General features: G+C 70.8%; 99 protein-coding genes and 4 tRNA genes (2 of these 103 running past the window's edge). 34 read left to right on the top strand and 69 right to left on the bottom strand.

Annotated elements, in window-relative coordinates; genetic code table 11:
* Together ACIPSJ_RS03185 and ACIPSJ_RS03180 are read left to right on the top strand one after the other, a co-directional pair.
* On the top strand, positions 1–59 hold the final stretch of the coding sequence (locus ACIPSJ_RS03185; protein WP_401343008.1) for a cytochrome b/b6 domain-containing protein. It extends 1,231 nt beyond the left edge of the window; only the last 59 of its 1,290 coding nucleotides appear in the window; its start codon lies off the left edge, out of view; the stop codon is at positions 57–59.
* On the top strand, positions 56–1,669 hold the full coding sequence (locus tag ACIPSJ_RS03180; protein WP_355728677.1) for an NADH-ubiquinone oxidoreductase-F iron-sulfur binding region domain-containing protein: 1,614 nt from the start codon (positions 56–58) through the stop codon (positions 1,667–1,669). The genes ACIPSJ_RS03185 and ACIPSJ_RS03180 overlap by 4 nt, the downstream gene beginning before the upstream one ends.
* Positions 1,670–1,859: 190 nt before the next feature.
* Here ACIPSJ_RS03180 and ACIPSJ_RS03175 read toward each other — a convergent pair.
* Positions 1,860–1,932, bottom strand: a tRNA-Ala gene (locus ACIPSJ_RS03175).
* A 114-nt stretch (positions 1,933–2,046) separates the two neighbouring features.
* On the opposite strand from ACIPSJ_RS03175, the gene ACIPSJ_RS03170 reads away from it, so the two are divergent.
* Entirely contained in the window at positions 2,047–3,258 is a 1,212-nt protein-coding gene (locus tag ACIPSJ_RS03170; RefSeq protein WP_401343006.1) for a glycosyltransferase 87 family protein, read from the top strand.
* On the opposite strand, the gene ACIPSJ_RS03165 is transcribed toward ACIPSJ_RS03170, so the two are convergent.
* The 3 genes from ACIPSJ_RS03165 to ACIPSJ_RS03155 all read right to left on the bottom strand — a co-directional run bounded on the left by ACIPSJ_RS03165 (position 3,237) and on the right by ACIPSJ_RS03155 (position 5,185).
* A complete protein-coding gene (locus ACIPSJ_RS03165) occupies positions 3,237–3,470 on the bottom strand; it encodes a hypothetical protein (RefSeq protein ID WP_006136074.1) in 234 nt (77 codons plus the stop codon). The genes ACIPSJ_RS03170 and ACIPSJ_RS03165 overlap by 22 nt on opposite strands.
* 3 nt (positions 3,471–3,473) lie before the next feature.
* Complete coding sequence (locus ACIPSJ_RS03160; protein WP_107483215.1) at positions 3,474–3,647, bottom strand: hypothetical protein; 174 nt, start codon at positions 3,645–3,647, stop codon at positions 3,474–3,476.
* Between the two features lie 68 nt (positions 3,648–3,715).
* Complete coding sequence (locus ACIPSJ_RS03155; RefSeq protein ID WP_401343005.1) at positions 3,716–5,185, bottom strand: MFS transporter; 1,470 nt, start codon at positions 5,183–5,185, stop codon at positions 3,716–3,718.
* 124 nt (positions 5,186–5,309) lie between these two features.
* Between ACIPSJ_RS03155 and ACIPSJ_RS03150 the strand changes: the two genes are divergently transcribed.
* Positions 5,310–6,221 (top strand): helix-turn-helix transcriptional regulator, encoded by a 912-nt coding sequence (locus tag ACIPSJ_RS03150; protein ID WP_401344552.1) that lies wholly within the window; start codon positions 5,310–5,312, stop codon positions 6,219–6,221.
* 60 nt (positions 6,222–6,281) lie between these two features.
* Here the strand turns inward: ACIPSJ_RS03150 and ACIPSJ_RS03145 are convergent.
* The 7 genes from ACIPSJ_RS03145 to ACIPSJ_RS03115 form a co-directional block, all read right to left on the bottom strand.
* A tRNA-Ala gene (locus ACIPSJ_RS03145) sits at positions 6,282–6,354 on the bottom strand.
* A 111-nt stretch (positions 6,355–6,465) separates the two neighbouring features.
* Entirely contained in the window at positions 6,466–7,140 is a 675-nt protein-coding gene (locus ACIPSJ_RS03140) for a histidine phosphatase family protein (protein ID WP_355727864.1), read from the bottom strand.
* Positions 7,134–7,577 (bottom strand): ribosome silencing factor, encoded by a 444-nt coding sequence (gene rsfS / locus ACIPSJ_RS03135; RefSeq protein ID WP_355727862.1) that lies wholly within the window; start codon positions 7,575–7,577, stop codon positions 7,134–7,136. Before rsfS ends, ACIPSJ_RS03140 begins: the two co-directional genes overlap by 7 nt.
* 104 nt (positions 7,578–7,681) lie before the next feature.
* Positions 7,682–9,367 (bottom strand): LytR C-terminal domain-containing protein, encoded by a 1,686-nt coding sequence (locus ACIPSJ_RS03130; protein WP_401343002.1) that lies wholly within the window; start codon positions 9,365–9,367, stop codon positions 7,682–7,684.
* A gap of 16 nt (positions 9,368–9,383) precedes the next feature.
* On the bottom strand, positions 9,384–10,076 hold the full coding sequence (gene nadD, locus ACIPSJ_RS03125) for a nicotinate-nucleotide adenylyltransferase (protein ID WP_359221100.1): 693 nt from the start codon (positions 10,074–10,076) through the stop codon (positions 9,384–9,386).
* A gap of 69 nt (positions 10,077–10,145) precedes the next feature.
* Positions 10,146–10,313 carry a hypothetical protein gene (locus ACIPSJ_RS03120; protein ID WP_401344619.1) on the bottom strand — a complete coding sequence of 56 codons (168 nt, stop codon included), beginning with the start codon at positions 10,311–10,313 and terminating at the stop codon, positions 10,146–10,148.
* 164 nt (positions 10,314–10,477) lie between these two features.
* Entirely contained in the window at positions 10,478–10,639 is a 162-nt protein-coding gene (locus ACIPSJ_RS03115; RefSeq protein ID WP_355727856.1) for a hypothetical protein, read from the bottom strand.
* A 98-nt stretch (positions 10,640–10,737) separates the two neighbouring features.
* On the opposite strand from ACIPSJ_RS03115, the gene ACIPSJ_RS03110 reads away from it, so the two are divergent.
* Positions 10,738–11,865 carry a M48 family metallopeptidase gene (locus ACIPSJ_RS03110; RefSeq protein ID WP_401344550.1) on the top strand — a complete coding sequence of 376 codons (1,128 nt, stop codon included), beginning with the start codon at positions 10,738–10,740 and terminating at the stop codon, positions 11,863–11,865.
* 13 nt (positions 11,866–11,878) lie between these two features.
* Here ACIPSJ_RS03110 and ACIPSJ_RS03105 read toward each other — a convergent pair whose 3' ends face one another.
* From ACIPSJ_RS03105 to proB, 5 genes are all read right to left on the bottom strand, one after another.
* Positions 11,879–12,949 (bottom strand): hypothetical protein, encoded by a 1,071-nt coding sequence (locus ACIPSJ_RS03105; protein WP_401343000.1) that lies wholly within the window; start codon positions 12,947–12,949, stop codon positions 11,879–11,881.
* Between the two features lie 100 nt (positions 12,950–13,049).
* Positions 13,050–13,634 (bottom strand): hypothetical protein, encoded by a 585-nt coding sequence (locus ACIPSJ_RS03100; protein ID WP_355727853.1) that lies wholly within the window; start codon positions 13,632–13,634, stop codon positions 13,050–13,052.
* Between the two features lie 186 nt (positions 13,635–13,820).
* Complete coding sequence (locus tag ACIPSJ_RS03095) at positions 13,821–15,107, bottom strand: glutamate-5-semialdehyde dehydrogenase (RefSeq protein WP_401342999.1); 1,287 nt, start codon at positions 15,105–15,107, stop codon at positions 13,821–13,823.
* Between the two features lie 141 nt (positions 15,108–15,248).
* Positions 15,249–15,677: a hypothetical protein gene (locus ACIPSJ_RS03090; RefSeq protein WP_046733220.1), complete on the bottom strand. Its 429-nt coding sequence runs from the start codon at positions 15,675–15,677 to the stop codon at positions 15,249–15,251.
* A 123-nt stretch (positions 15,678–15,800) separates the two neighbouring features.
* Positions 15,801–16,907, bottom strand: a complete 1,107-nt coding sequence (proB, locus tag ACIPSJ_RS03085) for a glutamate 5-kinase (RefSeq protein WP_393534008.1) — start codon at positions 16,905–16,907, stop codon at positions 15,801–15,803.
* A gap of 235 nt (positions 16,908–17,142) precedes the next feature.
* Between proB and ACIPSJ_RS03080 the strand changes: the two genes are divergently transcribed.
* Positions 17,143–18,549 carry a polysaccharide pyruvyl transferase family protein gene (locus ACIPSJ_RS03080; RefSeq protein ID WP_359221108.1) on the top strand — a complete coding sequence of 469 codons (1,407 nt, stop codon included), beginning with the start codon at positions 17,143–17,145 and terminating at the stop codon, positions 18,547–18,549.
* A gap of 34 nt (positions 18,550–18,583) precedes the next feature.
* Here the strand turns inward: ACIPSJ_RS03080 and ACIPSJ_RS03075 are convergent, their stop codons facing one another.
* The 11 genes from ACIPSJ_RS03075 to ACIPSJ_RS03025 all read right to left on the bottom strand — a co-directional run bounded on the left by ACIPSJ_RS03075 (position 18,584) and on the right by ACIPSJ_RS03025 (position 35,802).
* Entirely contained in the window at positions 18,584–19,744 is a 1,161-nt protein-coding gene (locus ACIPSJ_RS03075; protein WP_401344548.1) for a glycosyltransferase family 2 protein, read from the bottom strand.
* Between the two features lie 390 nt (positions 19,745–20,134).
* Entirely contained in the window at positions 20,135–22,246 is a 2,112-nt protein-coding gene (locus tag ACIPSJ_RS03070; protein WP_359221110.1) for a hypothetical protein, read from the bottom strand.
* Between the two features lie 164 nt (positions 22,247–22,410).
* Positions 22,411–23,910 carry a bifunctional cytidylyltransferase/SDR family oxidoreductase gene (locus ACIPSJ_RS03065; RefSeq protein ID WP_359221112.1) on the bottom strand — a complete coding sequence of 500 codons (1,500 nt, stop codon included), beginning with the start codon at positions 23,908–23,910 and terminating at the stop codon, positions 22,411–22,413.
* A 264-nt stretch (positions 23,911–24,174) separates the two neighbouring features.
* The gene (locus ACIPSJ_RS03060; RefSeq protein ID WP_359221115.1) at positions 24,175–25,395 is read right to left on the bottom strand and encodes a hypothetical protein; all 1,221 of its coding nucleotides are present in this window, start codon (positions 25,393–25,395) and stop codon (positions 24,175–24,177) included.
* A 114-nt stretch (positions 25,396–25,509) separates the two neighbouring features.
* Positions 25,510–27,060 carry an alkaline phosphatase D family protein gene (locus ACIPSJ_RS03055; RefSeq protein WP_401342995.1) on the bottom strand — a complete coding sequence of 517 codons (1,551 nt, stop codon included), beginning with the start codon at positions 27,058–27,060 and terminating at the stop codon, positions 25,510–25,512.
* A 274-nt stretch (positions 27,061–27,334) separates the two neighbouring features.
* On the bottom strand, positions 27,335–28,774 hold the full coding sequence (obgE, locus tag ACIPSJ_RS03050; RefSeq protein ID WP_365682634.1) for a GTPase ObgE: 1,440 nt from the start codon (positions 28,772–28,774) through the stop codon (positions 27,335–27,337).
* 128 nt (positions 28,775–28,902) lie between these two features.
* Positions 28,903–29,160 carry a 50S ribosomal protein L27 gene (rpmA, locus tag ACIPSJ_RS03045; protein ID WP_355722355.1) on the bottom strand — a complete coding sequence of 86 codons (258 nt, stop codon included), beginning with the start codon at positions 29,158–29,160 and terminating at the stop codon, positions 28,903–28,905.
* Positions 29,161–29,174: 14 nt separating this feature from the next.
* Positions 29,175–29,495 carry a 50S ribosomal protein L21 gene (rplU, locus tag ACIPSJ_RS03040; RefSeq protein ID WP_345659671.1) on the bottom strand — a complete coding sequence of 107 codons (321 nt, stop codon included), beginning with the start codon at positions 29,493–29,495 and terminating at the stop codon, positions 29,175–29,177.
* A gap of 270 nt (positions 29,496–29,765) precedes the next feature.
* Entirely contained in the window at positions 29,766–33,812 is a 4,047-nt protein-coding gene (locus tag ACIPSJ_RS03035) for an Rne/Rng family ribonuclease (RefSeq protein ID WP_401342993.1), read from the bottom strand.
* A gap of 276 nt (positions 33,813–34,088) precedes the next feature.
* Positions 34,089–34,970 carry a TIGR03936 family radical SAM-associated protein gene (locus tag ACIPSJ_RS03030; protein ID WP_401342991.1) on the bottom strand — a complete coding sequence of 294 codons (882 nt, stop codon included), beginning with the start codon at positions 34,968–34,970 and terminating at the stop codon, positions 34,089–34,091.
* The gene (locus ACIPSJ_RS03025; protein ID WP_401342990.1) at positions 34,963–35,802 is read right to left on the bottom strand and encodes a hypothetical protein; all 840 of its coding nucleotides are present in this window, start codon (positions 35,800–35,802) and stop codon (positions 34,963–34,965) included. Before ACIPSJ_RS03025 ends, ACIPSJ_RS03030 begins: the two co-directional genes overlap by 8 nt.
* A 170-nt stretch (positions 35,803–35,972) precedes the next feature.
* On the opposite strand from ACIPSJ_RS03025, the gene ACIPSJ_RS03020 reads away from it, so the two are divergent.
* Entirely contained in the window at positions 35,973–36,326 is a 354-nt protein-coding gene (locus ACIPSJ_RS03020; protein WP_359221131.1) for a DUF805 domain-containing protein, read from the top strand.
* A gap of 59 nt (positions 36,327–36,385) precedes the next feature.
* Here ACIPSJ_RS03020 and ACIPSJ_RS03015 read toward each other — a convergent pair whose 3' ends face one another.
* The gene (locus ACIPSJ_RS03015; protein WP_401342987.1) at positions 36,386–36,850 is read right to left on the bottom strand and encodes a hypothetical protein; all 465 of its coding nucleotides are present in this window, start codon (positions 36,848–36,850) and stop codon (positions 36,386–36,388) included.
* Positions 36,851–36,932: 82 nt separating this feature from the next.
* On the bottom strand, positions 36,933–37,547 hold the full coding sequence (locus tag ACIPSJ_RS03010; protein WP_401342986.1) for a TetR/AcrR family transcriptional regulator: 615 nt from the start codon (positions 37,545–37,547) through the stop codon (positions 36,933–36,935).
* 121 nt (positions 37,548–37,668) lie between these two features.
* Here ACIPSJ_RS03010 and ACIPSJ_RS03005 point away from each other — a divergent pair, with 121 nt between their 5' ends.
* Complete coding sequence (locus ACIPSJ_RS03005; RefSeq protein ID WP_401342985.1) at positions 37,669–38,580, top strand: alpha/beta fold hydrolase; 912 nt, start codon at positions 37,669–37,671, stop codon at positions 38,578–38,580.
* A 6-nt stretch (positions 38,581–38,586) separates the two neighbouring features.
* Here ACIPSJ_RS03005 and ACIPSJ_RS03000 read toward each other — a convergent pair whose 3' ends face one another.
* The 4 genes from ACIPSJ_RS03000 to ACIPSJ_RS02985 all read right to left on the bottom strand — a co-directional run bounded on the left by ACIPSJ_RS03000 (position 38,587) and on the right by ACIPSJ_RS02985 (position 43,444).
* The gene (locus tag ACIPSJ_RS03000; protein WP_401342984.1) at positions 38,587–39,147 is read right to left on the bottom strand and encodes a hypothetical protein; all 561 of its coding nucleotides are present in this window, start codon (positions 39,145–39,147) and stop codon (positions 38,587–38,589) included.
* 183 nt (positions 39,148–39,330) lie between these two features.
* On the bottom strand, positions 39,331–39,588 hold the full coding sequence (locus ACIPSJ_RS02995) for a DUF6400 family protein (RefSeq protein WP_401342983.1): 258 nt from the start codon (positions 39,586–39,588) through the stop codon (positions 39,331–39,333).
* A gap of 82 nt (positions 39,589–39,670) precedes the next feature.
* Positions 39,671–42,400, bottom strand: coding sequence for a cation-translocating P-type ATPase (locus ACIPSJ_RS02990; protein WP_401342982.1), 2,730 nt, complete (start codon positions 42,398–42,400; stop codon positions 39,671–39,673).
* A gap of 60 nt (positions 42,401–42,460) precedes the next feature.
* Positions 42,461–43,444, bottom strand: coding sequence for a polyphosphate kinase 2 family protein (locus tag ACIPSJ_RS02985; protein ID WP_401342980.1), 984 nt, complete (start codon positions 43,442–43,444; stop codon positions 42,461–42,463).
* Between the two features lie 469 nt (positions 43,445–43,913).
* Here ACIPSJ_RS02985 and ACIPSJ_RS02980 point away from each other — a divergent pair, with 469 nt between their 5' ends.
* The 4 genes from ACIPSJ_RS02980 to ACIPSJ_RS02965 all read left to right on the top strand — a co-directional run bounded on the left by ACIPSJ_RS02980 (position 43,914) and on the right by ACIPSJ_RS02965 (position 47,354).
* Positions 43,914–45,152, top strand: coding sequence for a M4 family metallopeptidase (locus ACIPSJ_RS02980; RefSeq protein WP_359221151.1), 1,239 nt, complete (start codon positions 43,914–43,916; stop codon positions 45,150–45,152).
* Positions 45,153–45,198: 46 nt separating this feature from the next.
* On the top strand, positions 45,199–45,516 hold the full coding sequence (locus tag ACIPSJ_RS02975) for a protealysin inhibitor emfourin (protein WP_401342977.1): 318 nt from the start codon (positions 45,199–45,201) through the stop codon (positions 45,514–45,516).
* A gap of 145 nt (positions 45,517–45,661) precedes the next feature.
* Complete coding sequence (locus ACIPSJ_RS02970) at positions 45,662–46,273, top strand: DJ-1/PfpI family protein (RefSeq protein ID WP_401342975.1); 612 nt, start codon at positions 45,662–45,664, stop codon at positions 46,271–46,273.
* A 163-nt stretch (positions 46,274–46,436) separates the two neighbouring features.
* Positions 46,437–47,354, top strand: coding sequence for an NADP-dependent oxidoreductase (locus tag ACIPSJ_RS02965; protein WP_401342973.1), 918 nt, complete (start codon positions 46,437–46,439; stop codon positions 47,352–47,354).
* A 10-nt stretch (positions 47,355–47,364) separates the two neighbouring features.
* On the opposite strand, the gene ACIPSJ_RS02960 is transcribed toward ACIPSJ_RS02965, so the two are convergent.
* Positions 47,365–47,859 carry a hypothetical protein gene (locus ACIPSJ_RS02960; RefSeq protein WP_359221162.1) on the bottom strand — a complete coding sequence of 165 codons (495 nt, stop codon included), beginning with the start codon at positions 47,857–47,859 and terminating at the stop codon, positions 47,365–47,367.
* A 272-nt stretch (positions 47,860–48,131) separates the two neighbouring features.
* Here ACIPSJ_RS02960 and ACIPSJ_RS02955 point away from each other — a divergent pair, with 272 nt between their 5' ends.
* Genes ACIPSJ_RS02955 through ACIPSJ_RS02945 form a run of 3 tightly spaced genes read left to right on the top strand, consistent with a single transcriptional unit; the run spans position 48,132 to position 50,912 of the window.
* A complete protein-coding gene (locus ACIPSJ_RS02955) occupies positions 48,132–48,284 on the top strand; it encodes a ferredoxin (protein ID WP_401344546.1) in 153 nt (50 codons plus the stop codon).
* Positions 48,274–49,668: an NAD(P)/FAD-dependent oxidoreductase gene (locus ACIPSJ_RS02950; RefSeq protein ID WP_401342970.1), complete on the top strand. Its 1,395-nt coding sequence runs from the start codon at positions 48,274–48,276 to the stop codon at positions 49,666–49,668. The genes ACIPSJ_RS02955 and ACIPSJ_RS02950 overlap by 11 nt, the downstream gene beginning before the upstream one ends.
* A gap of 38 nt (positions 49,669–49,706) precedes the next feature.
* The gene (locus ACIPSJ_RS02945; RefSeq protein WP_401342968.1) at positions 49,707–50,912 is read left to right on the top strand and encodes a cytochrome P450; all 1,206 of its coding nucleotides are present in this window, start codon (positions 49,707–49,709) and stop codon (positions 50,910–50,912) included.
* Here the strand turns inward: ACIPSJ_RS02945 and ACIPSJ_RS02940 are convergent.
* Positions 50,909–51,544 (bottom strand): TetR/AcrR family transcriptional regulator, encoded by a 636-nt coding sequence (locus ACIPSJ_RS02940; RefSeq protein ID WP_401342966.1) that lies wholly within the window; start codon positions 51,542–51,544, stop codon positions 50,909–50,911. The two genes, ACIPSJ_RS02945 and ACIPSJ_RS02940, sit on opposite strands and share 4 nt — an antisense overlap.
* A gap of 95 nt (positions 51,545–51,639) precedes the next feature.
* Between ACIPSJ_RS02940 and ACIPSJ_RS02935 the strand changes: the two genes are divergently transcribed.
* Positions 51,640–52,602, top strand: coding sequence for a zinc-dependent alcohol dehydrogenase family protein (locus ACIPSJ_RS02935; protein WP_401342964.1), 963 nt, complete (start codon positions 51,640–51,642; stop codon positions 52,600–52,602).
* Between the two features lie 40 nt (positions 52,603–52,642).
* Here the strand turns inward: ACIPSJ_RS02935 and ACIPSJ_RS02930 are convergent, their stop codons facing one another.
* From ACIPSJ_RS02930 to ACIPSJ_RS02875, 12 genes are all read right to left on the bottom strand, one after another.
* Positions 52,643–54,592: a TIGR03960 family B12-binding radical SAM protein gene (locus tag ACIPSJ_RS02930; RefSeq protein WP_401342962.1), complete on the bottom strand. Its 1,950-nt coding sequence runs from the start codon at positions 54,590–54,592 to the stop codon at positions 52,643–52,645.
* A 100-nt stretch (positions 54,593–54,692) separates the two neighbouring features.
* The gene (locus tag ACIPSJ_RS02925) at positions 54,693–56,198 is read right to left on the bottom strand and encodes a CHAD domain-containing protein (protein ID WP_401342960.1); all 1,506 of its coding nucleotides are present in this window, start codon (positions 56,196–56,198) and stop codon (positions 54,693–54,695) included.
* Positions 56,199–56,342: 144 nt separating this feature from the next.
* Positions 56,343–57,542, bottom strand: coding sequence for a rod shape-determining protein RodA (rodA, locus tag ACIPSJ_RS02920; RefSeq protein ID WP_359221182.1), 1,200 nt, complete (start codon positions 57,540–57,542; stop codon positions 56,343–56,345).
* Entirely contained in the window at positions 57,539–59,788 is a 2,250-nt protein-coding gene (gene mrdA, locus ACIPSJ_RS02915; RefSeq protein ID WP_359221185.1) for a penicillin-binding protein 2, read from the bottom strand. The genes rodA and mrdA overlap by 4 nt, the downstream gene beginning before the upstream one ends.
* An 85-nt stretch (positions 59,789–59,873) precedes the next feature.
* Positions 59,874–60,551: a rod shape-determining protein MreD gene (gene mreD / locus ACIPSJ_RS02910; RefSeq protein ID WP_355722285.1), complete on the bottom strand. Its 678-nt coding sequence runs from the start codon at positions 60,549–60,551 to the stop codon at positions 59,874–59,876.
* A gap of 14 nt (positions 60,552–60,565) precedes the next feature.
* Positions 60,566–61,516, bottom strand: coding sequence for a rod shape-determining protein MreC (gene mreC / locus ACIPSJ_RS02905; RefSeq protein WP_355722283.1), 951 nt, complete (start codon positions 61,514–61,516; stop codon positions 60,566–60,568).
* A 157-nt stretch (positions 61,517–61,673) separates the two neighbouring features.
* A complete protein-coding gene (locus tag ACIPSJ_RS02900) occupies positions 61,674–62,693 on the bottom strand; it encodes a rod shape-determining protein (protein WP_355722280.1) in 1,020 nt (339 codons plus the stop codon).
* A gap of 329 nt (positions 62,694–63,022) precedes the next feature.
* Positions 63,023–63,436, bottom strand: coding sequence for a nucleoside-diphosphate kinase (gene ndk / locus ACIPSJ_RS02895; protein ID WP_093503045.1), 414 nt, complete (start codon positions 63,434–63,436; stop codon positions 63,023–63,025).
* A gap of 67 nt (positions 63,437–63,503) precedes the next feature.
* Positions 63,504–63,863, bottom strand: coding sequence for a DUF4233 domain-containing protein (locus tag ACIPSJ_RS02890; RefSeq protein WP_401342956.1), 360 nt, complete (start codon positions 63,861–63,863; stop codon positions 63,504–63,506).
* Positions 63,864–63,865: 2 nt separating this feature from the next.
* Positions 63,866–65,323, bottom strand: coding sequence for a bifunctional folylpolyglutamate synthase/dihydrofolate synthase (locus ACIPSJ_RS02885; RefSeq protein WP_401344544.1), 1,458 nt, complete (start codon positions 65,321–65,323; stop codon positions 63,866–63,868).
* A 92-nt stretch (positions 65,324–65,415) separates the two neighbouring features.
* The gene (locus tag ACIPSJ_RS02880; RefSeq protein ID WP_401342954.1) at positions 65,416–67,905 is read right to left on the bottom strand and encodes a SpoIIE family protein phosphatase; all 2,490 of its coding nucleotides are present in this window, start codon (positions 67,903–67,905) and stop codon (positions 65,416–65,418) included.
* 166 nt (positions 67,906–68,071) lie between these two features.
* The gene (locus ACIPSJ_RS02875) at positions 68,072–70,702 is read right to left on the bottom strand and encodes a valine--tRNA ligase (protein WP_401342952.1); all 2,631 of its coding nucleotides are present in this window, start codon (positions 70,700–70,702) and stop codon (positions 68,072–68,074) included.
* Positions 70,703–70,838: 136 nt separating this feature from the next.
* On the opposite strand from ACIPSJ_RS02875, the gene ACIPSJ_RS02870 reads away from it, so the two are divergent.
* Positions 70,839–71,801, top strand: a complete 963-nt coding sequence (locus tag ACIPSJ_RS02870) for a hypothetical protein (protein ID WP_359221198.1) — start codon at positions 70,839–70,841, stop codon at positions 71,799–71,801.
* A 78-nt stretch (positions 71,802–71,879) separates the two neighbouring features.
* On the opposite strand, the gene clpX is transcribed toward ACIPSJ_RS02870, so the two are convergent.
* The 5 genes from clpX to ACIPSJ_RS02845 all read right to left on the bottom strand — a co-directional run bounded on the left by clpX (position 71,880) and on the right by ACIPSJ_RS02845 (position 76,694).
* Positions 71,880–73,166, bottom strand: a complete 1,287-nt coding sequence (clpX, locus tag ACIPSJ_RS02865) for an ATP-dependent Clp protease ATP-binding subunit ClpX (RefSeq protein WP_189261442.1) — start codon at positions 73,164–73,166, stop codon at positions 71,880–71,882.
* A gap of 189 nt (positions 73,167–73,355) precedes the next feature.
* On the bottom strand, positions 73,356–74,021 hold the full coding sequence (locus ACIPSJ_RS02860) for an ATP-dependent Clp protease proteolytic subunit (RefSeq protein WP_355711644.1): 666 nt from the start codon (positions 74,019–74,021) through the stop codon (positions 73,356–73,358).
* A 67-nt stretch (positions 74,022–74,088) separates the two neighbouring features.
* Positions 74,089–74,697, bottom strand: coding sequence for an ATP-dependent Clp protease proteolytic subunit (locus tag ACIPSJ_RS02855; RefSeq protein WP_362583058.1), 609 nt, complete (start codon positions 74,695–74,697; stop codon positions 74,089–74,091).
* Between the two features lie 344 nt (positions 74,698–75,041).
* Positions 75,042–76,430: a trigger factor gene (tig, locus tag ACIPSJ_RS02850; RefSeq protein ID WP_401342949.1), complete on the bottom strand. Its 1,389-nt coding sequence runs from the start codon at positions 76,428–76,430 to the stop codon at positions 75,042–75,044.
* A gap of 187 nt (positions 76,431–76,617) precedes the next feature.
* Positions 76,618–76,694 (bottom strand) — tRNA-Pro (locus ACIPSJ_RS02845).
* A gap of 152 nt (positions 76,695–76,846) precedes the next feature.
* On the opposite strand from ACIPSJ_RS02845, the gene ACIPSJ_RS02840 reads away from it, so the two are divergent.
* Positions 76,847–76,917, top strand: a tRNA-Gly gene (locus ACIPSJ_RS02840).
* 77 nt (positions 76,918–76,994) lie between these two features.
* Here the strand turns inward: ACIPSJ_RS02840 and ACIPSJ_RS02835 are convergent.
* On the bottom strand, positions 76,995–77,189 hold the full coding sequence (locus ACIPSJ_RS02835) for a hypothetical protein (protein WP_123976981.1): 195 nt from the start codon (positions 77,187–77,189) through the stop codon (positions 76,995–76,997).
* Between the two features lie 462 nt (positions 77,190–77,651).
* Here ACIPSJ_RS02835 and ACIPSJ_RS02830 point away from each other — a divergent pair, with 462 nt between their 5' ends.
* The gene (locus ACIPSJ_RS02830) at positions 77,652–78,770 is read left to right on the top strand and encodes an acyltransferase family protein (protein ID WP_401342946.1); all 1,119 of its coding nucleotides are present in this window, start codon (positions 77,652–77,654) and stop codon (positions 78,768–78,770) included.
* 6 nt (positions 78,771–78,776) lie between these two features.
* Here the strand turns inward: ACIPSJ_RS02830 and ACIPSJ_RS02825 are convergent, their stop codons facing one another.
* Together ACIPSJ_RS02825 and ACIPSJ_RS02820 are read right to left on the bottom strand one after the other, a co-directional pair.
* The gene (locus tag ACIPSJ_RS02825) at positions 78,777–79,229 is read right to left on the bottom strand and encodes an HD domain-containing protein (RefSeq protein WP_401342944.1); all 453 of its coding nucleotides are present in this window, start codon (positions 79,227–79,229) and stop codon (positions 78,777–78,779) included.
* Between the two features lies 1 nt (position 79,230).
* On the bottom strand, positions 79,231–80,394 hold the full coding sequence (locus tag ACIPSJ_RS02820; protein ID WP_355711652.1) for a PP2C family protein-serine/threonine phosphatase: 1,164 nt from the start codon (positions 80,392–80,394) through the stop codon (positions 79,231–79,233).
* A 175-nt stretch (positions 80,395–80,569) separates the two neighbouring features.
* On the opposite strand from ACIPSJ_RS02820, the gene ACIPSJ_RS02815 reads away from it, so the two are divergent.
* Positions 80,570–81,811 (top strand): GNAT family N-acetyltransferase, encoded by a 1,242-nt coding sequence (locus ACIPSJ_RS02815; RefSeq protein WP_401342942.1) that lies wholly within the window; start codon positions 80,570–80,572, stop codon positions 81,809–81,811.
* A gap of 16 nt (positions 81,812–81,827) precedes the next feature.
* Here the strand turns inward: ACIPSJ_RS02815 and ACIPSJ_RS02810 are convergent, their stop codons facing one another.
* Entirely contained in the window at positions 81,828–82,631 is an 804-nt protein-coding gene (locus tag ACIPSJ_RS02810) for an Fpg/Nei family DNA glycosylase (protein ID WP_401342940.1), read from the bottom strand.
* A 101-nt stretch (positions 82,632–82,732) separates the two neighbouring features.
* Positions 82,733–83,218: a ribose-5-phosphate isomerase gene (locus tag ACIPSJ_RS02805; protein ID WP_359221217.1), complete on the bottom strand. Its 486-nt coding sequence runs from the start codon at positions 83,216–83,218 to the stop codon at positions 82,733–82,735.
* A gap of 217 nt (positions 83,219–83,435) precedes the next feature.
* On the opposite strand from ACIPSJ_RS02805, the gene ACIPSJ_RS02800 reads away from it, so the two are divergent.
* Positions 83,436–84,869 carry an amino acid permease gene (locus tag ACIPSJ_RS02800; RefSeq protein ID WP_359221220.1) on the top strand — a complete coding sequence of 478 codons (1,434 nt, stop codon included), beginning with the start codon at positions 83,436–83,438 and terminating at the stop codon, positions 84,867–84,869.
* 3 nt (positions 84,870–84,872) lie between these two features.
* Here the strand turns inward: ACIPSJ_RS02800 and ACIPSJ_RS02795 are convergent, their stop codons facing one another.
* Positions 84,873–86,549, bottom strand: coding sequence for a protein kinase (locus tag ACIPSJ_RS02795; RefSeq protein WP_401344541.1), 1,677 nt, complete (start codon positions 86,547–86,549; stop codon positions 84,873–84,875).
* Between the two features lie 372 nt (positions 86,550–86,921).
* On the opposite strand from ACIPSJ_RS02795, the gene ACIPSJ_RS02790 reads away from it, so the two are divergent.
* Positions 86,922–87,578 carry an LPXTG cell wall anchor domain-containing protein gene (locus ACIPSJ_RS02790; protein ID WP_401344539.1) on the top strand — a complete coding sequence of 219 codons (657 nt, stop codon included), beginning with the start codon at positions 86,922–86,924 and terminating at the stop codon, positions 87,576–87,578.
* A gap of 75 nt (positions 87,579–87,653) precedes the next feature.
* Here the strand turns inward: ACIPSJ_RS02790 and ACIPSJ_RS02785 are convergent, their stop codons facing one another.
* On the bottom strand, positions 87,654–88,238 hold the full coding sequence (locus ACIPSJ_RS02785) for a biotin transporter BioY (RefSeq protein WP_359221226.1): 585 nt from the start codon (positions 88,236–88,238) through the stop codon (positions 87,654–87,656).
* Positions 88,239–88,686: 448 nt separating this feature from the next.
* On the opposite strand from ACIPSJ_RS02785, the gene ACIPSJ_RS02780 reads away from it, so the two are divergent.
* The 7 genes from ACIPSJ_RS02780 (at position 88,687) to ACIPSJ_RS02750 (ending at position 96,446) form a co-directional block, all read left to right on the top strand.
* The gene (locus tag ACIPSJ_RS02780; protein WP_359221228.1) at positions 88,687–89,877 is read left to right on the top strand and encodes an ROK family protein; all 1,191 of its coding nucleotides are present in this window, start codon (positions 88,687–88,689) and stop codon (positions 89,875–89,877) included.
* A gap of 211 nt (positions 89,878–90,088) precedes the next feature.
* The gene (locus tag ACIPSJ_RS02775; protein WP_359221231.1) at positions 90,089–91,156 is read left to right on the top strand and encodes an ABC transporter substrate-binding protein; all 1,068 of its coding nucleotides are present in this window, start codon (positions 90,089–90,091) and stop codon (positions 91,154–91,156) included.
* Positions 91,153–91,998 (top strand): ABC transporter permease, encoded by an 846-nt coding sequence (locus tag ACIPSJ_RS02770; protein WP_355711669.1) that lies wholly within the window; start codon positions 91,153–91,155, stop codon positions 91,996–91,998. Before ACIPSJ_RS02775 ends, ACIPSJ_RS02770 begins: the two co-directional genes overlap by 4 nt.
* Positions 91,974–92,687 (top strand): ABC transporter ATP-binding protein, encoded by a 714-nt coding sequence (locus ACIPSJ_RS02765; protein WP_355711671.1) that lies wholly within the window; start codon positions 91,974–91,976, stop codon positions 92,685–92,687. The genes ACIPSJ_RS02770 and ACIPSJ_RS02765 overlap by 25 nt, the downstream gene beginning before the upstream one ends.
* On the top strand, positions 92,684–94,021 hold the full coding sequence (locus ACIPSJ_RS02760; RefSeq protein ID WP_401342935.1) for an LLM class flavin-dependent oxidoreductase: 1,338 nt from the start codon (positions 92,684–92,686) through the stop codon (positions 94,019–94,021). Before ACIPSJ_RS02765 ends, ACIPSJ_RS02760 begins: the two co-directional genes overlap by 4 nt.
* An 11-nt stretch (positions 94,022–94,032) precedes the next feature.
* Complete coding sequence (locus ACIPSJ_RS02755; RefSeq protein ID WP_401342933.1) at positions 94,033–94,926, top strand: TauD/TfdA dioxygenase family protein; 894 nt, start codon at positions 94,033–94,035, stop codon at positions 94,924–94,926.
* A gap of 113 nt (positions 94,927–95,039) precedes the next feature.
* Entirely contained in the window at positions 95,040–96,446 is a 1,407-nt protein-coding gene (locus ACIPSJ_RS02750; protein ID WP_401342931.1) for an amino acid permease, read from the top strand.
* Here the strand turns inward: ACIPSJ_RS02750 and ACIPSJ_RS02745 are convergent, their stop codons facing one another.
* Both ACIPSJ_RS02745 and ACIPSJ_RS02740 read right to left on the bottom strand, forming a co-directional pair.
* On the bottom strand, positions 96,447–98,624 hold the full coding sequence (locus tag ACIPSJ_RS02745) for a tetratricopeptide repeat protein (protein WP_401342930.1): 2,178 nt from the start codon (positions 98,622–98,624) through the stop codon (positions 96,447–96,449).
* Entirely contained in the window at positions 98,621–99,040 is a 420-nt protein-coding gene (locus ACIPSJ_RS02740) for a hypothetical protein (RefSeq protein WP_359221245.1), read from the bottom strand. The genes ACIPSJ_RS02745 and ACIPSJ_RS02740 overlap by 4 nt, the downstream gene beginning before the upstream one ends.
* A gap of 146 nt (positions 99,041–99,186) precedes the next feature.
* Here ACIPSJ_RS02740 and ACIPSJ_RS02735 point away from each other — a divergent pair, with 146 nt between their 5' ends.
* Positions 99,187–99,828, top strand: a complete 642-nt coding sequence (locus ACIPSJ_RS02735; protein ID WP_359221247.1) for a superoxide dismutase — start codon at positions 99,187–99,189, stop codon at positions 99,826–99,828.
* 125 nt (positions 99,829–99,953) lie between these two features.
* Here ACIPSJ_RS02735 and ACIPSJ_RS02730 read toward each other — a convergent pair whose 3' ends face one another.
* Entirely contained in the window at positions 99,954–100,730 is a 777-nt protein-coding gene (locus ACIPSJ_RS02730; protein WP_401342928.1) for an SAM-dependent methyltransferase, read from the bottom strand.
* Positions 100,731–100,868: 138 nt separating this feature from the next.
* On the opposite strand from ACIPSJ_RS02730, the gene ACIPSJ_RS02725 reads away from it, so the two are divergent.
* Complete coding sequence (locus tag ACIPSJ_RS02725) at positions 100,869–101,087, top strand: hypothetical protein (protein WP_355711681.1); 219 nt, start codon at positions 100,869–100,871, stop codon at positions 101,085–101,087.
* Here the strand turns inward: ACIPSJ_RS02725 and ACIPSJ_RS02720 are convergent.
* Positions 101,080–101,745 (bottom strand): DsbA family protein, encoded by a 666-nt coding sequence (locus tag ACIPSJ_RS02720; RefSeq protein WP_401342925.1) that lies wholly within the window; start codon positions 101,743–101,745, stop codon positions 101,080–101,082. The genes ACIPSJ_RS02725 and ACIPSJ_RS02720 overlap by 8 nt on opposite strands.
* 150 nt (positions 101,746–101,895) lie before the next feature.
* Between ACIPSJ_RS02720 and pepN the strand changes: the two genes are divergently transcribed.
* Together pepN and ACIPSJ_RS02710 are read left to right on the top strand one after the other, a co-directional pair.
* A complete protein-coding gene (gene pepN, locus ACIPSJ_RS02715; RefSeq protein ID WP_401342924.1) occupies positions 101,896–104,472 on the top strand; it encodes an aminopeptidase N in 2,577 nt (858 codons plus the stop codon).
* A gap of 207 nt (positions 104,473–104,679) precedes the next feature.
* A complete protein-coding gene (locus ACIPSJ_RS02710; protein ID WP_401342921.1) occupies positions 104,680–105,717 on the top strand; it encodes a hypothetical protein in 1,038 nt (345 codons plus the stop codon).
* 94 nt (positions 105,718–105,811) lie between these two features.
* On the opposite strand, the gene ACIPSJ_RS02705 is transcribed toward ACIPSJ_RS02710, so the two are convergent.
* The gene (locus ACIPSJ_RS02705; protein WP_355711689.1) at positions 105,812–106,321 is read right to left on the bottom strand and encodes a DinB family protein; all 510 of its coding nucleotides are present in this window, start codon (positions 106,319–106,321) and stop codon (positions 105,812–105,814) included.
* A gap of 80 nt (positions 106,322–106,401) precedes the next feature.
* Here ACIPSJ_RS02705 and ACIPSJ_RS02700 point away from each other — a divergent pair, with 80 nt between their 5' ends.
* Positions 106,402–106,938 (top strand): GNAT family N-acetyltransferase, encoded by a 537-nt coding sequence (locus ACIPSJ_RS02700; protein ID WP_401342920.1) that lies wholly within the window; start codon positions 106,402–106,404, stop codon positions 106,936–106,938.
* A 51-nt stretch (positions 106,939–106,989) separates the two neighbouring features.
* Here ACIPSJ_RS02700 and ACIPSJ_RS02695 read toward each other — a convergent pair whose 3' ends face one another.
* From ACIPSJ_RS02695 to ACIPSJ_RS02675, 5 genes are all read right to left on the bottom strand, one after another.
* Positions 106,990–108,201 (bottom strand): glycosyltransferase, encoded by a 1,212-nt coding sequence (locus tag ACIPSJ_RS02695; protein ID WP_401342919.1) that lies wholly within the window; start codon positions 108,199–108,201, stop codon positions 106,990–106,992.
* A 311-nt stretch (positions 108,202–108,512) separates the two neighbouring features.
* Positions 108,513–109,658, bottom strand: a complete 1,146-nt coding sequence (locus tag ACIPSJ_RS02690) for an RNA polymerase sigma factor (protein WP_401342918.1) — start codon at positions 109,656–109,658, stop codon at positions 108,513–108,515.
* Positions 109,651–110,073 (bottom strand): YciI family protein, encoded by a 423-nt coding sequence (locus ACIPSJ_RS02685; protein ID WP_355711863.1) that lies wholly within the window; start codon positions 110,071–110,073, stop codon positions 109,651–109,653. Before ACIPSJ_RS02685 ends, ACIPSJ_RS02690 begins: the two co-directional genes overlap by 8 nt.
* A gap of 131 nt (positions 110,074–110,204) precedes the next feature.
* The gene (locus ACIPSJ_RS02680) at positions 110,205–111,353 is read right to left on the bottom strand and encodes a serine hydrolase domain-containing protein (protein WP_401342916.1); all 1,149 of its coding nucleotides are present in this window, start codon (positions 111,351–111,353) and stop codon (positions 110,205–110,207) included.
* Between the two features lie 105 nt (positions 111,354–111,458).
* On the bottom strand, positions 111,459–112,640 hold the 3' portion of the coding sequence (locus ACIPSJ_RS02675; protein WP_401342914.1) for a TIGR03767 family metallophosphoesterase. It continues 597 nt past the right edge of the window; 1,182 of the gene's 1,779 nt are visible here — the last part of the coding sequence; its start codon lies off the right edge, out of view; its stop codon occupies positions 111,459–111,461.

Genomic DNA, 112,640 nt, shown 5'->3' with positions numbered 1-112,640 from the left:
CCTTCGACGCACCGGGTTCGGGCGAACCTTGGAACACGCCTTCCGGAGGCTATAGGTGAACGAGGCCCTGCCCGACGTCCCAGAAGTCCGCGTGGTCGGCCTTCCGCAGCTCACGTCGGGCTTCGACCTTGTCGAAAGACTCGATCTGCCCATGCACCTCAAGGTGCACGGGCCGCTCGAACCCCTGGGCGGGGAGCAGCTCGCGCAACTCTCCGAACGCATCAACCTGAAGGGCCGCGGCGGTGCGGGCTTCCCCTTCCACAAAAAGCTGCGCTCGGTCGCGGAAGCGGCGATCAAGCGCGGTGTACGGCCGGTCGTCGTCGTCAACGGCAGCGAGGACGAACCGGCCTGCCGCAAGGACACGGTGCTGATCAACCGTGCCCCGCATCTGATCCTGGACGGTGCGCTGCTGTGCGCCGAGGCCCTGGGTGCCCGCACGCTCGTGATCGGGGTCACCCGTGAGTCCACGCAGCGGTCCATGGAGCAGGCGCTCGCGGAACGCGGCCTGAGCACCGGCCGCCGTTCCGCCCTGAAGGCGTTCGTCCAGCGCAACCCGGTCCGCATGGTCACCGGCGCCGCCGCGTCGCTGATCCGCTCGATCGACGGCGGCCCGGCGATCCCGCCCGGCCGCAAGACCAGTGCCTCGCAGAACGGTGTCGGCGGAGCGCCCACGCTGCTGTCGAACGCGGAGACGTTCGCGCAGCTGGCGATCGCCGCCCGTATCGGCCCCGAGCGTTACGGCAACACCGGTCTGTACGACGAGCCGGGCACCGTGATGCTGACGGTTTCCGGCGCGGTCGCCCGTCCCATGGTGATCGAGGTTCCCACGGGTGTGCCGCTGCGCTACGTCCTGCAGCTGGCCGGCGCCCCGCCGGTGCCGCAGGGTGTGCTGACCGGCGGCTATCACGGCAGGTGGATCGACGCGGCCACGGTCAACGAGGCGATCGTCTCCCGCAACTCGCTCGACGCGGTGGGCGGTGCGCTCGGCGCGGGCGCCATCCTGCCGATCACGCAGGAGACCTGCCCGCTGGGCGAGTCGCTGCGGGTCGCTCAGTGGCTGGCAGAGGAGAGCGCGGGACAGTGCGGTCCCTGCTATCTGGGTCTGCCGGCGGCCGCACGCGGCATGGAGGACATCCTCAACGGCGGCGGACCGGCCGCCCTGGAGGCGCTCAAGCAGGTCGCGAAGAACGTGAAGCGGCGCGGCGCCTGCTCGCACCCGGACGGCTCCGCGATGTTCCTGGAGTCGACGATCAAGGCGTTCACCGACGACCTGGCCGCACATGTCCTCGGAAACGGCTGCGGACGGCCCGTCGAGGGCGTTCTGCCGCTCTTCGAGGACGGCAAGCTGCCCAGCGGCATCCCCGGTGGCGGAGAGCCCGAGGACAACGGTGGCGGCAGCCGCCAGAAGATCTACGTCGACTGGACACTGTGCCGGGGTCACGGTCTGTGCGCGGACATCCTCCCGGAGGTCTTCGAACTCGGCGCGGACGGTTTCCCGACGGTGGCGCAGGCGAAGGTGCCGCGCTTCGCGGAGGCCAAGGCGCTGCGCGCGGTGCGCCGCTGCCCGGCGCTCGCCCTGCGTCTTGAGGAGGACACGCGCTCGCAGGCGCCGGCCAAGAACCTGCCGGTTCTCTCCCAGGGCCGCGGCCGCCGGGCACTGGGACGCTGAGCGCACAGCTCGCAGCGCACTCACGCGCGTGGGGCGGGTCACCCGAGGTCGGGTGACCCGCCCCACGCGCGTGATAAGAAAACAGCGCGAGAAAGACCGTGGCCGACGACGCGGACTGTTTGCCCCGGACTGTTTTCGGAACAACGCCGAAGGCGGACCATCCGTCCGGATGATCCGCCTTCGACTTCTGTGGAGCTAAGGAGAATTGAACTCCTGACCTCCTGCATGCCATGCAGGCGCTCTACCAACTGAGCTATAGCCCCTTGCTTGCGTTCCGCTCGGTTTCCCTGGCGGCGACGCCAACATTACACGGTCGACAGGGTGCACCACCAAATCGTTTCCGTTCTGTGCGGATACGGACGCTAGTGTCGGACTTCGTGACTGTGATCGCGTTCTCCGAGACCCGGCGCCGGGTGCCGGTGGCCCTGGGGGCGTGCCTCTTGTCGTTCGCGGCGTTCTGGGCGGCGCAGCGGGCCGCGCACGTGTCGATGATCGACCTGATGGTCTACCGGGCGGAGGGGGCGACCGTCCGCGCGGGCGGCGATCTCTACGCGCTGCGTACGACGGCGGCTCATCTGCCATCCACCTACCCGCCGTTCGCGGCGCTGCTGTTCACTCCCCTGACGTTGCTGGACGTCCCGAGCATGCGCACGCTGGCGACGGTCGGGAACCTGGTTCTTCTCGTGGTGTTCGTCGGGCTGTCTATGCGGCTCGTCGGGCACGCGCGCGTGGAGCGTGTGCTGTGGGTCGCGGCCGTGGCGGTGTGGTGCGAGCCGGTGTGGACGACCGTGCGCTACGGGCAGGTCAACCTACTGCTGGCCGCGCTGGTTCTGTGGGATCTGTCACGTCGTCCCGGCGAACGCCCGGACCGCTGGGCCGGGGTGGGTGTGGGACTCGCCGCGGCGGTCAAGCTGACGCCCGCCCTGTTCGTGGTGTTCCTGCTCGCGACGGGGCTGGTGGCGCGTCTCGGAGGGCGGGACGGGGGCCCGTGGCTGCGGCACGCGCGGGGGGCGGCCGTCGCCTTCGCGGGGGCGACCCTGTCGGCGGCGGCCGTCCTGCCGTACGACTCGTGGCGGTTCTGGACGGGGATGGTGTTCCGGACGGGCCGGGTGGGGAGGGCCGAGGAGACCGCGAATCAGGCTCTGCGCGGCGTTCTGGCGCGCTTCCTGCACACTCCAGAGCCGGGAGCCCTCTGGGTCGCCGCGGCGGCTCTGACGGCCGTCCTGGGGCTCGCGCTGGCGATCACGGCGGAGCTGCGCGGCCGGCGGGCCTGGGCGGTGGCCGTGTGCGCGGTGACCGCGCTGCTGATCAGCCCGGTGTCCTGGTCGCACCACTGGGTGTGGTGCGTGCCCGTCGTGCTGCTGCTGTGGACGCGCGGGCGGCGGGCGGCGGCCGTGGGCACCGGGCTGGTCTTCTGCTCGTACGCCCTGTGGTGGGTGCCGCACGGGCTCGGCCGGCCCGAACTGCGTCAGAACGGTGTCGACTTGACGCTGTCGGCGCTCTACACGGTCGCCGGTGTGCTGTTCCTGGTGCTCGCCCGGACATCGTTGCCGAGTCCGGGCCCCGCTCAGGCCGTGACGAACGAGTAGAACCTCTTGAGTGTGCAGTGCTCCTCGAGGAGACGGCCGTAGATCGGCTCGCCCTCCAGCTCGCGGTAGGTCTCGATCGGGTCGCCTTTTATGATCAGCGCCCGCGCGCATTCCTCGCACCAGTACTGGTAGTCGGGGTTGATCGGCTCCATGTCGCGGACGATCGGGGTGCCGCTACCGCACCAGTCGCATTTCCGCCTGTGTGCACCCATCGATCAGCTCCAGCTGTGGCCGCAGGCCGTGCACACGTAGGAGATCCCGCCGTTGTCGCCCAGTACTTGGGCCACATGCACGGAACCACAGGAAGGGCAGAGCAGGCGGGTGATCGTGTCCCGTATCAACGCCGCACCGAGGAGGTGGCCGCCCTCCTCAAGGATGCTCGCAGGCATCGCTACTCCTCCCGTCGGGCCGCGCCCCCTTCCGGCCGTTTGATTCTGCCACGGCCGGACCAATACGGTCAGCGACGCCTCAGTACCAGTCCGGACACGGCCCCCGCGGCCGCCGTCGCGGCGAGCGCCCATGCGCAGGCTGACAGCGCCTCCGCAGAGGTATACGCCTCCGGGACCCCAAGTGACTCAAGCCGGTTCAAGAACAGTGTGCCGAACGCGGCGACGCCTATGAGCTGCCCGAGCTGGGTGACGGTCGCCAGGAGGCCGCTGGCGTCCGCGGCGTCCTCGGGGCGCACGGTTGCGAGCGCGCCGGTGAGTGTGGGGCTGAAGGCGAGCGCGAGCCCCGCACCCACGCCGGCGTACGCCAGATAGAGCCACGCGCCCCCGTCGCCGCCCCCGTGGAAGGCCAGTCCGACGCCCGCCACGCCCAGCGCGGCGAGCGCGAACCCGGCCGGGGTCAGCAACCGCTGCCAGGAGGCGGGCCACCGGCGCCAGGTCAGCGCGACCACGCCGAAGACGACGGCGGTCGGCGCGAAGGTGAGTCCGGCGCGCAGCGCGCTGTAGCCGAGGCCGCTCTGGACGTGCAGGGTGAGCGCGAACAGGAATCCGGCGTTGACGGCCATGACGGCGAGGATCCGGAAGACGGCCACTCCCATGCCGGGGTGGCGGAGCACCCGGGGGGCGACGATCGGGGCGCCGCCGCGCCGGGCCAGCCGGGACTCGTATCCGCAGAACAGGGCGAACAGCAGGACGGCGGCGGTCAGGGACAGCCAGGACCACAGCGGCCAGTCCTCCTCCTGCCCGAGCACGAGCGGGACCGTCAGCAGGGACACGGCGGCCGCCAGCAGGACCAGCCCGGGCAGGTCCATGCCGCGGGCCCGCTCGGGTCCGGATCCGGCGGCGGGCGGCAGGACGCGCCTGCCGAGGACGAGGAGTGCGGCGCCGACCGGCACGTTGACGAGGAACACCGGCCGCCAGCCGGTGCCGAACAGGTCCGCGCTGACCAGGACGCCGCCGACGACCTGGCCGGCGGCGGCGCCGACCGCGAGGACCGCCGAGTAGGCGCCGAGCGCCCGGACGCGGGCCTCGCCGGTGAAGGTGCGCTGGATGATGCTGAGGACCTGCGGGATCATCACCGCCGAGCCGGCGCCCTGCACCAGCCGGAAGACGATCAGCTCGGTGGCTCCCTGGGCCAGCCCGCAGGCCAGCGAGGCCGCCGTGAACAGGGCGAGGCCGGCGAGGTGGACCCGGCCGTGCCCGAGCCGGTCGCCGAGCCGGGCGCCGGTGATCAGCAGCACGGAGTAGGTGATGGCGTACCCGGCGACGACCAGCTGCAAGTCGGCGCCGGAGGCGTTCAGTTCGGAACCGATGGTGGGGGCCGCGACGTTCACGATGAAGACGTCGAGCACGGCCATGAACAGAGCCGCGAGGACGACCGCGAGCAGCAGCCGGGGCCGGTTGTCAGTGCCGGGTGCTTCACTTTTCGCAGGGCTTGGAACGGGCGCGGGACCTGGTCCCGGCCGAGATGTCGTCGTCATGCCTTCGAGCGTGGCGAGGGGCCGGTACGGGTGCCGAGAGCCCGCCGATGCTGGTACTGGCAGCACCTGGCAGGGGGCGGGGCGGAAGCGCACGCTGGATGACGTGACGACGGGGAACGTGACGATGGGGACGACAGCACACCGCCGCAGGCCGGAGCTGGCCGCGTTCCTGCGCACCAGGCGGGCCCGGGTGACACCGGCCGACGTCGGCATGCCGCCCGGGCTGCGGCGGCGCACTCCGGGGCTCCGGCGGGAGGAGGTCGCCCAGCTCTCCGGGGTGGGCGTGACCTGGTACACCTGGCTGGAGCAAGGCCGGCCGATCAACGCGTCGCCGCAGGTGCTGGACGCGGTGGCCCGCACGCTGATGCTGGACCCGCCGGAGCGGGAGCATCTGTACCGGCTGGCGGAGGTGCCCTTCGCACCGGCGCCCGAGGGACTGTCCCGGTCGGTCGGCGCGGAGGTGCAGGGCATCATCGACGCCCTCGACCCGCTGCTCGCGGTCGTGTACACGTCGCGCTACGACGTGCTGGCCACGAACTCGGCCTACCGGGACCTGTTCCTGGTGCCGGAGACAGTGCGGATCGGCGTGCCGAACGTGCTGTGGACGCTGTTCACGGTGGAGGAGGACGCCTGCCCGGTGGCGCACCGGGAGCGTGAACTGCCGATGATGGTGGCGACGCTGCGTTCCTCCTACGGCAGACATGTGGGCGAGCCGGCCTGGGAGGACTTCATACGCGCGCTGTCCCAGGCCAGTCCGTACTTCGCCCGGTTGTGGGCGAGCGGTGCGGTGGCGCAGCCCGGGCCGCGGGTGAAGACGTTCCGTCATGACGCGGTGGGCGAACTGCGGATGACCTCGCAGTCGCTGTCGATCGACGGGATGCCGGAGTCCCGGATCGTGGTCTACACCCCGGAGGACGAGCGGACCCGGGAGAAGGTCGCCTCGCTGCGGAAGTGCAGGCAGCGGCTGTGGCCGGTGACGGACGAGGCGGCCGCCCGGATCATCCGGGAGTGGAACACAGAAAATCCCGCCCTCTGAAGAGGACGGGATTTCATCACCGATCTTTGACAACTCGACAGTGTGTGGAGTGTCGATCTGTGGAGCTAAGGAGAATTGAACTCCTGACCTCCTGCATGCCATGCAGGCGCTCTACCAACTGAGCTATAGCCCCTTGCGTTCTTCCCGTCTTTCCGCTTGGCGGGCGAACAAGAAGAACTTTAGCCTGCGACCTGCCGGAAAGTGAAATCCGGGCCCGGGGGCGGGCCCGGTGGTCCCACGGTCCTCAGTCGTCGTCGCCGAGGACGGGCTCCGGGAGGGTGCCCGCGTTGTGCTCCAGGAGTCGCCAGCCGCGGGCGCCTTCGCCGAGCACGGACCAGCAGCAGTTGGTGAGACCGCCGAGGCTCTCCCAGTGCTGGGAGTCCAGGCCGAGGAGGCGGCCGATGGTGGTGCGGATGGTGCCGCCGTGGCTGACCACCACGAGGGTGCCGTCCTCGGGCAGCTTCTCGGCGTGCCGCAGCACGACGGGGGCGGCCCGGTCGGCGACCTCGGTCTCCAGTTCGCCGCCGCCTCGGCGGACCGGCTCACCGCGCTTCCAGGCGGCGTACTCGTCGCCGTAGCGGCCGATGATCTCCTCGTGGGTGAGGCCCTGCCAGACGCCCGCGTAGGTCTCCCGCAGCGCCTCGTCGCGGATGACGTCGAGGCCGGTGAGGACGGCGAGCTGGTCGGCGGTCTCGGCGGCCCGCTTCAGGTCCGAGGAGACGATCGTGTCGGGCCCCAGGGAGGCGAGCAGCCGGGCCGCGCGGCGGGCCTGGCCGATGCCGGTCTCGGTGAGGTCGACGTCGGTGGAGCCCTGGAAGCGGCGTTCGACGTTCCAGGAGGTCTGGCCGTGGCGCCACAGGATGATGCGGCGGCCGCGGCCCTTGCGGTCGCTGACCTCTCCGGTGGCGCTCATCACCATTCCCCGCCCGGCTCGCCGGCGTCGTCGGCGGCCTGCAGCTTGGCGTGCTCCGCGGCCTTGCCGCGGGTGGCCTTGGCGTCGGCGGGCAGCTCGAGCTCCGGGCAGTCCTTCCAGAGCCGCTCCAGAGCGTAGAAGACACGCTCCTCGCTGTGCTGGACGTGCACGACGATGTCGACGTAGTCGAGCAGGATCCAGCGGGCCTCGCGGTCGCCCTCTCGGCGCACCGGCTTGGCGCCGAGTTCCTTCTGGAGGCGTTCTTCGATCTCGTCGACGATCGACTTGACCTGGCGGTCGTTGGGTGCGGAGGCCAGCAGGAAGGCGTCCGTGATCGACAGGACGTCGCTGACGTCGTAGGCGATGACGTCGTGGGCGAGCTTGTCGGCGGCCGCCTGCGCGGCGGCGGTGATGAGCTCGATGGAACGGTCGGTGGCGGTCACTGCGTGGCTTTCCGTCGGCGGTCGTTTGACCTCAAGGGTCTCACGGCTCGCCGGGCGCACCCCACGTGATTACCGGGTCACGTGGGGTGCGGTGGGCGGGTGCCTCAGGAGGAGGACGGCTTGTAGTCCTGGCCGAGGACGACGGAGACGTCGGCGCCGGAGCCGACCGTGCCCTTCGCCACGTCCTTGGCGTCGAGGCCGAGGGTCTTGGCGACCTCGGTGGCGTTCTCCTTGTCGGAGGCGTCGGCGTACAGCACCTTGGAGGTCGTCTGGGTGCCGGAGGCCGAGCCGCCTTCCAGGAAGGTGTAGCCGCCGTTGACGAGGACCACGCGTGCCTTCTCGGTGTTGTCCTTGACGCCGGTGGCGTTCTGGACGGAGACGCGTACCGCGGAGCCCGCGGTGGGGCTCTTGGCGGCGCCGCCGAGGATGTCCTTGACGACGCTGGAGCTGGTCTCGGCGCTGAGGGTGCCGTCGTTCTGGACCGGCAGCAGGGCGGTCTTGTAGTCGCCGCCCTTGGCGAGATCGGCGAGCTTGGCGAGGAAGGAGCCGAGGTCCTTGTCGGTCAGCGAGGGGTCGAGGATCTGCGCGAGGGTCTGCACGGTGACCGTGGCGGCCGACGCGTCGGAGGACATCTTGCGCAGCACGCCCTGCATGACCTGCCCGAACCGTTCCAGCTGGGCGTTCTGGGCCTCGCCGGAGGCGCGGTAGGTGGCGTAGGCGACGGCGGCCTTGCCGCTGAGGGTCTGGTCCTTGCCCTTGTGGACGAGGGGCTCCTCGCCCTTCTTCTTGGCGTCCGGGTCGGGGACGTCGGCGTTGGTGTCGATGTCGATGTTGCCGACGAGTTCGACGAGGTTCTGCAGGTAGGGCGTGTCCAGGCGCCAGGTGCCCTCGATGTTGGTGCCGAGGACGGTGTCGAGCTGGTCGCGGGTGCCGGAGGAGCCGTCGCCGCCGACGGACTTGGCGAGGGTCGTGGTGGTGCCGTCGTCGTCGGTCAGGGCGAGCGAGTTGGGCAGCAGGACGGTGCTGCCCTGCTTGGTGGTGGTGTTGTCGACGAGCAGCGCGGTCGAGGTGCCGCCGCCGCTGGTGTTGTGCAGGTGGACGACGATCACGTCGCGTTTCTGGGCGGCCGCGGAGGTCGTCGTGCCGCCCTTGGTGGTGGAGGAGGACAGGCCGGGGATCTTTCCGGCGTACCAGAGGTAGCCGACGCCGCCGACGGCGACCAGGGCGAGGACGACGGCCAGGGCGATCACGCGGCTGCGGGCGCGGCGCTTGGCCTCCTCGCGGCGTTCGGTGCGGTTCTCGGTGAAGTTCAGCCAGTCGATGACGTCCTCGGAGTCACCGTCGGGCTGTTCGGCGAACGCGAACTGCCCGGTGTGGTAGTCCCGTTCGTCGTCGGCGTGCAGGGGGCCGGTGGGCTGGTCGGCGGGTCCGGCCTGCTGCGGGATGTGCGCGGTCTGCTCGGCGACCCGGGGCTGCCGGCCGCTGCCGGCCGTCTGCCCGTAGGGGTCGTAGGCGGGGTGCCCGCCGGTGTTGTACGGGTCGTACGCGGGCATGGCCGGCTGCCGGCCGGTGTCGTGGACGGGGGTCTGCTGCCCGGTGTCGTACGACGGCGCGGTCTGCTGTCCGCCGCCGGCGTACGGGTCGTAGCCGTAGCCCTGTCCGGCGTACGGGCCGTACGTCTGCTGTTGTGGCTGGGCCGGGATCTGGCGGTACACCGGCTGCCCGTACTCGTCGTAGCCGACGAGTTCGTACTGGTCGCTTCCGTAGCCCGCGTCGTATCGGTCGTTCACCGGTGCCCCTCTCGGCTCACTCGCCGCGGTACAGCTCGCGCTTGTCGATGTAGCGCACGACTCCGTCCGGCACCATGTACCAGATGGGGTCGCCCTTGGCGACTCTCGCACGGCAGTCTGTGGAGGAGATGGCGAGTGCGGGAACCTCCACCAGCGAAACGCCTCCCTCGGGGAGGCCGTGGTCGGTCAGGGGATGCCCGGGCCGGGTGCAGCCGATGAAGTGGGCCAGGGAGAAGAGTTCCTCCGAGTCCCGCCAGGTGAGGATCTGGCCGAGGGCGTCGGCGCCGGTGATGAAGAAGAGGTCGGCGTCCGGGTTGAGGGCGCGCAGGTCACGCAGGGTGTCGACGGTGTAGGTGGGTCCGCCGCGGTCGATGTCGATACGGCTGACGGAGAACTGCGGGTTCTCGGCTGTCGCGATGACCGTCATCAGGTAGCGGTCCTCGGCCGGCGAGACCGCGCGGTGGGTCTTCTGCCATGGCTGCCCGGTGGGCACGAACACCACCTCGTCGAGGTGGAACTGGGCGGCGACCTCGCTGGCCGCCACGAGGTGCCCGTGGTGGATCGGGTCGAACGTTCCGCCCATGACGCCGAGGCGGCGCTTGCCGGTGTGCGCGGGGCCCGCCGGCGTGTACCGGGGGGTCCTCACCCTGCCGTCGGCGGTGTCGGCCTCGTCATGCGCCGGACCGGTAGGCATGTCCTGCTCTCCCATGCGTGCAGACCCTACCGGCCCGGCCCGTGGGCCCTGCCCGGAGGACGGCTGCCGGGCTCGGCGGCCGGCTCAGCGGTCGCGGTTGAAACGGGTGGTGATCCACAGCAGGAGCAGCAGGATGACGAACGCGCTGCCACCGGTGACGAGCGGGTTGAGGCTGTTGTGGTTGCCACCGTGCTCCTCGCCCTCGGCGGCGAGGGTGACCAACTGGGCAGCGGTGCTGTGAAGATTCATCATCTGCGGCAGGACCTATCGCGTGTGGACGGGATAAAGACGTCGGCCCATCGTATGCGGGCGGTCCGGCGGCGATCACGCCGACTCCTCCGTTGGGCCGACGTTGTGCCGACTCCCGCGTCGGGTGGACTCCCGTGCCACGCCGGGCGGGGAACGATCCCGGTGGTTCAGTCGTCCTTCTGTTTGTACCCGCGCAGCAGGAACCAGGCGGTCAGTCCGCAGCCCAGGAACATGACGATCAGGATGACCCGGAGCAGGTCGCCCGAGCCCTGTTGCTGGGCGGCGCTCGCGGCCTGGGTCAGCCAGGCGGCCGGGGGGTTGTGCTCCATGGGGACTCCTTCGGCTGTACTGCCCGTCCACGGTATCTCCGCCTAGGCTGGGCCCTGCCTCGGGGGCACGGCAGACACTCACGCACATGGGGGACGACATGTCCGACGACGGCCACGAGCAGAACGGGCACGAGCGCGTGCCGAGCAGGCAGCGCAGGCGGTTCCAGGGGATCTCCTCGCGTGCGTACGAGCATCCGGCCGACCGTTCGGCGCTGGTGGCGCTGCGCAAGCTGAGCGGCTTCGACACGGTCTTCAAGGCGCTCAGCGGGCTGCTTCCGGAGCGGAGCCTGAGGCTGCTGTTCCTGTCCGACTCGGTGCGGGTGTCGGACCAGCAGTTCGCGCACCTGAACGACATGCTGCGGGACGCCTGCTACATCCTGGACCTGGAGAAGGTCCCGCCGATGTACGTCAACCAGGATCCGCAGCCCAACGCGATGTGCATCGGCCTGGACGAGCCGATCATCGTCGTCACCACCGGGCTCGTCGAGCTGCTCGACGAGGAGGAGATGCGGGCGGTCGTCGGGCACGAGGTGGGGCACGCGCTGTCCGGGCACTCGGTGTACCGGACGATCCTGCTGTTCCTGACGAACCTGGCGCTGCGCGTCGCCTGGATCCCGCTGGGCAACCTGGCGGTGCTGGCGATCGTGACAGCGCTGCGGGAGTGGTTCCGCAAGTCGGAGCTGTCCGCCGACCGGGCGGGGCTGCTGGTCGGCCAGGATGTGCAGGCCTCGATGCGCGGGCTGATGAAGATAGCGGGCGGCAACCATCTGCACGAGATGAACGTGGACGCGTTCCTGCAGCAGGCCGAGGAGTACGAGGCCGGCGGCGACCTGCGCGACTCGGTGCTGAAGATCCTGAACGTGCTGCCGCGTTCGCACCCCTTCACCACGGTCCGCGCGGCCGAGCTGAAGAAGTGGGCGGAGTCCCGTGACTACCAGCGGATCATGGACGGTCACTACACGCGGCGCACCGAGGACAAGGACACCTCGGTCAGCGACTCGTTCAAGGAGTCCGCGGCGAGCTACGCGAGCGATGTGAAGAGCTCCAAGGATCCGCTGATGAAGCTGGTCACGGACATCGCGGGCGGGGCGGGCGGGCTCGGCGGGCGGGTCAAGCGGGGCTTCGAGGGGTTCGCCAGCGCCCCGCCGTCGAAGGGCGCGCCCGCGCAGGACGGCCAGCCGCAGGACGGCCAGCCGCAGGACGCTCCCCCGCAGGACGAGGAGTAAAGGAGCCGGGCCTTCAGACCTTGGGCTCGGCCGCGGCGGCCAGCGTCCCGCACAGGGCGGTGGCGCTGTCCGTGGCGTAGGGGTTGGTGCCCGCCGGGCCGCCCGCCCTGGCCGTCTCGCCGGCCAGCAGGGGGTGGAGGTGGCTGGCGGAGTCCTCGGCGCAGGACAGCGGGCCCGCCTGGACGTAGGAGACGACCAGCTGGGTCTGGTGCAGGCGCAGGTCGTCGCGGTCGAAGCGGAAGGTCAGCTCGCGGCGGACGGTGAACAGGGAGACCTCGGAGCCGGCCGGGGCGCCGGTGGGCCGCAGCGCGTAGACGAAGGTGTGGTCGGCGGTGACCTCCAGGGTCGCCGCGTCGGTCTCGGTGGCCTGCAGGTTGCCCCGGACGCGGATCTTCGGGTCGGCGAGTTCGGCCCGGGTGGGGTCGAAGCGGACCAGCCATCCGGTGGGGGCGTGCCGGCCGTCGGCCGTGGGGTGGTCGAAGCTCTGGTCGAACTGGTCGAGCTGCCCGGGGTCGATCAGCACCCGCGCGGGCCGCACCTGGCTGCTGTCGAGGACCTCGGGGTAGAGCGAGGAGCGGACCAGGTAGTCCTTGGCCGTGGTCAGGGCGGTGACGACCTGGCTGTCGGAGAAGTGCGCGGTGCTGCGGACGACCGGCAGTGGTATCCCCTCGGCGCCCACGCTGTACTGGGCGGCGGGACTGTGCGCGAACAGGCTCTCCGCGTCGGCGGCGCCGACCACCTTGCCCTGCGGGGCCAGCGGGATGACGGTCATCCGCAGGGGCTCCACGGGCTGCTCGGCCTCCTCGGTGCCGTAGGGGTGGCGGACGCCCATGTAGATCGCGGTGCCGAAGGCGACGAGGATCAGCAGGACCAGGATCAGTGCCTGCCGGGTGAGGCCCCGGCGCAGGGGCGGGCGGCGGCGTACGGCGGGCGCGTGATCGGTCATGCGTTCGCGCGCGGAGGACTCCTGGAGGCGGGCAGCACGGACGAACGACTCGTCGAAGACGACGGATCGGTACTCGTCCTCTCCACCTACGGGGCCGCCCTCGGGTGTCCCCTCAGGTGGGTCTGCAGGCCCGCCCATACTTTCAGAGTAGGTCTCGGGAGCCTCAGGTAAACGCCCTGCTACACGACAACTTCTGACAGGTTCTCACCAGGACTGCCACCAGGGCGGCCATCATCGCTCAGGGGGTGCGCGGGATCGCGGAGGCCGCCGACTTGGCGGGCTGGGAGTAGTCGGCGGACACCGAGGGAGCCGCCGCGGTGCCCTGTTCCAGGCCGGTGGAAGGGGGCCTGGGTACCTGGTCGCGGCTGCCGCCCGAGGAGGCGCCGCGGTAGACCGCCGCGAAGGCGAGCGCGACCATGCCGATGCCCATGACGAGGGCGAGCACCCAGGCGACGGGGCGGTGCCAGCGGACGTGTTTGCCGTACGTCCCGGCGGCGCCGTACCGGTCTTCGAGTACGTCGGTGTCGTCCAGGTCGTCGAGATCGGCGCCCGGCCCGAAGTCGGGGCCGTCGGGGTTGTAGCCGTCGTCGTAGCGCTCGCCTCTGGCGTGGGCGCGGCGGGCTTCGGCCTCGGAGGCCTCGGCTCTGGCCTGGGCGGCGGCAAGGAGGCGTTCGACCGCGGTCGGCTCGTGGATCACGGCCGCCTTCACGAAGGCCTCGTCGAAGACCACGGAGTCGAATTCTTCGTCCGACATTCCGTGGTCATGGTCGTCGTCGGGCTCCCAGCCGTCAGGGAACGGCGTGCCCCCCACGTCCTCCGGCACGGATCCAGAGTAGACCTGGGGGGTCAATTTGGGCAGACGGTATGGAAATTCATAGGCCCGGTGAGACGCCTCTCACGCCCGCCCCGGGGGCCCGCACGCCCTTCCGCGCGCCCGTGCGCCGTGGGCGTCCGCCGTTGGGCCGTACGGGTGCCGGCGGCCGTACGGGGAGCAGCGGCCGTACGGGGATCAGCGGCGGGTGTGGCCGTCGCCGGTGACGATGTACTTGGTGCTGGTCAGCTCCGGGAGGCCCATGGGGCCGCGGGCGTGCAGCTTCTGGGTGGAGATGCCGATCTCGGCGCCGAAGCCGAACTGGCCCCCGTCGGTGAAGCGGGTGGAGGCGTTCACGGCGACGGTGGTGGAGTCGACCAGCTGGGTGAAGCGGCGGGCGGCCTGCTGCGAGGTGGTGACGATGGCCTCGGTGTGCCCGGAGGTCCACAGCCGGATGTGCTCTACGGCCCGGTCGAGGGAGTCGACGACGGCGGCGGCGATGTCGTACGACAGGTACTCGGTCTCCCAGTCCTCCGGGACGGCCTCGACGACGGTCGCCTTGGAGTCCTCGGCGTAGGCGAGGACGCGTTCGTCGGCGTGGACGGTGACACCGGCCTCGGCGAGGGCGTCCAGGGCGCGCGGCAGGAACTCGGCGGCGATGTCCTGGTGGACGAGGAGGGTCTCGGCGGCGTTGCAGACGCTGACCCGCTGCGCCTTGGAGTTGATCAGGATGTCGACGGCCATGTCGATGTCGGCGTGGGCGTCGACGTACACGTGGCAGTTGCCGGTGCCGGTCTCGATGACGGGGACCTTGGACTCCATGACGACGGTCTGGATCAGGGAGGCGCCGCCGCGCGGGATGAGGACGTCGACGAGGCCGCGGGCGCGCATCAGCTCGTGGACGGACTCGCGGCCCTCGCCGGGCACCAGCTGGACGGCGTCGGCGGGCAGCCCGGCACCGCCGACGGCGTCCCGCAGGACCCTGACCAGCGCCGTGTTCGACTCGTAGGCGGAGGCGGAGCCGCGTAGCAGGACGGCGTTGCCGGACTTCAGGCAGAGGGCGGCCGCGTCGACGGTGACGTTCGGGCGGGCTTCGTAGATGATGCCGACGACGCCGAGGGGGACGCGGACCTGGCGCAGGTCGATGCCGTTGGGGAGGGTGGAGCCGCGGACGACCTCGCCGACCGGGTCGGGCAGCTTCGCGACGTCCCGCACGTCGGAGGCGATGGCGCGGATCCGCTCGGGGGTGAGCGTGAGCCGGTCGACGATGGCTTCGCTGGTGCCGTTCTCCCGGGCCTTGGCGATGTCCTTGGCGTTGGCCTCGACGATCTCGCTCGTACGGACCTCCAGGGCGTCCGCGATGGCGAGCAGCGCGTCGTCCTTCACCGCGCGCGGCAGCGGCGCGAGGTCGGCGGCGGCTGCCTTGGCGCGGTAGGCGGCCTGGGTGACCGGGGACATGGCGTCGTAGGGCGAGAGCGTCGTCATGAGGGAAGGGTAGTGCGCCCCGTGGAACCGTCCACGCGGTATCCCATACCGCGAGACGCGATCAAAACGGGGCAATGCCCACGGGGATCGGACCGGGTCGCACAGGGGTCCCCAGCGGTCGGGCGGGGGTCGGAACGGGACTCAGAAGGGGTGGATGCCGACCGGTGTCGCGGGCGGCGGGCCGTAGCCCTCGGCGATGCGCTGGTGGTAGGTGGCGCGGTCGATGACCTCGAGGCCGACGATCTCCCAGGCCGGCAGGCCGGCGGTCTGGCGGTGCTCGCCCCACAGCCGCAGGGCGACCGCGGCGGCGTCGTGGAGGTCGCGGGCCTCTTCCCAGTAGCGGATCTCGGCGTGGTCGCAGGCGTAGCGGCTGGTGAGGAGGAACGGATGATCGTGGGCCAGTTGTTCGAGTCCACGGCGCAGTTCCGGCAGCGGGACCTCGGCACCGCAGACGCTGAGGGTGACGTGCCACAGGCGGGGCAGGTCCTTCGGCTCCTCGTAGGTGTCCCCGGCCGCGACACTCGTCAGAGCACCGCGGGACGCCGCAGCCCCAGGGCGCACTCGTCTCACGACGGCCTCCTTCAGCTGTGCTCGTGCGGAACGTGGTCCTGAGACAAAGTTGAGCAGGCCGCAAGGGTTCGTGTGGCGGTTTTACGGAACGTCCCCCACCGGGGTCCGTCGTTACGCCCGGTTTTACGGGTGCAGGACCACCAGGTCGTCCCTGTGTACGACCTCCCGTTCGTACGCCGGGCCCAGCTCGCGCGCCAGCTCCCTGGTCGAACGGCCGATCAGCTGCGGGATCTCCTTGGCGTCGAAACTGACCAGCCCCCGGGCGACCGCGCGGCCCTCCGCGTCGCGCAGCTCGACGGGGTCGCCCGCGCCGAATTCGCCCTCCACCGCGGCGATCCCGGCCGGCAGCAGCGATTTGCGTCCTTCGACGACCGCGCGGACGGCGCCGTCGTCGAGGGTGAGCGAGCCCTGCGGCGTGGAGGCGTGCTGAAGCCACAGGAGGCGGTCTGCGGACCGTTTGCCGGCGGGGTGGAAGTAGGTGCCGGTGTCGCCCCCGGAGAGCGCGTCGGCGGCGTGCACGGCGCTGGTGAGGACCACCGGGATGCCCGCGGCGGCCGCGATCCGGGCGGCCTCCACCTTGGTGACCATGCCGCCGGTGCCGACGCCGGCCTTTCCGGCGCTGCCGATCTCCACGTCCGCGAGGTCCTCGGGGCCCCGCACCTCCGCTATCCGCGAGGTGCCGGGCCTGCTGGGGTCGCCGTCGTAGACGCCGTCGACGTCCGAGAGCAGGACCAGGAGGTCGGCGTGGACGAGGTGGGCGACGAGGGCGGCGAGACGGTCGTTGTCGCCGAACCGGATCTCGTCGGTGGCGACCGTGTCGTTCTCGTTGACGATCGGGAAAGCGCCCATCGCGAGGAGTTTGTCGAGGGTGCGGGAGGCGTTGCGGTGGTGGGCGCGGCGGCTCATGTCGTCGGAGGTGAGCAGGACCTGTCCGACGCGGACGCCGTAGCGGGCGAAGGAGGCGGTGTAGCGGGCGACGAGCAGTCCCTGGCCGACGCTGGCCGCGGCCTGCTGGCGGGCCAGGTCCCGGGGGCGGCGGCGCAGCCCGAGCGGGGCGAGGCCGGCGGCGATCGCGCCGGAGGAGACCAGGACGATCTCCTTCTCTCCCCCGCCGCGGCTCTTGGCGAGGACGTCGACGAGCGCGTCGACCCGGTCGGCGTCCAGGCCGCCGGAGGCAGTGGTCAGCGAGGAGGAACCCACCTTGACGACGATCCTGCGGGCCTCGCTCACGGCCTGCCTTGCCCTTGCCACGTCCTGTCCCCACTTCGTCGCGCGTGGCAGCAATCTACGCGAACGGGACCGAAGCCAGGCGCGCCCGTCCAGCCCCCGGACAGCCGACCGGGAACAGCGCCACGTGATCGCATGCTCACGTCCCGCATACGGCAAAAAGGTTGCGTTGACTGCGTATGGAAATCGAAACGAACTTAAAGTTAACTTGAAGTTTGTGTCATCTAAAGAGCGCAGCGTGAAGCGCATCCTCCTCAGGTCGGGAAAGAGTCCCTACGACGTCGTCGGCGTCGAGGAGGCCCTGCACCGGGACGTCATCGCCACCAACTCGGGCAACCTGATCTTCAGCGACGCCGCCCACAAGATCCTCGAGACGCCGGGGACCGAGGTCGTCTCCAACGGCATGCCCTCGGACGTCTCCGCCGCCGGGCGCATCAACGAGGAGTACGACGCCTTCGTCATCCCGCTCGCCAACGCCTTCCGCCCGTCCTTCGAGAGCGCGTTGAAGCGGATGACCCGGCTGATCTCGAAGTTGCGGATCCCGGTCGTCGTGCTCGGTGTCGGCGCGCAGACGGGGGTGAGCTACAACCCGGAGCGGCTGAAGCGGATGGAGCCGACCGTCCGGGAGTTCTGCGCGGCGGTCCTGGAGCGCAGCGCGTCGATCGGTGTGCGGGGCGAGTTCACCGAGCAGTACCTGAAGGCCATGGGCTTCAAGGACGTCGAGGTCATCGGCTGTCCTTCGCTGTTCATGCACGGCGACCGGCTGCCGGTGCACAAGAAGGCGCTGGAGTTGACGCCGGAGTCACGGATCGCGATCAACGGTTCGCACAGCGCCGTTCGCGCGCAGGGCCTGGACCGGATCATCACGCGTACCCACGAGCGCTACCCGTATCTGCGGTTCGTCGGCCAGAACCTCAGCGACGCACGGCAGTTGCACTGGCGGGACCTGTCGGACCCCAACTCCGCGGTGACCGCGATGCCGTCCCACCCGGACCACCCGATGTACCGCGAGGACAAGGTGCGGGTCTATGTCGACCCGATCACCTGGATCGACGATCTGCGTTCTTTCGACTTCTCCTTCGGTTCGCGCATCCACGGCAACATAGCGGCGCTGCTGGCCGGCACTCCGGCGACCGTGCTGTGCGGTGACTCGCGGACTCTGGAACTGTGCCGTTATTTCGAGATCCCGCACCGGCGGCTGGACCAGGCGGTCAAGGACCCCGAGTCGGCGGATCCGGCGAAGCTGTACGCGGAGGCCGACTTCGGCGGGCTGGTCGGCGGTCACCGGGAGCGCTTCGAGCGGTTCACCGGCTTCCTCGGCAGGAACGGGCTGGAGAACACCTTCACGCACGGCGACGGCGGCGCGGCCTTCGAGGAGCGGATGCGTTCGCTGACGTTCCCGGCCGGCATCCGACCGTGGAACGACGCGGACGTCGCCTCTCTCACCTCGCGGTTCGGCTGGCTGCACAACCGCATCGACGAACTGTCGCTGGACAACGCCCGGCTGCAGAAGGACCTGGCGCGTGCCGGGTCCCGCGCCAAGGCGCCCGTCGTGTCGCCCGCCCTGCCGCCCGCCTCGGTCTACCGGCGGGCCCGGCGGGCCGTGGGCAGGCCGATCCGCCGGGCGCTGGGGACGGGCCAGTAGTCGCACGGGCGGACGGCGGTCCGGCCGGGCCCGGTCAGACCGCCGCCGCCTTCACGCCCCGTGTCGGCAGCGTCCGGCGCATTCTGCGCAGGGCGCGCCGCAGGAAGGTGTTGGCGGCCTCCTCGCGGTAACCCTCGACCGCGCGGGCCTCGCGGGGCTCGGCGAGATAGATCCAGTCTGGGATCCCGGCCGTCTTCGCGCGGAAGTGCGGATACACGAGATACACGTGCGTGCCGCGCTTTTCCAGAAGCGCGCTCGCCTGCTTCTTCGCGCGGACGAACTCGATGACGTCCACGAGAAGCGCGGGGCGCTGAACGGCGACCAGGTGCAGGCGCAGCCGTTCGTGCACCCTGAGACGGCGGGCGACCTCGGGGTTCCAGTGGGTGTCCATCAACGGCTGGGCCAGTTCCATCTTGTGCCGCCGGACTTCCTCGCTGTCCTTGAGGAATTTCGGGCCGAACTGCGGGAGCAGGGTGACCAGGAACGGCCTGACCATGAGCGTGTCGCGGCGCGGTCCGGTGGGCACCATGTCGGCGATCAGGTTCATCAGAGCCCGCGCAGAGTCGAAACGCAGGGTGTAGCTGCCGGTCTTGGTGACGTGTTTTCCGTCCTCGCGGCCGACGAGGTAATAACAGGGGTAGTCGGCGACGACGGAGACGCCGTCGGCGCGCAGATAGGCCTCCATGGTGAACAGCGCGTCCTCGCCGGTCCACAGGGATTCGTCGAATCGCATGCCGTGCTGTTCCAGCAGGGCGCGGCGGAAGAGTTTCTGGGCGCTGAGCGTGAATTTGATGTTGGAGGAGAAGACGTCGGTACGGTCCAGCGTCTTGTGCCACATCGATTTCGGGGGTTTGCGGTTGATCCCCTCGACCTTGCCGAGGACGACGTCCGTGTTGTTCTTGTCGGCCATGGCGACCATGCGTTCCAGGGCCTCGGGGCCGAGCCGGTCGTCGGCGTCCAGGAAGAACACGTAGCGGCCGGCGGCCTTGCCGAGGCCGACGTTGCGGGGGCCGCTGGGGCCGCCGGAGTTCTCCTGGTGGATCACGGTCACCGGCATGGCGGCGCGGGCCGCGAACTCCTCCAGGTACTCCCCCGTGCCGTCGGTCGATCCGTCGTCGACGGCGATGACCTCCACGCGAGCCGGGTCGAGGGTCTGGCGCTCGACGGAGGCCAGGCATTCGACGAGATACGGCATCGCTTCGTACGCGCCGATGATCACGGTCACATCAGGCTGCGCAACGACGGTCACGTTTCCCCCTAGTCAATGGTGCGCTCCCCCTGTGTTGCCCGGATCGCAACGTCTTAGATGGCTGACCGCCGCCGCAGGTTGCCTTGGGCCACGCCTTCAGTGGCCCAGCTCACATGACTAACGGACAGCTGAATGGTGTACGGCGGGTTACGTCGGACGGTACGGAAGCTCGGTAAGAGCCGTTCACCGAAGACCGCGAAGGAAAGGTAAGAAGAAACGCCCCGGACGGCTAAGCAAAAGTAAGAGGACGTGCCGCCGGGCGAGAAACGCCGAACGGGCTCGGTCCCGGGGAGGAGTCCCCGGGACCGAGCCCGTTCGATGTGCGTGCCGGGAGGGTCAGCCGGCGGTCGCGCCCTCCGCCTCGCCGGCGGCCGTCCGCGGCTTCCCGGGCAGCGCCTCGGCGAGTTCGGCGGCCTCGATGTCACCGGCCGCGATCCGGGCCTCCTGGCCCAGGTTGCGGGTCTCGGCCTTGCGGGCGAGGGCGGCGACGGCTCCGTTGAACTGCTCGATGGAGGTCGGCTCGTCCGGTCCGAGCAGGTACTGCTTGAGCTCGACCCGCTCCGCGGCCAGCGGGTCGGCCGACGGGTCGCGTACGGCGTCCAGCAGGCCGCCCAGCTCCTTGGCGCTGTTGGAGAGGATCACGGCGGCCCGCACGGCGGTGTTGGCCCGCTTGAATTCCTCCACGCCGACGCCGGCGGAGTCGGTGACGGCGTACGGCTTGCCGCTCGCGATGAAGTCGGAGACGACGCTGGAGATGTCGGAGACCATCGCGTCGGAGACGTTGAAGCAGTCGTACAGGCGCGGTTCGGCGCCGGTGACGACCCGGTGCTCGTGGTCGGGGAAGGAACGCCAGAGGGCGTCGTTCCACTCGGCGCGCAGCCGGGCGATCTCCTCGTGCTTCTTCAGGTCGACGACGTCGTCGCGGCTGGCCTCGGCCTCGTCGCGACGTTCGTTGGCGGTGCCGGTGAGCTCGGCCAGGCGAGCCTCGATACGGGCCAGCTCGGCCTGTGCGGCCGTCTGGGCGGCCGTGTCGACGGTGAAGCGGGGGTCGGCGGCGCGCGCCGCGGCGGCCTTCTCGACGAGGGCGGTGACGCGCCGGTGGGCGGCGCCGGCCTCGGCGCTGACGGTGCCGGTGAAGGGGTGCGGCTTGTAGAGGACACGGACCGGCGGGTCGGCCTTGACCAGCTTCTTCACGATGTTCTCGCCGGCGAGAACCAGGGAGGTGTTGCCCGGTTCGCCGTCCCAGCCCTCCCAGGTCGGCGCGTACAGCACGGTCGGGATGCGGCCCTCGGCCGCGCCCTGCCGGTTCTGGATGGGGGCCAGCTGCGGGCGGCCGACCTCGACGATGTCGTCGTCGCGGACGCCGACGTCGGCGATGGCGTAGCGGTCGCGGCCCGCGCGGCCGGCGGTCCACACCTCGTCGTACACCTTGCTGAACGGGTTGACGCTGGCGAGCTTGTCGCTGTCGCCGTGGCCGATGAAGACGTGCTTCATGGTGGGGACGCGCAGCAGGTGGATGTTCTTGCCGACGTTGGCGGCGTAGAGGGCGACGCGGACCGTGGAGAGGTCCATGTTCATCAGGTGCACACCGCCGGGCACGCAGATGACGGGGGCCGTGGTCGGGGCGAGGTTCTGCAGGATGACGCGTTCGCGCAGCAGGACCAGCGGGCGGGAGTCCAGCTGTTCCATGGTCTCCAGCCACATGTTGAGCTGGTAGGCGGAGTCCTTGGAGCCGGAGAAGTACAGCACGGTGCCGGGCCGGTACTCGGCGAGCCAGTCGTCGACGGCGGCGAGCACGGTGTCCGCGTCCGGCGGGGTCTTGCGGCCGCGCACGTACGGCATGAGCACCAGGACGTAGAGGCAGCCCAGGGCGAGGGTGATGCCGATGCCGACGAAACCGGCGACCGCGCTGTCCGTCATCGCCGAGATCAGCAGGCCGACGACGGCCGCGAGGTCGAGGTGGAGCATCTTCTCGGCGGAGCGGTCCAGCAGGCCCTGCGGCGGGGCGTCCGGGATGCGGATGCGGGACTTCAGGTCGACGTTGCGGGTGGCGACCGGCATCCGGCGGCGGTTGCGGATCAGGGTGACCAGTGCGCCGTGCGGGGCCTGCAGGCCGTAGAAGGCGATGAAGCAGGCGATCGCGCCGTAGAAGATCAGGCCGTTCTGGAGGTCCATGCGGGCCAGCAGCAGGATCAGCAGCAGCTGCCGGATCAGGAAGCGGATCGACAGGCCGGCCCGGACCTTGCTCAGGCGGCTGACGAGGTAGCTGCCCTTGCGGTGCAGGTAGTGGTCCGCCAGGTACGTGACGGCGGCCGCGGCCGCGAAGGCGTACACGCTCGGGACGAGCGCGGCGATCATGAGGACCGGGAAGCCCAGCATCATGAGTGCCGCCGCGGCCAGCTCGGCCGCGCTGCCCACCCGGGCGACGCGAATAGCGGTGGATATCACGGAGAACCTTTTGCTGACAAAAAGGCCTGAATTTGACCTTGCGGACGATCTGGAAGGTTGTCGAGCTGGTTGTCGATCTGGATTCTTACGGCTCAGGCCCCTGTGAGTGCTCCACGAACGTGCAACCACAGAGGCCTGAATAAGAGATGACTAATGGCTGCCGATTATGCCACGCCGTCCTGTCGGTCCAGGACGCTGGCCAGCGCCTGCTCGAAGCCGGAGGCCTGGCCGGCGGCGGCCGTCGGGTCCTGCTGGCGGACGTCGATGACATGGCCGGTGAGCTCGGAGAGCAGCACGTCGAGGGAGGTGCGGGCGACGGCCTCGGAGGAGAGCAGCGAGCCCGCCGGTTCCTGGCCGAACGCCTTGGTGCGCATGGGGGTGGCGGTGCGCTCGGGGTTGATGCAGTTGACCCGGACGGAGTCGCCGGCCCACTCGTCGGACAGGGCCTGGGTGAGGTTCACCATGGCGGCCTTGGTCGAGGAGTAGAGGCTGTACTCGGCGCGGCCGCGGGTGTAGCTGCTGGAGGTGTAGAGCAGCAGCTGGCCCTGGGTCTCGGCGAGGTACTTGTAGCTGGAGCGGGCGATCTGCACCGGGGCGAGGTAGTTGACCTTCAGCGCCTCTTCGATGGTGGCGTTGTCGGTCTCGGCGAGCTTGCCGATGCGCAGGACGCCCGCGGTGTTGACGACGTAGTCGATGCGGCCGGTCTCGGCGTACGCCTTGGAGAGCGCGTCGTCGACCTCCTCCGGGTTCTCCACGTGGGTGCCGGTGGTGGAGCGGCCGAGGGCGTAGACGTTCGCGCCGTAGGACTCGGCGAGTTCGGCGATGTCCTTGCCGATGCCGTACGAGCCGCCGAAGATCACGGCGGTCTTGCCGGTGAGCAGTGCGCGGTAGGCGTCCTCGCCGTTCTGCTCGGGGGCGGCCGTGGAGGCGAGCTGGAAGAGCTTGTCCGCGATGAAGACGTCGACCGGCTGGGTGACCTTCATGTTGTACTCGTCGCCCGCGACGACGTGGATCGGCACGTCCGGCAGGTACTTGAGGACGACGGAGCAGTCGTCGGTGGCCTGGAAGTTGGGGTCGCCGTCGGCGACCCGGTAGGCCCGCTTGATCGTGGACAGCTTGAACGCCTGCGGGGTCTGGCCGCGGCGCAGCCGGGAGCGGTCCGGGATCTCGGTGATGAACTCGCCGTCCTCGCCGTGGGTCCGCGTGACGATGATGGTGTCGGCGGACGGGATGGCGACGTCGACGGCCTGGTAGCGCTCCAGGGCGGTCACGCAGTCGTCGATGACGCGGCGGGACAGCAGGGGGCGTACGGCGTCGTGGAAGAGGACGTTGAGGTCCTCGCCCTCGGCCAGGCCCTCGCCGAGGGCCTCGATGGCGCGCTCGGTGGTCTCGTTCCGGGTGCTGCCGCCCTCGATGATCTTCTTGACCTTCGTGAACCCGGCCTTGTCGACGATCTTCTCGACGTCCGCGACGTAGCCCGGCGCCATCAGCACGATGATGTCGTCGATCGAGTCGGCCTGCTCGAAGGTGGCCAGGGTGTGCTCGATGACTGCCTTGCCGGCGATCTTCAGCAGCTGCTTGGGGATCGACAGACCCACCCGCTGACCGGTGCCACCGGCCAGGATCACTGCGGTGGTTCGGGGCTTGGCTATGTGCTGGGACACAGGTGACCTACCTTGGGGCATCAGGGAACCTGGAAATGGTCCCACTTCCGGTAACCGCTGTGCAAGGTGAGCGCCGTCCGCTGCATATGTGCCCGCAACCTTTCATTCACCTTGCATCGCTGGTGATGGGCACCGCCCGGCAGACCTCCGGGGAAGTTCCGTGAATTTGCTGTGAGTAACTACACAGCGCATTCCGATCGCTCTGCGTGACACAGTGCGCGCCCTGGAGGCTCGGCGGCGCCTCGGCTTCTTCGGATCAGCAGCTCAGCGGCGTCGCAGCTTCTTCAGACATCGGTGCCCCAGGACCCGTACGAGTTCCTTCGTGGACGTCTGGTGCACCGTGCGGGCCTTCACCTCGGCGGTGTGCCGCACCGGGGCCGCGGCCGCCGCGGCGAGCGCGCCGTACAGGGCCTGGGCGGCCACCTCGGGTGCGATGCGGGCCTCGACGGCGGGCGCTCCCGGCTGGCTGGGGATGACGGGCAGGGCGGAGAGCAGGGCCGGGTCGCCGATGACGCGGACCCCCATGGCGCCGATGCGTTCCGCCATCTCGGCGCCGACGCGGCCGGCGGCCTCGACGGCCCAGGCGGGGGTGGAGATCTTCACGTCGGCGTCGGTGGGACTGCACGCGTTCTTCATATGCATGACGGCGCCGTTGCGGACGAGCTTGGAATAGAGCTCGTCGGGCAGTCCGTTGCCGCGGAATTCCACGTTGAGCTTTCGCAGCATTTCGGTCTCGGCGAGGGTCAGGGAGCGGTTCGCCGTGTCCGGGACGGGCTGGAGGAGTTTTTCGGGGAGTCCGAGGAGGGCCTCGAAGGTGCGCATCAGTCCGTCGCGGTCGCGGTCGTCGACCACGACGACGGTGACCCGGTCCGCGCCGACCGCGCGGATCCACCGTTCGACGAGCCGGTCGTGCCGGTGCCGGCGCCAGAAGCTGGGGTTGGGCTTCTCGTAGGGGGCCTTGCGGAGCATGTGGTCCAGCCAGTCCTCGTAGCCCATGCGCAGGCCGTTCTGCACGTACTGCTGCCACTGCGAGGGCATGATCCTGGCGATCGGGCGCAGGGTGACGAGGATGTGGACGCGTTCGCCGCCGAGCTGCTCGACGATGCGGGCGATCGCCTCGTCGTCGGGGGCGTCGGCGAAGAACTCGCTGCTGATCACCGAGGTACGGGATCCGGTCGCCTCGACCTGCTGCAGCAGCCGCGTCCAGTGCTTCTCGGTGGGCACGGTGTCGCCCATCATCGCGGGCCGGGCGCAGGCGGCGAGGGCGGCCTCCATCGGGTGCCGGCTGGTCGCCGGGAAGACCACGCCGTGCGCGGGCAGCTCGTCCTTCGCGGCGAACAGGGCGCCCTGGATGGCCGTGGTGCCGGTCTTGTGCGGGCCGATGTGCAGCAGGCGGGTACCGGCCGGCAGGGCGGCCAGGGGACCGATGGGGCCAATCGGGGCGTTGTTCACCGGGGGTTCGCCTCTCGTACAGTCCGTCTCCATGGTTAACGGAAGGTAAGACTTTCACCTTAGGTTCACCTGAGAGAAGCCTGGGACACAGATGAGTCCCAGGCTCCTGTTACACAGACTTGACTTTCGGCGCGCCCGTTTCGCCCGTCAGACGACCTGTACGCCCGGTTCGCCCGCCTCGACGCGCAGGGCGGCGAGGGTGCTCGCGGCGGCCTGCGGACGGACGACGGTGTCGACGACGCGGACCTGGGCGTCGATGCCGTCGCGGCGGATGTCGAAGAGGTGGTAGCCGCGGTGGGCGTCGATGACCTTCCAGTGCGGGTTGTCGGCCTTCAGCGGGTCCCACTGGGCGTGGAAGGCGGCCTGGTCCTGGTCGCCGTTGCTGGAGACGGAGGTGCCGACGAACTCGGCGCCGACGACGTCCGACGCGGGGTCCGCGAAGTCCTTCTTCAGGTCGCTGATCATGGTCAGGTGTCGGTCGCCGCTGAGCACGACGGGGTTGCGGACCGAGGCGAACTCGTCCAGGAGGGCGTTGCGCTCGACCTGGTAGCCGTCCCAGGCGTCGTAGTACCAGAGCTTGCCGGCGCCGGGCAGGATGTCGGTCTCGGCCATCATGATCTGCGAGGCGATCAGGTTCCAGCGGGCCGGCGAGTCGTGCAGCCCGTCGAGCAGCCACTGCTTCTGCCCGGCGCCGAGCATGGTGAGCGCGGGGTTCTCGGCGGCGGCCTGGCCGGTGACCTGGTCGCTGCGGAACTGGCGGGTGTCGAGGACGTTGAGCCGGACCAGCCGGCCGAACTCCAGGCGGCGGTACATCTGGATGTGCGGGCCGTCCGGGATCGCGGTGGCGCGGACCGGCATGTGCTCGTAGTAGGCCTGGAAGGCGGCGGTCAGCCGGGCGACGAACGCGTCGTGGGACTGCTTGTCGGGATCCTGGGGGATCTCGCCGGCCCAGTCGTTGTCGACCTCGTGGTCGTCGAAGGTGACCACCCAGGGCGCGTTCGCGTGCATCGCGGCGAGGTCCGGGTCGCTGCGGTACTGGGCGTACCGGTTGCGGTACTGGACCAGGGTGTACGGCTCCCCGGCCCCCTCGTGCCGGCGCGGGCCGGCGGAGGACGGGGTGGACTCGTAGATGTAGTCGCCGACGAAGAGCACGACGTCGGGGTCCTGGGCGAGCATGTCGGCGTACGGGGTGAAGTAGCCGTGCTGCCAGTTCTGGCAGGAGGCCAGGGTCACGCGCAGGGAGCCGTTCCTGCTGTGCGGGTGGGGCGCGGTGCGGGTGCGTCCGGTGGGCGAGAGCTGTCCGCCGGCGCGGAAGCGGTACCAGTAGGAGCGGCCGGGGCGCAGTCCTCGTACATCCACGTGAACGCTGTGCCCGTACTCGGGCCGGGCGTGGGCGGTGCCCCGGCGGACGACCTTGCCGAGGCGCTCGTCCTCGGCGATCTCCCAGTGGACGGGGACCACCTGGTCCGGCATGCCGCCGCCGTTGAGGGGGTCGGGGGCGAGCCGGGTCCAGAGCACGATGCCGTCGGGGAGCGGATCGCCCGAGGCGATGCCGAGGCTGAACACGCTGTCGGGCAGCGGGGTTTCGGCGGCCCGGGCGGTGGCCGGCAGCCAGAGCTGGGCGGATGCGGCGGCTCCGAGGACGGCGGCACCGGCGGTCAGAAAGCGGCGTCGATCGGGCGACGGTACTCCGGTCATGCGCGGACTCCCTTGCCACAGTGGCCTCTTGGACGGTCTGACCTTCGGAAGCTCCCACGGCCGGACGGTCCGCCCCCTGAACACCGGCATGCGTGCGCATGACAACTAGGCAGACAACAGAAAACCCGTCGCGGCCGGGAACAGGTCCCGGCCACAACGGGTCTGACGGTAGATCAGTGGGCCTCGGGAAGCGGTGAGGCAGACGGCCCCGCCGCGCCGCGGCCTACTCGAACGGGTCGACTACCCGAACGGGTCGACTACCCGAACGGGTCGACTACTCGAACGGGTCGAAGTCCTCGTACTCGCCCAGCGCCTCGTCCCGTTCCGCCTGCCGGTCGCGGCGGCGCTGCACGGCGGGCCGCTGCTCCTCGAAGCGGTGGTCCTCGCCGCGCCGGCCGAGCATCTCGGCGCCGGACATCATGGTCGGCTCCCAGTCGAAGACGACGGCGTTCTCCTCGGGGCCGATGGCGACGCCGTCGCCCGAGCGGGCGCCCGCCTTCATCAACTGCTCTTCCACGCCGAGGCGGTTGAGGCGGTCGGCGAGGTAGCCGACGGCCTCGTCGTTGTTGAAGTCGGTCTGGCGGACCCAGCGTTCGGGCTTCTCGCCGCGCACCCGGTACAGGCCGTCGTCCTCCTTGGTGACGGTGAAACCGGCGTCGTCGACGGCCTTGGGCCGGATGACGATGCGGGTCGCCTCCTCCTTGGGCTTCGCGGCGCGCGCCTTGCCGACCAGCTCGCCGAGGGCGAAGGTCAGCTCGCGCAGACCGAGGTGGGCGACCGCGGACACCTCGAAGACGCGGTAGCCGCGGGCCTCCAGGTCGGGGCGGACCATCTCGGCGAGGTCCTTGCCGTCCGGGACGTCGATCTTGTTGAGGACGACGATCCGGGGCCGGTTGTCGAGGCCGCCGTACTGCTTGAGTTCCTCCTCGATGATGTCGAGGTCGGAGACCGGGTCGCGCTCGGACTCCAGGGTGGCGGTGTCCAGGACGTGGACCAGCACGCTGCAGCGCTCGACGTGGCGCAGGAACTCCAGGCCGAGGCCCTTGCCCTGGCTGGCGCCGGGGATGAGTCCGGGGACGTCGGCGATGGTGTAGACGGTGGAGCCGGCGGTCACCACGCCGAGGTTGGGGACCAGGGTGGTGAACGGGTAGTCGGCGATCTTCGGCTTGGCCGCGGACAGCACGGAGATCAGCGAGGACTTGCCGGCGCTCGGGTAGCCGACCAGGGCCACGTCGGCGACAGTCTTCAGCTCCAGGACGATGTCCCCGAGGTCCCCGGGCTCGCCGAGCAGCGCGAAACCGGGCGCCTTGCGGCGGGCGCTGGCCAGGGCCGCGTTGCCGAGGCCGCCACGGCCGCCCTGGGCGGCGACGTAGGAGGTGCCGTGGCCGACGAGGTCGGCGAGCACGTTGCCCGCGTTGTCCAGCACCACGGTGCCGTCGGGCACCGGCAGGATCAGGTCCTGGCCGTCCTTGCCCGCGCGGTTGCCGCCCTCGCCGGGCTTGCCGTTGGTGGCCTTGCGGTGCGGGGAGTGGTGGTAGTCGAGGAGAGTCGTCACCGACTGGTCGACGGTCAGGATGACGTCGCCGCCCCGGCCGCCGTTGCCGCCGTCGGGGCCGCCGAGCGGCTTGAACTTCTCCCGGTGCACGGAGGCGCAGCCGTGGCCTCCGTTACCCGCGGCGATGTGCAGCTCGACGCGGTCCACGAAGGTGGTCATGGTGCTGTGCCTCCAGATACTTGCGGGGTAATACCTATGTCAACACGCGAAAGGCGGACCCGCCTTCCCGATCGGGAAGTGAGGTCCGCCTCGCGAAACGTTCGGTCTGAGCCGTCGAGTCAGAGGACTCAGGCAGCGACCGGAACGATGTTCACGACCTTGCGGCCACGGTGGGTGCCGAACTGCACCGAACCGGCCTGCAGCGCGAACAGCGTGTCGTCGCCGCCACGGCCGACGCCCGCACCCGGGTGGAAGTGGGTGCCGCGCTGGCGAACCAGGATCTCACCCGCGTTGACGACCTGACCGCCGAAGCGCTTCACGCCGAGCCGCTGGGCATTGGAGTCGCGACCGTTCCGGGTGGACGATGCGCCCTTCTTGTGTGCCATCTGTTCTCAGTCCCTTACTTCGCAGCCGTGGGGATCTCAGTGACCTTGATCGCCGTGTACTGCTGGCGGTGGCCCTGGCGACGGCGGTAACCGGTCTTGTTCTTGTAGCGCAGAATGTCGATCTTCTGGCCCTTGTGGTGGTCCACGACCTCGGCCTGGACCTTGATGCCGGCCAGCACCCACGGGTCGCTGGTCACGGCCTCGCCGTCGACAACGAGCAGGGTCGAGAGCTCGACCGTGTCGCCAACCTTGGCAGTGGAAATCTTGTCAACCTCAACGATGTCGCCGACAGCAACCTTGTGCTGGCGACCACCGCTGCGCACGATGGCGTACACGCGGATCTCACTCTCTCGCTCGGGAACGGCACCCCCGCAGTCCAGCCGCCCGGCGAACACGGGCCGCCTCTCCGGAACACCCTGTGCTCCGAAGGAAGAGGTTTACGGGGATGTGGCGCGTCCTCATATCCATGGACACGCCGACGGTCAAGGTTACGGGGCGGTGGCCGAGGGGGTCAAACCGGGCCCCGGGGGATGTGGGGCCGGTCACGCGGACCGGGCCCAACGGAGTGCGGGGCCGGTCTCCGCGACCGGCCCCGCACCCGGGTGTCAGCCCTCGTCGGAGGCGGTGGCGACCGTGGTGGTCTTCTTCGCCGTCGACTTCGCGGCGGCCGTCTTGGCGGTCTTGACCGCCTTCTTGGCCGTCGTCGTCTTCTTCGCCGCCGTCTTCTTGGCGACGGTCTTCTTGGCGGCCGTCTTCTTCGCCGCCGTCTTCTTGGCAGCCGTCTTACGGGCCGTCTTCTTGGCCGGGACGGCCTCCTCGACGGTCTCCTCGACAGCCGCTTCGACGGTCTCCTCGGCGACCGGCGCCTCCGCCTGCTCCGCCTCCGCCGTCGGGACGACCACGACGGCCGTCTCCTCGGACGCGGTCGGCGCGGCGGTCTTGCGCACCGCGCGGCGGCGCGGACGGGCCGGAGCGGCGCTCTCGGCGGGCGCGGCCGCCTCGGGCTCCGTCACCGCCTCCGCCACCGGCTCGGCCACCGCTTCCGCGACCGGCGCGCTCTCGGCGACGACGGTCACCACGGTCGCCGCCTCGGCCCCCGCCGGGGAACCGGCGGGCGCCGACACCTTGCGGGTCGCGCGCCGACGCGTACGGCCCTTGGGCGCGGCTTCTTCCACGACCGGGGCCTCGGGAGCCTCCGGGGCCTCGACCACCGGATCCTCCACGGCTACCGGCTCGGCGTACGCCTCGGCGGCCGGCTCCGGCAGCACCTCGCGCTCGGCCTCGGCGGCAGCCGGTGCGGCCTGGGCGGCGGGCGCCTCGGCGGCGGCCCGGTCCCGTCCCGCGCGCTGCTTGGGCGCACCGGCCGGGGCCGAGGCCCGGCGACCGGCCCGGCGACGGCTGCGGCCGCGGCCGGCCGCGGCCTCCGCCTCGGCGACGCTGCTGTACAGCTCCTCGTCCGGCTCGAAGTCCGGCGCGGGCAGCGCGACGGGCGCGGCGGCCTCGGCCGCGACCTCCGCGGCCGACTCGACCGCGTGGACGGCCTCGGCGTGCTCGACGGCCCCGTCGGCCACGACCTCGTGCGTCTCGTGGTCGTGCTCGTGTCCGTCGCCGCCACGGCCGCGCTTCTTGCGCTTGCCGCCGCCACCGCCGCCGCTGGAGCCCGGCTGCTCCATGTGGACGATGACGCCCCGGCCGTTGCAGTGCACGCAGGTCTCGGAGAACGACTCCAGCAGGCCCTGTCCGACCCGCTTGCGGGTCATCTGGACGAGCCCCAGCGAGGTCACCTCGGCCACCTGGTGCTTCGTGCGGTCCCGCCCGAGGCATTCGAGCAGGCGTCGCAGCACCAGGTCCCGGTTGGACTCCAGGACCATGTCGATGAAGTCGATGACGATGATGCCGCCGAGGTCGCGCAGCCGCAGCTGGCGGACGATCTCCTCGGCCGCCTCCAGGTTGTTCCTGGTGACGGTCTCTTCCAGGTTGCCGCCCTGGCCGGTGAACTTGCCGGTGTTGACGTCGACGACGACCATCGCCTCGGTCCGGTCGATGACCAGCGAACCGCCGCTCGGCAGCCAGACCTTGCGGTCCAGCGCCTTGGACAGCTGCTCGTCGATCCGGTACGTGGCGAAGACGTCGACCTCGGAGGTCCACTTCGACAGGCGTCCCGCGAGGTCGGGCGCCACGTGCGAGACGTAGCCGTGGACGGTCTCCCAGGCCTCGTCACCACTGACGACGACCTTGGAGAAGTCCTCGTTGAAGATGTCGCGGACGACCCGGACGGTCATGTCCGGCTCGCCGTACAGCAGCGTCGGGGCGTTGCCGTTCTTCGACTTCTTCTGGATGTCCTCCCACTGCGCCTGCAGGCGTTCGACGTCGCGGCGCAGCTCGTCCTCGCTCGCGCCCTCGGCGGCGGTGCGCACGATGACGCCCGCGTCCTCGGGGACGATCTTCTTGAGGATGGTCTTCAGCCGGGCGCGCTCGGTGTCGGGCAGCTTGCGGCTGATGCCGGTCATCGAGCCCTCGGGGACGTACACGAGGTAGCGGCCCGGGAGGGAGACCTGGCTGGTGAGGCGGGCGCCCTTGTGGCCGATCGGGTCCTTCGTCACCTGGACGAGGACCGACTGGCCGGACTTGAGGGCGGCCTCGATGCGGCGCGGCCCGTTGGCCATGCCGAGCGCCTCGAAGTTGACCTCACCGGCGTACAGGACGGCGTTGCGGCCCTTGCCGATGTCGATGAAGGCGGCCTCCATGGACGGCAGCACGTTCTGGACCTTGCCCAGGTAGACGTTGCCGACGTACGAGGTGGCCTGCTCCTTGTTGACGTAGTGCTCGACGAGCACGCCGTCCTCCAGGACGCCGATCTGGGTGCGGTCGCCGTGCTGGCGGACGACCATCACGCGCTCGACGGCCTCGCGGCGGGCGAGGAACTCGGCCTCGGTGATGATCGGGACGCGGCGGCGGCCCTGCTCGCGGCCCTCGCGGCGGCGCTGCTTCTTGGCCTCCAGGCGGGTCGAGCCCTTGATGGACTGGACCTCGTCGGACGGCTCGGAGGGCTTGCGGGGCTCGCGGACCTTGACGACGGTGCGCTCCGGGTCGCCCTCGTCGGGCTCGGTGTCGACGGAGGTGTCCCCCGCGCGACGCCGGCGACGACGGCGGCGACGGCTGCTGGAGGAGGAGCCGCCGGCCTCGTCGTGGGCCTCGTCCTCGTCCTCTTCCTCCTGCTCGGCGGTGTCCTCGGCATCCTGCTCCGCCTGCTCGGCGGCGAGCTCGTCGGCCTCGGCACCCTCGCCGTCGAAGGCGTCACCGCGACGGCGGCGACGGCCACCGCGGCGGCGGCGACGGCGGGAGCCGGACTCCTCGGTCTCGTCCTCACCGTCGGCGGCGTCCTCGACGGACTCCTCGGGCTCCTCGGTCTCGTCCTCGGCGGCGGCCTCGACGACCGGGGCCTCCTCGACGGCACCCCGGCGGCGACGGCGGCGGCGCGAACCGGCCTCGGCCTGCTCGGCGGGCTCCGCGGCGAACGCGGACGCGCCGGAGGCGGTCGGCGCCGCGGTCGCCGCCGGGGCCGGGGACTCCTCGGGCTCCTCCGCGCCTGCGGCCTCGGCAGCGGCTGCCGCGGCGGCGCGCTGCGGGGTCTGGAACTGCGGCTCGGCGAACACGGGCGCCTGGAAGACGGCGACGGCGGGCCGGGCCGGACGGCGCTGCGGCTCGTCCTCGGAGGCCGCGGCGGGGGGCTCGGAGAACCCGGTGGCGGCCTGGCGTACGACCCTGCGACGGCGACGCGGGGACTCGGCCTCGGCGGCCTCGGGGGCGGCGGCGGGCGCGGCGGCCTCGGCAACCGGTGCCTCGACGGCCTCGGCCTGGGGCGCGGCGGCAGCAGTCGTCTCGGCGACGGCCGTCTCGGTGGCCTCGGGCGCACCGACGGGCGCGGTCACCCGGCGGGTGGCACGGCGACGCGCACGCGGAGCGGGCGCCACCTCCGCCGCGGCCTCTGCGGCGACGACGGTCGTGGCCTCTTCGTCGGCCGGGGCACCGGCGGGCGCGGAGACCCGGCGGGTGGCGCGGCGACGCGCACGCGGAGCGGGCGCCACCTCCTCGGCGACCTCGGCAGTCTCGACGGCCTCGACCGTCTCCTCCGCCTCTTCCTCGGTCTGCTCGGTCTGCTCGGTCTCGGCCACGGGGGTGGTCTCCTCGACGGCGGCCGGGGCACCGGCGGGCGCGGAGGCGCGGCGCGTGGCCCGGCGGCGGGTACGACGCGGAGCGGTGTCCTCACCGCTCTCGGCGGCCGCCTCGTCGGCGACGGTGGTCTCGGCGGGCTCGGTGACCACGGCGGCCACCGTCTCCGCGTCCTCGGCGGCGGCCGGGGCACCGGCGGGCGCGGAGGCCTTACGGGTGGCACGGCGGCGCGTACGCGGTGCGGGTGCCGTCTCCTCGACGGCCTCGGCGGGCTCGGAGGTCCCGCCGGCCACCGCGGCCTCGGCGGAGGCGTCGGCCGGTATGGCCGGCGCGGTGGCCTCGGTGGTCTCGCTCACGGCCTCGCCCGCGACGGGCGGTCCCGCGGGGCGGGACGCGGCACGGCGACGCCTGCGCGGCGGCAGGGTGTCGCTGGGGGTGTTCAGTTCGGAGCCCTCGGTGGGCTCGGTCGGTTCGAGCATGCGGGCGTTTCTCCCGTCAGGCTCCCGGGCGCCGCGCCTGGTCCGGCGTCGATCGAGTCGAGCGACCGCCGGTGACGTCCGCGGCTCGCGCGATGCGCGGTGCCGCCGTGTGGGGCGCGGGCGCCGCACAGGAGCTCTCTGTGTCCTGTCTCGCCGGTTCCGTACGCCTTGTCGCGGACGGCCTGGCGAAAGTCTTCTGGTCGGTGCGCTGCCCGACCCAGGTGGCTCCCGAGTACGAGGGCTGCGCTACGACGTCCGTCCTTCGCGGGACCTTCCTTACGCCGGCGCCGTCGCGGCGGCAGCGGGTTCGGCCTTCGAAAGGGCCGCCTCTGCCTCGCGGTCGGGCGCGAGCGGGTCGGTCACCGTGCCGGTCTCTTCATCGAGCAGCCCCTGCGCCAGCCTGGTCACCGCTGCGGGGACCGGCGGCGCCAGGTCGGCCACGGCGCGGAGACCGGACAGGACGTCGTCGGGTCGTACGGCAGGCGTCACGTGCCGAACAACCAGCCGCAGTATCGCACAGGGCTGGTCGGTCGGCCTATCAGCCGTTTCACTCCGTGTTTCAAGTTGTACGACGGCGGGGCGGGCGTCGAAGGTGCGGACGCCGTTCTTGGTGGTGCGACTGACCTCGACGGACTCGGCGGCGTTGAACGCGGCGACGGCCTTCTCGGCCTCCGCCGGGTCCTGGCCGGTCAGCCGGAGCTCCCACACGGAGGCGGTGAGCCGGTCGGCCAGCCCGGACGTCCGTGCCTCGACCGCGTCGACGATGTCCAGCCCAGTGGGCAGGGACTCGTCGAGCAGTGCGCGCAGCCGCTCCGGGTCACGGGGTGCGGTGAGCGCGATCTCCAGGTACTCGGCCTCGCTGCCCGTGCCGGTGGGTGCGGCATTGGCGTACGACACCTTCGGGTGCGGTGTGAACCCCGCCGAGTAGGCCATGGGCACCTCGGCGCGGCGCAGCGCACGCTCGAAGGCGCGCTGGAAGTCACGGTGGCTGGTGAACCGGAGGCGGCCGCGCTTGGTGTAGCGCAGTCGGATGCGCTGTACCGCGGGTGCGGGCGGCGGGCCTTCGGGCTGTCGCTTGCCCAGTGTCGTCAGTCCTTCGTGGTTCTCGTGAGAGCAGCCGTGCCGTGGCCGGCCGTGCTGCTGTGCGGTGCTATCCATCAAGAGTACGTGCGTCGCGGCTCACGGGTTCCCGGCTGTGGACGGCGACCGGCGGGACGGGCTCGCCGAAGAGGGCCCGCCTGAGGTCCGCGCGGGCCTGGCCGACGGCGCGGCCGACGGCCCGTGCGGCCTGGGCGGCGGGGCGCAGGACGAGGTCGCGCACGACGTGTCCGACCGGGGTGAGGACGGTCCGGTACACCCAGCGGGCGGGTTCCTGGAAGATCCACCGGAAGAGGGTCGCGAGAACCCGTCCGGCGGCCCGTGCGACGTACCCGGCGGCCCGCCAGGCGTGTCCGAGGGCGTCCCCGATCTCCCGCAGGACGATGCCGAGGACGCGGCCGACCGGGGTGAGGATCCAGCGCCACAGGGCGCGGGCGGGCAGGACGAGGAGCACCCGCGCGGTCCGGGCGAGGGCGGTGGCGAGTCGGTCGAACACCCGGGCGACGGCGGTCGCGACGGGGGTGAGGAGCCGTAGGAGGGCGTGGCCGATCGGGGTGAGCACGCGCGCGTGGAGCCACGCGAGGGCGTGGCCGAGGGGCGTGAGCAGGTGGCGGTAGAGCCAGATCAGGGGGAGGACGAGGAGCCGGTGCAGGATCCAGCCGATCGCGTGTCCCGTCGGGGTGAGGACATGACGCCACAGGAAGCGGGCGACGGGGACGAGGACGTACCGCCCCAGGAACCGTGCGGCGGCGGCGCACGCGTCCCAGAGCAGGCGTACCGGCAGCACCACCAGGAACACGGAGATCCGGACGGGAATTCTGATGGCGACGACGAGGCATCCCTCGGGGGGCCGCGTCTGCGCTCGCCGCTGCGCTTGTTTCTGCATGTCCATGGCCGGAATGACGCTATCGCGCGCCGCGCGGCCGCGATCCGCCCCCCTTGATCACCGTACGGCGGCGACAAGATAACAGTTGACCCGCGCACGCCAATTTGAATGGAATCGGCCAACTCGGCTTGATTTGCTGGGGGCCAGTCAAGTTCTTGATCCTTGGGGGACGAGTAATGAACTGGTACGTGGACGTACTGAAGAAGTACGCGGTGTTCAGCGGCCGTGCGCGCCGTCAGGAATACTGGATGTTCTTCCTGTTCAACGTGATCATCAGCATCGTGCTGGCGATCGTCGGACGGGTCATCGGTTTCGCCGCCCTCGGCGCGATCTACAGCCTCGCGGTCTTCCTGCCCGGCCTGGGCGTCGCGGTTCGCCGGCTGCACGACACCGGCCGTTCGGGCTGGGCGATCCTGATCGCCCTCATCCCGCTGATCGGCACGATCATCCTGATCGTCTGGCTCGCCTCCGAGGGCAAGCCGGAGCAGAACCAGTACGGCACCAACCCGAAGTACTCGGGCGCCGTCTGACCGAGCGTCATGTCGAAGGCCCGCCGGATCTTTCCGGCGGGCCTTCGGTCTTTTTCCGCTCAGGAGGACGCGGAGGAACTCTTGTTGCGTTCCGTCTGGAGGTGCAGGACCAGGAAGAGGACGCGCAGGAGGTCGTCGGGAACGGCGGTCCAGCCCTTGGGCAGGGTGATGCGGCGGGCACGGCTGCCCAGCAGGTCGTAGGAGATCTCGATCGGGCCGACCGCGCGGGCCCGGCCGCTGAACCGGGGGTGGTCGATCGCGTAGGGACCGATGGTGCGCGGGATGCCGGACCAGGCGGCGCAGTCGAGGTCCCAGGTCCCGAACGTCCTCGGGACGCTGCCCAGGCGGCCGTATCCGATCTCGATGTCGCCGATCCACCGCAGCCGGCTGCCGAGCAAGTCGTACTCCAGCGGATGCGGGCCGAGCGCGTGCGGCCTGCCGCCCCATCGGCCGTAGGTGAGTTCCACGTCCCCGATGCTGCGGAGCCGGCCGCCCAGCAGGTCGTAACCGAGTTCCAGTTCCATGTCCGTCGACTCCCCCGTTTCTTCCCGGTCTTCGGATTCCCGATTGTGCGGCCGCGCGGGTCCGCCTTCCATGGCGGCCGTGTCACGGTTTCGCTGCCGGGCGGAAGATCCGGTCCAGGTGGTGCGCGAGGACGGCGGCGGCGGATTCCGGCGTGCGCTGGCCGGCCAGGACGCCGGTGCCGAGACCCGCGGACATGGCGAGCAGGCCGATCGCCTCCATCCCCGGGTCGACACCGGGGCGGGTCAGGCCCGACTCCCGCGCCTGCCCGAGGAGTTCGGTCAGCACGCGTTCGGCGGCGTCCGGGTCCTTGAGGAACGGCTGGGCGGCGAGGGCCGGGTCCGTCACGGCCAGGACGGCGTACGAGGTGTGCAGCAGGTGGAAGGTGCGGCTCTCCAGGTCGGTCGGCAGCGCCGCGGTGAGCAGGGCCTCGACCAGCGCGCGCGGCGGCGGCGCGTCCCCGGCGTCCCGGACCAGGGCGGCGACCCGCTCCCCGAACCGCTCGGTCAGCCACCGCAGTCCGTGGAGCAGCAGCTTCTCCTTGGTCTCGAAGTAGTACTGCACCAGCCGCAGGGACACCCCGGCCTCCGCCGCCACGTCCCGCATCCCCACGGCGTGCAGCCCGCGCCGCCCCGCGACCCGGACGAGCGCCTCGGCGATCTCGGCGCGCCGCTCCGCATGGTCCACACGCCTGGGCATCGGCCGCCCCTCTCGTCGGTTGTCCACACCCGGTTGTCCACACCCGGAGAATTTGATGATACGGCTGTACCACCATCGTGGTACGGTCGTATCATGAAGAATCCGATCCCCGGAGGTGGCCGTGACCCAGACCGCTGTCCGCACCCAGCCCGACGTCGGCCGTTATGTGAGCGACGCCCGGCGCGACCGCTACTTCGAGGCCTGCGCGGCGCTCTCCGCACTGGGCGCTCCCGCGACGGCCGAGACCGACGTGGAGACCTCCTTCGGCACCACCCACGTCTACCGCTACGACCCGGCGGACCCGGCCGCCGCCGCCCGCACCCCCGTCGTTCTCGTGCACGGAGCGGGCTCCTGCTCCGCCATGTGGTACCCGAACACCCGCGCCCTCGCCGCCGAGCGCCCGGTCCACGCGCTCGACACCCCGGGCGACCCCGGCCGCAGCGTCCAGCACACCCCCATCCACCAGCCCGAGCGGGCCGCGCGATGGCTCGACGAGACCCTCGCCGGGCTCGGCCTGGACCGGGTGCACCTGGTCGGTTCCTCCTACGGCGGCTGGCTCGCGCTCAACGAGGCGCACCGCAGGCCGGAGCGGCTGGCCTCGGTGACCCTGCTCGACCCGGGCGGCCTGGAGAAGGTGGGACTGCGCTTCTTCGTCTGGATCTTCGCCGGCCTGTTCGCGACGTCCGCCCCCAAGGCGCTGCGCCCGCGCCTCGCGGCCTGGCTGGAGCAGCCGGTGCTCGTCGTGCCGGAGCTGCGCAGGATGATCCGGCTGAGCGTCCGCGCGTACCGCATCCGCCGCCCGGCCCCGCTCCCCCTCACCGAGGACGAGCTGTCCACCATTCGCACCCCGCTCTACCTGGTCCTCGGCAGGCGCAGTCTGCTCGTGCACCCGCGGCGCCAGCTGGAGCGCGTACCCCGGCTGATACCGGGCGCCCGGGCCGAGATCGTCGAGGGCACCGGTCACGGGCCGCAGATCGACCACGCGGACGACGTCAACCGCCGCATGCTCGCCTTCATGGACTCGACCGACTGACCGCCCTCATCCACCGGGCCCACCGGCCGCGGGACGGGCCGCCGCCTCCGCCCGGGCGGCCCGGGTCAGCAGACGGGCCCGGGCGCGGGGCCACCAGAGCAGGTCCGCCAGGAACAGCACGACCACCAGCCACGAGACGACCGTCTCGCCGGTGGAACCGCGCAGGGTGTCGTACACGGCGAGCAGCACCGCGCACCCGGTGACGAGCAGGACGACCGGGCGGCGCACCCGGTCCTCCTCGGCGGCCCGCCGCAGCGCGTCGGCGTACCCGGCGACCGAGGCCGCCAGCAATGGGTCCCCGACGGCCTCGCCCCGACGGGTGGCGCGTACGACGGCGGCGCGGCCGGCGTCGTCCAGGGCGCGGCCCGCCGGCCAGAGCCGGTCCATCCGGCGCGCCACACGGATCCCGTAGAACACGCTCAGCACGACGAGGACCACCAGGGCGCCCGCCCACGAACCCGACTCGACGAGCACGAAGGCCCCGAGGAAGACACCGGCGGCGAGCCCCGCGCCCACGCCCCGGCTCACCGCACCCCGCCGCCACAGCAGGCCCGGAACGAGAACCACCCGTTCACGGTGGCCGTCACCGGTGCCGGACACAATCACCGCACCGGCACGTCGGCACCGGCACACGCGCATGGCGCACCGGAACCCGGTCAGGGGCGCCGGGAGGACCCGGCAGGCCCCCAAGGGCCCGGAGGCGGCCAGGAGGCTGGAGGCGGGACGGGAGGCTGGAGGCGGGAGGGAGGCTCAGCCGGAAGCCGCGTCGCCCCCGCGTCGCGGGAGAACGCCGGCGGCGACGAGGGTGTCGTACAGCCGCTGCTGTTCCTGGTCGAGGCCGGAGTACAGCCGGTCGTAGGCCTCCTCCTCGCCGCGCATCACCTCGACGGGGTCCCACTCGGCGCCGAGTGCGTTCATGACGTGGGCCCGCCGGGTCATCTCATGACCGGTGAGATCGACGGCGAAGTCGACCGGCTCGGTGGGAAGGGAGTCATCTTTGGCGGACATATGACCGAATTTAGGTACCGGTGTCCGGCTGCGACAAGAGTTCGTGGGAGACCTCACAGCGTGACCTCGCAGCGGGCCGGCGTCAGGTCCGCGCGGTGGGCCTGCCGTTCCAGCGGGCGAGGAACTTGCCGGTCTCCCAGAGCGCCAGCAGCACGAGCGCGGGGACCAGCGCCCAGGCGAACTGGGCCAGGTCCAGTTCGGTCGTGCCGAGCAGCCTGCGGAAGACGTCCATCTGCGTGACCAGGACCGCGAGCACGAACTCGATCAGCATGGCCCGGTTCATCTGCTTGCTGTCGAAGCTGGCGGTGGTGAGCACGGTGTCCCGCTCGCTGCGGCACTCCAGGGCGGCCACGATCAGGCAGAGCGCGAAGGAGGTGAACGCCATCGACTGGCCGATCGCGACACTGTCGTAGCGGGTCGTGCCGAGCTCGATCAGGCAGAGCAGCCCGATGGTGATCGCGAGACCGGACAGGCCGACGGTGAGCATCACGCCCCGGGACAGCACATGCGCGCCGCGCGGGCGGGGCCTGCGGGCCATCAGGCCGGGGCTCTGCCGGTCGAAGCCGAGCGCGAAGCCGAAGGCCGCGTTGACGAAGAAGTGGATCCACAGCACCTGAGCGGGGGTGAAGGGCTCCCCGGCGGCGATGTCGAACAGGGTCGCGCCGAGGAACGTCAGCACGAACACCACGAGCAGGACGAGCACGAAACGGATGTACTTGGTGAGGTTGTCGTAGATCTTGCGGCCCTGCTCGACGGCGAAGACGATCGTGGCGAAGTTGTCGTCGGCGAGCACCATACGGCCGGCGTTCTTGGCGACCTCGGTGCCGGAGCCCATGGCGATACCGACGTCGGCCGCCTTGATGGCGGGGGCGTCGTTGACGCCGTCGCCGGTCATGGCGACGACACCGCCCTTCTTCTTCAGGGTCTCGGCGAGCAGCACCTTGTGCTCGGGCGCGACCCGGCCGACGACACCGATGCCGTCGATCCTGGCGAGCCGTTCGCTCTCCGGCAGGGCGGCGAACTCCGCGCCCAGCATGGCTTCGCCCTCGATGCCGAGCTGGCGGGCGATGGCGGCGCCGGTGACGACGTCGTCGCCGGTGACCATCCGGACCCTGATGTGCGCGGCCTGCGCGTCGGCGACCGCGGCCTTCGACTCCGCGCGGGGCGGGTCGACCATCCCGACCAGGCTGGTCATCTGCAGGTCGGTGACATAGCCGAGCAGATCGCCTTCCGGGTCGAAGGCGGCCGGGTCGAGGTCCCGGCGGGCGGCGGCCATCACCCGCAGGCCCTCGCCGCCCATGCGCTCGACGTGCTCCTGCGCCCGCTGCCGCAGCGCGTCGTCCCAGGGCACGGACGCGCCCTGGCGCAGGGCGGTCGCCGCGCGGTCCATCATGGCGGGCGCGGCACCCTTCACGAAGCAGCGCACGACGGGCCGGCCGGTCTCGTCGGTGGCCCGGTTGAAGGTGGCCATCAGCTTGTAGGAGGGGTCGAAGGGCAGGACGGCCAGCCGTGGCAGCCGCTCCCTGGTGGCGTCGACGTCCAGTCCGGCCTTGTGGCCGAGGACCAGCAGGGCGCCCTCGGTGGGGTCGCCGACCACCTTGCCGTCCACCAGCCGGGCGTCGTTGGCGACCAGGTAGGGCAGGATCGCGTCCGTCATGTCCGGTGCGCTGCCGACCGCGTGCTGGATCCGGCCCACCAGGCTGTAACCGGTGCCGGAGACGGTGTAGCGGTCGCCGGGGTCGACGACCTCCACGGCGGTCATCTGGTTCATGGTGAGCGTGCCGGTCTTGTCGGAGTTGATCGCCGAGGTGAACCCCAGCGCCTCCACCGACGGCAGGTCCTTCACGATCGCCTGGCGCCGGGACAGGTCGACGGCGCCGATGGACAGGATCGTCTGGGACACGGTGGGCAGGGCCTCCGGGATGGCGGCGATCGCCAGCGAGACGGCGCTGACGAACAGCGCGTCCCACGCCGTCCCCCGGCTGCGGCCCAGCACGAACATCAGGATCATCGTCAGCCCGGCCGTGCCCGTGATCCACAGGGTGAGCCGGTCCATCTCCCGGGTCAGCGGCGAGGCCTCCCGGCGGGTGCTCGACAACATGCCGGAGATCCGGCCGAGTTCGGTGTCCGCGCCGGTGGCCGTGACCACCACCGTGCCGCTGCCGTGGGTGACGGGCGTGTTCATGAACGCCATGTTGTGGCGTTCGCCGGGCGGCAGGTCGGTACCGGTGAGGGTGCCCGTCTCCTTCGCGGCCGGCACGCTCTCGCCGGTCAGCGCCGACTCGTCGATCTGCAGGGCGTTCGCCAGGACGATCCGGCCGTCCGCCGGCACCTCGTCGCCCGCCGCGAGCAGCACCACGTCACCCGGGACGACCTGCTCGGCCGGGATCTTCGACTCCGTGCCGTCCCTGCGCACCCGCGCGGTCGCCTTCATCATCGACTTCAGCGCGTTCATGGCGCTGTCCGCCTTGCCCTCCTGGCGCATCCCGACGACCGCGTTGACGACGGTCAGGACCAGCAGCAGCACTCCGGTGCTCCACTCCTTGATGACGAGCGAGACCACGGCGGCGCTCACCAGGACCAGCTGCATATAGCTGCGGTACTGGGCCAGGTAGCGGCGCCAGCCCGGCGTCGCCTTCTCCTCGGGCAGCGCGTTCGGGCCGTGCGTACTCAGCAGTTCCGCGGCCCGCGCGGCGGACAGTCCGGCGGCCGGATCCACCTCGAACGCCGCGGCCACCTCCTGCGGCGGACACGCGTACCACAACCGGCCGTCGGCTGCCCGGTCCTGCGAAGCGTCTGTCTCCGCGGTCATGAACGTGCCTCCGTTCCCGGCCCCCGTTGTTCGCCCGCCCCCATTGCTCGCCCGCCCCCGTCACCGGTGCTTCTTGTGCTTCTTCTTCCGCTTCCTCTCGCCCGCTCCGGCCTCCGCCGCACAGGGATCCGCCGCCGCCCCCTCGGGCGCCTCCGCCTCCAGTTCCCGTCTGACCTCGGCCAGTTCACGGCGGGTCGCGTCGCTGACCTCCGGGTACCGGGGGTCGATGTCGATGAGGGTGTGCGCCAGTACGGCGGCCGCGCACACCCGGGCGAACCACTTGTGGTCGGCGGGAACGACGTACCAGGGCGCCCATTCCGTACTGGTGGCGGAGAGCATCTGCGAGAACGCCCGCTGATAGTCGTCCCACCGCGCCCGCTCACGCACGTCGGCCGACGAGAACTTCCAGTTCCGTTCGGGAACATCGATGCGTTTCAGAAAACGGATGCGCTGTTCTTCCTTCGAAAGGTTCAGAAACAGTTTGACGACCCTGAAGCCGTTGTCGCTCAGACAGCGCTCCCAGTCGTTGATCTCCCGGTAGCGCCGCTGCCACACGTCGGGGCCGCGTGCCGCGTCGGGCAGCTTCTCCCGCCGCAGGTTCTCCGGATGGACCCGCACCACCAGTACTTCCTCGTAGTGGGAGCGGTTGAAGATGCCGATCTCGCCGCGCCGGGGCAGCTCGCGGGCGTAACGCCACAGGTAGTCGTGGTCGAGTTCCTCGTCCGAGGGCACCTTGAAGCCGGACACCCGCACGCCCTGCGGGTTCACTCCGCTCATCACATGGCGGATGGTGCCGTCCTTGCCTCCGGCGTCCAGGGCCTGCAGGCACAGCAGCACTCCGTAGGTGTCCTGGGCGGCCAGCCGACGCTGGTAGTCGGCGAGCAGCTCGATACCGCTCCGGAGCAGTTCGACGCCGTCCTTCTTCTTGCGGATGCCGGCCTTGTAGCCGGGGTCGAAGTCCTCGCCCAGCCGCACCCTGCTCCCGGGCTCGACCCGCAGAGGCTCGATGAACTCCGCTATCCGCTCGGCCCTGTCGTCGCCCATCGCCCGTCCGCTCCTTCTTCCGCCGTCCGCCGTCCGCTTCTTCCGCCGTCCGCCGGGTCAGTACGGCCTGCTCGACAGCATCCGGTGGGGCCGTGCCGCCGACCTCACCCTTGACGGGTGGTTCGCCCACTGACCGGACGTCAGACCCCGCCCGGGGTGCGGGCCGCCGGAATCGAGCGGACAATGGAGGCAGAAGCGGTTTCCGCCTCCTCAGCCGTGCACACGACTCCCCCGTCCTGTGTACGACGCCGGGAAGTCCCGTGTACGACGCCGGGAAGGCGAGCCGCTCGCCACACGGCTTGCCCTGCAGGTCCGCGGGCTCCCCGCCCGCACGCAGGAGCCGTCCCGCGCGTCGGACGCGATCGTCCGGTCACAGCGGCACCGTTTCTCTCGGCGATCGGCACCTCCGGCGCGCGCCGCTCTGACGAGCAAGGCCTTTGCCGCCGCTCTTCCCGCACCGAGGTATCCCATGACCAGGACCTGCCGCCCGAACTGCATCATTCCCCCGCACCTTCTCGAAAAGCTGCTGAGAAGCGACGACAGCGAGGTGCACAAGGCCGCCTTGGCCACCCTGCTGACCACCGCGTCCCTGCGGGGCGAACGAACGGTACGGGCGACCTTCGCCGGCGCCGCCGCCCCCGGCAACGGCCGGCGGACCGTCTTCGACTGCCAGCACGGCCGCATGCTCTCCCTGGCCGAGACGGCCCGGTCGGAGGACGGACCGCCGTCCGCCGACGAGTCCGTCAACCGCGCGTTCGACGGACTGGGCGCGACCCGCGACTTCTACCACGACGTGTTCAGCCGCGACTCGATCGACGACCAGGGCATGCGCCTGGACGGCTACGTCCACTTCAGCTCGCACTACAACAACGCGTTCTGGGACGGACGGCAGATGGTCTTCGGAGACGGCGACGGAAAGATATTCACCGACTTCACCGCATCCGTCGACGTCATCGCCCACGAACTGACGCACGGAGTCACCGAGAACACGGCCGGACTCGCCTACCACAACCAGTCCGGCGCCCTGAACGAATCCGTTTCGGATGTCTTCGGATCACTCGTCAAGCAATGGTCGAAGAAGCAGTCCGTCGACGAGGCGGACTGGCTGATCGGCCCCGAGGTCTTCACCCCGGGGATCGAGGCCGACGCCCTGCGGTCGATGAAGGCCCCGGGACAGGCGTACGACAACGCGCTGTTCGGCAAGGACCCCCAGCCGGACCACATGAGCAAGTACGTCAACCTGCCGGACAGCGACAACGGCGACTTCGGCGGGGTGCACATCAACTCCGGCATTCCCAACCGGGCGTTCTACCTGACGGCCACGGGCATCGGCGGATTCGCCTGGGAGTCGCCCGGGCTCATCTGGTACGAGTCGCTCAAGGCGTCCAGCGCCGAGACACAGTTCCAGGACTTCGCGGACACCACCTACCAGAAGGCCGAGGAACTGTTCGGAGCCGGCAGCCCCGAGCAGCTGGCCGTGCTGGCGGCCTGGCAGGGCGTGGGCGTCCAGATCAGCGGGATCCCCACCGGGGTCGCCCGGGCCCGCAGCCTCGCGGCCGGCCGCAACGGCCATGACGGCCTTGACGGCCGCGACGGGCTTGTCGGCCGGGAGGACGGCCTGGCGGCCCTGAGCAAGCAGATCGGCGCCCTGTCCGTCCAGGTGACCGGTCTGGCCAAGGACGTCACCGCGCTGAAGGCGGGCAGGTGAGGACCGGCGGCGCGCACCGGCCGCCGAAGCGGGCGGCCCGACGACGATGAAGGTCACCCTGGAGACGCACGGCGGGCAGGCGGCGGCGATCAACCTCCGCCTCCCGCCCCAGGTGCTGGACACCGGCAACCTGCCCGAGGAAGCCGCCGCGCAGGTCGCCCGGCTGGTGGCGGCGGCCGTCCCGGAGGCCTCGGCACCGGAGCCGCCCGGCGGGGCCCCGGACGCCATGAGCTACACGATCACGGTGGAGGACGGCGGCCGTACGACCGTCCTCACCCGGTCGGACACCACCATGTCCCCCGCGTTCGCGGCCCTCCTCGACCGGCTGCGGGAGTACTTCGCCCAGCAGGACACCGAAGGCTGACCCACTGACCCACTGACCCACTGACCAGCTGACCGGCTGACCGGCCGGTACCGGCCACCGGTCGGCGATTGGCCCGCGACCCCGGCGCGGCTCTCCTGAGAGACTCGGCATCCGCATCATCCGTGCCGTGCCCCGAGGAGATGCCATGCAGGTGGCGGTGCTCACCTTCGACGGATTCAACGAACTCGACAGCTTCATCGCCTCCGCGCTGATCAACCGGTGCCGGAAGGACGGTCTTGAGGCCTTCATCACGACCCCCGCACCGGTGGTCACCTCGATGAACGGCGTGCCGGTGACCGGGCAGCGCCCGATGGAGTTCGCGGCCGAGGCCGACGTGGTGCTGGTCGGCAGCGGGGTGAGGACGCGGGACGTGGTGGCCGACGACCGGCTGATCTCCCGGCTGCGGCTCGACCCGGACCGGCAGCTGATCGGCGCGCAGTGCTCCGGCGCGCTGGTGCTCGCCCGGCTCGGGCTGCTGGCCGGCATGCCCGCCTGCACGGACCGCAGGAGCCGGCCCTTCGTCGAAGCCTGTGGTGTCACCGTCCTGGACACGCCGTTCCACGCCGAGGGGAACATCGCCACGGCCGGCGGTTGCCTGGCGTCCCAGTACCTCGCCACCTGGGTGATCACCCGTGCCCTCGGCGAGGACGCCGCCCGCGCGGTCCTCGACTACGTGGCCCCGGTCGGCGAGAACGAGGAGACGGTCGCCCGCGCCCTGCGCGCCGTCGACGCGGGCGCGGCCGCACTGCGCGGCTGACACGACCGCGAACACGCCCGCCAACTGGCCACCGCTACAACTTCGTTGAGACCACCCGGCCGGGAATACGACTCCGCACCGGGGCCGTTGAACGCGCGGCACGGCGCGGTCGGCGTCCGGCCGTCCGGGCACGACCCGAGCGAGGAAGTGCGGTGATCACGCGATGAAGGCGGTGCGGTTCCACACGTACGGCGGGATCGATGTGCTGCGGGTGGAGGAGGTGGAACGGCCGGTGCCCGGCCCCGGGCAGCTGCTGGTCGAGGTCCGCGCGGCCGGGATCCAGCCCGGTGAGGTGATGATCCGCGAGGGCGCGCGGCACGGACGCTGGCCGGCGGCGTTCCCCTCCGGGCAGGGCAGCGACCTGGCCGGTGTGGTGGTGGAGACGGGCCCCGAGGTGCGCGGCTTCGCGGTGGGCGACGAGGTGCTGGGCTTCACCCACGCCAGGGCGAGCCACGCGGAGTTCGTCGTGGCCGACGACGTGCACGTGGTCGCCCGCCCCCGGGGCCTGTCCTGGGAGGTGGCCGGCTCCCTGTACGTGGCCGGTACGACCGCCTACGCCTGCGTGTTCGCGGTGGACCCCGGCCCGTCCGACACGGTCGTGGTGTCCGGAGCGGCCGGTGGTGTCGGGTCGCTCGCCGTGCAGCTCGCGCGGCGGCGCGGCGCCACGGTGATCGGGCTGGCGAGCGAGCGCAACCACCCGTGGCTCAAGGACCGCGGGATCGTCCCGGTCGCCTACGGAGAGGGTGTCGCGGACCGGATCCGGCAGGCGGCCGGCGGGGACGTCGACGCGTTCGTCGACACCTTCGGCGACGGCTACGTGGAGCTGGCCGTGGAGCTGGGCGTGCGCCCCGAGCGCATCAACACGATCCGCGACTGGCAGGCCGCGGCGAAGATCGGCGCACGGACCTACGGTGAGGGCTCGGCCGCCTGCGCGGTCGTGGTCGGCGAACTCGCCCGGCTCGCCGCGCGCGGGGAGCTGGAAGTCCCGGTCGCCCGCGCCTACCCCCTGGCCCAGGTCCGCGAGGCGTTCCGGGAGCTGGAGCGCGGGCACACCCACGGCAAGATCGTGCTCCGGCCGTAGCCCCGGCTGTTCAGCGGGTGTCGGGCGGGAGCGGCCGGGAGGTGTCGTCGAGGTCCAGGCGCATCCTGCCGCGCATGGTGTCGAAGGCGTCGAACCAGGGCCGGTTCGCGTTCCTGAGTTCGGTCCAGTCGCTGAAGGTCTCGCCTTCCTCCAGTCTGCGCACGAGGTCGCGCATACCGCGCATGACCTGGTCGGAGAGGGCGACTATGTCCGGTGGAGCGGTGATGGAGATCTGGTAGCGCAGCTCGTACACGCCGCCGCTGCGGTAGACGTCTCCCGCCAGGCTCGCCCGCTCCGGCCAGGGTTCCGTGCCGTTGACGACCACGGCCCTCATGTCGTTCCAGCTGCGCGCGACGGCCGCGAGGTACGCCGCGTACAGCTCGCGCTTGACGGCGGTACGGCGTTCGGCCTGCTCCCGGCGCCACTTGGACCAGTCGGCCAGGGAGGTGGCGCCCACCCCGATGGCCGCTCCCGTCACCGTGCTGACCAGCGTCCCCAGATCCATCGCTGAAGGATAGATCCCGGCAGGAGGGGCGAGGGGACACGGCCTCCCGAGCACCCCGCTCCCGGTTTGCGGGCGGTCCCGGGGGAGCCGATCCTGGAGGGGAGGCATGCCGACCGATCGTGGGGACACCGAGCACAAGGGCTGCGAAGCCCGGCGCACCAGGGCGACCGCGGCCCGAGCAGGGAGCGGGTTCCAGATGAGGCTTGTCAGGGCGAGGAAAACACACTGCGCGTATCCCTGGCACCGGTTGAGATCGACCGGACGTCTTCGCCCTGCACGGCGAGGAAGCACTGCTCTTCTCTCCTCGTTTCGACGAGGAGCACCGTGACCGGGTGGAGAAGGCCGCTGCCGCCTGCCCGGTCCAGGCCATCCTGGTCGACTACTCCGACGAGCCGACGAAACGGGTCGAGTCCCATGTCGGCTGACCCGGACGTCGAGACCCTGCGGCGTGAGGGCCGCGTGGTCGTCGTCGGCGCCTCGCTGGCCGGTCTGCGTGCGGCGGAGACCCTGCGGGAACAGGGTTTCGCCGGATCGCTGACCATGATCGGAGACGAGCCGTACGAACCCTACGACCGGCCGCCGCTGTCGAAACAGGCGCTGCTGGGGCGGGCCCGGCCCGAGGACACGGCGCTGCCGCGGCGGCGCGAGATCGACGCCGAGTGGCGTCTGGGCGTCGCCGCCGAGGGCCTGGACCGGGACGCCCGGCAGGTACGCCTGGCGAACGGCGACACCGTCCCCTACGACCGTCTGCTGATCGCCACCGGCACCCGGGCCCGGCCCTGGTTCCACCCGGAACAGGCCGCACTGGACGGGGTGTTCGTGCTGCGGACCCGTGACGACTCGGCCCGCCTGCACCGGAAGCTGACCGGCGGCGTGTCCCGGGTGCTGGTGATCGGCGCCGGATTCACGGGCTCCGAAGTCGCCTCCGCCTGCCGGGAGTTGGGTGTCGATGTCACGGTCGCCGAACGCGGTCCGGCGCCGCTGGTGGGGGCGCTCGGCGGGGTGATCGGCGCGGTCGCGGACCGGTTGCAGCGCCGGCACGGCGTCGACCTGCGCTGCGGCATCAGCGTCACCGCCCTGGAGGGCGACGACGTGGGGCGGCTCAAGCGGGCCCATCTGTCGGACGGTTCGGCGATCGACGTGGACGTGGCGGTCGTCTCCCTGGGTGCCATGCGGAACACGGAGTGGCTCACCGGCTCGGGGCTGGCCGCGGGTCCCCGGGGGATCGCGTGCGACGCCGGCTGCCGGGTGTTCGACGTCAACGGCATCGTCACCGACGACATCTACGCCGCCGGTGACGTGGCACGCAGCCCCCATCCGCTGTTCGACTACCAGTTCCTGGCGCTGGAGCACTGGGGCAACGCGGTCGAGCAGGCCGAGATCGCCGCCCACAACATGATCTGCGCGAGTCCGGAGCGCCGTCCGCATCTGTGGCTGCCGATGTTCTGGTCCTCCCAGTTCGGGGTCAACATCAAGTCGGTCGGTGTGCCCTCGCTGGGCGACCAGCTGGTCGTGGCGCAGGGCACGCTCACCGAGGAGCGGTTCGTCGCGGTGTACGGGTACCGGGGCCGTGTCATCGCGGCGGCGTCCTTCGACGGAGGCAAGTGGCTGGGGTTCTACGAGGAGCAGATCGCGTCGGGCGCGGCGTTCCCGCCGCAGTTCCACACGGTCGACCGCCGTACCGAGACGCTGGAGGCGGTCGACCCGGCCTTCCCCGATCCCCATCTGCCCACCCACGGGCCCACCGTCACGCTGACGGGTCACTCCCCGAGCGAGCGGCGTGTCGAGTTCGTTCCGTCGCATGCCTGATCGCCGGTCCCGCCACGCCCGGAGCCCCAGGAGCCACCATGACGTCCGACAGCATCTCGGCACGGATCACCGACTACGCCAACCGGGCCGACCCGTACCCGCTCTACGCGGAACTGCGCAAGACGCCGGTCAGACGGGAGGAGGACGGCACCTACCTGGTCAGCACCTACCACGAGGTGCGGAGCCTGGCCAACGACCCGCGGCTGAGCAACGACACCCGCAACCGTCCGGCCGGCCACACCCGTAACACGGACGCGGAGGACACCAGCCTGCCGCCGAGCTTCATCTTCACCGACCCGCCGCTGCACGACCGGCTGCGGGACACCATCAACCGGCCGTTCGGTCCCCCGCACAGCCCCCGGTTCCTCGACGGTCTGCGCGGAGAGCTGGCCCAGGTCGTCACCGGGCTGCTCGACGCCTTCGAGGGCAAGGACCAGGTCGACATCGTCGAGGACTTCTCCTATCCCCTTCCCGTCACCGCCATCTGCAAGGTCCTCGGCGTGCCGCGCGAGGACGAACCGCGGTTCCACGGCTGGGCCGACGCCCTGGCGTCCGGGGTCGATCCCCAGGCCGACGCCGGCACCGGCCAGGAAAAGGCCCAGCAGGCACGCCAGGACCTGGGCGCCTACCTGGCCGACCTGATCGAGACCAAACGCCGTCACCCCGGCCCCGGGATCCTCAGCGCGCTCGCCCCCGACATGACACCGGCGGACCTGGAGGCCACCGCGGTGCTGCTGCTGGTGGCCGGCCACGAGACCACCGTCAACGCCATCACCAACACGACCCTCACCCTGCTGCGGCACCCCGACGTCCTCGACCGGTTCCAGCAGAACCCGGACCTGGCCGTCCCGCTCATCGAGGAGGTGCTGCGGTACGAGCCCCCGGTGCAGTTCGTCCCCTGGACCACCGCCCTCGCCGACATCGACGTCGCCGGCACCACGATCCCCGAGGGCTCGCCGGTCTGGCTGATGCTGGCCGCGGCCAACCGCGACCCCCAGCGCTTCCTGGACCCCGACCGGTTCGACCCCGACCGCAAGGACAACGAGCACCTCGGCTTCTACACCGGCATCCACTACTGCTTCGGCGCGCCGCTCGCCCGTATCGAACTCCACGCGGCCATACCCGAGCTGTTCCGCCGGGTCAGGTTCTCCGGCCTCCTGGAAGACCCACCGCCGTACCGCGCCAACGCGGTCCTGCGCGGCCCCCGCCACCTCCCCGTGGCGATCGAGGGCCTCACGGCCTAGACGTTCTTGAGGGGTGCTGCGGATGCCAACCGTGTCACCGGCGGCAGCGGCATGTGCGTCGGGGAGGTCTGGAACGCCTGGATCGCCAGCGCGGCGAAGCGACGGGAGGCCGCGACCCGGGTGGTCGTGGATGTGGTGTGGATGCCTCTGTTGGCCATGAGCATGAGGATCAGGTCGTCCAGCACGAAGTCGGGGCGCAGCCGGCCGGTGCTCTGAGCACGACGGGCGAGTTCGGCGATCGAGTTCAGCGTGTGCTCACGGTCCGCGGCGAAGTCCACCGCGTCGGGGAAGGTCACCATGAAGACGTCCGTGAAGCCCCGGTTGAGGGCGTGCAGTTCACAGGTTCTCTCGATGACACGGCAGAAGCCGCGCCACGGATCCGGATCGGCGAGCCCCTCGTCGACGATGGCGTGACAGGCCCGCATCTGCTCCATGAACGCCTCGGTGACCAGCGTCTGCTTGGTCGGAAACCGGCGGTACAGCGTGGCGGGGCCCACTTCGGCGCGCCGGGCGATCGCGCGCATCGTCACGTTCAGCCCCTCCGCGGCGAACAGCGTGCGGGCCGCGTCGAGGATGCGGTCGCGGTTGCCCTGGGCGTCCGAGCGCAGGGTCTGAGGCAAACGGTTGGTCACCGCTCTCACTTTAGCGAAACGGACGCAGGCGTCCGTTAGCGTCCGGGACCGGCGGACGGCTCCGTCCCCACCGGCCCCAGATGCAGGAGACGGCCTTGAAAGCAGTCACGATCCAGACGTTCGGAAGCGCCGAAGGTCTGGCGGTCATCGACCTTCCGACCCCGGTCCCCACGCGTGGACATGTGCTGATCGACACGGAGGCGATCGGCGTCGGCGGTGTCGACACCCTGGTCCGAAGCGGTGCCCTGGCCACCTACGGCTTCAAGGAAGGCCATGTACCGGGCAGCGAGGTGGCGGGCACGGTGACGGCGGTCGGCGACGAGGTCGACACGTCGTGGATCGGTCGGCGCGTGTGGGCGTTCACGGGCGTGGGCGGCGGTTACACGGAACAGGCCGTCGCCCCGGTCGGGGAGATCCTCCCCCTCCCCGCCGGCCTGTCCGCCGCCGACGCGGTGACACTCGGAAGCTCCGGAGTCGTGGCCCGCTTCGCTCTCTCCCATGCCCGCTTCGGCCCCGGCGAGTCGGTGCTGGTACGCGGCGCGGCCGGCAGCATCGGGATCATGGCGGTCCAGCTCGCGGCGGGTTCCGGTGCCGGTGCGGTGGCTGTCACCACCTCGTCGGCCGAGCGCGGCGAACGGCTGCGCAAGCTCGGCGCGACCCACGTCCTGGACCGTTCCGGCGCGGGCGACGAGGACGCTCCCGCCGGCTACGACGTCATCATCGACATCGTCGCGGGTACGGACATGCCCTCGTTCTTCGAGAAGCTCAATCCGAACGGCCGCATGGTGGCCGTCGGCATGGTCGGCGGACCGCCGCCGGCCGACTTCGGCATGACCATGATGGCGGCGTTCCGGAAGTCCATGTCGTTCGCGACGTTCAGCGCCGACACCGTGAGCGCACCCGAGCGACATGCCGTTCGGACCGAACAGTTCGCCGCGGCGGGTCGCGGTGAACTCCACACGGTGGTGCACGAGTTGTTGCCGTTGGAACAGGCCGTACTGGCGCACCGCAAGATGGACGCGGGCGAGGTGTTCGGCAGGATCGTGCTCATCCCGTAGCCGCTGGGCCCTGCGGGCGTTCCCACAGGGCCCGGTCGGACTACTTGTTCACCACGGTCAACGGCAGCAGCTTCTTCCCGGTCGGGCCGATCTGGATGTGGGTGTCCATCTGCGGGCACACGCCGCAGTCGAAGCACGGGGTCCAGCGGCAGTCCTCGACCTCGGTCTCGTCGAGGGCGTCCTGCCAGTCCTCCCAGAGCCAGTCCTTGTCGAGGCCGGAGTCGAGGTGGTCCCAGGGGAGGACCTCCTCGTAGGTGCGCTCGCGGGTGGTGTACCAGTCGACGTCGACGCCGGCGGGGGCGAGGGCCTTGTCGGCGCAGGCCATCCAGCGGTCGTAGGAGAAGTGCTCGCGCCAGCCGTCGAAGCGGCCGCCGTCCTCGTAGACGGCGCGGATGACGGCGCCGATGCGGCGGTCGCCGCGGGACAGGAGGCCCTCCACGATGCCGGGCTTGCCGTCGTGGTAGCGGAAGCCGATGGAGCGGCCGTACTTCTTGTCGCCGCGGATCTTGTCGCGGAGCTTCTCCAGGCGGGCGTCCGTCTCCTCGGCGGAGAGCTGCGGGGCCCACTGGAAGGGGGTGTGGGGCTTGGGGACGAAGCCGCCGATGGAGACGGTGCAGCGGATGTCGTTGGAGCGGGAGACCTCGCGGCCCTTGGCGATGACCTTGGTCGCCATGTCGGCGATCTGGAGGACGTCGTCGTCGGTCTCGGTGGGCAGGCCGCACATGAAGTACAGCTTCACCTGGCGCCAGCCGTTGCCGTAGGCCGTCGAGACCGTACGGATGAGGTCGTCCTCGGAGACCATCTTGTTGATGACCTTGCGGATGCGTTCCGAGCCGCCCTCCGGGGCGAAGGTGAGGCCCGAGCGGCGGCCGTTCCTCGTCAGTTCGTTCGCCAGGTCGATGTTGAAGGCGTCGACGCGGGTGGAGGGGAGGGACAGGCCGATCTTGTCCTCGGTGTAGCGGTCGGCCAGGCCCTTGGCGATGTCGCCGATCTCCGAGTGGTCGGCCGAGGACAGGGAGAGCAGGCCGACCTCCTCGAAGCCGGTCGCCTTGAGGCCCTTCTCCACCATGTCGCCGATGCCGGTGATCGAGCGCTCGCGCACCGGGCGGGTGATCATGCCGGCCTGGCAGAAGCGGCAGCCGCGCGTGCAGCCGCGGAAGATCTCGACGGACATGCGCTCGTGGACCGTCTCGGCGAGCGGGACGAGGGGCTGCTTGGGGTAGGGCCACTCGTCGAGGTCCATGACGGTGTGCTTGGAGACGCGCCAGGGGACGCCCGACTTGTTGGGGACCACGCGGGCGATACGGCCGTCGGGGAGGTACTCGACGTCGTAGAAGGCCGGGATGTAGACCGAGCCGGTCTTCGCCAGGCGGAGGAGGACCTCCTCGCGGCCGCCGGGGCGGCCCTCCGACTTCCAGTCGCGGATGATCCTCGTCATGTCGAGGACGGCCTGCTCGCCGTCGCCGATGATCGCCGCGTCGATGAAGTCCGCGATCGGCTCGGGGTTGAAGGCCGCGTGGCCGCCCGCGAGGACGATCGGGTCGTCGAGGGTGCGGTCCTTGGACTCCAGGGGGATGCCCGCCAGGTCGAGCGCCGTGAGCATGTTCGTGTAGCCCAGCTCCGTGGAGAAGGACAGGCCGAACACGTCGAAGGCCTTCACCGGGCGGTGGCTGTCCACCGTGAACTGGGGGACGCGGTGCTCGCGCATCAGCGCCTCCAGGTCCGGCCACACGCTGTACGTGCGCTCGGCGAGGACGCCCTCCTGCTCGTTGAGCACCTCGTAGAGGATCATGACGCCCTGGTTGGGCAGGCCGACCTCGTAGGCGTCCGGGTACATGAGCGCCCAGCGGACGTCGCAGGTCTCCCACGGCTTGACCGTGGAGTTGAGCTCACCGCCGACGTACTGGATCGGCTTCTGCACATGCGGGAGCAGGGCTTCGAGCTGCGGGAACACAGACTCGGCGACCTGGGCGGCGGCTTCGGCAGGCATCTCGCGGACCTTCGGTGAGCGGACTGGGGCGCCCCGGCCGGAAGCTGGGGAGGTGACCATCAAGCCTAACCCGCCCGGCGGACTCCCCCGTACCCGTCGATCACACCGGCGCCTCGTCCTTGACGTCCTTCCAGGCCTTCGGCACCTCGGCCTCCACCGCGGTCGCCCGCTGTTCCTCGCGGCCGTACAGCAGCCCGTAGGTGAACGCGCTCTCCCCGGCCGCGTGGGCCACCGCGGACAGCTCGCCGAGGGTCTCGCGGGCCATCACGCTGTCCTGGTGCTCGCCGATCAGGGTCTGGAGGGACTTCATCGACTTCAGGAGGGTCTTCGCCGGGCCGCCGAGGGCGGGGCGGGCCGCCTCGGCCGCGTAGCGGGTGCGCTTGGCCTTCTTGCGGGCCTCGTGCAGGCCGAGGTCGCGTTCACGGCCGGGGGGCTGGGCCATGCCCGTCTCGATCAGGTCGGTGACCTTGGCGAAGTCCTTGCGGACGGCCTGGGTGAGCACCTTCTCCGGGTCTCCGGCGGCCGCCTTCAGCAGGGGCGGGTCGGCGGCCAGGGCGTCCAGGGTGTCGAGCAGGGTCAGGTAGCGCTCGGAGTCCAGGACGCCCAGCAGCCGGCTCCGGGAGCCGCGCTCGCCGGCCTCGGCCCAGTCGCGCAGCCGGTCGTGGACGGGGCCGTGCACGAGGGCGGCGGGTACCTCGGCCAGGGCCGTCAGCAGCCGTTCGGCCAGGACCTCCTGGTCGCGGCCCAGGCCCAGCTCGCCGGCGAGCCATTTCAGCTCGTCGGCGATCGGGTCGGTGACCTTCCGGTCGAGGACCTTGCCGAAGGTGCGGAAGGTGCTGCGCAGCCGGCGGGTGGCCACGCGCATGTCGTGCACGCCCTCCTCGGTGTCCAGGCGTACGGCGGGGTCGAGCTCGACGATCGCGTCCCGCTGGGCGCGGACGTAGGCCATGACGTGGTCGCCGGCGGTGACGGGCTCGGCGGGCTCCGGCTGCCCGGTCCGCGGCTTGGCGCCCTTGGTCTCGGACAGGGCCCGGGCGAGCTTCGAGGGGGATTTCGAGGGCCGGACGCCGGCCTTGCCGAGGCGTTTCTCGACCTTGTCGAGGAAGGCGGGGTCGCCGCCGTCGGCCAGTTCCACCTCGATCTCGGTCCACTGGGCCTTGCCGGAGCCGCCGAAGAGCCGTTCGGCGCGGACGCGGTCCACGCTGACCTCGGCGAGCAGGGTGCCGTCGGCGTCGACGAGGTGCTGGACGTCGCGGGCGGTACGCAGCCGGACGACGGGGACGAGGCTGCCCTCGCGGACCCGGGAGCGGGTCAGGCCGGCCAGTTCGCCGGGGAGGGTGTCGGAGAGCGGGGCGTGGATCTCGTCGCGGATGCCCGGGGCCACGGGGAGCTTGAGGTGCCAGCCCGCGTCGCTGCCGCCGGTGCGGTGCCGCAGGGTGACTCTGGCCGAGGCCAGGCGCAGGTCGGAGGTGTCGTGGTAGGTCGCGTCGAGTTCGGCGGTGCCCTTGTCCAGGACGTTCGCCACGCCGGCGACACCGGTCAGGTCGGGCAGCCCACTGTCATCGGACTCATACTTGCGCTCGATTTCACGCTTCGTATCCGCCATGAACCGAATCTAGTGGGCGCGCCCTACAAGAGCCAGAAGCCAAGGTGGGTAAATCAGAGGAAAAAACAAAATGAGGGAGAGGTGAACACATCGCGAACGATCTGCCCACCTCTCCCGTTCTGTCCCGATATACCGGTTGTCCCGCTATGCCGACATCGGGCGCTGCACTCTGATCGACTGCAGCAGCCCCACGGCCACCCACACGGCGAACATCGACGAGCCGCCGTACGACACGAACGGCAGCGGCAGGCCGGTGACCGGCATGATGCCGAGGGTCATGCCGATGTTCTCGAACGCCTGGAACGCGAACCAGGCCACGATGCCCGCCGCCACGATCGTGCCGTACAGCTCGGTCGTCTCGCGGGCGATCCGGCAGGCCCGCCACAGGACGACGCCGAGCAGCACGATGATCAGGCCGGCGCCGAGGAAGCCCAGCTCCTCCCCCGCGACCGTGAAGACGAAGTCGGTCTGCTGCTCCGGGACGAACTGGCCGGTGGTCTGCGAGCCGTGGAAGAGGCCGGCGCCGGTCAGGCCGCCGGAACCGATCGCGATCCGCGCCTGGTTGGTGTTGTAGCCGACGCCGGCTGGGTCGAGGCTCGGGTTGGCGAAGGCGGCGAAGCGGGCGATCTGGTACTCGTCCAGGATGTGCAGCTGCCAGATGGCGACACAGCCGATCACACCGGCGGCGAGCAGGCCGAAGACCCAGCGGTTGGAGGCGCCGGAGGCGAGCAGCACGCCGAGGATGATGGTCACCATGACCAGGACCGTGCCGAGGTCGGGCATGAGCAGCACGATCAGGATCGGGACGGTGGCCAGGCCCAGGGACTGCAGGACGGTGCGATGGTCCGGGTACGGCTTGTCACCGGCGTCCACCCGGGCCGCCAGTATCATCGCCATGCCCAGGATGATCGTGATCTTCACGAACTCGGCGGGCTGCAGCGAGAAGCCGCCGCCGAAGACGATCCAGTTGCGGCTGCCGTTGATGGTGGCGCCCAGCGGGGTGAGCACCGCGAGGATGCCGAGCACCGAGAGGCCGTAGAGGATCGGCACCGCGTTGCGCAGCTGGCGGTGGCCGACCCAGACCGTGCCGATCATCAGGGCGAGCCCGATGCCCATGTTCATCAGGTGCCGGACCAGGAAGTAGTACTGGTCCCCCTGGTTGATCTCGGTGCGGTTGCGGGTCGCCGAGTAGACCAGTATCGAGCCGAGCAGGGACAGCGCGAGGGCGGCCAGCAGCATCGGCCAGTCCAGGCGGCGGGTGAGCGAGTCCCGGGCGAAGAGCCGGGTCCAGCCGGCCCGGGCCGGGCCGTAGCCGGAGACGGAGAAGCTGTTGACGCCGGTCATGTGAGCATCCTCCGGCTTCCCCTCCTGCGCGGCCGCCTTCGCGTGGTGCGGTTGCCCGTCGACGGTGAGGCCGTGGTCGCGGCCGGGGTCTGGCCGTCGTCCTGCTTGTCGCTCTGCTGGGAGGCCTGGAAGTCCTTCGCCGGGTCCTTGGAGACCTTCGGGGAGGCGATGGTGCCGTCCGTGCGGACCTTGGGCAGGCCCTGCTGCGGGCTGTAGAGCAGCGCCTTGGACTTGTCGACGGAGCCGTCCGCGCCGACGCCGTAGAGCGCGCTGTAGATGTTGCGGACCGCCTCACCGGAGGCACCGGAACCGGTACCGGCCTGGGCGATGGTCATGATGACCGTGTAGTCCTTGGTGTAGGTGGCCAGCCACGACGTGGTCTGCTTGCCGTAGACCTCGGCGGTACCGGTCTTGCCGTGCAGGGCGATCTTGTCCTGCGGCCAGCCGCCGAACTTCCAGGCGGCGGTACCGCGGGTGATGACGCCCGCGAAGGCGTCGTCCATGCCCTTGAGGGTGGCCTGGCTGACGGGCAGCTTGCGCAGCGCCTTGGGCTTGATCTCCTGGACGCTCTTGCCGTCGGCGCTGATGATCGCCTTGCCGATGGTCGGCTGGTACTCGGTGCCGCCGTTGGCGACGGCGCTGTAGATCATCGCCTCCTGGATCGGCGTGACGAGGGTGTCGCCCTGGCCGATCGAGTAGTTGATCTCGTCACCCTCGCGCATCTTGTTGCCTTCGAGGCAGTTCTCGTACTCGATCTTCTCGACGTAGGTGCCGTCCTTCTTGCCGGACTTGCACCAGGCGTCCTTGTTGGCCTTCCAGTAGTCGAGCTTCCACTGACGGTCGGGGACGCGGCCGGTGACCTCGTTGGGGAGGTCGACGCCGGTCTCCTTGCCGAGGCCGAACTGGTGGGCGGTCTTGAAGAACCAGTCCTTCGGCTCGCCCTTCTTCGGGTTGATGCCGCCGTCCTTCTTCCACTCGCGGTCGGCGAGGCCGTAGAAGACGGTGTCGCAGGAGACTTCCAGCGCCCGGCCGAGGGAGATCGGGCCGAAGTTCTCGCCCTCGAAGTTCTTGAAGACCTGGCCGCCGACTGAGTACGAGCTGGTGCAGGGGTAGCCGCCGTCCCAGACGTAGCCGGCCTGGACCGCGGCGGCCGTGGAGACCACCTTGAACGTCGAACCGGGCGCCGCCTGACCCTGTATGGCCCGGTTGAGCAGCGGGTAGTCGGAGTCCTTGCCGGTGAGGGCCTTGTAGTCCTTGGCGGAGATGCCGCCGACCCAGACGTTCGGGTCGTAGTTCGGCGCGGAGGCCATGGCGACGATCCGGCCGGTCTTGGCCTCCATGACGACGACGGCGCCGGAGTCGGCCTTGTAGTTCTCCTGGGTGATCTTGTCGTACTGCTTGCGGGCGGTCTTCATCGCCTTGTCCAGCTCGTACTCGGCGACCCGCTGGACGCGGGAGTCGATGCTGGTGACCAGGTTCGAACCGGGCTCGGCGGCGTCCGACTTGGCCTTGCCGATGACCCGGCCGAGGTTGTCGACCTCGTAGCGGGTGACGCCGGCCTTGCCGCGCAGCTCCTTGTCGTACTCGCGCTCCAGGCCGGACCGGCCGACCATGTCGGAGCGCAGGTAGGGCGAGCTGCTGTCCTTGGCCTGCTCGATCTCGTCGTCGGTGACCGGGGAGAGGTAGCCGAGGACCTGGGCGGTGTTGGACTTGCCGGGGGCCGGGTAGCGGCGCACGGCCTCGGGCTCGGCGGTGATGCCGGGGAAGTCCTCGGCGCGCTCGCGGATCTGCAGGGCCTGCTTGGCGGTGGCCTCGTCGGTGATCGGGATCGGCTGGTAGGGCGAGCCGTTCCAGCAGGGCTGGGGGGTCTTGGAGTCGCAGAGGCGGACCTTCTGCATGACCTCCTCGGGCTTCATCCCGAGGACGCCCGCGAGCTTGGTCAGGACCGCCTTGCCGTCGTCCTTCTGCTTGAGCAGGTCGGTACGGGAGGCGGAGACGACGAGCCGGGTCTCGTTGTCGGCGAGGGGGACTCCGCGCGCGTCCAGTATCGAGCCGCGTACGGCGGGTTCGACGACCTGCTGGACGTGGTTGCCGGAAGCTTCCTTCTGGTACTCGGCGCCCTCGCGGATCTGCAGGTACCAGAGCCGGCCGCCGAGGGTGCCGAGCAGGGAGAGGACCAGGATCTGGATGACGACGAGACGGATCTGGACCCGTGGGGTCCGACCGGTCTCGGGAATGTTGGTCACTGGGTTGCCTCCCCCTCTCCGTGCTGTACCTGGGTGTCATATCCGACGGAGCTGTGAATGGCTCCGCTGCCCAACTCCGCCGGGCTCACAGGCGCTTGACCCCCTTGATGCGGCCCACGCGGACGTTGCGGGAGCGGGCCTTCGCCTTGAGGCCGCCGAGGCCGCCGCGCTGGCCGCCGATACGCATCCCGGTGCCGGAGGAGATCCAGCCGGAGGAGATGTCACCGGCCTTGCCGCCGGAGTTGGCCTCGGTGAGCGGGTCGTTGTCGGCGCGGCGGGCCAGGGCCATGACGCCGGGGACCACGAACGGGGCGAGCAGCAGGTCGTACAGGGCGGCCGTGATCAGCAGGCTGGTCATGCCGACGTGCCGGGCGGCGGTGTCGCCGACGAGGGCGCCGACACCGGCGTAGAGCAGGGTGGAGCCGACGGCGGCGGCGACCACCACGAGCATCGGGCCGGTCGCGGACTTCAGGCGGCCGTTCTCCGGCTTGATGAGCCCGGCGCAGTAGCCGACGACGCACAGCACCAGGGCGTAGCGGCCGGCCGCGTGGTCGGCGGGCGGGGCGAGGTCGGCGAGCAGTCCGGCGCCGAAGCCGACGAGGGCGCCGCCCACATGGCCGTAGACCATGGCGAGGCCGAGGACGGTGAGCAGCATCAGGTCGGGGACGGCGCCCGGGAGGTGGAGGCGGGCGAGGACGCTGACCTGGATCACCAGGGCGACGACGACCAGGGCGGTGGAGAGCAGGATCCGGTTGACACGCATGGGGGATTCAGCTCCTACTGCTGCTGGTCGGTGGTGTCCGTGCCCGTGCTCGCGTTCGCGGACGGGGTGACCGTGACGGTCACCGTCGGGGTCGGGGTCGGCTTCGGCTTGGCCGGGAGCACCTCGTCGCGTGGGTCCTTCTTCGGTGCCTCGACGACCACGCCGACGATGTCGAGCTTGGTGAAGGACACGAACGGCGTGACGTACAGGGTGCGGGTGAGGCCACCGTTGGACGGGTCGACGGAGGCGACCCGGCCGACCGGGACGCCCGGCACGAAGGGCTTGTCGCCCTGGGAGCCGAAGGTGACGAGCCGGTCGCCCTTCTTCACCTCGGCCTTGCCGTTGAGGAGTTCGACGCGCAGCGGGCGGTCGCCCTGCCCGGAGGCGAAGCCGAGTTCGTCGCTGCCCTCCATGCGGGTGCCGACGGTGAAGTCGGGGTCGTTGGCGAGCAGCACGGTGGAGGCGTCCGGGCCGACGGTGGTGACGCGGCCGACGAGACCGCTGCCGTTGAGGACGGTCATGTCGCGTTTGATGCCGTCGTTGTAGCCGACGTCGATGGTGATGGTCCAGGAGAAGCCCTGCGCCGACCCTATGGCGATGACCTGGGCGCCCTTGATGCCGTACTGGCCCTCGGCGGCGATGTTCAGCATCTTGTCGAGCTGCGCCAGGCGGCTGCGGTTGCGGTCGCTGCTGCCGAGCCGCGCCTTGAGGGTCGCGTTCTGCTTCTCCAGGCGGGCCAGCCGGTCGTGGCGTTCGCCGGAGTCACGGACGGCGGAGACGGCGTTGCCCACCGGGTCCACCACCGTCGACATGCCGTTCTCGATCGGGCCGAAGACCGCTGCCGCGGCCTGCCGGGCACCGTCGACCGGGGAGTTCCTGCCACCTCGGATGTCCACCGTGATCAGTGCGAACGCGATGGCGATCAGCAGCACCAGGAGCAGCCGGCTCTCTTTCGTGTCCCTCACGTGCGGCGGCCGTGCCTTCCTCAATAGGAACTTGGGCGAGCTTGGTTTTATGGGGGGTTGGGGAAGCAGAGCTCGTTTTGTGCGAGCTTATGCCTCTATACCAACGATCCGCCGCACGAGAGGAGATCATCTCGTACGGCGGAATCGAAGAGTTACGTCATCTGCGCGGCTGGGCGTCCAGGACCTGCTGGAGCGCCTCGAACTCCTCGACGCACTTGCCGGAGCCGAGCGCCACGCTGTCCAGCGGGTCCTCGGCGATGTGGATCGGCATGCCGGTCTCCCGGCGCAGCCGCTCGTCCAGACCGCGCAGCAGGGCTCCGCCGCCGGTCAGAACGATTCCCCTGTCCATGATGTCGCCGGACAGCTCCGGCGGGCACTTGTCGAGCGTGGTCTTCACCGCGTCGACGATCGCGTTGACCGGCTCCTCGATCGCCTTGCGGACCTCGGCGGCCGAGATGACCACGGTCTTCGGCAGGCCGGACACCAGGTCCCGGCCGCGGATCTCGGTGTGTTCGTCGTCGTCGAGCTCGTACGCCGAACCGATCGTGATCTTGATCTGCTCGGCCGTCCGCTCGCCGAGGAGGAGGCTGTACTCCTTCTTGATGTGCTGGATGATCGCGTTGTCCAGCTCGTCGCCCGCGACGCGGATGGACTGGGCGGTGACGATGCCGCCGAGCGAGATGACCGCGACCTCCGTGGTGCCGCCGCCGATGTCCACCACCATGTTGCCGGTGGCCTCGTGGACCGGCAGGCCGGAGCCGATGGCCGCGGCCATGGGCTCCTCGATGATGTGCACCTGGCGGGCACCGGCCTGCGAGGACGCCTCGATGACGGCGCGGCGCTCGACGCCGGTGATGCCGGAGGGCACGCAGACGACCACGCGCGGGCGCGCGAGATAGCGACGCTTGTGGATCTTCAGGATGAAGTAGCGGAGCATCCGCTCGGTGATCTCGAAGTCGGCGATGACGCCGTCCTTCAGCGGGCGGACGGCGACGATGTTGCCGGGCGTGCGCCCGATCATCTTCTTCGCCTCCGCGCCGACCGCCAGAATTCCACCGGTGTTCGTGTTGATCGCGACAACGGACGGCTCGTTGAGTACGATCCCGCGACCCCTGACGTACACCAGCGTGTTGGCGGTCCCGAGGTCGACAGCCATGTCACGGCCGATGAACGACATTGAGTTCCCCATCAGGATTCGTCTGGCCTTCCCGGGAGCTTTTGAGGGCATTTCAGGTCGGCGAAGTGGGTGCTGTGACGTGAAGGCTTCCATCGTAGACGCGCCTGCACGAACACTGCGCGAGGGTCTTCGCCATTGTCAGCACGTACAGGGCCGCCTCGCTTCTGGAGACGGTCCAACGGGGCCACGCGTTCCCCCGATCGGCACGCATATGCCGAGGGACGGCCGAAAACGTTCGGCCGTCCCAGCGTACGCGGGCCGTCATGCTGACGCCACGTCAAAAACTTCCACGAAAACTCCGTACGGGCCCGTCGCGGGGGTCCGCAGGGTTACGCGCGGCCCGGGAAGAAGATCTTGACCTCGCGCTCGGCGGACTCCTCGGAGTCGGACGCGTGGATCAGGTTCTCGCGGACGATCACACCGAAGTCGCCGCGGATGGAACCGGGCGCGGCGGCGATCGGGTCGGTCGGGCCGGCGAGCGCGCGGATGCCCTCGATGACCCGCTCGCCCTCGACGATCAGGGCGACGGACGGACCGGCGGACATGAACTCGACCAGCGGCTCGTAGAACGGCTTGCCGACGTGCTCGGCGTAGTGCTGCTCCAGCGTGGCCCGCTCCAGGGTGCGCAGCTCCAGCGCGGTGATCTGCCAGCCGGCCTTGCGCTCGATACGGCTGATGATCTCGCCGGTCAGTCCCCGACGGACGGCGTCGGGCTTGAGGAGGACGAGGGTGCGCTGAGTCACGGGAGGGGCTCCTTCGGTACTGACCGGGTGCGGTGCTGGCAGGCTACAGGGCGGATCTGGGCGTCCGTCACGCAGCGTCAGGTGCGGAGGAGGCCTCGGACCGCGCCGCGAAGCGCGCCTTGGCCTCGTCGATCTTTCTCCCGTAGTGCACCGACGCCCACCACAGCCCGGCGAAGATCGCGCCCATGAAGTACATCGTCGGCACGAAGACGCCGGAGGCGATCAGCGCGATCTGCAGCGCCCAGCCGAGGGCGACGCCTCCGGGCCGGGTGATCACCCCGCACAGGGCCACGCACAGGACCATGGCGATGCCGCTGACCAGCCACACCGTGGAGGTGGACAGGTCGGGGTCCTTCATGGCGACCAGGGCGGCGAAGCCGATGACGAAGAACTCGCCGATCAGGGTGGAGGAGCAGAGTGTCCGCATGGTCAGCCCCTCCCGAGGAGCAGTCGGGCCTCGCCGACGGTGATGACGGAACCGGTGACCAGCACCCCGCCGCCGGCGAACTCGCCCTCCTCCTCGGCCAGCGTGATCGCGGCCTCCAGGGCGTCGGGCAGCCGCGGTTCGACCTGGACGCGGTCCTCGCCGAACACCTCGACGGCGATCGCGGCCAGCTCGTCCGCGTCCATCGCGCGGTGGCTGGAGTTCTGGGTGATCACGACCTCGGCGAAGACCGGCTCGAAGGCCTCCAGCAGCCCCCGGACGTTCTTGTCGCCGCTCGCCCCGACCACGCCGATCAGCCGGCTGAAGTCGAAGGCCTCGCCGACGGCTTCGGCGGTGGCGCGGGCGCCGGCCGGGTTGTGCGCGGCGTCCAGGACGACGGTCGGAGAGCGTCGTACGACTTCGAGGCGGCCCGGCGAGGAGACGGCCGCGAAGGCCTTGCGGACCGTGTCGATGTCGAGGGGCTCGGGACGCTGGGAGCCGACGCCGAAGAACGCCTCCACGGCGGCGAGCGCGACGGCCGCGTTGTGCGCCTGGTAGGGGCCGTGCAGGGGGAGGTACACCTGGTCGTACTCGCCGCCGAGGCCGCGCAGGGTGAGCAGCTGGCCGCCGACGGCGATCTGGCGGGCGACGACGCCGAACTCCAGGCCCTCGCGGGCCACGGTGGCGTCCACCTCGACGGCCTTCTTCAGCAGCACCTGGGCCGCGTCCACCGGCTGCTGGGCCAGGATGACGGTCGCGTCCTGCTTGATGATCCCGGATTTCTCGACGGCGATCGCGGCGGTGGTCTCGCCGAGGCGGTCGGTGTGGTCGAGGTCGATGGGGGTGACGACGGCGACGTCCCCGTCGATGACGTTGGTGGCGTCCCAGGAGCCGCCCATGCCGACCTCGACGACGGCGACGTCCACCGGGGCGTCCGCGAAGGCCGCGTACGCCATGGCGGTGAGCACCTCGAAGAAGGAGAGCCGGTACTCCTGCTGCCCGTCGACCATCTCGACGTAGGGCTTGATGTCCTGGTACGTCTCGATGAACCGCTCGGCGGAGATCGGGGCGCCGTCGAGGCTGATGCGCTCGGTGATCGACTGCACGTGCGGGCTGGTGTAGCGGCCGGTGCGCAGGTCGAAGGCGCCGAGCAGGGCCTCGATCATGCGGGCGGTGGAGGTCTTGCCGTTGGTGCCCGTGATGTGGATCGAGGGGTACGACCGCTGCGGCTCGCCCAGCACGTCCATGAGCGCGGCGATGCGGGTGACGGACGGCTCCAGCTTGGTCTCGCCCCAACGGGTGGCGAGCTCCGCCTCGACCTCGCGCAGCGCCTTGTCGACCTCGGGGTCCTCGGGGCGGGCGGGGACGTCGGCCTGCTGCGGGCCGCCCTGGGTACGGAGGGTCCGGCTGCCGGCCTCGATCACCGCGAGATCGGGGTCGCGGTCCGTCTCGGCCTCGATCATCTCGTCGAAGTCGTCGAAGCTCTCATGGGGGTCGCGCGGGGGCAGATCACTCACCCCACCAGTCTACGGAGCCGGGCGACCGCCCGGGGAACTCAGGGGGTGTCCGGCAGGGACTGTTCGCACCAGATGGTCTTGCCCGCGGAGGTCTGCCGGGTGCCCCAGCGCTGGGTGAGCTGGGCGACCAGCAGCAGGCCCCGGCCGCCCTCGTCGAAGATCCGGGCCCGTCGCAGGTGGGGGGCGGTGCTGCTGCCGTCGGAGACCTCGGTGATCAGCATCGTGGTGTCGCGGATGAGACGGAGCTGGATCGGGGAGCCGCCGTAGCGGATGGCGTTGGTGACGAGTTCGCTGACCACCAGTTCGGTGGTGAACGACAGCTCGTCCAGCTGCCAGGCGCCGAGCTGGCCGCTGGTCAGGGTGCGGGCCCGGGCGACGTGCTCGGGGTCCGCGGGGACCTCCCAGGTGGCCACCTGGTCGCCGGGCAGGGCGTGGGTGCGGGCGAGCAGCAGGGTGACGTCGTCGGCGGGCTCGCCGGTACGCAGCGCGTCCACCACCCGGTCGCAGGTCGCCTCCAGCGACTCCGGGCTTCCCGTGGTTCCCGTGCTTCCCGGGTTTTCCGGGTTTCCCGCCAGCGCGTGGCGCAGCCGGTCGAGGCCGTGGCTCAGGTCGAGGTCGCGGGAGTGCACCAGGCCGTTGCTGAACAGGGCGAGCGTGCTGCCCGGGGCGAGCTCCAGCTCGGTCGTCTCGAACGGCAGCCCGCCGAGCCCGAGCGGCGGCCCGGCCTGGCCGGGGGCGGGCTCCACCGCCCCCTGAGGCGTGATCACGAAGGGCAGCGGGTGGCCCGCGCTGGCGAGGGCGCAGCGCCGGGAGATCGGGTCGTGGACGACGTACAGGCAGGTCGAACCCACCTCGCCGGCCTGCTCCCCGGCGCCGTCGTCGAGGTGCAGGACCAGGTCGTCGAGGTGGGTGAGGAGCTCGTCGGGCGGCAGGTCGACGTCGGCGAGGGTGCGGACCGCCGTGCGCAGCCGGCCCATGGTGGCGGAGGCCTGGATGCCGTGGCCGACGACGTCCCCGACGACCAGGGCCACCCGGGTGCCGGACAGCGGGATCACGTCGAGCCAGTCGCCGCCGACTCCGGCCCGGGTGCCGGTGGGCAGGTAGCGGTAGGCGAAGTCGAGGGTCGGGCAGACCGGCAGGCCGTGCGGCAGCAGGCTGCGCTGCAGGGCCAGCGCGGTCTCCCGCTCCCGGGTGTAGCGCCGCGCGTTGTCGATGGCGCGCGCGGACTTCGCGGCGAGTTCCTCGGCGTCGGAGAGGTCGTCCGCCTCGAACGGCGGGGAGTCGTGCGTGCGCCAGAAGGCGATCACCCCCATCAGGACGCCCTGTACCGACAACGGCGCGGTGATCAGCGAGCCCATGCCGTACTCGCGGAGCCGGTCCGCCTTCCGGGCGTCGGGAAAGGCCCCTGCCTCGACGGCACGCAGGTCGAGCACCAGGGCCGCGTCCGGGAGGGCGGCGCCGGAGGCGGACCGGGGTGGCGGGCTCACCGCGATCAGCGCGTCGACCGGGTCCAGCGGGGAGTCGTCGCGGACACCGCCCCGGGCGACGCGCCGCAGCGCCTTCTCGGCGGAGGTCGGGTCCCCGCCGTGCAGCACGGACTCCTCCAGGTCGACGGTGACGAAGTCGGCGAAGCGCGGGACGGCCACCCGCACCAGGTCGTCGGCGGTCCGCCGCACGTCGAGGGTGGAGCCGACGGCCGTACCGGCGTCGTAGAGCAGTCTGAGTCGCCGGTGGCTCTTCTCCAGGGAGCCGGCCATGGTGTTGAAGGCCGTCTCCAGCTGGCCGATCTCCTTGCGGCCGGAGGGCGGCACCCGGGCGCTCAGGTCGCCGGCGGCGAGCCTGGTCGCGGTGCCGGCCATCCGGCGCACCGGCCAGACGATCACCCGGGTCACATAGGCGCCGTAGCCGACGATCAGGAGGGCCGCGACCCCGACGCCGACGGACGCGGCGACCGTCAGCATGTCCATCCGGGTCTCGAGGGCGTTCTCGCGGCGGCCGATGGCGCGGCGCTCGGCGTGGAGGTAGCGGGAGAACTGGCCGCGGAGCGAGTCGAGGCGCTGTTTGCCCTCCAGGGTCCGCGCGGTGCTGATGGCGTCGGGGTCGCCGCGCCGGGCCTCGTCGACGAGCGGGATCGCGTAGTCGTGGATGAAGGACTGCCCGGCCTGCTGGATCTGCTCGGCGAGCAGGCGCTGGGCGGGGGACGTGCTGACGTCCACGAGTTTCCGCGCCCGCGCGGGGAACGCGGCCCGTGCCTCCCGCCAGGGCTTGAGGAACTCGTCCTGCCGGGTGATGACGTAACCCCGCTGTCCGCCCTCCATGTCGAGGACGGTCTCCTGGACCACCCCTATCTGGTCCAGGGCCGGTCGGCCGCTGCGGGCCGACAGCAGGGAGTGCCGCGCGTCCTGGACGGCCAGCACCAGGACCAGGAAGACGAGGCCGATGAGGACGGCGAGCAGGCCGCCCGCGACAGCCGTCAGGGGAACGAGTCCCCTGCGCGGAGCTGTCTTCGTCCGGCCCCTGCGCTGCATGCGGGCGTTCCCTCCGCCACATAGCACCAAAACGGAGCATTACGGTCATGCCCCTACTTCTGGATTGTAGGGCGGTGCGGAGCCGGCGCCGGATGAACGGGAGACGCGCGCAGGCGCCCGGCGGCCCTGTCAGAGGGCTGCCGGGCGCCTGCGGGGACGCGTCGGACTAGGCCTGCGGAAGGCGGTCCAGCTGGGTCTGGATCCGTGCGATGTCCTCGTCGGCCTTGGCGAGGCGCCCGCGGATCTTGTCGACCACGTTGTCCGGGGCCTTCGCCAGGAACGCCTCGTTGCCCAGCTTGGCCGTGGCCTGGGACTTCTCCTTCTCGGCGGCGGCGAGGTCCTTGGCGAGGCGCTTGCGCTCCGCCGCGACGTCGATGGTGCCGGAGAGGTCGAGGGCGACCGTGGCGCCGGCGACCGGGAGGGTGGCCGTCGCCGCGAAGGCGTCGCCCTCCGGCTGCAGGCGCAGCAGCTGGCGGATGGCGGCCTCGTGCGGGGCGAGGGCCGTGCCGTCCAGGGTGAGGCGGGCCGGGACCCGCTGCCCTGCCTGCAGGCCCTGGTCGGCGCGGAAGCGGCGGACCTCGGTGATGACGGACTGGAGGGCCTCGATCTCCTTCTCCGCCGCCTCGTCGCGGAAGCCGCTGTCGGCCGGCCAGTCGGCGATCACGACCGACTCGCCGCCCGTGAGCGTGGTCCACAGGGTGTCCGTGACGAACGGGATCACCGGGTGGAGCAGCTTCAGGGTGACGTCCAGGACCTCGCCGAGGACGCGCTGGGAGACCTCGGCGCCCCGGCCGCCCGCCTGGAAGGTGGTCTTGGACAGCTCGACGTACCAGTCGAAGACCTCGTCCCACGCGTAGTGGTAGAGGGCGTCCGACAGCTTGGCGAACTGGAAGTCGTCGTAGAACGCGTCGACTTCGGCGACCGTCTTGTTGAGGCGGGAGAGGATCCAGCGGTCCGTCGCCGACATCTCGGCCGGGTCCGGGAGCGGGCCCTCGACGGTCGCGCCGTTCATCAGGGCGAAGCGGGTGGCGTTCCAGATCTTGTTGGCGAAGTTCCGGGACGCCTGGACCCAGTCCTCGCCGATCGGCACGTCGGTGCCCGGGTTGGCGCCGCGGGCCAGGGTGAAGCGGACGGCGTCGGAGCCGTACTGGTTCATCCAGTCGAGCGGGTCGACGGCCGTGCCCGAGGACTTCGACATCTTCTTGCCGAACTGGTCGCGGACCAGACCGGTCAGGGCGATGGTCCTGAAGGGGACCTCGCCGTCCATGGCGTAGAGGCCGAACATCATCATCCGGGCGACCCAGAAGAAGATGATGTCGTGGCCCGTGAGCAGGACGTCGGTCGGATAGAACTTCTCGAGATCCGGGGTCTGTTCGGGCCAGCCGAGGGTCGAGAAGGGCCACAGGCCGGAGGAGAACCAGGTGTCCAGGACGTCGGGGTCCTGCTTCCAGCCCTCGGCCTCGGTGCCGGGCGGCTCCTCGTCGGGGCCGACGCAGACGACCTGGCCCTCGGGGCCGTACCAGACCGGGATCCGGTGGCCCCACCACAGCTGGCGCGAGATGCACCAGTCGTGCATGTTGTCGACCCAGTCGAAGTAGCGCTTCGACATGTCGGTGGGGTGGATGGCGACCCGGCCGTCGCGGACCGCGTCGCCCGCCGCCTGCGCCAGCGGGGCGACCTTGACCCACCACTGCATGGACAGGCGCGGCTCGACGGTGGTCTGGCAGCGCGAGCAGTGGCCGACGCTGTGCACGTAGGGGCGCTTCTCGGCGACGATCCGGCCCTGCGAGCGCAGCGCCGCGACGATGGTGGAACGGGCCTCGAAGCGGTCGAGTCCCTCGAAGGGGCCGTGGACCGTGATGACGGCCCGCTCGTCCATGACGGTGATGGACTCCAGGCCGTGGCGCTGGCCGATCGCGAAGTCGTTCGGGTCGTGGGCGGGGGTGACCTTGACGGCACCCGTGCCGAACTCCGGGTCGACGTGCGTGTCCGCGACGACGGGGATCGTACGGTCCGTCAGCGGGAGCTTGATGCGCTTGCCGACCAGGTGCTTGTAGCGCTCGTCGTCGGGGTGGACGGCGACCGCGGTGTCACCGAGCATCGTCTCGGCACGGGTGGTGGCGACGACCAGTGTCTCGTCGCCCTCGCCGTACTTGATGGAGACCAGCTCGCCGTCGTCCTCCTGGTACTCCACCTCGATGTCCGAGATGGCCGTCAGACAGCGGGGGCACCAGTTGATGATGCGCTCGGCGCGGTAGATCAGCTCGTCGTCGAAGAGCTTCTTGAAGATGGTCTGGACGGCCTTGGACAGGCCCTCGTCCATGGTGAACCGCTCGCGGTCCCAGTCGACGCCGTCGCCGAGGCGGCGCATCTGGCCGAGGATCCTGCCGCCGTACTCTTCCTTCCACTGCCAGACCCGCTCGACGAACTCCTCGCGGCCCAGGTCGTGGCGGGACTTGCCCTCCTCGGCGAGCTGCTGCTCGACCTTGTTCTGGGTGGCGATGCCGGCGTGGTCCATGCCGGGCAGCCACAGCGCCTCGAAGCCCTGCATGCGCTTGCGGCGGGTCAGCGCGTCCATCAGCGTGTGCTGGAAGGCGTGGCCCAGGTGCAGGGAGCCGGTGACGTTCGGCGGGGGGATGACGATGGTGTACGCGGGCTTGTCGCTCTTGGCGTCGGCCGCGAAGTAACCGCGCTCTACCCAGCGCTCGTACAGCGTCCCCTCTACGTCGGCCGGCGCGTACTGGGTCGGCAGTTCGGTGCTGGGCGCTGTGGGCTGCTGCTGAGCATTCTCGGTCACGCGCTCAGTTTAGAGGTGTCCCGGGCGTGTCCCGAAACGCGTTTGTTCTGTAACGGTGGGCACCCCCACGCCATGAGTCCCCTGTGGCTGCGCCAGGATGTCAGGAACACATAAGCATCTGGAGGGGAACCCAGAGATGAGCTACAACCAGCCGGGCCCGTACGGCGGGCCGCCGCCGCAGCAGCCGGGACCCTACGGACCGCAGCCGGGTCCGTACGGCCAGCCGCCGCAGGCGCCCCAGCCCGGCTATGGCTACCCCCAGCAGGCTCCGCCGGCGGCCCCGCCGCAGCCGGGCTACGGCTACCCGCAGCAGGCCCCGCCGGTCCCGCCGCAGCAGAACCCGTACGGCCAGCAGCAGCCGCCCTACGGCCAGCCCCCGTACGGCCAGCAGCCCTACGGCGTCCCGCAGCCGCCGGCCCCGGGCGGCGGCAAGAAGAAGACGGGCCTGATCATCGGCGCGGTCGCGGTGGTCGCCGCCGTCGCGGTCGGGGCGTACTTCGTGCTCGCCGGCAGCGGCTCGGAGCTGAAGGACGACGGGCCGCACAAGCTGACGACGCCGAGCACCCTGCTGTCCAAGTACAAGCGGTACGGGGACTCCAACGAGGAGAAGGCGAGCGCGAGCGACGCGAAGGACCTCGCCAAGGCCGGTGTCACCGACGCCACTTCGGTCGGCGCGATCTACTCCACCGTCGACCTGTCGTCCCTCGACACCACCGACCCGACGTCGGTGGCGAAGGCCCAGGCCGCCGAGAACGTCACCCTCTTCGGCGTGTACGGCAAGGTGAAGGACCCGCAGGTCGCCCTGGACACCACCTTCGCGCAGATGAAGAAGGACGGTTCCTCGGACGACGACGTGAAGCTGGTCGGCGACGCGCAGTCGGTCTCCCCCGACGGTCTGGACGGCGCGGTGATGAAGTGCCAGCAGGCGCAGAGCAAGAACCAGGTCACCGGCAAGGAACAGTCGACGTACATGTGCATCTGGGCGGACTACAGCACCATGGGTGTCGTGGAGCCGACCGCGGGGGTGAAGACGTACACCCTGGACGAGTCCGCGAAGATAGCGGCGGATGTGCGCGGTGAGGCCCGCGTGGCCAGGTAGGGCCCACCCGCGCCCTTCCGGCACACACGAAAGCGCCGGGCCCTCCGAGGAGGGCCCGGCGCTTCGGTGTTGGCGGGGTTACGCCGACTTCTGCTCACCCGAGCCCCGGCCGCGCGCGTCGCGCGGGATCAGGGTCGGGTTGACGTTGGAGTGGACGACGTCGGCCGTGATGACCACGCGGGCCACGTCCTTGCGGGACGGGACCTCGTACATCACGGACATGAGGACCTCTTCCATGATGGCGCGCAGGCCGCGCGCGCCGGTCTGGCGGAGGATCGCCTGGTCGGCGATGGCCTCCAGGGCCTCGCGCTCGAAGTCCAGCTCCACACCGTCGAGTTCGAAGAGGCGCTGGTACTGCTTGACCAGGGCGTTGCGCGGCTCGATGAGGATCTGGAGCAGGGCCTCGCGGTCCAGGTTGTGGACCGAGGTGATGACGGGGAGGCGGCCGATGAACTCGGGGATCATGCCGAACTTGACCAGGTCCTCGGGCATGACGTCCTCGAACTGGTCCTTCGACTGAAGCTCCCGCTTGGAGCGGATGGTGGCGCCGAAGCCGATGCCCTTGGCGCCCGCCCGGGACTCGATGATCTTCTCCAGGCCGGCGAACGCGCCGCCCACGATGAACAGGACGTTCGTCGTGTCGATCTGGATGAACTCCTGGTGCGGGTGCTTACGGCCGCCCTGCGGCGGGACGGAGGCCGTGGTGCCTTCGAGGATCTTGAGCAGGGCCTGCTGGACACCCTCGCCGGAGACGTCCCGCGTGATCGAAGGATTTTCGCTCTTTCGGGCTACCTTGTCGATCTCGTCGATGTAGATGATCCCGGTCTCGGCCTTCTTGACGTCGTAGTCGGCCGCCTGGATCAGCTTGAGGAGGATGTTCTCCACGTCCTCGCCCACATAGCCCGCCTCCGTCAGCGCGGTCGCGTCGGCGATCGCGAACGGGACGTTCAGCATGCGGGCCAGGGTCTGTGCCAGGAGTGTCTTGCCGGAGCCCGTGGGGCCCAGCAGGAGGATGTTGGACTTCGCCAACTCGATGGCGTCGTCGCGGCCTTGGGCGCCGCCGTTCTCCCCTGCCTGGACGCGCTTGTAGTGGTTGTACACCGCGACCGAGAGGGCCTTCTTGGCGGGCTCCTGGCCCACCACGTAGCCCTCCAGGAACTCGTAGATCTCGCGGGGCTTGGGGAGTTCCTCCCAGCGCACCTCGCTCGTCTCGGCGAGTTCCTCCTCGATGATCTCGTTGCAGAGATCGATGCACTCGTCGCAGATGTACACACCGGGCCCTGCGATGAGCTTCTTGACCTGCTTCTGGCTCTTGCCGCAGAACGAGCACTTGAGCAGATCGCCGCCGTCACCGATGCGTGCCACGGTGTGCTTCCCCTTCGCCTGGGAGACGCCTGGACTCTTTCGAATCCAGCGGCTCCTGGTGCTGCCTTATGTCGACGGTACCTTGCCGGGCCCCCCGTACGGGCCCCCCTTGGCACGGTTCACTTTGACGTGCACCTTGCCGAGCACGCGGTCAAACCGTGCCAAGGGCGGCAGAGACTACATCCTCTGTCAGCTGACCGCGGAGTTGTTCATCTTCCGGGTGGAGATGATCTGGTCGACGATGCCGTAGTCCAGCGCCTCCTCGGCCGTGAGGATCTTGTCGCGCTCGATATCCTCGCGGACCTGCTCGATCGGCCGGTTGGAGTGCTTGGCCAGCATGTTCTCCAGCTGGTCGCGCATCCGCGTGAACTCGTTGGCGATGATCTCCAGGTCGGAGAGCTGGCCGCGGCCGGTGGAACCGGCCGGCTGGTGGATCAGCACCCGGGAGTTCGGCAGCGCCATGCGCTTGCCGGGCGTGCCGGCGGCCAGCAGGATCGCCGCGGCGGAGGCCGCCTGACCCATGCAGACCGTCTGGATGTCGGGCTTCACGAACTGCATCGTGTCGTAGATCGCCGTGAGGGCGGTCATGTCGCCGCCCGGGCTGTTGATGTAGATCGAGATGTCCCGGTCGGGGTCCATCGACTCCAGGCACAGCAGCTGCGCCATGACGTCGTTGGCGGAGGCGTCGTCGATCTGGACGCCGAGGAAGATCACGCGCTCCTCGAAGAGCTTCGCGTACGGGTCGTACTCGCGGATGCCCTGGGAGGTGCGCTCGACGAAGCGCGGGATGACGTAGCGGGCGTCGGGCCGGGGCCCGTCGTAGCGGGCGTCAGCGGCGCCGGAGATGTTGCTCATGAGGGTGTTCACCGTCCTGGTGGCGTTCGGGGGGCTGGAGTCTCGGCGGAGTGCGGCCTGGCCGGGCTCAGGCGGCGCCGGTGCCGCCGCCTCCCGGAACACCGGAGGCATGCGTGATGATCCCGTCGATAAGACCGTACTCCTTGGCCTCTTCCGGGGTGAACCAGCGGTCGCGGTCGCCGTCGCGGACGATCGTCTCGACGGACTGGCCGGAGTGCAGGGCGGTCAGCTCGGACATGGTCTTCTTGGTGCGCAGCAGGTACTGGGCCTGGATCTTGATGTCCGAGACCGTACCGCCCAGGCCCGCGGAGCCCTGGTGCATCATGATGTCGGTGTGCGGCAGCGCGAAGCGCTTGCCCGCGGTACCGCCGGTGAGCAGGAACTGGCCCATCGAGGCCGCCATGCCCATCGCGATGGTCACCACGTCGTTCGGGATGAACTGCATGGTGTCGTAGATCGCCATGCCGGCCGTCACCGAGCCGCCGGGGCTGTTGATGTAGAGGAAGATGTCCTTGTTGGGCTCGGCGGCGAGCAGCAGCAGCTGCGCCGTGATCTTGTTGGCGATGTCGTCGTCCACCTGCTGGCCCAGGAAGATGATCCGCTCGCCGAGCAGCCGGTTGTAGACCTGGTCGCCGAGGCCACCACCGAAGGAAGGCTCGCCGGCGGCGGAGGGCATCAGATTCGTCACGTATCCACCTGCTCGTCTTACGACGGCGCCGGGCCGTCTCACGTTTCCGTAGCCGGGGGCTTGGCTGCCCTCGTACTCATGGACCCTAACGCGATGGTCCCTTCGGGGAATCCCGGTAACAGGGCTGTTCGCCGGGGGCGTAGCGGCGACGCCGGGGGCCGACGGCTACGCGCCGTGGTTGCGTCGGTGCGTGGGCGCGTGCGGGTGCGTGGGGGCTTGTCGCGCAGTTCCCTGCGCCCCTGACGGGGCGCCGCACCTCGGGCGTACGGCAAAGGGGCCCCCGGGACAGTGCCCAGGAGCCCCTCTGTACGCCGTTACGGGCGCCGTGGGGGTCAGCCCTCGGCCTTCTCCTCGTCGGCGGTGTCCGTGGCCTCGGCGGCGGCCTCGGGGGCCTCCGTCTCGTCCTCGTCCTCGTCGTCGAGGTCGACGATCTCGCCGTTGGTGTCCTTCACCGTGGCGGCCTCGACCACGACGGCCAGGGCCTTGCCGCGGGCGACCTCGCCGACCAGGAGCGGAACCTGGCCGCCCTCGACGACGGCCTGGGCGAACTGGTCGGGGGACATGCCGGAGGAGGCCGCACGCCGCATGAGGTGCTCGGTGAGCTCCTCCTGGTTGACGTTGAGGTTCTCCTTCTTGACCAGCTCGTCGAGGACGAACTGGGTCTTGATGCCCTTGACCGCGGCCTCGCGGGTCTCGGTGTCGAACTCCTCGGCGGTCTTGCCCTGGATCTCCAGGTACTTCTCGAGGTCGAGACCCATCTGGCCGAGCTGGTGGTGCTCCAGGTTGTGCTTGCGGGTGTTGATCTCGTCCTCGAGGAGCTTCTCGGGGACGGGCACCTCGACGAGCTCCAGGAGCTTCTCCAGGACGCGCTCCTGGGCCTGGGTGGCCTGGTCGTACGTCTTCATGTTGGCGAGCCGCTTGCGGCTGTCGGCCTTGAGCTCGTCCAGGGTGTCGAACTCCGAGGCGAGCTGCGCGAACTCGTCGTCCAGCTCGGGCAGTTCGCGGGCGGCGACCTGGGTGACCTTGACGGTGACCTCGGCCTCCTTGCCGGCCGCGGAGCCGCCCTTGAGCTCGGAGGCGAAGGTGGCCTCGCCACCGGCCTCCAGGCCCTTCACGGCGTCGTCGATGCCGTCCAGCAGCTCGCCGGAGCCGATGGTGTAGGAGACACCGCTGGCGATGCCGTCCTCCAGCACCTCGCCGTCGACCTTGGCCTCCAGGTCGATGGTGACGACGTCGCCGTCCTCGGCGGCACGCTCGACCGGGGAGGTGGACGCGAAGCGCTCACGGAGCTGCTCCACGGACTTCTCGATGTCCTCGTCGGTCACCTCGACGGCGTCGACCTCGACCTCGATGCCGGTGTAGTCCGGGATCTCCAGGGCGGGGCGGACGTCGACCTCGGCGGTGAAGTTCAGCGTCTCGCCGTCCTTCAGCTCGGTGATGTCGACGTCGGGCTGGCCGAGCGGGCTGAGCTCGGCCTCGTTGACCGCTTCGGTGTAGAACTTCGGGAGCGCGTCGTTGACGGCCTCCTCCAGCACCGCACCGCGACCGAACCGCTGGTCGATGACCCGGGCCGGGATCTTGCCCTTGCGGAAGCCCTTCACCGTGACCTGCTGGTTGATCTTCTGGTACGCCGCGTCGAGGCTGTCCTTGAGCTCCTCGAAGGGCACCTCGACAGTGAGCCGAACCCGGGTCGGGTTCAGGGTCTCCACGGCGCTCTTCACGGTTCGGTCTCCTTGTGGCTGACTTCTTGGGTTCTGCCGGTGCCAGAGGGGCCCGGCGGAGTTTCGCCGCCCGGAGGAGTTCGTAGGCCGCCGTCTGGCGGGCCGGGACACACGGGCGCGCAGCTTGCATAGTAACCGCAGCCGCTCAGCGCCCCAAAAGGCGATCAAGACGGACGCCGTCAGGTGGTGGTCGGGGTGGCGGGATTTGAACCCACGGCCTTCCGCTCCCAAAGCGGACGCGCTACCAAGCTGCGCCACACCCCGTATCGGTGCGACACGTAGGGTACATGCCCGGGCTGCCCGCGTCGGCCGCTTTGTTCACCGACATCCGCCCAGACCAACCCATTGGCCCGGGCAGCCGGCGACCCGCTACGATGCCTCCTGTGCCGCGGTCACCGACCTGCGGCGCGTGGTGTGCGGGCGTAGCTCAATGGTAGAGCTTCAGTCTTCCAAACTGACTACGCGGGTTCGATTCCCGTCGCCCGCTCTGAACGGCGAAGGCCCAGGTGAGAGGTTTCCCCCTCTGCCCTGGGCCTTCGGTGCGTCCAGGGGCCGTGGTCACGGTCAGAAGCTGATCGAGTTGATGGTCTGCGCTATCGAGTCGAGGAACCGCTGGATGGACGGGGCCATCCCGGTCGACGCGAGGAAGAAGCCGAACAGGACCGCGACGATCGCGGGGCCGGCCTTGATGTTCCCCCCTCTGATCAGCACTACCAGGATGATCGCCAACAGCAGCACCACAGACAGTGAAATGGCCACAACTGATCACACCCTCGGTCGGTTCCGCTCTCCCGGCCCAGGGGTACGACCCCGCACCCCCGCCAGAACCATCGTGCCACCAACCAGGCCGCACTATGCGGTCCGTGACACAACGTCGACAGTGCACCGCACACCGACTGCCGCCCGCACAGTAATTCGAGGGTCCACCCACCCATGGATCCATGGCAATTGGCAGACATGGTTTCCGTGTCCACACAACGCGTGCGCAGCGAATTCGAATTGTTTACACAGGCACCACAAGGCAGGTCCGCACGCGGATGTTATGCACCAATTAGTCAGGAAGAATAGGGACATCACGGGTGTAAGTGCCGCATGGAACTGCATGAGTACAGGAGTCGACTCCGCCAATAGGGACGGCGGTTCGGCACGTGTCCCAGCTCATATCCAGGATTCCCATCGAGCGTTTTACGGAATCCCACAGGCGACGCTAAGGTGCCTCAGATGTCCGACGCCGCCACGCCCCCCGGCCAGAACCGAACACCCCGTCCCCCGGCCCGACCGCCGGGAGGCACAGAGCGCGACGCGTTCTTCGACAACGCCAAGTACCTGGCGATCGTGCTGGTCGCCATGGGCCACTCCTGGGAGCCGCTGAAGGGCGACAGCCGGGTCCTGGAGGCCGTGTACTGCGTGGTGTACGCCTTCCACATGCCGGCGTTCATCATCGTCTCCGGCTACTTCTCCCGGAACTTCGACCTGCGCCCGGACCGGCTGAAGCGGCTGCTCACCGGGGTGGTCGTGCCCTACGTGCTGTTCGAGACGGCCTACTCGCTCTTCGAGCGCCTCGTCATCGGCGACCCCGGCCAGGACATCAGCCTGCTGGACCCCTGGTACCTGACCTGGTTCCTGTGCGCGCTGTTCGCCTGGCGGCTGACCACGCCGGTCTGGCGGGCGGTCCGCCACCCGCTGCCGCTCGCGTTCGCCGTGGCGATGCTGGCGTCCGTGTCGCCGAGCATCGGCGACGACCTGGACCTCCAGCGGGTGCTTCAGTTCCTGCCGTACTTCGTGCTCGGCCTGTGCCTGCGGCCCGAGCACTTCCGGCTGGTGCGCAGGTGGCCGGTGCGGATCGCCGCGGTGCCGGTGTTCGCGCTGGCACTGGCGTTCTCCTGGTGGGCGGTGCCGCGGATGAACACCGCGTGGTTCTACCACCGGGACTCCGCGCAGGAACTGGGTGCGCCGTGGTGGTGCGGGCCGGTGATGGTGCTCGCCATGTTCGGCTGCTCGATGGTGCTGACGGCCGCCTTCCTCTCCTGGGTGCCGGGCCGCCGGACGTGGTTCACCGCGCTGGGCGCGGGCACGCTCTACGGCTATCTGCTGCACGGTTTCGTCGTGAAGTACGGCGTCCACGCGGGCTGGTTCGACCCGAGGTGGCTGCACGGCCCGCTCGGCGAGATCCTCGTCACCGCGCTCGCCGGCGCCGGGGTGACCCTGCTGTGCACCCGGCCCGTCCGGCGGGTGTTCCGGTTCGCCATGGAGCCGGGGATGGAGTGGGCGTTCCGGCAGGACGCGGCGGAACAGGCCCGCGAGCGGAGCCGGCGCGGCCGGGAGATGGCCAACGCGTGAGTCCGCCTACGCGGGCAGGCCGAGGAGGCCGCGCATCCGGGCGTACTTCTCGGCCAGCCGGTCGCGGGTGGGTGCGTCGAGTACGGCGAGACGGCCGGGGTCGGCGTTGTGCGCGAGGTCGGCCTGTTTGACAAGCAGCGCGCCCGGGGTGTCCAGGACGCGGCGCGCGTACGCCTCCGGGGCCTCGCCCTCCCGTTTGGTCAGCGCCAGCACGATCGCCTTCGTACGGGGCGTGAGCGGCGCCGAGGCCAGCCACTCCTCCGTCACGGCGTGATCCTCGACGGAGTCGTGCAGCCACGCGGCGGCGACCTGCTCCGGGTCACCGCCCCGGGCACGCACCCCTTCGGCGACCGCGGCCAGATGCTCGGCGTAGGGCCGCCCCGCCTTGTCGGTCTGCCCGGCGTGGGCGGCGCGGGCGATCTCCTCGACCTCGGGGACGGAGAGGGGGGCCGGGGTCACGTCACCGGGCCGCTTCGCGGCAGATCAGCAGCAGGGCCCGGTCGTCGTTGACGTCCTTGGCGACGGCCTCGATGAGGTGCCAGGCCGCGCCGTGGAAGCCGCCCGCCACATAGCGGTCGGCCTCGCCGGTCAGCCGGTCCATGCCCTCCATGATGTCCCGGTCGGAGGTCTCCACCAGGCCGTCCGTGAAGAGCATCAGGACGTCTCCGGGGCGCAGGGAGCCCTTGACCGAGTCGAACTGGGCGCCGTCGTAGACGCCGAGGAGGGGGCCCTCCGCGGCCTTCTCCTCCCAGCGGCCGCTGCCCGCGCTGAGCTGGAGGCCGGGCGGGTGGCCCGCGGAGTACAGCTCGTAGTCGCCGGAGTCGAGGTCCAGGACCAGGTGGATGGAGGTCGCGAAGCCCTCGTCCCAGTCCTGGCGGAGCAGGTAGCCGTTGGCGGCGGGCAGGAAGGCGTGCGGGGGCAGGGAGCCGAGCAGGCCGCCGAAGGCGCCGGAGAGCAGCAGGGCGCGGGACGCCGCGTCCATGCCCTTGCCGGAGACGTCCGTGAGGACGACCTCCATGGTGCGGCCGTTGTTCGTGCGCGAGGCGACCACGAAGTCGCCGGAGAAGGACTGACCGCCGGCCGGCCGCAGCGCCATCTCGCGGTGCCAGCCCGGCGGCAGCTTCGGCAGCTTGCTCTGCACCCGGATGCGTTCGCGCAGGTCGAAGAGCATGGTGCCGCCGCGCCGCCAGGGCACGCCGACCCGGCTGCGGAACTGCGCGGTGAGCAGTCCGAAGAACCCGCAGGCCGCGACGACCAGGACGACACCGGGGGTGACCCGGGAGGGGCCCTCGGTGTAGGGGCCGAGCCGTACCGACTCCACGATCAGGGCCGTCGCCGCCGCCGCGTACAGGCCGAGCAGGCTCGCCGGGCGCAGCAGCAGGCCGCCCGCGATGATCGGCAGGACCAGCAGGGCCGGGGAGAACCACACCGAGTTGGCGAGGGTCATGGCCGCGAGGACCGGGATGGTGAGCAGCAGTCCGGCCAGCGCGATCCAGTCGGAGCCGTCGCCGCGGAAGTAGTCCACGGCGCTTCTGCGCAGGCCGACGCGGGCCCGGTGCCACTGCATCTTCCACCGGGCCGTAAGCGTCTCGGCCTTCGCGCGCCGCTCTCGGTCTACTGCCATTAGTTCGGGACCCTATCCATCGGACCAGCTTCTTGGCACGGGAGGTCCCACTTGTCCCCCGTCCGAGGCTCAACTTCGCGTGCGACTTCACAGTGAACTTCACCGGACGCCCTCACGTCGCCGTCCGGGAGAAATTCGCTGGCTCGTCCCGCATTGCCCCTGATAGGCATGGCGTATGGCGACCGACCGTGCGACCGAGTTGAAGGTGCTGCGTCCCGAGGAGTTCGACGGGTGGTGGGAGCACCTGGTGCGTGCCTTCGGCGCGGGTCCGGCGTCGGCCGAGGAGCGGGAACTGGACCGTTCCCTCACCGACTTCGAGCGTTCGCTGGCCGTCCGGGACGGATCCGAGCTGGTGGGGACGGGCGGCGCGTTCCGGTTCCGGATGACCGTGCCGGGTGGCGCCGTGCTGCCCACCGCGGGGGTCACCATGGTGAGCGTGGCCGCGACGCACCGGCGGCGCGGGGTGCTGACCTCGATGATGCGCCGCCAGCTGGACGACGTACGGGAGTGGGGCGAGCCGCTGGCCGCGCTGACCGCCTCCGAGCCGGCCATCTACGGCCGCTTCGGGTACGCCGCCGCGACCTTCCAACTGCACGCCGAGATCGACACGAGCCGGGTCACCCTGGACGTGCCGGCCGGCACCGACGACATACGGGTGCGGTATGCCGCGCCGGCCGAGGTGCTCGCCGCCTGTGAGGCGGTGTACGCGCGGACGGTGCCGCTGCGGCCCGGGATGCTGGCCCGGCAGCCCGGCTGGGAGCGGGTGGCGCTGCTGGACCCGGAGAGCGAGCGTGACGGGGCGTCGGCGCTGCAGTGCGTGGTCGCCGAGCGGGACGGTGAGGTCACCGGGTACGCCCGGTTCCGCACCAGGCTGGGCTGGTCGCCGAGCGGGCACGACGGCACGGTGGCGCTGGAGGACCTGGCCGCCGTCGACCCCGTGAGCGACGCGGCGCTGTGGCGGTTCCTGTTCGGCATCGACCTGATGTCGAAGCTGACGGTACGGGGGCGCCCGGTGGACGACGCCTGGCAGTACCTGGTCTCCGACATCCGGCGCTGTCTGACCCGGGTCCAGGACAAGGGGTACGTCCGCCTCGTCGACGTCGGTGCGGCGCTCGCGGCCCGCACCTACCAGACGCCGGTGGACGTGGTGCTGGCCGTGGAGGACGCCTTCTGCCCCTGGAACACGGGGCGTTGGCGGCTGACCGGGGACCCCAAGGGCGCGTCCTGCGAGCGGACGACGGACCCGGCCGAACTCGCCCTGTCCGTACGGGAGCTGGGGGCGGCGTACCTCGGCGGGGTGTCCCTGCTGTCGCTGGCGCGGGCCGGCCGGGTGGCCGAGCTGCGGCCGGGAGCGCTGGCGGAGGCGTCGACGGCGTTCGGCTCACCGGTGACGCCGTGGCTGCCGCACGGCTTCTAGCGCTGCCGGCGCACGGTCAGCGCCGCTGGCAGGCGGGGCACCAGAAGAGGTTGCGGGCGGCGAGGTCGGCGGTGCGGATGCCGGTGCCGCAGAGGTGGCAGGGCAGGGTGGCCCGGCGGTAGACGTACACCTCGCCGCCGTGGTCGTCCACGCGCGGCGGCCGGCCCATCGCCTCCGGCGTGTGCTCGGGCCGCACGGTGTCGATCCGGTTGTTCCTGACGCCCTCGCGCATCAGCTCGACGAGATCCCGCCACACGGCGTCCCACTCGCCCGGGGTGAGGTCCCGGCCCGCGCGGTACGGATCGATGCCGTGCCGGAACAGCACCTCGGCGCGGTAGACGTTGCCGACGCCCGCGATGACCTTCTGGTCCATCAGCAGGGCGGCGACCGTCGTACGGCTGCGGGAGATCCTCCGGTACGCCGCGTCCGGGTCGGCGTCGTCACGGAGCGGATCCGGCCCGAGCCGGGCGTGTATGGCGTCCTTCTCCTCGTCGGTGATCAGGGCGCAGGTGGTGGGACCGCGCAGGTCGACGTACGAGGTGGCGTCGGCGAGCCGCAGCCGGACGGTGTCCGTGGGCGGCGGCGCGGGGGCGTCACCGAACCCCACCTTGCCGAAGAGGCCGAGGTGGATGTGCACCCAGTCGCTCTCACGGAACCCGAGGAAGAGATGCTTCCCGTGCGCCTCGGTACGGGTGAGGGGGGCACCGTCGATCAGCGCGGCGGCGTCGGAGAACTTCCCCTGCGGGCTGGTGACCCGTACGGGCCCGGTGAACCGCCGGTAGTCCAGCGCGAGCCGGTGAATGGTGTGCCCCTCCGGCACTTCCGCACTTCCTTCCCACCCACCCACTCGACTCGGTCAGTGGAGAGGTGAACGTCGAGGGGACAGGGAGATCCCGCAGCAGTGGGGTGGGTGGGCAGAGGCTACGGCTGGGGGTGGTGGGCCGGGATCGGGGGGAGGTCGCCCGTGGTCTCGTACGCCGACAGCATGTCGATGCGACGGATGTGCCGCTCCCCCTCGGAGAACGGCGTGTTGAGGAACGTCTCGACGAACTTCGTCGCCTCGTCCTCCGTGTGCATCCGCGCGCCCACCGCGACGACGTTGGCGTCGTTGTGCTGCCGGCCGAGCGACGCCGTCTCCTCGCTCCAGGCCAGCGCCGCCCGCACGCCCTTCACCTTGTTCGCGGCGATCTGCTCACCGTTGCCGGAGCCGCCGATCACGATGCCGAGGGACTCGGGGTCCGCCGCCGTCCGCTCGGCCGCGCGGAGGCAGAAGGGCGGGTAGTCGTCCTGGGCGTCGTAGATGTGGGGGCCGCAGTCGACGGGGTCGTGGCCCGCCGCCTTCAGCCACTCGACGAGGTGGTTCTTGAGTTCGAAGCCCGCATGGTCGGAGCCGAGATACACGCGCATGGGATGAGTGTGACACGGGTGCAACCACCCGGCAGGGCCGGGGCCGCATACCCGAAAGCGCTCCGGGAAATGTGAGTAACACTACAGAACCTCAGGAAAACCTCAAGTAACGATCTGGATTCAAAGGTTCAGGAATCAGTCCACCTCCGTTTCACTGGACCGACTCGTACGCCGCTCGTACGAGAGCCCGCTCACCCGGCGCAAAGGAATTCCCCCCATGACTGGTAACGGTCTCCACGCTGGACTCAAGAACCGACATCTGTCGATGATCGCGATCGGCGGCGTCATCGGCGCCGGTCTCTTCGTCGGCTCCAGTTCCGGTATCGCCACCGCAGGCCCCGGCATCCTGCTGTCGTACGCGCTCGTCGGCACGCTCGTGGTGCTGGTGATGCGGATGCTCGGCGAGATGTCCGCCGCGAACCCCACCTCCGGATCGTTCTCCGCGCACGCGGACCGCGCGCTCGGCCGCTGGGCCGGGTTCTCCATCGGCTGGCTGTACTGGTTCTTCTGGGTCGTGGTGCTGGCGGTCGAGGCCACCGCCGGCGCCAAGATCCTGGAGGGCTGGATCCCGGCCGTACCGCAGTGGGGCTGGGCGCTGATCGTGATGGTCGTGCTCACCGCCACGAACCTGGTCTCGGTCGGCTCGTACGGCGAGTTCGAGTTCTGGTTCGCCGGCATCAAGGTCGTCGCGATCGGCGCGTTCATCGTCGTCGGTCTGCTGGCCGTGCTCGGCGTCCTGCCCGGCGCGCACACGGACAAGGCGGGCTTCTCCAACCTCACCGACCACGGCGGCTTCCTGCCGCACGGCCCCGGCGCCATCCTGACCGGCGTGCTCCTGGTCGTCTTCTCCTTCATGGGCAGCGAGATCGCCACCCTGGCGGCCGGCGAGTCGGAGAACCCGCAGCGCGCGGTCACCAAGTCCACCAACAGCATCATCTGGCGGATCGGCGTCTTCTACCTCGGCTCGATCCTGATCGTCGTCGCGCTGCTGCCGTGGAACGACCCGTCGATCAAGGAGAAGGGCTCGTACGTCGCCGCCCTCGACTCCCTCGGCATCGCGCACGCCGGCGAGATCATGAACTTCATCGTGCTGACGTCCGTGCTGTCCTGTCTCAACTCCGGCCTGTACACGGCCTCCCGGATGGCGTTCTCGCTCGGGCAGCGCGGTGACGCGCCGAAGGCGTTCGCGCGGACCACGTCCCGCGGTGTGCCGATGGCCGCGATCGTCGCCTCCGTCGTCTTCGGCTTCGTCGCCGTCTTCTTCAACTACAGGTTCCCGGACTCGGTCTTCCTCTTCCTCGTCAACTCCTCCGGCGCGGTGGCCCTGTTCGTCTGGCTGGTCATCTGCTTCTCGCAGCTGCGGATGCGGAAGATCATCCAGGCCGAGGCGCCGGAGAAGCTCGTCGTGAAGATGTGGCTGTACCCGTATCTGACCTGGGCGACGGCCGGTCTGATCGTGTTCGTGCTGGGCTACATGCTGACCGACACGGAGGGCGAGAGCAGCGGTCGTACGACGGTGCTGCTGTCGTTGCTGGTCGCGGCGGTCGTGGTCGCGGTCGCCGTGGTGAAGCAGAAGGTGACGGGCGGCCGTACCGCGGAGGCGACGGCGGCCGAGTCCGCCGAGTCCGCCGACAAGGTGTCCGTCGGCTGACGCTCACAGCAGGGTGAAGCCCTCCTTCACCTGTGCGTACGTCCGTACGGCCTGGGCTTCGACCGCCGGCTGGTACCAGGTGTTGATCTGGTACGACTTGCCGTCGGCGTCGAAGCCCAGCAGCCGTGCGTGCCAGGGGGTGCCCTTGAGGGTGAAGGTGTACTCCCAGACCACCGCCGGGTAGCCGCGGAAGGTCGTCTCGGCCAGCCGGATCTTGTTGTAGTCCCGGCCCTGGTGGGCGCTGCGTTCGGAGGCGGTCCAGCTCTCCATGAGGTCGCCGCGGGCCAGGGAGGACTTGGCGACGAGTTCCTGGCGGCCGTCGGGGGAGGTGTAGTGCACCTCGGCGCCCGTCTTCACGTCCCGCCGCCAGCCCTTGGGGGTGACCCAGGCGAAACCGCCGGCCTCCTCGTGGGCGCCGGGCGGGAGGCTGCGGGGGCGGGTCGTTCCCTCTACGGTCGGCGCCGATGAAGTGGGCTTGGCCGAGGAGGAGGTGCCGGTCGCCGTCTTGTCGTCGCCGCCGCCTGTTGTGGTGGTGAGGAGGACGGCTATGGCGGTGGCTACGGCTGCGGCTCCGAGTACGGCGAGGAGGGTGGTGCGTCGGGGGGCTGTGCGGTGATGGGTCGCCGCGGGTGTGTGGGGGCTGGTCGCGCCGTTCCCCGCGCCCCTGACGGGGCGCTCCGGGTCGGGGCGTTTCAAGGTGGGGGCCGCCGAGTTGCCCGACGGGGTTTCGGAACGGACCTCCGAGCGTTCCGTAGCCGCCTCCGTGGAGGCGCTGACCGGCGGTGACATGTGCGTCTGCGTCGGCGGTGGCTGTGGGCGTTCGTCCTGCGGCGGTGGCAGGCGGAGCTTCGTCGGGTCCACGTACACCGGTGTCGGGCGTTCCGCCGGCTGGGGTGCCGGGGCCGGAGGCGCCACGGTCGGGGTCCGGGTCGGGTACGCCACCGGGCGCAGGGCCTGTTCGACCTCGGCCAGGTCCGGCCTGGTCGTCGGGTCCTTCTCCAGGAGTGCGGCCAGCAGTTCACGCAACGGGCCTGCGGCGGCGGGTAGTTCGGGCTCCTCGTAGAGGACCGCGTGCAGGGTGGCGAGGGTGGTGTCGCGGGAGAAGGGGGAGCGGCCGGCCAGGGCCGCGCACAGGGTCGCGCCGAGCGACCAGACGTCGGAGGGCGGGCCCTGCGGGCGGCCGGAGATCCGCTCGGGGGCCATGTAGTCGGGGGAGCCGACCAGCATGCCGACCATGGTGAGCGCCTTGGCGTCCTGGATGGCCGCGATGCCGAAGTCGGTGAGGACGACCCGGCCGGCGGTGCTCTCGACAAGAACGTTCCCGGGTTTGATGTCGCGGTGCAGCACTCCCCCGGCGTGCACCTGACGCAGTGCCGCGACCAGGCCGAGACCGATCCGGGCCGCCGCGCGGGGGCTCAGCGCCCCCTCCTCGGCCATGATCCATTCCAGGGAGCGGCCGTGCACCAGCTCCATGACGATCCACAGGCGTTCGCCCTCGTCGACGACGTCGTAGACCCGTACGACGTTGGGGTGGTCGATGCGGGCGGTGGCCCTGGCCTCGCGCAGGGTGCGTTCGCGGCGGGTGCGGGTGTCCTCGGCGTCGAGGCCGTCGATCCGCATCTCCTTGACCGCGACCTGCCGGTCGAGCGTCTCGTCGGCGGCCCGCCACACCCGCCCCATTCCTCCCTGCCCGATACTCTCGGCCAGCCGGTAGCGGCCGTTCACCAGCAGCCCCGGGACACCACCCGGCCCCGCGCTCCCTGGACCAACGGAATTCCCCGGCCCCTCCGAATTCCCTGAAATCCCTGGACTCCCTGAATTCTCCGGCAATTCGCTGCACCCCCTCAACGACCGCCCCTGCTGACACACAATGGTCACACTTACGGCCGTACCAGCATAGTGCGGAGAAATCTTGTGGTACCTCTTCAAGTGGCCGCGAATTCAGGCGCGGTCCAGGGGGTTGCAAGGGGGACGAACATGAGTTCTCGTCGTAGGGACCGGCGGCTGGCCGTGGTCACGGGGTCGCTGGTCACGGCATCTTTCTCAGCCGTGATGATCCTGCCGTTCACGGCCGCCGCCGATGACCAGGGACCGGGAAGCAGCAAGGGGGGAAAGGCGGTTGACCAGGCACCCGAGGGTGTGAAGCTGACGACCACGCTGCCCGAGAAGATCTCCGTGGACAACAGTTCGCAGAAAACGTCGATTACCGCGACCGTGAAGAACGAGGGAACCAAGGAGAGCGACGACATCAGGCTTTTGGTGGTCGGTTTCGACGGCCTGAAGGTGAGCGGCGTCAAGGGGTGCGACGCGATCGCCGAGAAGGATCTGCCGGCCGGTTCGAACAGCGGTTTCAGTTGCCCGGTCGGCGCACTCGGCGCGGGCAAGTCGACGTCGTACGCGGTCGACGCCACGTTCGATCTGGGCAAGACCGGGAAGATCTGCCTGCCCGTGCAGAGCGCGGACGGGAAGAAGACGTTCTGGCAGCAGGGCCCGGTGCCGTTCGGTACGACGAACCCGTCGCCGAACGCCCCGGCCACCCCGCTGCTGCTGGGCACCGACAACAAACCGGTGGGGCCGGGCGGCGACCAGCTGCCGAAGACCGGCGCGGGACGTGACGTGCTGCCGCTGGGCGCGGCCGGGGCGGCACTGATCGCGGCGGGGGCGGCGGGGGTGTGGTGGTCGCAGCGGCGGCCGCGGCAGCCGTCGTAACCGGACGGGGACAGCACAGGGGCCCGGGGTGCTTGCCGCACCCCGGGCCCCTGTCGTCTGTCGTCCGTCGCCGGGTCAGCGCTTGCCGACGAGCTTCCAGGCCGCGGGCATCGCGCCCATCGCCAGGAGCGCCTTGACGGCGTCGCCGATCAGGAACGGGGTGAGGCCGGCCGCGATCGCCGCGGACGCGGACATGTCGGCGGCGTAGGCCAGGTAGGGCACGCCGATCGCGTAGATGACCGCCTCGCCGAGCACCATGGTGCCCGCCATGCGCAGTACGTCGCGGTCGGCGCCGCGCCGGGCCAGGGCGCCGACGGCGGCGGAGGCCAGCATCATGCCGAGGATGTAGCCGAAGGAGACGGAGAGGCCGGAGGTGCCGCTCGCGAACCACGGCACGCCCATGAGGCCGGCCAGCGCGTACAGGGCGAGGGAGGCGACACCCCGGCGGGCGCCCAGGCTGGTGCCGACGAGCAGGGCCGCGAAGGTCTGGCCGGTCACCGGCACCGGAGAACCGGGCACGGGGACCGCGATCTGGGCGGCGAGGCCGGTGAGCGCGGCGCCGCCGAGCACGAGGGCGGCATCGCGCACCCGGGACGCGGGCAGGAGGTCGGCGAGGACGGTGCCGGTGCGGCTGGAGGCGGTCGCGGTGGCGGTGCTCATGGGGACTCCGCGGGGTGAGGGTGGGCGGACAAGCGGGGAACACCGTGACGCTATCCCGGCCGGTCTGAGCCGGACACGTCAGCGGTCGACAAAGGGCGGAAGCGGCGCTTGGTGGGCTCCCCACAAAGGATGTGGGTTACACCCGGTACGGCGTGACGCCGATCACTGAGGCAGAGATGTTTCACTCACGTCAACGGCGTTGAACAGGCCTGTGGAGTTCCGCCAATCGAATCCCAGCGCTCTGGTGGGATTCAAGGTTTCTGGCCTACGCTTCCGGACATGGTCGCCCAGTCCCGGAACTTCACGTCGCGTCGCTATGTCGACCTGCGACGGCAAGGGGCTGCCGTCTGTCGCCGGCCGCTCTGAGGCCGTACGGCGGGTGACCGGTCCGGCGCGCCTCGACTCCCGAGACGAGACGTGTCGGCCCCGTTCCCGAGGACGGTTTCCCATGCCCCGTACCGCGGCACCCCCGCATCCCCTCTCTCCCCCCGGCGACCGGCGGCGGACCAGCGCCAGTGTGGTGCTGCGCTCGGTCCTGGAGCACGGGCCGGTGGCCCGGTCCACCATCGCCCGGCTGACCGGGCTCTCGCCGGCCTCCGTCACCGACTACTGCGCCCGGTTCACCGAACTCGGCCTGATCCGGGAGGCCGAGGCGCCGCGCCGGGTGAACGGCGTGGGCCGGCCGCATGTGCCCGTCGACCTGGACGACTCGCGGTTCGTGGTGGGCGGGGTGCACGTGGCCGTGCCGTACACCACGGTCGCGCTGCTCGACCTGCGCGGACGGATCGTCGTCCGCAGGGAGTTGAAGCACGGCGACACCGGTCCCCGCGCGGTGCTGGAGCGGGCCGCCGCCGGGCTGGCGGCGCTGCTCGCCGAGGTGCCGGGCAGCCGGCCGCTCGGGGTCGGGGTGGCCGTCGGCGGCTGGGTCGACCGGGACTCCGGGACCGTCGTCGAGCATCCGCTGCTGGGCTGGCGCGAGGTGCCGGTGCGGGAGCTGCTCGGCGCGCGCACCGGGCTGCCGGTCCATGTGGACGGGCACGCACGGGCGTTGGTCAACGGGGAGCGGCTCTTCGGGCGGGCCCGGGGCAGCCGGAGCGTGCTGCACCTGTTCGTCGGGAACGTGGTCGACGCGGCCTTCGCCACCGGCGACGAGGTGCACCACGGCCCGCGCTCCCAGGCCGGCACGATCGCCCATCTCCCGGTGCCGGGCGGCACCGAGCCGTGCGACTGCGGACGCACCGGCTGTCTCCAGGTGGAGCTGAGCGAGCGGACGCTGGTACGGCGGGCCCGGGCGGCCGGGGTCGTCGACGGCGGCGGCAACCCGATGCACGTCCTCGCGGCGGCGCGGGCCGGTGATCCGGCGGCCGCGGCGCTGCTGGTGGAGCGGGCGCGGCTGACCGGGCGGGCGGCGGCGCTGCTGCTCGACGTCCTCAACCCGGAGAGCGTGGTCGTCACCGAGGTGGGGGTGCTGTACCGGGAGGACTGTCTCGCCGCGCTGCGGGAGGCGGTCGGACCGGAGCGCGCCGCCCTGGTCGCGCCGACCAGTTTCGGCGACTCGGTGCTGGCGGTGGCGGGCGGTTCGGTGGTCCTGGACGTGCTGTACCGGGATCCGCTGAGCGCGTCACCACGGCTTATTTAATTCAGAAACTCGGAATATTGACAGCCGTCGCACACGGCAAGGAACATCCTGCTCATGACCTGTCGCACCCTCTGTTGCTGACGTCTTGACGCGCTGCGAGCGCGCATTTCTCCCTGCTCTCCGCTCTCTCTGCGTGAGATCTCTCTTTCCGGCCCTCTGCCGCCGGGAATTCGCCCTGCCTTTCTGCTGCTTTTCCCCTCGGAGCCCTCCCATGTCCTCTGCGTCCTCCCCCGGCCTCGACCGCCGGCTCTTCCTCACCTCGCTGCTCGGCGCCTCGGCGGCCGTGGCCGGGCTCGGCGGCTGCGCCGGTGGCAGTGCCGCCGCCGACACCGCGGCCGCCTCAACGGCTCCGCTGGCCGCCAAGGTCCCGGCCGGGACCAGCCTGAAGATCGCCTCCTATCTGGGCACCCAGCAGTTGCAGTTCAAGCTGGCGAAACTGCCCGCGCTGCCGTTCACGGTGTCGAGCTGGGTGAACATCGGGGCCGGTCCCGATGTCATCAACGCGTTCCGCGCCAAGTCCCTGGACCTCGCGAACAACGCGGGTATTCCGCCGATCCAGGCGCAGTTCCAGGGTTTCGCGGCGAAGATCGTGGCGATCAACATCACCCGCAAGCCGAACTACCTGTTCGCCACCAAGCCCGGCAGCGACATCCGCACGGCCGCCGATTTCAAGGGAAAGAGGCTCGCCTTCTCGCAGGGGCAGGCCCAGGGTGTCGTCCTCCTGCGGGCGCTCAAGGAGGCCGGGCTCGCCTACGACGACGTGAAGCTGGTCCCGCTGACCAGCAACCAGTTCCTCACCGCCCTGCAGTCCGGGCAGGTGGACGTGGCCCCGCTCGCCAACACCCAGGCACCGGCCTACCTCCAGCAGTACGGCTCCAAGGGCGCCCACACCATCGCCACCGACGTCGTCGACCTGCTCAACCTGCTCTGGGCGCCGCAGGCGGTGCTGAACGACAAGGCCAAGGCCGCCGCGATCGCCGCGTACATCCCGGAGTGGGCCAAAGGCCTGGTCTGGCAGTGGGAGAACCCGGACACCTGGAACGAGGAGTTCTACGTCAAGACGCAGAACCTGACCCTCGCCCAGGCCCAGGGCATCACCAAGCTCGCCAACAAGCCTCTGTTCCCGCCCAGTTGGGACGAGGCGATCAAGTGGGAGCAGGAGACCGCCGATCTGCTGGCGGAGGGCGGCTTCGTGAAGAAGACCGACGTCACCGGGCTCTTCGACCACCGCTTCGAGTCCCTCGCCGCCAAGGCCGTACCGGCGGAGTACCGGAAATGACCGCCGTGACCACCGGCACCGTGCCGGTTCCCGTCGCGGAGGAGAAGGCGCACCGGGTCCGGCCGCGCCGCCGGCTCTCCCCCGGCCGCCGGCTGCCCGCCGCCCGGCTCGCCGGCCCGCTCGTCGTCCTCGCCGCCTGGGCCATCGCCTCCGCCGCCGGACAGCTCGACCCCGGCGCGATCCCGGCGCCCTGGACCGTCCTGGACACCGCCGTCCATCTGTGGACCGCCGGGACGCTGCGCACCGACATCCTGACCTCCGTGGAGCGGGCCGGGTACGGCTTCGTGATCGGCCTGACCGCCGGGGTGCTGCTGGCCCTGGCCTCCGGGCTCACCCGCACCGGCGAGGCACTGATCGACGGGACCGTGCAGATCAACCGGGCCATCCCGACCCTCGGCCTGATCCCGCTGTTCATCCTCTGGCTGGGCATCGGCGAGACCTTCAAGATCGCCATCATCGCGATCGTCGTCTACATCCCGGTCTACCTGAACACCCATGCCGCGCTGTCCGCGATCGACAGCCGGTACGTCGAACTCGCCGAGGTGCTGGACCTGTCGAGGCTCCGGTTCATCCGGGAGGTCGTGATCCCCGGCGCGCTGCCCGGATTCTTCGTGGGACTCCGGCTCGGTGTCACCGGATCCTGGCTGGGCCTGGTCGTCCTGGAGCAGATCAACGCCACCAGCGGCCTCGGCTACATGATGTTCCAGGCCCAGAACTACGGGCGCAGCGACATCATCCTCGTCGGTCTGCTGATCTACGGCGTCTTCGGCCTCGTCTCCGACACCGTGGTCCGACTCATCGAACGGAGGGTGCTGTCGTGGCGCCGCACACTGAGCAGCTGACCCGCCCCGCCGTCCGGCTCCGGGGACTGACCCGGTCGTTCGGGGAGCGCACGGTCCTCGACTCCGTCGATCTCGACCTGCCCGCCGGGCAGTTCACCGCCCTGCTCGGGCACAGCGGTTCCGGCAAGTCCACCCTGCTGCGGGCGGTCGCCGGACTCGACCACGGGGTGGCCGGCAGCGGTGAACTCACCGCCCCCGAGCGGGTGTCGGTGGTCTTCCAGGACTCCCGGCTGCTGCCCTGGCGCCGGGTCCTCGACAACGTGGTGCTGGGGCTGGACGGCAGGGACGCCCACGACCTGGGGCGGGCCGCCCTCGAAGAGGTCGGCCTCGGCGGCCGGGAGCGGGCCTGGCCGGGCGAGCTGTCCGGCGGCGAGGCACAGCGGGCCGCGCTCGCCCGCTCCCTGGTCCGCGAGCCCGAACTGCTCCTCGCCGACGAGCCGTTCGGCGCGCTGGACGCCCTCACCCGCATCAAGATGCACCACCTGCTGCGCGAGCTGTGGAAACGGCACCGCCCGTCCGTCCTCCTCGTCACCCACGACGTGGACGAGGCGATCGTCCTCGCCGACCGCGTCCTGGTCCTGGAGAAGGGCCGGGTCGGCGTCGACCTGACCATCGACCACACCCGCCCACGGGACGAGTACCGCACCCGGCTGCTCGCCGCCCTCGGTGTCACGGAGGACGCCGCATGACCCGCCAGCTGCACCTCAACGCCTTCCTCATGAACACCGGTCACCACGAGGCCTCTTGGCGCCTCCCGGAGAGCGACCCGTACGCGCACGTCGATCTCGCGCACTACGTACGGCTGGCCAAGGCCGCCGAGCGGGGCACCTTCGACTCGCTCTTCCTCGCCGACGGCCCGCATCTGTGGGGCAGTGTCGCGCAGCGGCCCGCCGGGGCCCTGGAACCGCTGACGCTGCTCACCGCGCTGGCGACGGCCACCGAGCACATCGGGCTGATCGCCACCGCCTCCACCTCCTACAACTCGCCCTACAACCTGGCCCGCAAGTTCGCCTCGCTCGACATCATCAGCGGCGGCCGGGCGGGCTGGAACATCGTCACCACGGCGGGTGCGGAGGCGGCCCGCAACTTCGGGATCGAGGAGGAGCCCGCGCACGCCGAGCGGTACGCGCGGGCCACCGAGTTCCTCGACGTGGCGCTGAAGCTCTGGGACAGCTGGGAGGACGACGCGATCCTCGCCGACAAGGCGTCCGGGGTCTGGGGCGACGACGCGAAGATCCACCCGCCCCGGCACCAGGGGTCGTACTTCAGTGTCGAGGGCGCCCTCAACGTGCCCCGCTCCCCGCAGGGTTACCCGCTGCTGGTGCAGGCGGGGTCCAGCGAGGACGGCAAGGCGTTCGCGGCGCGGTACGCGGAGGCGGTGTTCACCGCGCAGCAGACGATCGAGGAGGCGCGGGACTTCTACGCCGACCTCAAGGCGCGGACCGCCGCGGCCGGCCGGGACCCCGACCACATCAAGGTGCTGCCCGGCATCGTGCCGGTGATCGGCTCGACGGAGGCCGAGGCGCGGGCGCACGAGCAGCTCCTGGAGGACCACATCGTGCACCGGCACGGCGTGGCCAACCTGGAACGGCTCCTCCAGCTGCCCGCCGGCCGTCTGGAGCTGGACGCGGAGCTCCCCTCCGACCTGCCGTCCGAGGACGCCGTCGAGGGGGCGAAGAGCCGCTACACGCTGGTCGTCGGGCTCGCCCGCCGCGACCGGCTCACCGTGCGGCAGCTGATCGGGCGGCTCGGCGGCGGCCGTGGCCATCTGACCTTCGCCGGAACGCCGGAGCAGGTCGCCGACGCGATCGAGACCTGGTTCACCCAGGGCGCCGCCGACGGCTTCAACATCATGCCGCCCGTGCTGCCGTCCGGCCTGGAGACCTTCGTCGACCACGTCGTCCCGATCCTGCGCGCCCGCGGCCTGCTGCGCGAGGAGTACGGCCCGCGCCGGACCCTGCGGGAGCGCTACGGCCTCCCCCGCCCCGCCAACCAGTACACCGCCAGCCCTGTGTTCGCCTGAAAGGAACCGCCATGTCCCTCCAGATCACCAAGATCACCGCGAACATCGGCGCCCGCGTCTCGGGCGTCGACATCTCCCGCCCCCTCGACCCGGAGACGGCCGTCGCCGTCCGCGAGGCCCTCAACACGCACAAGGCGCTCGTCTTCGACGACGTGAACCTCGACGACGACACCCACCAGGCGTTCGTCCGCACCTTCGGCGAGGTCACCACCGCCCACCCGACGGTCTCCTCCATCGACGGCGTGCCGAACGTCCTCCCGGTGGACAGCGAGCGCGGCCGGGCCGCCAACCACTGGCACACGGACGTGACCTTCGTCCTCAACCCGCCGCAGGCCACCACCCTGCGCTCGATCACGATCCCGCCGTACGGCGGCGAGACCCTGATCGCCAGCTCGGCCGCCGCCTACCGCCAACTCCCCGAGCCGCTGCGGGCCCTGGCCGACACGCTGTGGGCGGAGCACACCAACGACTACGACTACGCCGTCCCCGACGAGGAGATCGACGAGCAGCAGGCCGCCCAGCGCGCCCAGTTCACGTCGATCAAGTACCGCACGGTCCACCCGGTGGTCCGCGTCCACCCGCTGACCGGTGAACGCGGCCTGTACATCGGCGGGTTCGCGCAGCGCGTCGTCGGTCTGTCGCCGTCCGAGTCGCGCCGGATCCTGGACCTGCTGCAGGCCTACGTCACCCGCCCGGAGAACATCCTGCGCCACCGCTGGTCCGAGAACCAGCTGGTGGTCTTCGACAACCGGATCACCCAGCACTACGCCATCGACAACTACGACGGCCGGCCGCGCCGCCTGCACCGGGTGACCCTCGCCGGTGACGTCCCGGTCGGCATCGAGGGCAAGGAGAGCTACTCGATCGAGGGCGACGCCTCGCACTACACTCCCGTGGCCGCGTGACCACACCCGGTCAAGGGCCCGTCCGGATAATGGACGGCCACCTCCGCTGAGCGGTGCGGCCGCCCAGACTGTGGGCGTTTTTGCCCATCTCACCCATTGGACGAGCCGCGCCCATGCCGCACCGCAGCACCCCGGTCGAGACACCGCCGTCGCACGAGGACGGCGGTGTCCCGCCGTCCCCGGGCCTCTCCCCCGGTCTCAAGCAGCGCCATCTGTCGATGATCGCCCTGGGCGGGGTGATCGGCGCGGGTCTCTTCGTCGGCTCCGGCGCCGCCATCGCCGCCGCCGGCCCGTCCGTCGTCCTCGCCTACACCCTCTCCGGCCTGCTCGTGATGCTGGTGATGCGGATGCTGGGCGAGATGTCGGCCGCGTACCCGTCGTCGGGCTCCTTCTCGGCCCACGCCGAGCGGGCGATCGGGCCGTGGGCGGGTTTCACGGCGGGCTGGGCGTTCTGGGTGCTGCTCTGCACGGCCGTGGGCCTGGAGGGGATCGGCGCCGCGAAGATCGTGACGGGCTGGCTGCCCGGCACCCCGGAGTGGGCCTGGGTCGCCCTGTTCATGGCCGTCTTCTGCGCGACGAACCTGGCCGCGGTGCGCAACTTCGGCGAGTTCGAGTTCTGGTTCGCGGCCCTGAAGGTCGGCGCGATCAGCCTCTTCCTGGTCCTCGGCGTCCTGGCGATCGCCGGCGTGCTCCCCGGCACGGACTCCCCGGGCACCGCCCACCTCACCGACCTCCTCCCGCACGGCGGGGAGGGCCTGGTCATCGGCTTCCTCGCCTCGATCTTCGCGTACGGCGGTCTGGAGACGCTCACCATCGCGGCGGCCGAGTCCGAGGACCCGGTCCGGGGCGTGGCGAGCGCGGTCCGCACCGCCATGTGGCGCATCGCGCTCTTCTACATCGGCTCCATGGCGGTCATCGTCACCCTGGTCCCCTGGGACTCCCCGGAACTCGTCTCGAAGGGCCCGTACGTCGCCGCCCTCGACCACCTGGGCATCCCCGGCGCCGGGCAGCTCATGAACGTCGTCGTCCTCGTCGCCCTGCTCTCCGCGATGAACGCCAACATCTACGGCTCCTCACGCATCGCCCACTCCCTGGTGACGCGCGGCCAGGGCCCCCGGGCGCTGGCCAGGATCTCCGGCGGCGTCCCGCGCCGCGCGGTCCTCACCTCCTGCGTCTTCGGGTTCCTCTGCGTCCTGCTCAGCTACTGGCGTCCCGACGACGTCTTCCCCTGGCTCCTCAACATGATCGGCGCGGTGATCCTCGTCGTCTGGATCCTCATCGCCGTCTCCCAGCTCCTCCTGCGCCGCCGCGTGGCAGCCGAGGCCCCGGAGAAGCTCGCCGTCCGCATGTGGGCGTTCCCCTACCTGACCTGGCTGGCCCTGGCCGGCATGGCCACGATCTTCGTCCTGATGGCCCGCGAACCGGACACCCGCACACAGCTCTACTACACGGGCGGCATGACAGCCGTCCTGGCAGCGGCGGGCTACGCCCGGCAGCGCGGGCGCGCCGCCGAGGAGTGATCAGGCTCCGGCTTCGGCCTCCCAGGCGGTGACCCGTTCGCGGTCGTAGGCGACGAAGGGGTGGTCGGGGCCGAGTGCCTGTTCCCGGAGTTCGGCGACCCGGCGCAGCATCGTGAGGGCTTCCCGGTGTCTGCCCAGACCGCGGGCGACCACGGCGTTCAGGGAAAGGGCGGAGACGGCCACCGGGTGACCGGCCCCCTGGAGGCGCGTCCGGTCCGCCAGCACGCGGTGGGCGATGGGCTCAGCCTCTTCGTACCGCTCGAAGGCCACCAGGCCGAGACCGTAGGAGTGGTACGCCCCGACGGTCGTGAGGTCGTCCGGAGGCAGCACCCGCTCACAGGTCTCGGTGAGGGCACCGGCCTCGGCCCTGAACTCGCTCTCCTTGCCGAGCTGGGGAAGGACCTCCGCGAGGTAGACCCAGGTGAAGAGGGTTTCCGGGGCGTGCTCCCCGAGCACCCGCCGCTGACCTTCGAGTGCCCTGCGGAGCAGGCGTTCCGCCTCCTCGTCGTTGTCCTGGAGGTCGAGCGGCTGGTGCAGGCCGACACAACTGCGCAGGGTGTCCGGATGGTCCGGACCGAGCACGAGTTCGCGACGCGCCAGGACCCGGCGATGCAGTTCCTCGGACTCGGGGTAGTGGCCCATCCGGAACAAAGCTCTGGCCTCCACTTCGCGCGCCTCCAGGGCAACCGGGTGCCGCACACCGAGCAACGCCTCTCCCCGGTCGGCGACTTCCGGAGCGAGTCCGAGAGCACCTGCGAAGTCTCCCGAGTCGAACACCCGCCGGGCAACGCGCACCGCCAGCGTGACGGTCCGCTCCCCGGGAGCCGTCCTCAGCAGCGCCGAGGCATGAGGCGCCAGCAGCCCGAGGCGGTCTCGGACCTCGGGCGATGCGGTGCCCGACTCGGGCAGGGCCGCTTCCAGCAACCTCGCCGCCGTCTCGACCAATGCCGGCCGTCCTTCCTCCGGTACGCCTGCCGCGACACTGTCGAGGAGCACGCCGTGTGCACGGACGCAGCGCACCCCGTCGGACACGAGGACCAGCTCGGCCAGCGAGTGGTCGAGCAGTGCCCGCAGGGCGGGTTCCACCCGGGCCGGTTCGAGTTCCCCGAGGGCCGTCGCCCCCTGCGCCAACGGGGCCAGCGCGTCCAGCGGCACGGGATCCGCCGCCCAGCAGGACAGCAGCCGCAGCAGCGTCGTCGCCTCCGGCAGTCCCTGCCCGGCCAGGGTGTTCAGCGACAACTGCCAGGTGCGGCCGACCAAATGGCGGGACTGGCTGCCACCGTGACCGGTCGCGCCCCGGTCCACGATGGCGGTCGACTCCTCGGCGAGCTTGCGGTCGTACTCGTCCATGGACCACGACTCCAGTAGCTGGTGGGCGAGATGGGAACCAGCCAGGGTGAGCGCGAGAGGAAGTCGGCCCAGGCGTTCGGCCACTCTCCGCGCAGACTCCAGGTCGCCCGCGTCGGGCGCCAGGTCGCACAGAACCTGGGCCGCGTGATCGAGCGGAAGGACGTCCAGGGCGTGCCGGGTGACACCGGGCCCGCGCCACAGCGGCGATCCGGCATGGCGGGTGGTGACCAGGATCATCCCCCGGGGGCTGGTCCGTAGCCAGGCGCCGTCCTCCAGGATGCCCGGGTCGTCGGCGTTGTCGAGAACCAGCAGCCAGGGATCTGCCGCTTGGCCGAGGTAGTGCCAGACCACGTCGGACGCGGCCCGCTGTCCTGCGGCAGCCGCGGCGAGTTCACCCGCCGTCGCCCCCTGGTCGCCCGCGACCGCGAGCATCCCGGCCCGCAGGGACATGCGTTCCGAGGCGTTCACCCAGAAGCCTGTCCTGCCGTGAGCGCGGACGGCCTCGGTGAAGAACCAGTACGCCAGCGCCGTCTTCCCGCAGCCGCCCATACCGTGTACGACGTGGGCGTCGCCGCCGGTCCCGGTGAGGACGGCCGTCAGCACGCCGAGGAGTTCCTCGCGGTCGCGCAGAATGCCCGGCGGACGGCCGACCAGTGGCACCCGTACGGAGTCGGGCCCGGCCGGGCTCACCGGCCAGGACGGCGATGCGGCGCCGAAGAGCGGGGCAGCACCGGCGTCGTAATGGTGATGGTGTTCCTCGATGTGCTGGTCGCCGGTCGTCTGGAAGATCCGGCCCTGCCCCGAGGCGCGGGCGCCCAGTTCGCTCATCGTTCGGTGATGTGCTGGTCGCGGCCGGCCTGGTAGACACGGCCGCTACCGGAGGCCTCGGCGCGCAACCGGACGTCCACCTTGGTCTGCTGCCGCGGGAGGCGGTGGTCCAGCTCACCGAGGATGCGACGCAGTTCGTCGGCGACTTCCGGCTGGGTGAGCAGCAGCCGGCGGACCCGTGCCTGCCATTCGGCGGTCAGTGCGGCCTCGGCCTCGGTGTCACCCGCGGCGCGGGCCAGGAGCAGGTCCTCCCGGGTGGCCTCCAGTTCGCCGCCCACCGCCTCCGCCCGGGCAGGCTGGAAGCGCTGCCAGAGGGCGACCACACCGTCCCGCGCCGACTCCCAGGCCTGGGTGGCCATCAGAGTCACCACCGTCGTACCCGCCGTCTGAGCGAGGTCGGCGATCTCCGGCCCCATGGCGCCCCCTCTCCACGACTCTCGATAGTAGGTCCCGCCCCTGCCGGGCGCATTCCCCACGCGCCGGACACCCACACCGAGACTCTTGTTGCTAACGTGTAGTTGCAAGCTCTTTGCAATAAGAGGTTCGGAGGGGATCCACGCCCATGCCCGTCTACACGCTTCCTGAACTGCCCTACGACTACTCCGCGCTCGCGCCCGTGATCAGCCCCGAGATCGTCGAGCTGCACCACGACAAGCACCACGCGGCCTATGTGAAGGGCGCCAACGACACGCTGGAGCAGCTGGCGGAGGCGCGGGACAAGGAGAGCTGGGGCTCGGTGAACGGGCTGGAGAAGAGCCTGGCCTTTCATCTGTCCGGCCACATCCTGCACAGCATCTACTGGCGGAACATGACGGGCGACGGGGGCGGCGAGCCGCTCGCGGCGGACGGGGTGGGCGAGCTGGCGGACGCGATCGCGGAGTCCTTCGGCTCCTTCGCCGGGTTCAAGGCGCAGCTGTCCAGGGCGGCGGCCACCACCCAGGGCTCCGGCTGGGGCGTCCTCGCGTACGAGCCGCTGAGCGGGCGGCTGATCGTCGAGCAGGTCTACGACCACCAGGGCAACGTGGGCCAGGGGTCGACGCCGGTCCTGGTCTTCGACGCGTGGGAGCACGCGTTCTATCTCCAGTACCGGAACCAGAAGGTCGACTTCATCGAGGCCATGTGGGCGGTCGTCGACTGGCAGGACGTGGCCCGCCGCTACGAGGCGGCGCGGTCGCGCGCGGATGTGCTGCTGCTGGCTCCCTGAGCCGCCGACGCGTCCTGCCTCGTGATCGTCTTCTCACCGTTCACCGGGGCGGGCGGAAAGAAGGGAAGCCCCCGCGAGGACATGACTCGCGGGGGCTTCCCGGTGACCGGCCCGCGGCCCGGGGCCTACGGCTTGCGGCCCAGGCCGCCGTGCTGGCCGATGGGCCGCGGGTCCGGGCCCGGCTCGGGGCGCCACAGCGGCACCGAGACCACTCCGGGGCCGACCAGTTCCAGGCCCTCGAAGTAGCCCTCGATCTGGTCGACGGGACGCAGGAAGTAGGGGACCGCGCCGGTCTCGTTGTAGGCGTCCTGCGCCTGCTCGTACACCGGGTCGGTGCCGCGGGAGCCGTCGTTGACGGAGAGGTAGCTGCCGGCGGGCAGGCCGGACAGCAGGGCGTCGACCAGGTCGCGGGCGCGGTCGTAGCCGTCGACGTGGCCGAGGATGCCGCTGAGGATCAGGGCGGTGGGCCGGGTGAGGTCCAGGGTCCGGCCCGCGGCCTCCAGGATGCGCTCCGGCGCGTACAGGTCGAGGTCCTCGTAGGCGGTGACGCCCTCCTCGGTGGAGGTGAGCAGGGCACGGGCGTGGGCGAGGACGAGCGGGTCGTTGTCGACGTACACGATCCTCGACTCGGGGGCGCCGCGCTGGGCGACCTCGTGGGTGTTGTCGACGGTCGGCAGCCCCGTGCCGACGTCCAGGAACTGCCGTATCCCCACCTCCGCCACCAGATGGCGGATGGTGCGGCCGAGGAAGGCCCGGCTGCTGCGGGCGATGGTCACGATCCCGGGGAAGACGGCGGTGTAGGCGTCGCCGGCCTCCTGGTCCACGAGGTAGTTGTCCTTGCCGCCGAGCCAGTAGTTCCAGATGCGCGCCGAGTGCGGCACCGAGGTGTCGATCTCCGTCATGTGCCCATGGTGCTACGGCAGCTGGGGCCGCGTCCGGAATCCGCCCCGGCGGGACGGATTCCGGACTCACGCGGGGCAGGGCGGCGCACCTATGCTCCCGGTTCCGACCTTTTCGCCGGACCGCTCCGGGAGGCTGGTGTGTCCACCCTGCACTGTCCCAACTGCCCCCGAGGGAAGCTGCACCCCTTCCGCAGGGTCACCGAGGAGGAGGAGAAGTACATCGCGTCGGTCTTCGAGAAGAAGGGCGCGCACGGCTTCTGGCGGTGCGAGGGGAAGACCTCGCAGGGGCAGTGCCTCTGGGTCCAGCCCTACTTCAACCAGTCGGACGGCTTCTCCCTCCCCGCCTCCTTCAGCTGAGGTTGCTGAAGTCGGGGCCCTTGGTACGGGTCCGCTTGATCTCGTAGAAGCCGGGGACGGAGGCGACCGCGAGGGTGCCGTCCCACAGCCGGGCCGCCTCCTCGCCCTGCGGGGCGGGAGTGACGACCGGGCCGAAGAAGGCGATCTGCTCGCCGTCGGGGCCGGGGACCGCGATGACCGGGGTGCCGACGTCCTGGCCGACCTTGTCGATGCCCTCCTTGTGGGAGGCGCGCAGCTCGGCGTCGAACTCGAAGTCCTCCTGGTCGGCGTAGTCGATCAGGTCGGCGGGCAGGCCGACGTCCGCGAGGGCGCCCGCGACGGCCTCCAGGGTCGGGCCCTCGCCGTTGTTGTGGATCCGGGTGCCGAGCGCGGTGTACAGCGGGCCGAGGATGTCGGAGCCGTGCTTCTGCCAGGCGGCGGTGACCACCCGGATCGGCTTCCACGCCTTGGTCTCCAGCAGCTCCCGGTACTCCTCGGGCAGCTCGTCCAGCTTCGGCTCGTTGAGCACGGCGAGGCTCATGATGTGCCAGCGCACCTCGATGTCGCGGACCTTCTCCACCTCCAGGACCCAGCGGGAGGTCATCCAGGCCCAGGGGCACAGCGGGTCGAACCAGAAGTCGACGGGGGTCTTGCCGGAGCCGGTCACGGTCTCGGACATGGTTCTCCTCGGAATACGGCCGTTTTCCAGCGGCAACACCGGCACCCGCCACCCCATTCCCGGCTGCCTCCCGTCAGGGGCGCATGGGAGGATCGGTGCTGTTCCGGCGTACCGACAACGATGCGTATCGACGACGAGGGAGTGCCAACCGTGCCCGGTGAGAATCTGTCCCGCGACGAGGCCCGGGAGCGGGCCGCCCTGCTGTCCGTCGACGGGTACGACGTGGCGCTGGACGTACGGTCCGCCGTCGGCGAGAGCCGGGGCGAGCCCCGCACCTTCCGTTCGGTCACCACGATCCGCTTCCGCTGCAACGAGCCGGGCGCGTCCAGCTTCGCCGACCTGATCGCACCGAGCGTGACCGCGGTGACACTGAACGGGAAGGATCTCGACCCGGGCGAGGTCTTCGACGGCACCCGGATCGCCCTGGAGGACCTGGCCGCGGAGAACGAGCTGGTGGTGGACGCGCAGTGCGCCTACTCCCGCACCGGCGAGGGCCTGCACCGCTTCGTCGACCCCGAGGACGGCGAGGTCTACCTCTACACGCAGTACGAGCCGGCCGACTCCCGCCGGGTCTTCGCCAACTTCGAGCAGCCGGACCTCAAGGCGCCGTTCCGCTTCGAGGTGCGGGCGCCCGAGGAGTGGACGGCGTGGAGCAACGGCGCCGGTGAACTCGCCGACGGTGTCTGGCGGTTCGCGGAGACCAAGCCCATCTCGACGTACATCACCTGCGTGGTGGCCGGCCCGTACCACTACGTGACCGACTCCTACAGCCGCGCCCTGCCGGACGGCTCGACGCTGGAGATCCCGCTCGGCGCGATGTGCCGCAAGGGCCTGGCCCCCCACTTCGACGCGGACGACGTCTTCCTGGTCACCAAGCAGGGCCTGGACTTCTTCCACGAGCACTTCGACTACCCGTACCCGTTCGGCAAGTACGACCAGGCGTTCGTGCCCGAGTACAACCTCGGCGCGATGGAGAACCCGGGTCTGGTGACCTTCCGCGAGGAGTACATCTTCCGGGGCCGGGTGACGCAGGCGTCGTACGAGGCCCGCGCCAACGTGATCCTGCACGAGATGGCGCACATGTGGTTCGGCGACCTGGTCACCATGGTGTGGTGGGACGACCTGTGGCTCAAGGAGTCCTTCGCGGACTTCATGGGCACCTTCGCCAACGTCGGCGCGACCCGCTTCGACGGCGCCTGGATCACCTTCGCCAACCGCCGCAAGGCCTGGGCCTACCGCGCCGACCAGCTGCCCTCCACGCACCCGATCACCGCCGACATCCGCGACCTTCAGGACGCCAAGCTCAACTTCGACGGCATCACGTACGCGAAGGGGGCCAGCGTCCTGAAGCAACTCGTGGCGTACGTCGGCCAGGACGCGTTCCTGGAGGGCGCCCGCCGCTACTTCAAGCGCAACGCGTACGGCAACACCCGGCTCGGTGACCTGCTGTCGGTCCTTCAGGAGACCAGCGGCCGGGACATGAGCGCGTGGGCGCACCAGTGGCTGCAGACGGCGGGGGTCAACTCGCTGACCCCGCAGGTGCTGCTGGACGGCGAGGGCCGGGTGGCCGAGCTGGCGGTGCTGCAGGAGGCCGCCGAGTCGCATCCGGAGCTGCGTCCGCACCGGGTCGTGATCGGCCTGTACCGGCTGGAGGGCGGCGATCTGGTCCGGTACGCGCGCGTGGAGACGGACGTCGACGGCCCGCGCACGGTGATCGAGGAGCTGGCCGGCGCCGAGGCCCCGGAGCTGGTCCTGGTCAACGACGACGACCTCACGTACTGCAAGATCCGCTTCGACGACACGTCACTGGCGACCCTCCGGGACCACCTGGGTGCCCTGACCGACCCGCTGGCCCGCGCCCTGTGCTGGTCGGCGCTGTGGAACCTGACCCGGGACGCGCTGCTGCCGGCCCGGGACTTCGTCGACCTGGTGCTGCGGTTCGCGAGCCGTGAGTCGGACATCGGCGTGCTGCAGATGCTGCAGGCGTGGGCGGGCTCGGCGCTGACCCACTACGTGGCGCCGCAGTGGCGGGACACGGCCGGGCGGCTGCTCGCCGAGGGCGCCCTGCGCGAGCTGCGGCAGGCGGAGCCGGGCAGCGAGCACCAGCTGGCCTGGGCGCGGTTCTTCGCGTCGGCGGCGACGGGCGAGGACGACTTCGGGCTGCTGCGGGAGCTGCTGGCCGGCACCGCGGCGATCGACGGCCTCGACGTCGACCAGGAGCTGCGCTGGGCGTTCCTCGAACCCCTCGCCGCGCACGGCGCGGCCGACGAGACCGACCTGGCGGCCGAACTGGCCCGGGACGACACGGCGTCCGGCAAGCGGCACCAGGTGCGCTGCCTGGCCGCCCGCCCGTCGGCGGCCGTGAAGGCACAGGCATGGGCGCAGGTCGTGGAGTCGCAGGCGCTGTCCAACGCGCTGGTGGAGGCGACCATCGCGGGCTTCGCCCAGCCGACGCAGCGGGAGCTGCTCGCGCCGTACGCGGAGAAGTACTTCGAGGTGATCGCGCGGATCTGGGCGGACCGCTCGATCCAGATCGGCATGGACGTGGTGCGCGGTCTGTACCCCTCGCTGCAGGACGGTCCGCGGACGCTGGAGGCGACGGACGCCTGGCTGTCGGCGCACGCCGACGCGCCGCCGGCGCTGCGCCGGCTGGTCCTGGAGGCCCGCGACGACCTGGCCCGCGCGCTGCGCGGACAGGAGTGCGACGCACAGGCGGCCACCGGCTGACCTTTGGCCATAGGTCGCCCGCCCGGTGACCGTTACGCAATTCATTCCATCACGCCCGTAACCCCTGGTCCCCACCCATCCGGACCAGGGGTTTCCGGCCCCTCCTCGGCATCCGAACACCTGCCCTTTAGCCCCGGCTTGTCCGTATTCATCGACGAACGCGTAACACCGGTTAAGGACCGGTCCGGCCCCGGGAATCCCGAGGCCATGACCCACAACACCCCGCTCTCCCCCCGCCCCCTCCGTCATCTCCCGGAGGCCCGCCGCCGGGTGCTGACCACGGCCCAGCTCCGCTCCCACGGCGTCGCGGCCACCGAGATCGCCGAGCAGTGCCGCCCGGGCGGCCCCTGGCAGCAACTGCTCCCGGGCGTGATCATGCTCCACCCCGGCCCGCCGACCAGCGAGGAACGCCTGCACGGGGCCCTGCTGTTCGCGGCCCGGGAGCCGGCCCCCGGCGTCCCCTCCCAGCCGAGCCCCGACTCCCCCCACCGCCCGGTCTACCCGGACGCGATGATCACGGGCCTGGCGGCCCTCACCCTGCACGGCTTCTCGTCCACGCCGCCGCTGCTCTCCCTGGACCACGTGGACGTGCTGGTCCCCCGGCTGCGCCGGCTGCGCTCCACCTCGTACGTCCGGGTGCTCCGCACGGCCGCGCTGCCGACCCCCGAGCCGGTGACGGGCCTCCCGGTGGCGCCGGTCCCGCGCGCCCTCGCGGACGCGGTGGCGGACCTGACGGACGCGGAGGCGGTACGCCGGCTGCTGACCGAGGCGGTACGCGGCCACCACTGCGAACCGGCGGCGGTGGTACGGGAGTTGAACCAGGCGAAGCTGCTGTCCCGCCCCCATGTGGTGGACGCGGTGGACTCGCTGGTCGCCGAGGGCCGGGCCATCGCGGAGGACCGCCTCTACCGCATGGTCCGCGAGTACGGCCTGCCCGACCCGGTCTGGAACGTGGACCTGCGGCTGCCGGGCGGCCCGCACCTGGGCGGCCTGGACGCCTACTGGCCGGAGCAGGCGGTCGCCGTCGAGCTGGACACCCGCGCGCCGCGCCACGACGAGGACGCGATGTGGTCCGAGTACGCCCGCAAGCGCGAGCACCTGGAGCGCCTCGGCATCACGGTCGTCCACCTCACCCCGAAGAAGCTCCGGGACGCGATGGAACAGCAGGCGGCGGTGGTCCGTACGGCGCTGATGGCGGCCGACGACCGTGATCCGGCCGCCCATGTCGTGGTGCTGCCCCGCTGACCAGGGCCGGGCACCAGAAGGGACGGAAGGGACCGTCGGTTCGGAGGGGGACCGACGGCCCCTTTCCCGCGTACTTCCCGCGTATTTCCCGCGCTCACACCCCGGTGCGGCCGTCCGCCAGCTCCCGCAGGATGTCGAGGTGGCCGTTGTGCCGGGCCGTCTCCTCGATCAGGTGGAGGAGGATCCAGCGCAGGTCGGGGCGGAGGCCGTCGCGGAGCGTGGTCGCGGCCTTCGCGTCGAGCGGGTGGGCGGCGGCCAGTTCCCGGTACCGGGCGCTCTGCTCCTCGTACTCCCCCAGCAGCCGCTCCAGCGGGAGGTCGACGGCGATCCGCATCTCGCGGTCGGGGTCCTCGTCGGTCCACGGGCCCTGGTCCTCCTCGCCGAGGAAGACCACCTGGAACCAGTAGTACTCCACCCAGCGCAGGTGGTTGACCAGCCCGGAGAGGGTCATCAGCGGGGAGCCGGGCAGCGGGGCCCGGCGCGCGTCCTCGGCCGAGACCTCCTCGCACTTGGCCCTGGCGGTGGCCCGCGCGTAGTCGAGGAAGGTGGTCAGCTGGGTGCGCTCGTCCCAGGCGGGAGGCGTGTCGGTCCGTGTCTGTGTCATCGCGCGGAACGATCCGCGAGACCGCGCCCCGCCGTCAAACCATTAAGCCCCCGCGCCGCCCCGCGACTACTGTGTCGGCGATGAGCGACGACGCCTCCGTGATACTCCGCCCCACCCACGAGGACGACCTCCCCCTGCTGGAGCGGTTCCTCCACGACCCCGAAGCGGCCGGCCCCTTCCAGTGGTTCGGCTGGCGGGACCTCGGCCGGTTCCGGCGCCGCTGGGCGGAGAACGGTCTGCTGGGCCCGGACGGCGGCCAGTTGATCGTCGACGCGGGCGCCGGGGCCGACGGCCCGTACGGTTTCGTGGCCTGGCGCAGGCTGGACTCGGGCCCCACGTCGTCCTGCTGGAGCATCGGCATCGCCCTGGCCCCGGAGGCCCGCGGCCGGGGCGTCGGCACCCGCGCCCAGATCCTGCTGGTCCGCTACCTGTTCGCGCACACTCCCGCGCAACGCATCCAGGCGGAGACCGAGTCGGAGAACTTCGGCGAGCAACGCGCCCTGGAGAAGGCCGGGTTCACCCGCGAGGGCGTGATGCGCGGTGTCGTGTTCCGGGACGGGCGGTGGCGGGACGGCGTCCTCTACGGCGTCGTGCGCGAGGACCCGCTGCCCGACTGACCGTCCCCCCGGAGCGAGGGGGGACGGTGCCGTGGCGGGCGGTGCCGCCTGCTACTGGCCGCTGACGCCCGGACGGAGTTCGTCGCGCACGTCGCCGACGACCCGGTCGAGCAGGTCGGCGTAGGCGGCGATCATCCGGGTACGGCTGAACCGCTCGCGGCTCGCCAGCAGCGCCGGCCCGAAGGCGTCCCGCTCGGCCACGGCGGCCGACCAGGCGAAGGCGATCGCGTCCGGGTCGAAGGGCGTCACCAGACCGTGCCCCTCGACGATCGACGCGCTGTCGCCGACGTCCGTGGTGACCGGGACGGCCCCGCACATCATGCCCTCGATGAGGCAGAGCGGCGCCGCCTCGCCGGAGGCGGAGGTGAGGGCGACGACGTCGGAGCCGGCGTACACGGACTCCATGTCGTGCCGGACGCCGAGCAGGTGGACGCGGTCGCCGAGGGCCGCCCGGTCCGCGCCGAAGGCGACCTCGATGTCGGCCCAGAGGGCGGGGTTGTCCTCGGTCATGCCGGCCCCGCACATCACCACGTGCCCGCCGCCCTCGCGGGCCAGCCACGCCCGGGCCGCGCGCAGGAACAGCGGCACGTTCTTCATGCCGGCGTACCGGGCGGCGAATACGACGACGGGGGCGTCCGGCGCGGTGGCCGGGATGGAGAGGGACTCGCGGAACGCGAGCCGGACCGCCGCGTCCGGGCGGAAGCGGAGCAGGTCGACCCCGTTCGGGATCACGTGCAGCAGCTCACCGGGGATCCCGGCGGCCTCGTACGCGTCCCGGGTGGACTCGGCGCAGCACACGCAGGCCACGACGGTGCCGTCCGCGATGGCGGCCTTCAGCTCGTCCAGGGCCTGCCCCTGGTTCTCCGGGTCCGAGCGGTGCAGGCACACCACCACGGGCCGGCGCGGCAGGCCGCCCTGGTTGAGCAGGACCAGCGGCTGTTCCTTCAGCGAAAGGATGACGTCCGCGCCGGCCATCGCCCGTGCCGTATCGGCCAGCTCGGGTCCGCTGAAAACCGATGCCGCGACGGTGCCGTCCACCAGGCCCGCGCTGCGGCCGAGCGAGGTGACGTCGACGCCACCGGCCGTGAGCGCCCGGTAACACGCGTCGTCCTCCATGCGCTGAGTGGTGGCTTCTCGGTGGACCTCACCGTGCAGACTCAGCACCCGATGCCACTGCTGTCCGCCCTCTACCAGGCCCAGCAGCACATCACTGTGCACGATCCGGGCTCCCCCGGAGAAAAAACCCTCGTAGACCGAGAGCACACGAAGTCCGAGCCGAGCGCCCACACGATCACCAGCCTTGCACCATATCGAGCCATCCCCGGGAACCGCGGGTTAGCCGATATGAGGCGGTACGGACGTTTCATCGGGATGAACGGCGCGTCTCGTGTCGGAGTCCGATTCATTTACACGGTGAGCGTCGGACGACCCACTGTCAACATCATCGGGACAGCGCCTCCGCCACCCTTCTGACCTGCGGTTTCACGGCCGTCTCGGAGGCGTCGGCGGACGCCGGACCGGGCGGGCCGAGGGCAAAAAAATCGGCAAGCGGAATCCCGGAACGTACGACGGTGTCAGCCGTTCCGGTGAGCGTTGAGCCGGGCGGCCCTGCGGGTCAGATGGTCGCGTTCGGCGAGGGTGGTCGCCTGGTGGGCCGCCTCGGCGTACAGCCGTGCCGCCGTCTCCGGGTCGCCGTCGCGTTCGTGCAGATAGGCCGCCACCGCGGTGTGGCGGGGCAGCGCCGCGTCGAGTTCGGCGAGGGCGGCCAGACCGGCCCGGGGGCCGTCGGCCTCGCCGACGGCGACCGCGCGGTTGAGCAGGACGACGGGGCTGTCGGTCAGCTCGGCGAGTTCGTCGTACCACTCGACGATCTGCACCCAGTCGGTCTCCCCGACGGTGGGCGCGTCGGCGTGCAGGGCGGCGATGGCGGCCTGTGCCTGGAACTCGCCGAGCCGGTCGCGGGCGAGGGCCGTCTGCAGGATCCCGACGCCCTCGGCGATCAGGCGGGTGTCCCAGCGGCCGCGGTCCTGTTCGGCGAGCGGCACCAGGCTGCCGTCGGACGCGGTACGGGCGGCGCGCCGGGCGTGGTGGAGCAGCATCAGGGCGAGCAGCCCGGCCGCCTCGGGGTGGTCGATCGAGGCCGCGAGCTGCCGGGTGAGCCGGATCGCCTCGGCGGCGAGGTCGACATCGCCGGAGTAGCCCTCGTTGAAGACCAGGTAGAGGACGCGCAGCACGGTGGCGACGTCCCCGGGCCGGTCGAACCGTACGCCCGAGACGGTGCGCTTGGCGCGGCTGATGCGCTGCGCCATGGTCGCCTCGGGCACCAGGTAGGCCCGGGCGATCTGCCGGGTGGTGAGGCCGCCGACGGCGCGCAGGGTGAGCGCGACGGCGGAGGAGGGGGTGAGGGAGGGGTGGGCGCAGAGGAAGTAGAGCTGGAGGGTGTCGTCCGCGGCGGGCGCGGGGCCGGGCGGCGGCTCCTCGTCGGCGCGGTCCTCGCGGCGGCGCCGGGCGGTGTCGGCCCGGGTCGCGTCGAGGAACTTGCGCCAGGCCACGGTGACCAGCCAGCCCTTCGGATCGCGCGGCGGGTCGGCCGGCCAGCCGCGGAGCGCCTCGACGAGCGCCTCCTGCACGGCGTCCTCGGCCGCCGCGAAGTCGGCTCCGCGGCGGACGAGGACGGTGAGCACGCCGGGCGTGAGGCTCCTGAGCAGGGCCTCATCCATGGGCGAGGCACTCCGGGACGGTGGGCGGCGCGGCCAGGAAGGGGCGTACCTCCAGCCACTCGTGGATCGGCCTGCCGCCCGCCCCGGGGGCCGCGGACAGCTCTCCGGCCAGTTCGACGGCGCGTTCGTGGCTGTCGACGTCGATGATCATCCAGCCGGCGATGAGGTCCTTGGTCTCGGCGAACGGGCCGTCGGTGACCGGCGGGCGCCCCTCGCCGTCGTACCGGACCCACTGCCCCTCCGGGGCCAGCGCCTGGCCGTCGACGAACTCGCCGGACTTCTCCAGCCGGGCGGCGAAGTCGTTCATGTACTGGATGTGCGCCGAGATCTCCTCCGGCGTCCACCGGTCCATGGGGATGTCGTTGACCGGGGCCGGGGCGCCGCGGTAGTGCTTCAGCAGCAGGTACTTGGCCATGGTGTTCTCCTCGGTGCCGATGCGACCCATTGTGGCCGCCTGCACCCCGGGGACGGAGCCGGCCGCGGGTTCTCGACATCGCCGCCGAAGTTTTTTTCCGAGTACTCGGCGCGGGTTCCGCGCGCGGGTGCTCAGCCCCCGCAGAACTCCGCCTCCAGTACCGCCTGCGGGTCCTCCGTCCAGTCGCCGTTGTAGTTCACGGCCAGGGCGTGGCGGCCGTCGGCGGTGGTGGCCGCCAGGGACGAGGAGCCGTGGATCCCGCCGTCGTGGCCCCAGACGTGGACACCGCAGGAGAGGGTGCGGTCGGCCAGGCCGAGTCCGTAGGCGCTGTCGGGGTTCCCGGGGACCGGGATCGTGGTCTTCATCTCCTTGAGCTGGTGCGCGGGGAGCAGCCGGCCACGCAGGAGAGCCTGGTAGAAGCGGGTCAGGTCGGCGGAGGTGGAGATCATCTCGCCGGCCGAGGAGGCCATGGACGGGTTGAGGGTGGTGACGTCGTAGGTGGGGCCCGTCGCCGTCTCCGCCAGCTTCGAGTAGGCGCGGCCGCTCGGCCGGGGGACGGTGGTGCGGGTGCCGGGGAGGGAGGTGCCGGTCAGATGGAGGGGTTCGATGACCCGGTCGGTGATCTCCCTGGCGTACGAGTGGCCCGTCACGGCCTTGATGACCATGCCGGCGAGCACGTAGTTGGTGTTGGAATAGGCCCAGTCGGTGCCCGGCGCGAAGGCCGGCTCGTGCTTCATGGCGATCGCCACCAGGGCGGCGGGCGTCAGCGTGTCGTAGCGGTGCCGGAGGAAGCCGTCCGCGAGGAAGTAGGTGCGGCCGAAGCCGTCGTCGGACGTGTAGTTGAAGATGCCGCTGGTGTGGTTGAGGAGTTGGCGGACGGTGATACGGCGGCCGTCGTTGCCGTTGCCGGTGACCACGCCCGGCAGCCACCGGTCGACCGTGTCGTCCAGGGACAGCCGGCCCTCCGCCTCCAGCTGGAGCAGGACGGTGGCCACGAAGGTCTTGGTGATGCTGCCGACCCGGTAGTGGTCGGCGGCCGAACGCGGGGCGCCGGTGCGCAGGTCGCCCACCCCGGCCGTCGTCGACCAGCTGCCGCGGCGGTCCCGGGCGGTCGCCGTCACCCCGGGGACGCCGGCCGCCACCGCCGCCTGCGCCGCCGCGCGGGTGGCGGCGTGGCCGCCGCCCGGCGCCGTCTGCGCCGGAGCCGCCAGGGCCGGTCCCGCCAGGGCCGCCGTCAGGGCCAGCGCGCCGGCCGCCACCAGTGTCGTCCGTACGGACATGTCTCTCCCCCAGCCGAGTCGTCGTACGCGTCGGCGTACTCGGTCGGGGAGAGGGACACCGCCGTGATCGGGGAGGTTGCCCGGCCTGGGCCGGTTGAGCGGGATTCAGCCCTTCTTCAGCACCAGCTCGGTGTTCCGGTCCGCCGTGTTGCCGCCGAGGACCTTGCTGGAACCCGGGGCGTTGAAGGCGAGTTCGCGGTAGAGGGCGGCGAGGCCGGTCTGGGAGAGGTCGGAGAAGTCGGTGCGGTGCGGGGCCGCCGACTCGATCAGGGTGGTGAACAGGGAGATCGTGCCGTCCTTGTTGTCGGCGAGCTCGACGACCCGGGCGAGCTGCGGGTAGTCCACGTGGGACGCCGTGGTGATCTCCCAGAAGGAGTTGCCGTTCGAGGCCTTGTGCGGGGTGATGAGGTTGCGGTGGATGTGGCCGTTCACCCAGGCCAGCACGTTGGCGTGGCGGTTGAGGAGGGTGACCAGCTCGCTGCCCGTGTGGCGGCGGTCGCTCGGGTGCGCCGGGTCGGGGCGGGTGTTGGTCATCGTCTGGCTGGTGTGGTGGCTGAAGACGACCGCGTAGGAGTCCTTGTTCTCCTTCAGGGTCTTCTCCAGCCAGGCCAGCTGGGTGGAGCCGATCGAGCCGTCGTAGTGGCCGCCCGCGTCCGTCGTGTCGAGGCTGATGCCGATGACGTCGTCAGAGATGCGGAAGGCGTAGTACTGGGTCTTCGCGGCGAGGTTCGCCGAGGAGTAGCCGTGGCCGACCGGGCCGAGGCCCTGGTAGGCGGGGTCCAGGTGGGCCTTCAGATAGTCCGTCACCGTGTACGGGGCGCGCTTCTCGTCCGCCGTGACCGACCGCATGGAACGGGCGTGGGCCTTGAGGAAGTCCCGGTAGCCGGCGCCCTTGGGGTCCTGGGCCGTGCGGATGGAGTCCTGGAGCTTCTTCGCCTCGGCGTCGGTCACCGTCATCAGCTTCTTGCCGCCGACCGCGGCCGCGGCCAGGTAGGGGTCGGCGTGCGAGCCGAAGCAGCCGAGCGGCAGGGAGTCGTGGTTGCCGACGGTGGAGTACCAGGGCAGGTTGAGGCCCGGGCTCTTCACCTCGCGGATCGCGGCGGCCAGATAGCCCGCGAGGTGCGGGAAGCCGAGCGCCTTGTCGCCGTCGCGGACGGTGGAGGAGGCCTGCCAGTACAGCTTCAGCCCGCTGTTCTGCACGCCCTCGTAGTGCTTGGGGTCCCCGGAGTTGGGGGTCATCCGGCCGCCGCTCATCACCTTCATGAACCACTCCAGCTCGGAGTGGGC

Origin of the sequence: Streptomyces sp. NPDC090088, from assembly GCF_044747345.1 — a bacterium.
Lineage (GTDB): Bacteria > Actinomycetota > Actinomycetes > Streptomycetales > Streptomycetaceae > Streptomyces.
The sequence above is the reverse complement of the archived record's forward strand: the minus strand, read 5'-3'. Positions and strand labels throughout refer to the sequence as shown.

What these genes read in the sequence shown, in the direction of transcription:
- ACIPSJ_RS02950 (WP_401342970.1), top strand. Translation starts at nt 48,274, where the DNA reads ATGTCGGCTGACCCGGACGTCGAGACCCTGCGGCGTGAGGGCCGCGTG.
- ACIPSJ_RS02925 (WP_401342960.1), bottom strand. Translation starts at nt 56,198, where the DNA reads ATGGCGGATACGAAGCGTGAAATCGAGCGCAAGTATGAGTCCGATGAC.
- ACIPSJ_RS02680 (WP_401342916.1), bottom strand. Translation starts at nt 111,353, where the DNA reads ATGTCCGTACGGACGACACTGGTGGCGGCCGGCGCGCTGGCCCTGACG.
- ACIPSJ_RS02960 (WP_359221162.1), bottom strand. Translation starts at nt 47,859, where the DNA reads ATGGATCTGGGGACGCTGGTCAGCACGGTGACGGGAGCGGCCATCGGG.
- ACIPSJ_RS03160 (WP_107483215.1), bottom strand. Translation starts at nt 3,647, where the DNA reads ATGCCTGCGAGCATCCTTGAGGAGGGCGGCCACCTCCTCGGTGCGGCG.
- ACIPSJ_RS02990 (WP_401342982.1), bottom strand. Translation starts at nt 42,400, where the DNA reads ATGACCGCGGAGACAGACGCTTCGCAGGACCGGGCAGCCGACGGCCGG.
- ACIPSJ_RS03155 (WP_401343005.1), bottom strand. Translation starts at nt 5,185, where the DNA reads ATGACGACGACATCTCGGCCGGGACCAGGTCCCGCGCCCGTTCCAAGC.
- ACIPSJ_RS02730 (WP_401342928.1), bottom strand. Translation starts at nt 100,730, where the DNA reads ATGACGGAGATCGACACCTCGGTGCCGCACTCGGCGCGCATCTGGAAC.
- ACIPSJ_RS02800 (WP_359221220.1), top strand. Translation starts at nt 83,436, where the DNA reads ATGACTGGTAACGGTCTCCACGCTGGACTCAAGAACCGACATCTGTCG.
- ACIPSJ_RS03120 (WP_401344619.1), bottom strand. Translation starts at nt 10,313, where the DNA reads ATGATGAATCTTCACAGCACCGCTGCCCAGTTGGTCACCCTCGCCGCC.
- ACIPSJ_RS02855 (WP_362583058.1), bottom strand. Translation starts at nt 74,697, where the DNA reads ATGCCCTCCGCCGCCGGCGAGCCTTCCTTCGGTGGTGGCCTCGGCGAC.
- ACIPSJ_RS02820 (WP_355711652.1), bottom strand. Translation starts at nt 80,394, where the DNA reads ATGGCAGTAGACCGAGAGCGGCGCGCGAAGGCCGAGACGCTTACGGCC.
- obgE (WP_365682634.1), bottom strand. Translation starts at nt 28,774, where the DNA reads ATGACCACCTTCGTGGACCGCGTCGAGCTGCACATCGCCGCGGGTAAC.
- ACIPSJ_RS03055 (WP_401342995.1), bottom strand. Translation starts at nt 27,060, where the DNA reads ATGACCGGAGTACCGTCGCCCGATCGACGCCGCTTTCTGACCGCCGGT.
- ACIPSJ_RS02995 (WP_401342983.1), bottom strand. Translation starts at nt 39,588, where the DNA reads ATGTCCGCCAAAGATGACTCCCTTCCCACCGAGCCGGTCGACTTCGCC.
- ACIPSJ_RS02705 (WP_355711689.1), bottom strand. Translation starts at nt 106,321, where the DNA reads ATGACACAGACACGGACCGACACGCCTCCCGCCTGGGACGAGCGCACC.
- ACIPSJ_RS02745 (WP_401342930.1), bottom strand. Translation starts at nt 98,624, where the DNA reads ATGAGCGAACTGGGCGCCCGCGCCTCGGGGCAGGGCCGGATCTTCCAG.
- ACIPSJ_RS03010 (WP_401342986.1), bottom strand. Translation starts at nt 37,547, where the DNA reads ATGCCCAGGCGTGTGGACCATGCGGAGCGGCGCGCCGAGATCGCCGAG.
- ACIPSJ_RS02975 (WP_401342977.1), top strand. Translation starts at nt 45,199, where the DNA reads ATGAAGGTCACCCTGGAGACGCACGGCGGGCAGGCGGCGGCGATCAAC.
- ACIPSJ_RS03095 (WP_401342999.1), bottom strand. Translation starts at nt 15,107, where the DNA reads ATGACGACGCTCTCGCCCTACGACGCCATGTCCCCGGTCACCCAGGCC.
- ACIPSJ_RS02780 (WP_359221228.1), top strand. Translation starts at nt 88,687, where the DNA reads ATGCCCCGTACCGCGGCACCCCCGCATCCCCTCTCTCCCCCCGGCGAC.
- ACIPSJ_RS02805 (WP_359221217.1), bottom strand. Translation starts at nt 83,218, where the DNA reads ATGCGCGTGTATCTCGGCTCCGACCATGCGGGCTTCGAACTCAAGAAC.
- ACIPSJ_RS03115 (WP_355727856.1), bottom strand. Translation starts at nt 10,639, where the DNA reads ATGGAGCACAACCCCCCGGCCGCCTGGCTGACCCAGGCCGCGAGCGCC.
- ACIPSJ_RS02735 (WP_359221247.1), top strand. Translation starts at nt 99,187, where the DNA reads ATGCCCGTCTACACGCTTCCTGAACTGCCCTACGACTACTCCGCGCTC.
- ACIPSJ_RS02760 (WP_401342935.1), top strand. Translation starts at nt 92,684, where the DNA reads ATGACCCGCCAGCTGCACCTCAACGCCTTCCTCATGAACACCGGTCAC.
- ACIPSJ_RS03015 (WP_401342987.1), bottom strand. Translation starts at nt 36,850, where the DNA reads ATGGAACTGGAACTCGGTTACGACCTGCTGGGCGGCCGGCTCCGCAGC.
- ACIPSJ_RS02720 (WP_401342925.1), bottom strand. Translation starts at nt 101,745, where the DNA reads ATGTCCGAGACCGTGACCGGCTCCGGCAAGACCCCCGTCGACTTCTGG.
- ACIPSJ_RS02880 (WP_401342954.1), bottom strand. Translation starts at nt 67,905, where the DNA reads ATGCAGCGCAGGGGCCGGACGAAGACAGCTCCGCGCAGGGGACTCGTT.
- rodA (WP_359221182.1), bottom strand. Translation starts at nt 57,542, where the DNA reads ATGACCGGCGTCAACAGCTTCTCCGTCTCCGGCTACGGCCCGGCCCGG.
- ACIPSJ_RS02980 (WP_359221151.1), top strand. Translation starts at nt 43,914, where the DNA reads ATGACCAGGACCTGCCGCCCGAACTGCATCATTCCCCCGCACCTTCTC.
- ACIPSJ_RS02945 (WP_401342968.1), top strand. Translation starts at nt 49,707, where the DNA reads ATGACGTCCGACAGCATCTCGGCACGGATCACCGACTACGCCAACCGG.
- ACIPSJ_RS02930 (WP_401342962.1), bottom strand. Translation starts at nt 54,592, where the DNA reads ATGCCTGCCGAAGCCGCCGCCCAGGTCGCCGAGTCTGTGTTCCCGCAG.
- nadD (WP_359221100.1), bottom strand. Translation starts at nt 10,076, where the DNA reads ATGGGAGAGCAGGACATGCCTACCGGTCCGGCGCATGACGAGGCCGAC.
- ACIPSJ_RS03060 (WP_359221115.1), bottom strand. Translation starts at nt 25,395, where the DNA reads ATGGAGACGGACTGTACGAGAGGCGAACCCCCGGTGAACAACGCCCCG.
- ACIPSJ_RS02685 (WP_355711863.1), bottom strand. Translation starts at nt 110,073, where the DNA reads ATGGCCAAGTACCTGCTGCTGAAGCACTACCGCGGCGCCCCGGCCCCG.
- ACIPSJ_RS02985 (WP_401342980.1), bottom strand. Translation starts at nt 43,444, where the DNA reads ATGGGCGACGACAGGGCCGAGCGGATAGCGGAGTTCATCGAGCCTCTG.
- ACIPSJ_RS02710 (WP_401342921.1), top strand. Translation starts at nt 104,680, where the DNA reads ATGACCCACAACACCCCGCTCTCCCCCCGCCCCCTCCGTCATCTCCCG.
- rpmA (WP_355722355.1), bottom strand. Translation starts at nt 29,160, where the DNA reads ATGGCACACAAGAAGGGCGCATCGTCCACCCGGAACGGTCGCGACTCC.
- ACIPSJ_RS03020 (WP_359221131.1), top strand. Translation starts at nt 35,973, where the DNA reads ATGAACTGGTACGTGGACGTACTGAAGAAGTACGCGGTGTTCAGCGGC.
- ACIPSJ_RS03105 (WP_401343000.1), bottom strand. Translation starts at nt 12,949, where the DNA reads ATGGGCGGGCCTGCAGACCCACCTGAGGGGACACCCGAGGGCGGCCCC.
- ACIPSJ_RS02750 (WP_401342931.1), top strand. Translation starts at nt 95,040, where the DNA reads ATGCCGCACCGCAGCACCCCGGTCGAGACACCGCCGTCGCACGAGGAC.
- ACIPSJ_RS02970 (WP_401342975.1), top strand. Translation starts at nt 45,662, where the DNA reads ATGCAGGTGGCGGTGCTCACCTTCGACGGATTCAACGAACTCGACAGC.
- ACIPSJ_RS03140 (WP_355727864.1), bottom strand. Translation starts at nt 7,140, where the DNA reads ATGGTGATGAGCGCCACCGGAGAGGTCAGCGACCGCAAGGGCCGCGGC.
- ACIPSJ_RS02815 (WP_401342942.1), top strand. Translation starts at nt 80,570, where the DNA reads ATGGCGACCGACCGTGCGACCGAGTTGAAGGTGCTGCGTCCCGAGGAG.
- ACIPSJ_RS03110 (WP_401344550.1), top strand. Translation starts at nt 10,738, where the DNA reads ATGTCCGACGACGGCCACGAGCAGAACGGGCACGAGCGCGTGCCGAGC.
- ACIPSJ_RS03025 (WP_401342990.1), bottom strand. Translation starts at nt 35,802, where the DNA reads ATGGACATGCAGAAACAAGCGCAGCGGCGAGCGCAGACGCGGCCCCCC.
- ACIPSJ_RS02860 (WP_355711644.1), bottom strand. Translation starts at nt 74,021, where the DNA reads ATGAGCAACATCTCCGGCGCCGCTGACGCCCGCTACGACGGGCCCCGG.
- mreD (WP_355722285.1), bottom strand. Translation starts at nt 60,551, where the DNA reads ATGCGTGTCAACCGGATCCTGCTCTCCACCGCCCTGGTCGTCGTCGCC.
- ACIPSJ_RS02775 (WP_359221231.1), top strand. Translation starts at nt 90,089, where the DNA reads ATGTCCTCTGCGTCCTCCCCCGGCCTCGACCGCCGGCTCTTCCTCACC.
- ACIPSJ_RS03150 (WP_401344552.1), top strand. Translation starts at nt 5,310, where the DNA reads ATGGGGACGACAGCACACCGCCGCAGGCCGGAGCTGGCCGCGTTCCTG.
- ACIPSJ_RS03075 (WP_401344548.1), bottom strand. Translation starts at nt 19,744, where the DNA reads ATGCCGTATCTCGTCGAATGCCTGGCCTCCGTCGAGCGCCAGACCCTC.
- ACIPSJ_RS03030 (WP_401342991.1), bottom strand. Translation starts at nt 34,970, where the DNA reads ATGGATAGCACCGCACAGCAGCACGGCCGGCCACGGCACGGCTGCTCT.
- ACIPSJ_RS02740 (WP_359221245.1), bottom strand. Translation starts at nt 99,040, where the DNA reads ATGGGGCCGGAGATCGCCGACCTCGCTCAGACGGCGGGTACGACGGTG.
- ACIPSJ_RS02770 (WP_355711669.1), top strand. Translation starts at nt 91,153, where the DNA reads ATGACCGCCGTGACCACCGGCACCGTGCCGGTTCCCGTCGCGGAGGAG.
- ACIPSJ_RS02700 (WP_401342920.1), top strand. Translation starts at nt 106,402, where the DNA reads ATGAGCGACGACGCCTCCGTGATACTCCGCCCCACCCACGAGGACGAC.
- ACIPSJ_RS02965 (WP_401342973.1), top strand. Translation starts at nt 46,437, where the DNA reads ATGAAGGCGGTGCGGTTCCACACGTACGGCGGGATCGATGTGCTGCGG.
- ACIPSJ_RS02755 (WP_401342933.1), top strand. Translation starts at nt 94,033, where the DNA reads ATGTCCCTCCAGATCACCAAGATCACCGCGAACATCGGCGCCCGCGTC.
- ACIPSJ_RS02790 (WP_401344539.1), top strand. Translation starts at nt 86,922, where the DNA reads ATGATCCTGCCGTTCACGGCCGCCGCCGATGACCAGGGACCGGGAAGC.
- ACIPSJ_RS02690 (WP_401342918.1), bottom strand. Translation starts at nt 109,658, where the DNA reads ATGGATGAGGCCCTGCTCAGGAGCCTCACGCCCGGCGTGCTCACCGTC.
- ACIPSJ_RS02785 (WP_359221226.1), bottom strand. Translation starts at nt 88,238, where the DNA reads ATGAGCACCGCCACCGCGACCGCCTCCAGCCGCACCGGCACCGTCCTC.
- ACIPSJ_RS02795 (WP_401344541.1), bottom strand. Translation starts at nt 86,549, where the DNA reads ATGGGGCGGGTGTGGCGGGCCGCCGACGAGACGCTCGACCGGCAGGTC.
- ACIPSJ_RS02830 (WP_401342946.1), top strand. Translation starts at nt 77,652, where the DNA reads ATGTCCGACGCCGCCACGCCCCCCGGCCAGAACCGAACACCCCGTCCC.
- ACIPSJ_RS02900 (WP_355722280.1), bottom strand. Translation starts at nt 62,693, where the DNA reads ATGTCGTTCATCGGCCGTGACATGGCTGTCGACCTCGGGACCGCCAAC.
- ACIPSJ_RS03165 (WP_006136074.1), bottom strand. Translation starts at nt 3,470, where the DNA reads ATGGGTGCACACAGGCGGAAATGCGACTGGTGCGGTAGCGGCACCCCG.
- ACIPSJ_RS03035 (WP_401342993.1), bottom strand. Translation starts at nt 33,812, where the DNA reads ATGCTCGAACCGACCGAGCCCACCGAGGGCTCCGAACTGAACACCCCC.
- ACIPSJ_RS02890 (WP_401342956.1), bottom strand. Translation starts at nt 63,863, where the DNA reads ATGCGGACACTCTGCTCCTCCACCCTGATCGGCGAGTTCTTCGTCATC.
- ACIPSJ_RS02870 (WP_359221198.1), top strand. Translation starts at nt 70,839, where the DNA reads ATGAGCTACAACCAGCCGGGCCCGTACGGCGGGCCGCCGCCGCAGCAG.
- ACIPSJ_RS02885 (WP_401344544.1), bottom strand. Translation starts at nt 65,323, where the DNA reads ATGATCGAGGCCGAGACGGACCGCGACCCCGATCTCGCGGTGATCGAG.